This is a genomic window from Streptomyces sp. NPDC030245 (genome assembly GCF_055572995.1).
Map to the genome: position 1 here is coordinate 1 of NZ_JBVICF010000020.1, position 109,896 is coordinate 109,896.

At 71.5% G+C, this 109,896-nt stretch carries 105 protein-coding genes, 4 pseudogenes and 1 riboswitch (1 of these 110 only partly in view); of the genes and pseudogenes, 66 read left to right on the plus strand and 43 right to left on the minus strand.

What is annotated here, in order from left to right; all coding sequences use genetic code 11:
- Positions 1-194 precede the first annotated feature (194 nt).
- The 10 genes from ACZ4Z4_RS37380 (at position 195) to ACZ4Z4_RS37425 (ending at position 10,247) form a co-directional block, all read left to right on the plus strand.
- Complete coding sequence (locus tag ACZ4Z4_RS37380) at positions 195-803, plus strand: CDP-alcohol phosphatidyltransferase family protein (protein WP_362995195.1); 609 nt, start codon at positions 195-197, stop codon at positions 801-803.
- A 112-nt stretch (positions 804-915) separates the two neighbouring features.
- Positions 916-3,411 (plus strand): sugar phosphate nucleotidyltransferase, encoded by a 2,496-nt coding sequence (locus ACZ4Z4_RS37385; RefSeq protein ID WP_468338050.1) that lies wholly within the window; start codon positions 916-918, stop codon positions 3,409-3,411.
- A gap of 88 nt (positions 3,412-3,499) precedes the next feature.
- Complete coding sequence (locus ACZ4Z4_RS37390; RefSeq protein ID WP_362995199.1) at positions 3,500-4,399, plus strand: DUF881 domain-containing protein; 900 nt, start codon at positions 3,500-3,502, stop codon at positions 4,397-4,399.
- The gene (locus ACZ4Z4_RS37395) at positions 4,396-4,728 is read left to right on the plus strand and encodes a small basic family protein (RefSeq protein ID WP_003988855.1); all 333 of its coding nucleotides are present in this window, start codon (positions 4,396-4,398) and stop codon (positions 4,726-4,728) included. Before ACZ4Z4_RS37390 ends, ACZ4Z4_RS37395 begins: the two co-directional genes overlap by 4 nt.
- 5 nt (positions 4,729-4,733) lie before the next feature.
- Complete coding sequence (locus ACZ4Z4_RS37400) at positions 4,734-5,564, plus strand: DUF881 domain-containing protein (RefSeq protein ID WP_468338054.1); 831 nt, start codon at positions 4,734-4,736, stop codon at positions 5,562-5,564.
- 82 nt (positions 5,565-5,646) lie between these two features.
- A complete protein-coding gene (locus ACZ4Z4_RS37405; RefSeq protein ID WP_468338326.1) occupies positions 5,647-6,615 on the plus strand; it encodes an FHA domain-containing protein in 969 nt (322 codons plus the stop codon).
- Between the two features lie 43 nt (positions 6,616-6,658).
- Entirely contained in the window at positions 6,659-7,402 is a 744-nt protein-coding gene (gene ftsR / locus ACZ4Z4_RS37410; RefSeq protein WP_468338057.1) for a transcriptional regulator FtsR, read from the plus strand.
- Positions 7,403-7,476: 74 nt separating this feature from the next.
- Positions 7,477-7,950 (plus strand): bifunctional nuclease family protein, encoded by a 474-nt coding sequence (locus tag ACZ4Z4_RS37415; RefSeq protein ID WP_063795355.1) that lies wholly within the window; start codon positions 7,477-7,479, stop codon positions 7,948-7,950.
- 169 nt (positions 7,951-8,119) lie between these two features.
- On the plus strand, positions 8,120-8,737 hold the full coding sequence (locus ACZ4Z4_RS37420) for a MerR family transcriptional regulator (RefSeq protein WP_468338060.1): 618 nt from the start codon (positions 8,120-8,122) through the stop codon (positions 8,735-8,737).
- Between the two features lie 37 nt (positions 8,738-8,774).
- Complete coding sequence (locus ACZ4Z4_RS37425) at positions 8,775-10,247, plus strand: DNA polymerase IV (protein ID WP_468338064.1); 1,473 nt, start codon at positions 8,775-8,777, stop codon at positions 10,245-10,247.
- A gap of 43 nt (positions 10,248-10,290) precedes the next feature.
- Here the strand turns inward: ACZ4Z4_RS37425 and ACZ4Z4_RS37430 are convergent, their stop codons facing one another.
- Positions 10,291-10,674, minus strand: coding sequence for a PRC-barrel domain-containing protein (locus ACZ4Z4_RS37430; RefSeq protein WP_468338067.1), 384 nt, complete (start codon positions 10,672-10,674; stop codon positions 10,291-10,293).
- Positions 10,675-10,818: 144 nt separating this feature from the next.
- Positions 10,819-10,917: riboswitch (glycine riboswitch) on the plus strand.
- Between the two features lie 189 nt (positions 10,918-11,106).
- Here ACZ4Z4_RS37430 and gcvP point away from each other — a divergent pair.
- On the plus strand, positions 11,107-13,995 hold the full coding sequence (gcvP, locus tag ACZ4Z4_RS37435; RefSeq protein ID WP_468338070.1) for an aminomethyl-transferring glycine dehydrogenase: 2,889 nt from the start codon (positions 11,107-11,109) through the stop codon (positions 13,993-13,995).
- Between the two features lie 144 nt (positions 13,996-14,139).
- Here the strand turns inward: gcvP and ACZ4Z4_RS37440 are convergent, their stop codons facing one another.
- Together ACZ4Z4_RS37440 and ACZ4Z4_RS37445 are read right to left on the minus strand one after the other, a co-directional pair.
- Positions 14,140-14,346 carry a DUF5999 family protein gene (locus tag ACZ4Z4_RS37440; RefSeq protein ID WP_362995214.1) on the minus strand — a complete coding sequence of 69 codons (207 nt, stop codon included), beginning with the start codon at positions 14,344-14,346 and terminating at the stop codon, positions 14,140-14,142.
- 306 nt (positions 14,347-14,652) lie between these two features.
- Positions 14,653-15,237, minus strand: a complete 585-nt coding sequence (locus ACZ4Z4_RS37445; protein ID WP_362995216.1) for a hypothetical protein — start codon at positions 15,235-15,237, stop codon at positions 14,653-14,655.
- A 483-nt stretch (positions 15,238-15,720) separates the two neighbouring features.
- Here ACZ4Z4_RS37445 and ACZ4Z4_RS37450 point away from each other — a divergent pair, with 483 nt between their 5' ends.
- A complete protein-coding gene (locus ACZ4Z4_RS37450) occupies positions 15,721-17,241 on the plus strand; it encodes a glutamate-cysteine ligase family protein (RefSeq protein WP_468338073.1) in 1,521 nt (506 codons plus the stop codon).
- A 28-nt stretch (positions 17,242-17,269) separates the two neighbouring features.
- Here the strand turns inward: ACZ4Z4_RS37450 and ACZ4Z4_RS37455 are convergent, their stop codons facing one another.
- Positions 17,270-19,045, minus strand: a complete 1,776-nt coding sequence (locus ACZ4Z4_RS37455; protein ID WP_468338076.1) for a substrate-binding and VWA domain-containing protein — start codon at positions 19,043-19,045, stop codon at positions 17,270-17,272.
- 168 nt (positions 19,046-19,213) lie between these two features.
- Here ACZ4Z4_RS37455 and ACZ4Z4_RS37460 point away from each other — a divergent pair, with 168 nt between their 5' ends.
- Positions 19,214-20,017, plus strand: coding sequence for a CPBP family intramembrane glutamic endopeptidase (locus ACZ4Z4_RS37460; protein WP_468338079.1), 804 nt, complete (start codon positions 19,214-19,216; stop codon positions 20,015-20,017).
- A 74-nt stretch (positions 20,018-20,091) separates the two neighbouring features.
- On the opposite strand, the gene ACZ4Z4_RS37465 is transcribed toward ACZ4Z4_RS37460, so the two are convergent.
- The gene (locus tag ACZ4Z4_RS37465; protein WP_468338082.1) at positions 20,092-20,976 is read right to left on the minus strand and encodes a PhzF family phenazine biosynthesis protein; all 885 of its coding nucleotides are present in this window, start codon (positions 20,974-20,976) and stop codon (positions 20,092-20,094) included.
- A 221-nt stretch (positions 20,977-21,197) separates the two neighbouring features.
- Here ACZ4Z4_RS37465 and ACZ4Z4_RS37470 point away from each other — a divergent pair, with 221 nt between their 5' ends.
- The 4 genes from ACZ4Z4_RS37470 (at position 21,198) to ACZ4Z4_RS37485 (ending at position 24,805) form a co-directional block, all read left to right on the plus strand.
- Positions 21,198-21,887 (plus strand): HEAT repeat domain-containing protein, encoded by a 690-nt coding sequence (locus ACZ4Z4_RS37470; protein WP_468338085.1) that lies wholly within the window; start codon positions 21,198-21,200, stop codon positions 21,885-21,887.
- A 3-nt stretch (positions 21,888-21,890) separates the two neighbouring features.
- Positions 21,891-23,084: a MerR family transcriptional regulator gene (locus ACZ4Z4_RS37475; protein WP_468338088.1), complete on the plus strand. Its 1,194-nt coding sequence runs from the start codon at positions 21,891-21,893 to the stop codon at positions 23,082-23,084.
- 62 nt (positions 23,085-23,146) lie between these two features.
- On the plus strand, positions 23,147-23,371 hold the full coding sequence (locus ACZ4Z4_RS37480) for a hypothetical protein (protein WP_468338091.1): 225 nt from the start codon (positions 23,147-23,149) through the stop codon (positions 23,369-23,371).
- 759 nt (positions 23,372-24,130) lie between these two features.
- A complete protein-coding gene (locus ACZ4Z4_RS37485) occupies positions 24,131-24,805 on the plus strand; it encodes a PadR family transcriptional regulator (RefSeq protein WP_468338094.1) in 675 nt (224 codons plus the stop codon).
- Between the two features lie 96 nt (positions 24,806-24,901).
- Here the strand turns inward: ACZ4Z4_RS37485 and ACZ4Z4_RS37490 are convergent, their stop codons facing one another.
- A complete protein-coding gene (locus ACZ4Z4_RS37490) occupies positions 24,902-25,330 on the minus strand; it encodes a type II toxin-antitoxin system Rv0910 family toxin (RefSeq protein WP_468338097.1) in 429 nt (142 codons plus the stop codon).
- 338 nt (positions 25,331-25,668) lie between these two features.
- On the opposite strand from ACZ4Z4_RS37490, the gene ACZ4Z4_RS37495 reads away from it, so the two are divergent.
- Complete coding sequence (locus tag ACZ4Z4_RS37495) at positions 25,669-26,487, plus strand: putative protein N(5)-glutamine methyltransferase (RefSeq protein WP_468338100.1); 819 nt, start codon at positions 25,669-25,671, stop codon at positions 26,485-26,487.
- A 99-nt stretch (positions 26,488-26,586) separates the two neighbouring features.
- On the opposite strand, the gene ACZ4Z4_RS37500 is transcribed toward ACZ4Z4_RS37495, so the two are convergent.
- Positions 26,587-26,775 (minus strand): hypothetical protein, encoded by a 189-nt coding sequence (locus ACZ4Z4_RS37500; protein ID WP_404756143.1) that lies wholly within the window; start codon positions 26,773-26,775, stop codon positions 26,587-26,589.
- 196 nt (positions 26,776-26,971) lie between these two features.
- On the opposite strand from ACZ4Z4_RS37500, the gene ACZ4Z4_RS37505 reads away from it, so the two are divergent.
- The 3 genes from ACZ4Z4_RS37505 to ACZ4Z4_RS37515 all read left to right on the plus strand — a co-directional run bounded on the left by ACZ4Z4_RS37505 (position 26,972) and on the right by ACZ4Z4_RS37515 (position 29,912).
- Positions 26,972-27,607: a peptidase gene (locus ACZ4Z4_RS37505; protein ID WP_468338103.1), complete on the plus strand. Its 636-nt coding sequence runs from the start codon at positions 26,972-26,974 to the stop codon at positions 27,605-27,607.
- Positions 27,608-27,710: 103 nt separating this feature from the next.
- On the plus strand, positions 27,711-28,724 hold the full coding sequence (locus ACZ4Z4_RS37510) for an EamA family transporter (protein WP_468338329.1): 1,014 nt from the start codon (positions 27,711-27,713) through the stop codon (positions 28,722-28,724).
- Positions 28,725-28,883: 159 nt separating this feature from the next.
- On the plus strand, positions 28,884-29,912 hold the full coding sequence (locus ACZ4Z4_RS37515) for a DMT family transporter (RefSeq protein WP_468338106.1): 1,029 nt from the start codon (positions 28,884-28,886) through the stop codon (positions 29,910-29,912).
- A 139-nt stretch (positions 29,913-30,051) separates the two neighbouring features.
- Here ACZ4Z4_RS37515 and ACZ4Z4_RS37520 read toward each other — a convergent pair whose 3' ends face one another.
- Positions 30,052-30,759: a pyridoxamine 5'-phosphate oxidase family protein gene (locus tag ACZ4Z4_RS37520; protein WP_468338109.1), complete on the minus strand. Its 708-nt coding sequence runs from the start codon at positions 30,757-30,759 to the stop codon at positions 30,052-30,054.
- A 70-nt stretch (positions 30,760-30,829) separates the two neighbouring features.
- Here ACZ4Z4_RS37520 and ACZ4Z4_RS37525 point away from each other — a divergent pair, with 70 nt between their 5' ends.
- On the plus strand, positions 30,830-32,161 hold the full coding sequence (locus tag ACZ4Z4_RS37525) for an aminotransferase class I/II-fold pyridoxal phosphate-dependent enzyme (RefSeq protein ID WP_468338112.1): 1,332 nt from the start codon (positions 30,830-30,832) through the stop codon (positions 32,159-32,161).
- Here ACZ4Z4_RS37525 and ACZ4Z4_RS37530 read toward each other — a convergent pair.
- Positions 32,152-32,322, minus strand: a pseudogene (locus tag ACZ4Z4_RS37530) (EamA/RhaT family transporter); the annotation flags it as partial. The gene ACZ4Z4_RS37525 and the pseudogene ACZ4Z4_RS37530 overlap by 10 nt on opposite strands.
- Before the next feature lie 117 nt (positions 32,323-32,439).
- Complete coding sequence (locus ACZ4Z4_RS37535; protein ID WP_468338115.1) at positions 32,440-32,928, minus strand: pyridoxamine 5'-phosphate oxidase family protein; 489 nt, start codon at positions 32,926-32,928, stop codon at positions 32,440-32,442.
- 133 nt (positions 32,929-33,061) lie between these two features.
- Between ACZ4Z4_RS37535 and ACZ4Z4_RS37540 the strand changes: the two genes are divergently transcribed.
- The gene (locus ACZ4Z4_RS37540) at positions 33,062-33,706 is read left to right on the plus strand and encodes a cysteine hydrolase family protein (RefSeq protein WP_468338117.1); all 645 of its coding nucleotides are present in this window, start codon (positions 33,062-33,064) and stop codon (positions 33,704-33,706) included.
- 17 nt (positions 33,707-33,723) lie between these two features.
- Here the strand turns inward: ACZ4Z4_RS37540 and ACZ4Z4_RS37545 are convergent, their stop codons facing one another.
- Both ACZ4Z4_RS37545 and ACZ4Z4_RS37550 read right to left on the minus strand, forming a co-directional pair.
- Entirely contained in the window at positions 33,724-34,206 is a 483-nt protein-coding gene (locus ACZ4Z4_RS37545) for a Rieske (2Fe-2S) protein (protein ID WP_468338120.1), read from the minus strand.
- A gap of 32 nt (positions 34,207-34,238) precedes the next feature.
- A complete protein-coding gene (locus tag ACZ4Z4_RS37550; RefSeq protein ID WP_468338123.1) occupies positions 34,239-36,374 on the minus strand; it encodes a S9 family peptidase in 2,136 nt (711 codons plus the stop codon).
- A 64-nt stretch (positions 36,375-36,438) separates the two neighbouring features.
- Between ACZ4Z4_RS37550 and ACZ4Z4_RS37555 the strand changes: the two genes are divergently transcribed.
- From ACZ4Z4_RS37555 to ung, 6 genes are all read left to right on the plus strand, one after another.
- The gene (locus tag ACZ4Z4_RS37555; protein WP_468338126.1) at positions 36,439-37,227 is read left to right on the plus strand and encodes a HipA family kinase; all 789 of its coding nucleotides are present in this window, start codon (positions 36,439-36,441) and stop codon (positions 37,225-37,227) included.
- Complete coding sequence (locus ACZ4Z4_RS37560) at positions 37,224-37,646, plus strand: DUF3037 domain-containing protein (RefSeq protein ID WP_468338129.1); 423 nt, start codon at positions 37,224-37,226, stop codon at positions 37,644-37,646. Before ACZ4Z4_RS37555 ends, ACZ4Z4_RS37560 begins: the two co-directional genes overlap by 4 nt.
- Positions 37,647-37,782: 136 nt before the next feature.
- Positions 37,783-38,544, plus strand: a complete 762-nt coding sequence (fabG, locus tag ACZ4Z4_RS37565; RefSeq protein ID WP_468338132.1) for a 3-oxoacyl-ACP reductase FabG — start codon at positions 37,783-37,785, stop codon at positions 38,542-38,544.
- A gap of 22 nt (positions 38,545-38,566) precedes the next feature.
- A complete protein-coding gene (locus ACZ4Z4_RS37570) occupies positions 38,567-39,322 on the plus strand; it encodes an SDR family oxidoreductase (RefSeq protein WP_468338135.1) in 756 nt (251 codons plus the stop codon).
- A gap of 137 nt (positions 39,323-39,459) precedes the next feature.
- Positions 39,460-41,079, plus strand: a complete 1,620-nt coding sequence (locus tag ACZ4Z4_RS37575; RefSeq protein WP_468338137.1) for an ABC transporter substrate-binding protein — start codon at positions 39,460-39,462, stop codon at positions 41,077-41,079.
- A 127-nt stretch (positions 41,080-41,206) separates the two neighbouring features.
- On the plus strand, positions 41,207-41,890 hold the full coding sequence (gene ung / locus ACZ4Z4_RS37580) for a uracil-DNA glycosylase (RefSeq protein ID WP_468338140.1): 684 nt from the start codon (positions 41,207-41,209) through the stop codon (positions 41,888-41,890).
- A 2-nt stretch (positions 41,891-41,892) separates the two neighbouring features.
- Here the strand turns inward: ung and ACZ4Z4_RS37585 are convergent, their stop codons facing one another.
- Complete coding sequence (locus ACZ4Z4_RS37585) at positions 41,893-42,330, minus strand: DUF3224 domain-containing protein (protein ID WP_468338143.1); 438 nt, start codon at positions 42,328-42,330, stop codon at positions 41,893-41,895.
- Positions 42,331-42,438: 108 nt separating this feature from the next.
- On the opposite strand from ACZ4Z4_RS37585, the gene ACZ4Z4_RS37590 reads away from it, so the two are divergent.
- Both ACZ4Z4_RS37590 and ACZ4Z4_RS37595 read left to right on the plus strand, forming a co-directional pair.
- Positions 42,439-43,401 (plus strand): helix-turn-helix transcriptional regulator, encoded by a 963-nt coding sequence (locus ACZ4Z4_RS37590; RefSeq protein WP_468338146.1) that lies wholly within the window; start codon positions 42,439-42,441, stop codon positions 43,399-43,401.
- A 71-nt stretch (positions 43,402-43,472) separates the two neighbouring features.
- Positions 43,473-43,988, plus strand: coding sequence for a hypothetical protein (locus ACZ4Z4_RS37595; protein WP_468338149.1), 516 nt, complete (start codon positions 43,473-43,475; stop codon positions 43,986-43,988).
- 56 nt (positions 43,989-44,044) lie between these two features.
- Here the strand turns inward: ACZ4Z4_RS37595 and ACZ4Z4_RS37600 are convergent, their stop codons facing one another.
- The gene (locus tag ACZ4Z4_RS37600; RefSeq protein ID WP_468338151.1) at positions 44,045-44,554 is read right to left on the minus strand and encodes a hypothetical protein; all 510 of its coding nucleotides are present in this window, start codon (positions 44,552-44,554) and stop codon (positions 44,045-44,047) included.
- A 291-nt stretch (positions 44,555-44,845) separates the two neighbouring features.
- On the opposite strand from ACZ4Z4_RS37600, the gene ACZ4Z4_RS37605 reads away from it, so the two are divergent.
- Entirely contained in the window at positions 44,846-45,751 is a 906-nt protein-coding gene (locus tag ACZ4Z4_RS37605) for a Gfo/Idh/MocA family protein (RefSeq protein WP_468338332.1), read from the plus strand.
- On the opposite strand, the gene lnt is transcribed toward ACZ4Z4_RS37605, so the two are convergent.
- The 5 genes from lnt to ACZ4Z4_RS37630 form a co-directional block, all read right to left on the minus strand.
- Complete coding sequence (lnt, locus tag ACZ4Z4_RS37610) at positions 45,675-47,528, minus strand: apolipoprotein N-acyltransferase (RefSeq protein WP_468338153.1); 1,854 nt, start codon at positions 47,526-47,528, stop codon at positions 45,675-45,677. The genes ACZ4Z4_RS37605 and lnt overlap by 77 nt on opposite strands.
- 137 nt (positions 47,529-47,665) lie before the next feature.
- Positions 47,666-48,187, minus strand: coding sequence for a nuclear transport factor 2 family protein (locus ACZ4Z4_RS37615; RefSeq protein ID WP_468338156.1), 522 nt, complete (start codon positions 48,185-48,187; stop codon positions 47,666-47,668).
- A gap of 53 nt (positions 48,188-48,240) precedes the next feature.
- The gene (locus ACZ4Z4_RS37620; protein ID WP_468338159.1) at positions 48,241-48,420 is read right to left on the minus strand and encodes a hypothetical protein; all 180 of its coding nucleotides are present in this window, start codon (positions 48,418-48,420) and stop codon (positions 48,241-48,243) included.
- Between the two features lie 186 nt (positions 48,421-48,606).
- Entirely contained in the window at positions 48,607-49,785 is a 1,179-nt protein-coding gene (gene tuf, locus ACZ4Z4_RS37625; RefSeq protein WP_468338335.1) for an elongation factor Tu, read from the minus strand.
- 321 nt (positions 49,786-50,106) lie between these two features.
- On the minus strand, positions 50,107-50,817 hold the full coding sequence (locus tag ACZ4Z4_RS37630; RefSeq protein ID WP_468338162.1) for a DNA alkylation repair protein: 711 nt from the start codon (positions 50,815-50,817) through the stop codon (positions 50,107-50,109).
- Between the two features lie 49 nt (positions 50,818-50,866).
- Between ACZ4Z4_RS37630 and ACZ4Z4_RS37635 the strand changes: the two genes are divergently transcribed.
- Positions 50,867-51,574 carry a TVP38/TMEM64 family protein gene (locus ACZ4Z4_RS37635; protein ID WP_468338165.1) on the plus strand — a complete coding sequence of 236 codons (708 nt, stop codon included), beginning with the start codon at positions 50,867-50,869 and terminating at the stop codon, positions 51,572-51,574.
- Between the two features lie 61 nt (positions 51,575-51,635).
- Here ACZ4Z4_RS37635 and ACZ4Z4_RS37640 read toward each other — a convergent pair whose 3' ends face one another.
- Complete coding sequence (locus ACZ4Z4_RS37640) at positions 51,636-52,805, minus strand: thiolase family protein (protein WP_468338168.1); 1,170 nt, start codon at positions 52,803-52,805, stop codon at positions 51,636-51,638.
- 120 nt (positions 52,806-52,925) lie between these two features.
- Between ACZ4Z4_RS37640 and ACZ4Z4_RS37645 the strand changes: the two genes are divergently transcribed.
- The 5 genes from ACZ4Z4_RS37645 (at position 52,926) to ACZ4Z4_RS37665 (ending at position 56,724) form a co-directional block, all read left to right on the plus strand.
- A complete protein-coding gene (locus ACZ4Z4_RS37645; protein ID WP_468338171.1) occupies positions 52,926-53,438 on the plus strand; it encodes a winged helix-turn-helix transcriptional regulator in 513 nt (170 codons plus the stop codon).
- 145 nt (positions 53,439-53,583) lie between these two features.
- Complete coding sequence (locus ACZ4Z4_RS37650) at positions 53,584-54,456, plus strand: undecaprenyl-diphosphate phosphatase (protein ID WP_468338174.1); 873 nt, start codon at positions 53,584-53,586, stop codon at positions 54,454-54,456.
- Between the two features lie 189 nt (positions 54,457-54,645).
- Positions 54,646-54,804, plus strand: coding sequence for a hypothetical protein (locus ACZ4Z4_RS37655; RefSeq protein ID WP_468338177.1), 159 nt, complete (start codon positions 54,646-54,648; stop codon positions 54,802-54,804).
- A 42-nt stretch (positions 54,805-54,846) separates the two neighbouring features.
- Entirely contained in the window at positions 54,847-55,323 is a 477-nt protein-coding gene (locus tag ACZ4Z4_RS37660; RefSeq protein WP_468338180.1) for a hypothetical protein, read from the plus strand.
- A 540-nt stretch (positions 55,324-55,863) separates the two neighbouring features.
- A complete protein-coding gene (locus tag ACZ4Z4_RS37665) occupies positions 55,864-56,724 on the plus strand; it encodes a spermidine synthase (protein WP_468338338.1) in 861 nt (286 codons plus the stop codon).
- Here ACZ4Z4_RS37665 and ACZ4Z4_RS37670 read toward each other — a convergent pair.
- From ACZ4Z4_RS37670 to ACZ4Z4_RS37685, 4 genes are all read right to left on the minus strand, one after another.
- Positions 56,686-58,020 (minus strand): MFS transporter, encoded by a 1,335-nt coding sequence (locus tag ACZ4Z4_RS37670; RefSeq protein WP_468338183.1) that lies wholly within the window; start codon positions 58,018-58,020, stop codon positions 56,686-56,688. The genes ACZ4Z4_RS37665 and ACZ4Z4_RS37670 overlap by 39 nt on opposite strands.
- 121 nt (positions 58,021-58,141) lie before the next feature.
- Positions 58,142-59,275 carry a DUF8017 domain-containing protein gene (locus ACZ4Z4_RS37675; protein WP_468338186.1) on the minus strand — a complete coding sequence of 378 codons (1,134 nt, stop codon included), beginning with the start codon at positions 59,273-59,275 and terminating at the stop codon, positions 58,142-58,144.
- 112 nt (positions 59,276-59,387) lie between these two features.
- Complete coding sequence (locus ACZ4Z4_RS37680) at positions 59,388-60,395, minus strand: DUF8017 domain-containing protein (protein WP_468338189.1); 1,008 nt, start codon at positions 60,393-60,395, stop codon at positions 59,388-59,390.
- 116 nt (positions 60,396-60,511) lie between these two features.
- The gene (locus tag ACZ4Z4_RS37685; protein WP_468338192.1) at positions 60,512-61,528 is read right to left on the minus strand and encodes a DUF8017 domain-containing protein; all 1,017 of its coding nucleotides are present in this window, start codon (positions 61,526-61,528) and stop codon (positions 60,512-60,514) included.
- Between the two features lie 82 nt (positions 61,529-61,610).
- Here ACZ4Z4_RS37685 and ACZ4Z4_RS37690 point away from each other — a divergent pair, with 82 nt between their 5' ends.
- The 4 genes from ACZ4Z4_RS37690 to ACZ4Z4_RS37705 all read left to right on the plus strand — a co-directional run bounded on the left by ACZ4Z4_RS37690 (position 61,611) and on the right by ACZ4Z4_RS37705 (position 67,652).
- Complete coding sequence (locus ACZ4Z4_RS37690; RefSeq protein ID WP_468338195.1) at positions 61,611-62,063, plus strand: DUF4442 domain-containing protein; 453 nt, start codon at positions 61,611-61,613, stop codon at positions 62,061-62,063.
- Positions 62,064-62,421: 358 nt separating this feature from the next.
- Positions 62,422-65,010 (plus strand): beta-glucosidase, encoded by a 2,589-nt coding sequence (locus ACZ4Z4_RS37695; RefSeq protein ID WP_468338198.1) that lies wholly within the window; start codon positions 62,422-62,424, stop codon positions 65,008-65,010.
- Between the two features lie 14 nt (positions 65,011-65,024).
- Positions 65,025-66,845: a carboxylesterase/lipase family protein gene (locus tag ACZ4Z4_RS37700; RefSeq protein ID WP_468338201.1), complete on the plus strand. Its 1,821-nt coding sequence runs from the start codon at positions 65,025-65,027 to the stop codon at positions 66,843-66,845.
- A gap of 99 nt (positions 66,846-66,944) precedes the next feature.
- Complete coding sequence (locus tag ACZ4Z4_RS37705; RefSeq protein ID WP_468338204.1) at positions 66,945-67,652, plus strand: DedA family protein; 708 nt, start codon at positions 66,945-66,947, stop codon at positions 67,650-67,652.
- Between the two features lies 1 nt (position 67,653).
- On the opposite strand, the gene ACZ4Z4_RS37710 is transcribed toward ACZ4Z4_RS37705, so the two are convergent.
- The gene (locus ACZ4Z4_RS37710) at positions 67,654-68,187 is read right to left on the minus strand and encodes a gamma carbonic anhydrase family protein (RefSeq protein WP_468338207.1); all 534 of its coding nucleotides are present in this window, start codon (positions 68,185-68,187) and stop codon (positions 67,654-67,656) included.
- 134 nt (positions 68,188-68,321) lie between these two features.
- On the opposite strand from ACZ4Z4_RS37710, the gene ACZ4Z4_RS37715 reads away from it, so the two are divergent.
- The 3 genes from ACZ4Z4_RS37715 to ACZ4Z4_RS37725 all read left to right on the plus strand — a co-directional run bounded on the left by ACZ4Z4_RS37715 (position 68,322) and on the right by ACZ4Z4_RS37725 (position 70,374).
- Positions 68,322-69,059 carry an acyltransferase gene (locus ACZ4Z4_RS37715; protein WP_468338210.1) on the plus strand — a complete coding sequence of 246 codons (738 nt, stop codon included), beginning with the start codon at positions 68,322-68,324 and terminating at the stop codon, positions 69,057-69,059.
- Positions 69,060-69,178: 119 nt separating this feature from the next.
- A complete protein-coding gene (locus ACZ4Z4_RS37720; RefSeq protein WP_468338213.1) occupies positions 69,179-69,763 on the plus strand; it encodes a helix-turn-helix domain-containing protein in 585 nt (194 codons plus the stop codon).
- Positions 69,764-69,807: 44 nt separating this feature from the next.
- Positions 69,808-70,374, plus strand: coding sequence for a YbaK/EbsC family protein (locus tag ACZ4Z4_RS37725; protein WP_468338216.1), 567 nt, complete (start codon positions 69,808-69,810; stop codon positions 70,372-70,374).
- A gap of 18 nt (positions 70,375-70,392) precedes the next feature.
- Here ACZ4Z4_RS37725 and ACZ4Z4_RS37730 read toward each other — a convergent pair whose 3' ends face one another.
- Together ACZ4Z4_RS37730 and ACZ4Z4_RS37735 are read right to left on the minus strand one after the other, a co-directional pair.
- Positions 70,393-71,562 (minus strand): acyl-CoA dehydrogenase family protein, encoded by a 1,170-nt coding sequence (locus ACZ4Z4_RS37730; protein ID WP_468338219.1) that lies wholly within the window; start codon positions 71,560-71,562, stop codon positions 70,393-70,395.
- On the minus strand, positions 71,559-72,755 hold the full coding sequence (locus ACZ4Z4_RS37735; RefSeq protein WP_468338222.1) for a CaiB/BaiF CoA transferase family protein: 1,197 nt from the start codon (positions 72,753-72,755) through the stop codon (positions 71,559-71,561). The genes ACZ4Z4_RS37730 and ACZ4Z4_RS37735 overlap by 4 nt, the downstream gene beginning before the upstream one ends.
- Before the next feature lie 455 nt (positions 72,756-73,210).
- On the opposite strand from ACZ4Z4_RS37735, the pseudogene ACZ4Z4_RS37740 reads away from it, so the two are divergent.
- Together ACZ4Z4_RS37740 and ACZ4Z4_RS37745 are read left to right on the plus strand one after the other, a co-directional pair.
- Positions 73,211-74,032 (plus strand): annotated as a pseudogene (locus tag ACZ4Z4_RS37740) (GNAT family N-acetyltransferase).
- Entirely contained in the window at positions 74,029-74,922 is an 894-nt protein-coding gene (locus ACZ4Z4_RS37745) for a lysophospholipid acyltransferase family protein (protein ID WP_468338225.1), read from the plus strand. The pseudogene ACZ4Z4_RS37740 and the gene ACZ4Z4_RS37745 overlap by 4 nt, the downstream one beginning before the upstream one ends.
- A 19-nt stretch (positions 74,923-74,941) precedes the next feature.
- Here the strand turns inward: ACZ4Z4_RS37745 and ACZ4Z4_RS37750 are convergent, their stop codons facing one another.
- Positions 74,942-75,967: a LacI family DNA-binding transcriptional regulator gene (locus ACZ4Z4_RS37750; protein WP_468338228.1), complete on the minus strand. Its 1,026-nt coding sequence runs from the start codon at positions 75,965-75,967 to the stop codon at positions 74,942-74,944.
- A 306-nt stretch (positions 75,968-76,273) separates the two neighbouring features.
- Here ACZ4Z4_RS37750 and ACZ4Z4_RS37755 point away from each other — a divergent pair, with 306 nt between their 5' ends.
- The 7 genes and pseudogenes from ACZ4Z4_RS37755 (at position 76,274) to pulA (ending at position 86,569) form a co-directional block, all read left to right on the plus strand.
- On the plus strand, positions 76,274-77,548 hold the full coding sequence (locus ACZ4Z4_RS37755; RefSeq protein WP_468338231.1) for an extracellular solute-binding protein: 1,275 nt from the start codon (positions 76,274-76,276) through the stop codon (positions 77,546-77,548).
- A 20-nt stretch (positions 77,549-77,568) separates the two neighbouring features.
- The gene (locus tag ACZ4Z4_RS37760; protein ID WP_468338234.1) at positions 77,569-78,579 is read left to right on the plus strand and encodes a carbohydrate ABC transporter permease; all 1,011 of its coding nucleotides are present in this window, start codon (positions 77,569-77,571) and stop codon (positions 78,577-78,579) included.
- Positions 78,576-79,451 (plus strand): sugar ABC transporter permease, encoded by an 876-nt coding sequence (locus ACZ4Z4_RS37765; protein WP_398311814.1) that lies wholly within the window; start codon positions 78,576-78,578, stop codon positions 79,449-79,451. Before ACZ4Z4_RS37760 ends, ACZ4Z4_RS37765 begins: the two co-directional genes overlap by 4 nt.
- 60 nt (positions 79,452-79,511) lie before the next feature.
- Positions 79,512-81,209: a glycoside hydrolase family 13 protein gene (locus ACZ4Z4_RS37770; RefSeq protein WP_468338237.1), complete on the plus strand. Its 1,698-nt coding sequence runs from the start codon at positions 79,512-79,514 to the stop codon at positions 81,207-81,209.
- Complete coding sequence (locus ACZ4Z4_RS37775) at positions 81,197-82,261, plus strand: LacI family DNA-binding transcriptional regulator (RefSeq protein WP_468338240.1); 1,065 nt, start codon at positions 81,197-81,199, stop codon at positions 82,259-82,261. Before ACZ4Z4_RS37770 ends, ACZ4Z4_RS37775 begins: the two co-directional genes overlap by 13 nt.
- Before the next feature lie 100 nt (positions 82,262-82,361).
- A pseudogene (locus tag ACZ4Z4_RS37780) lies at positions 82,362-83,759 on the plus strand (alpha-amylase); the annotation flags it as partial.
- A gap of 92 nt (positions 83,760-83,851) precedes the next feature.
- Positions 83,852-86,569, plus strand: a complete 2,718-nt coding sequence (pulA, locus tag ACZ4Z4_RS37785; RefSeq protein ID WP_468338243.1) for a pullulanase-type alpha-1,6-glucosidase — start codon at positions 83,852-83,854, stop codon at positions 86,567-86,569.
- Positions 86,570-86,593: 24 nt separating this feature from the next.
- Here pulA and ACZ4Z4_RS37790 read toward each other — a convergent pair whose 3' ends face one another.
- From ACZ4Z4_RS37790 to ACZ4Z4_RS37805, 4 genes are all read right to left on the minus strand, one after another.
- Entirely contained in the window at positions 86,594-86,761 is a 168-nt protein-coding gene (locus tag ACZ4Z4_RS37790; RefSeq protein WP_468338246.1) for a hypothetical protein, read from the minus strand.
- 284 nt (positions 86,762-87,045) lie between these two features.
- Positions 87,046-87,648: an RNA polymerase sigma factor gene (locus ACZ4Z4_RS37795; RefSeq protein ID WP_468338249.1), complete on the minus strand. Its 603-nt coding sequence runs from the start codon at positions 87,646-87,648 to the stop codon at positions 87,046-87,048.
- Positions 87,649-87,741: 93 nt separating this feature from the next.
- A complete protein-coding gene (locus ACZ4Z4_RS37800; RefSeq protein ID WP_468338252.1) occupies positions 87,742-88,821 on the minus strand; it encodes a chitinase in 1,080 nt (359 codons plus the stop codon).
- Between the two features lie 128 nt (positions 88,822-88,949).
- Entirely contained in the window at positions 88,950-89,405 is a 456-nt protein-coding gene (locus ACZ4Z4_RS37805) for an Lrp/AsnC family transcriptional regulator (protein WP_468338255.1), read from the minus strand.
- A gap of 141 nt (positions 89,406-89,546) precedes the next feature.
- Here ACZ4Z4_RS37805 and ACZ4Z4_RS37810 point away from each other — a divergent pair, with 141 nt between their 5' ends.
- Together ACZ4Z4_RS37810 and aspA are read left to right on the plus strand one after the other, a co-directional pair.
- The gene (locus ACZ4Z4_RS37810; RefSeq protein WP_468338258.1) at positions 89,547-90,572 is read left to right on the plus strand and encodes an asparaginase; all 1,026 of its coding nucleotides are present in this window, start codon (positions 89,547-89,549) and stop codon (positions 90,570-90,572) included.
- Positions 90,573-90,661: 89 nt separating this feature from the next.
- Complete coding sequence (gene aspA / locus ACZ4Z4_RS37815; RefSeq protein WP_468338260.1) at positions 90,662-92,065, plus strand: aspartate ammonia-lyase; 1,404 nt, start codon at positions 90,662-90,664, stop codon at positions 92,063-92,065.
- A gap of 88 nt (positions 92,066-92,153) precedes the next feature.
- On the opposite strand, the gene ACZ4Z4_RS37820 is transcribed toward aspA, so the two are convergent.
- The 6 genes from ACZ4Z4_RS37820 to ACZ4Z4_RS37845 form a co-directional block, all read right to left on the minus strand.
- Positions 92,154-92,840, minus strand: a complete 687-nt coding sequence (locus tag ACZ4Z4_RS37820; protein ID WP_468338263.1) for an HAD family hydrolase — start codon at positions 92,838-92,840, stop codon at positions 92,154-92,156.
- A gap of 26 nt (positions 92,841-92,866) precedes the next feature.
- The gene (locus ACZ4Z4_RS37825) at positions 92,867-93,349 is read right to left on the minus strand and encodes an Lrp/AsnC family transcriptional regulator (RefSeq protein ID WP_468338266.1); all 483 of its coding nucleotides are present in this window, start codon (positions 93,347-93,349) and stop codon (positions 92,867-92,869) included.
- Between the two features lie 100 nt (positions 93,350-93,449).
- A complete protein-coding gene (locus ACZ4Z4_RS37830; protein ID WP_468338269.1) occupies positions 93,450-94,295 on the minus strand; it encodes an SCO4651 family lipoprotein in 846 nt (281 codons plus the stop codon).
- Between the two features lie 55 nt (positions 94,296-94,350).
- Positions 94,351-95,634 carry a ricin-type beta-trefoil lectin domain protein gene (locus tag ACZ4Z4_RS37835; RefSeq protein ID WP_468338272.1) on the minus strand — a complete coding sequence of 428 codons (1,284 nt, stop codon included), beginning with the start codon at positions 95,632-95,634 and terminating at the stop codon, positions 94,351-94,353.
- 132 nt (positions 95,635-95,766) lie between these two features.
- Complete coding sequence (locus tag ACZ4Z4_RS37840; protein WP_468338275.1) at positions 95,767-97,287, minus strand: MFS transporter; 1,521 nt, start codon at positions 97,285-97,287, stop codon at positions 95,767-95,769.
- A 138-nt stretch (positions 97,288-97,425) separates the two neighbouring features.
- Entirely contained in the window at positions 97,426-98,601 is a 1,176-nt protein-coding gene (locus ACZ4Z4_RS37845; RefSeq protein ID WP_468338278.1) for an alpha-hydroxy-acid oxidizing protein, read from the minus strand.
- A 209-nt stretch (positions 98,602-98,810) separates the two neighbouring features.
- Between ACZ4Z4_RS37845 and ACZ4Z4_RS37850 the strand changes: the two genes are divergently transcribed.
- The gene (locus tag ACZ4Z4_RS37850) at positions 98,811-99,227 is read left to right on the plus strand and encodes an ATP-binding protein (protein ID WP_468338281.1); all 417 of its coding nucleotides are present in this window, start codon (positions 98,811-98,813) and stop codon (positions 99,225-99,227) included.
- Positions 99,228-99,270: 43 nt separating this feature from the next.
- Here the strand turns inward: ACZ4Z4_RS37850 and ACZ4Z4_RS37855 are convergent, their stop codons facing one another.
- Positions 99,271-100,659, minus strand: a complete 1,389-nt coding sequence (locus tag ACZ4Z4_RS37855; protein WP_468338284.1) for a serine hydrolase domain-containing protein — start codon at positions 100,657-100,659, stop codon at positions 99,271-99,273.
- Here ACZ4Z4_RS37855 and ACZ4Z4_RS37860 point away from each other — a divergent pair.
- From ACZ4Z4_RS37860 to ACZ4Z4_RS37870, 3 genes are all read left to right on the plus strand, one after another.
- A complete protein-coding gene (locus tag ACZ4Z4_RS37860; RefSeq protein ID WP_468338287.1) occupies positions 100,621-100,821 on the plus strand; it encodes a hypothetical protein in 201 nt (66 codons plus the stop codon). The genes ACZ4Z4_RS37855 and ACZ4Z4_RS37860 overlap by 39 nt on opposite strands.
- A gap of 203 nt (positions 100,822-101,024) precedes the next feature.
- On the plus strand, positions 101,025-101,681 hold the full coding sequence (locus ACZ4Z4_RS37865; RefSeq protein ID WP_468338290.1) for a TetR/AcrR family transcriptional regulator: 657 nt from the start codon (positions 101,025-101,027) through the stop codon (positions 101,679-101,681).
- Positions 101,682-101,805: 124 nt separating this feature from the next.
- Positions 101,806-102,759: a GNAT family N-acetyltransferase gene (locus tag ACZ4Z4_RS37870; protein WP_468338292.1), complete on the plus strand. Its 954-nt coding sequence runs from the start codon at positions 101,806-101,808 to the stop codon at positions 102,757-102,759.
- Here the strand turns inward: ACZ4Z4_RS37870 and ACZ4Z4_RS37875 are convergent.
- Positions 102,674-103,520, minus strand: a pseudogene (locus ACZ4Z4_RS37875) (dioxygenase family protein); the annotation flags it as partial. The gene ACZ4Z4_RS37870 and the pseudogene ACZ4Z4_RS37875 overlap by 86 nt on opposite strands.
- 54 nt (positions 103,521-103,574) lie before the next feature.
- Positions 103,575-104,549 (minus strand): helix-turn-helix transcriptional regulator, encoded by a 975-nt coding sequence (locus tag ACZ4Z4_RS37880; protein WP_468338295.1) that lies wholly within the window; start codon positions 104,547-104,549, stop codon positions 103,575-103,577.
- A gap of 197 nt (positions 104,550-104,746) precedes the next feature.
- Here ACZ4Z4_RS37880 and ACZ4Z4_RS37885 point away from each other — a divergent pair, with 197 nt between their 5' ends.
- The 3 genes from ACZ4Z4_RS37885 to ACZ4Z4_RS37895 are packed head-to-tail and all read left to right on the plus strand — an operon-like array spanning position 104,747 to position 107,297.
- On the plus strand, positions 104,747-105,367 hold the full coding sequence (locus ACZ4Z4_RS37885) for a TetR family transcriptional regulator (RefSeq protein ID WP_468338297.1): 621 nt from the start codon (positions 104,747-104,749) through the stop codon (positions 105,365-105,367).
- A 14-nt stretch (positions 105,368-105,381) separates the two neighbouring features.
- Positions 105,382-106,200, plus strand: a complete 819-nt coding sequence (locus ACZ4Z4_RS37890; RefSeq protein ID WP_468338300.1) for an SDR family NAD(P)-dependent oxidoreductase — start codon at positions 105,382-105,384, stop codon at positions 106,198-106,200.
- 56 nt (positions 106,201-106,256) lie between these two features.
- A complete protein-coding gene (locus ACZ4Z4_RS37895) occupies positions 106,257-107,297 on the plus strand; it encodes an NAD(P)-dependent alcohol dehydrogenase (protein WP_468338341.1) in 1,041 nt (346 codons plus the stop codon).
- Here the strand turns inward: ACZ4Z4_RS37895 and ACZ4Z4_RS37900 are convergent.
- The gene (locus tag ACZ4Z4_RS37900) at positions 107,278-107,703 is read right to left on the minus strand and encodes an arsenate reductase ArsC (RefSeq protein WP_468338303.1); all 426 of its coding nucleotides are present in this window, start codon (positions 107,701-107,703) and stop codon (positions 107,278-107,280) included. The genes ACZ4Z4_RS37895 and ACZ4Z4_RS37900 overlap by 20 nt on opposite strands.
- A gap of 82 nt (positions 107,704-107,785) precedes the next feature.
- On the opposite strand from ACZ4Z4_RS37900, the gene ACZ4Z4_RS37905 reads away from it, so the two are divergent.
- Genes ACZ4Z4_RS37905 through ACZ4Z4_RS37915 form a run of 3 tightly spaced genes read left to right on the plus strand, consistent with a single transcriptional unit; the run spans position 107,786 to position 109,839 of the window.
- The gene (locus ACZ4Z4_RS37905; RefSeq protein WP_468338306.1) at positions 107,786-108,097 is read left to right on the plus strand and encodes an ArsR/SmtB family transcription factor; all 312 of its coding nucleotides are present in this window, start codon (positions 107,786-107,788) and stop codon (positions 108,095-108,097) included.
- The gene (gene arsB, locus ACZ4Z4_RS37910; RefSeq protein WP_468338308.1) at positions 108,097-109,206 is read left to right on the plus strand and encodes an ACR3 family arsenite efflux transporter; all 1,110 of its coding nucleotides are present in this window, start codon (positions 108,097-108,099) and stop codon (positions 109,204-109,206) included. Before ACZ4Z4_RS37905 ends, arsB begins: the two co-directional genes overlap by 1 nt.
- A 3-nt stretch (positions 109,207-109,209) precedes the next feature.
- Complete coding sequence (locus ACZ4Z4_RS37915; protein WP_468338311.1) at positions 109,210-109,839, plus strand: nucleoside deaminase; 630 nt, start codon at positions 109,210-109,212, stop codon at positions 109,837-109,839.
- Positions 109,840-109,862: 23 nt separating this feature from the next.
- Here the strand turns inward: ACZ4Z4_RS37915 and ACZ4Z4_RS37920 are convergent, their stop codons facing one another.
- On the minus strand, positions 109,863-109,896 hold the 3' end of the coding sequence (locus ACZ4Z4_RS37920; RefSeq protein ID WP_468338314.1) for an ArsR/SmtB family transcription factor. It continues 326 nt past the right edge of the window; 34 of the gene's 360 nt are visible here — the last part of the coding sequence; its start codon lies off the right edge, out of view — the gene reads right to left on this strand; it ends in the stop codon at positions 109,863-109,865.

The window sequence follows — 109,896 nt, forward strand, 5'->3', positions numbered from 1 at the left end:
TACTGCAGGGGGGACCCTGTGGGAGAGTAGGACGCCGCCGAACTCCTTTTGAATGGGAAACCCCCGCACCTTATGGTGCGGGGGTTTTCTGCGTTCTGGTGGCCCGGGGCCCGGGTACCCCTCCGCACCGACGTGCCGCGACTGAGGGTAGGGTCAGGGGGCATCATTGGCTCTTTCCCACAGGAGGCCCCCGGGTGGAGGTCCAGGAGACTCGTGTCCAGACGGACCGGGTCCTCACCATCCCGAACATCCTCAGCATGGCGCGCCTCGCCGGCGTACCTCTCTTCCTGTGGTTGATCCTCAGGCCCGAGTTCGGAGGGCCCAACAGTGACGGCTGGGCGCTGCTGGTCCTGGCGCTCAGCGGCGTCAGTGACTACCTCGACGGCAAGCTCGCGCGCCGTTGGAACCAGATCAGCAAGCTCGGCCGGCTCCTCGACCCTGCCGCCGATCGGCTCTATATCCTCTCGACGCTGGTCGGCCTGACCTGGCGGGAGATTCTGCCGCTCTGGCTGACCGCGGCGCTGCTGCTGCGCGAGCTGGTTCTGCTGGTCATGGTCGGGATCCTCAGGCGCCACGGCTATCCGCCGCCCCAGGTGAACTTCCTGGGCAAGGCCGCCACCTTCAACCTGATGTACGCCTTTCCACTACTGCTCCTGAGCGACGCAAGTGGCTGGATCGCCACACCCGCTGCTATTTTCGGATGGGCGTTCGCCGGATGGGGTACAACGCTGTATTGGTGGGCAGGGATCCTATATGTGGTTCAGGTCCGCCGACTTGTCAAGGCGGACAACCCAGCCGATTGAGCTCGCCGATTCGGTGGCTGTAGAGGCTCCATGGGCCCGCATCCGACATGTGCGGGTCCATTCAGGTGGGCTGGTCGGCTAAATCGTCGTCTATGAGGAGGACGCTTCCGACATGAAGGCCGTCGTGATGGCCGGCGGTGAGGGCACACGCCTTCGCCCCATGACCTCGAGCATGCCCAAGCCGCTCCTTCCTGTGGCCAACCGGCCGATCATGGAGCACGTGCTTAGGCTGCTGAAGAGGCATGGGCTCACCGAGACCGTAGTGACAGTGCAGTTCCTGGCGTCTCTCGTCAAGAACTACTTCGGCGACGGCGAAGAGCTTGGGATGGAGCTCACCTATGCCAACGAAGAGAAACCGCTCGGTACCGCAGGCAGTGTGAAGAACGCCGAGGAAGCGCTGAAGGACGACGCCTTCCTCGTGATCTCCGGTGACGCTCTGACCGATTTCGACCTCACCGATCTGATCGCCTTCCACAAGGAAAAGGGCGCGCTTGTCACCGTCTGCCTGACGCGCGTACCCAATCCACTGGAATTCGGCATCACCATCGTCGACGAAGAAGGAAAGGTCGAGCGCTTCCTCGAGAAGCCGACCTGGGGGCAGGTCTTCTCCGACACGGTGAACACGGGCATCTACGTCATGGAGCCCGAAGTCTTCGACTACGTCGAGGCCGATGTGCCGGTCGACTGGTCCGGAGATGTCTTCCCGCAGCTGATGAAGGAAGGCAAGCCCGTCTACGGCTACATCGCCGAGGGCTACTGGGAGGACGTCGGCACGCACGAGAGCTACGTCAAGGCGCAGGCCGACGTCCTCGAGGGCAAGGTCGACGTCGAGCTGGACGGCTTCGAGATCTCTCCCGGGGTCTGGGTGGCGGAAGGTGCGGAGGTGCATCCCGACGCCGTCCTGCGCGGACCGCTGTACGTCGGGGACTACGCCAAGATCGAAGCGGACGCCGAGATCCGCGAGCACACCGTCGTGGGCTCCAATGTCGTGGTCAAGAGCGGCGCGTTCCTGCACAAGGCCGTCGTGCACGACAACGTCTACATCGGGCAGCAGAGCAACCTGCGGGGCTGCGTCGTCGGAAAGAACACCGACATCATGCGCGCGGCCCGCATCGAGGACGGCGCGGTCATCGGCGACGAGTGCCTCGTCGGTGAAGAATCGATCATCCAGGGCAACGTCAGGGTCTATCCCTTCAAGACCATCGAGGCCGGCGCCTTCGTCAACACCTCGGTCATCTGGGAGTCCCGCGGACAGGCGCACCTCTTCGGGGCGCGCGGTGTCTCCGGAATCCTGAACGTGGAGATCACGCCCGAGCTCGCCGTGCGCCTGGCCGGCGCCTATGCGACGACCCTGAAGAAGGGGTCCACCGTCACCACGGCGCGTGACCACTCACGAGGTGCGCGGGCGCTGAAGCGGGCGGTGATCTCGGCGTTGCAGGCCAGCGCCATCGACGTACGAGATCTGGAGAACGTGCCGCTGCCCGTCGCGCGCCAGCAGACGGCCAGAGGAAGCGCCGGCGGCATCATGATCCGCACCACGCCCGGGGTGCCGGACTCCGTCGACATCATGTTCTTCGACGAGCAGGGCGGGGACCTCTCGCAGGGCAGCCAGCGGAAGCTGGACCGGGTCTACGCGCGCCAGGAGTACCGGCGGGCCTTCCCCGGGGAGATCGGTGACCTGCACTTCCCGTCCAGCGTCTTCGACTCCTACACGGGGTCGCTGCTGCGGAACGTGGACACGACCGGCGTCGCCGAGTCCGGGCTCAAGGTCGTCGTCGACGCGTCCAACGGCAGCGCCGGTCTCGTACTGCCGAGCCTCCTCGGCAAGCTCGGGGTGGACGCGCTGACCATCAACCCGGGGCTCGACGAGTCGCGGCCCACGGAGACCGCCGAGTCCCGCCGGGCGGGCCTCGTCCGGCTCGGGGAGATCGTGGCATCCGCCCGGGCCGCCTTCGGAGTGCGCTTCGACCCGGTCGGCGAGCGGTTCTCGCTCGTCGACGAGAAGGGCCGGATCGTCGAGGACGACCGGGCCCTGCTGGTGATGCTCGACCTGGTGGCCGCCGAGCGGCGCAGCGGGCGGGTGGCGCTGCCGGTGACGACGACGCGCATCGCCGAGCAGGTCGCCGCGTACCACGGGACGCAGGTGGACTGGACGACCACGTCGCCCGACGACCTGACGAGGGTGGGCCGGGCCGACTCGACCATCTTCGGCGGTGACGGGCGCGGCGGCTTCATCGTCCCCGAGTTCAGCGGCGTCTTCGACGGCACCGCGGCGTTCGTGCGGCTCATCGGTCTTGTGGCGCGTACGCAGCTCACCCTGAGCCAGATCGACGCGCGCATCCCGCGCGCCCATGTGCTGCGGCGGGACCTCGCCACCCCGTGGGCGGTCAAGGGGCTCGTGATGCGGCGCGTGGTGGAGGAGGCCGGCGAGCGGTCCGTGGACACCACCGACGGTGTGCGGGTCGTGGAGGCCGACGGACGGTGGGTGCTCGTGCTGCCCGACCCGGCCGAGGCCGTCACCCATCTGTGGGCCGAGGGACCCGACGACGCGTCCGCCCAGGCGCTGCTCGACGAGTGGTCCGCGGTGGTGGACAGCGCAGGTCGCTGACGTTTCCGAGCGCCGGGCAGCACCCACAACGGGTGCTGCCCGGCGCGTCGGTGGGGCCATTCGGAGGTAGCGCCCCCGACGTGCGACGATGTGCGGCATGCCGCAGCAGCCCCCCGTTCGGAGCACCCCCTCGCGCCCCCGGCGCCCGGACGCGTCCATGTCGCTGCTCACCACCGTCATGGACCACAGCCTCGACGAGGGGTACGCGGAGGCCGCCGCCCGCAAGCAGGCCAGGGGGAACAGCGGTGTCCCCCGTCCGCTGCGGGCCAAACTCGGGCTCGCGGCCGGGCTCGTGCTCGCCGCGCTGGTCGTCACCGTGGGGGCCGCGCAGGCGCGGATAGAGGCGCCGGTGCTGGCGAAGGAGCGCGAGGAGCTCATCGACCGCGTCGAAGAGGCGACGGCGGGAGCCGACCGGCTCGAGGACGACGTGGACGAGCTCCGCGACGACGTCGGCGAGCGGCAGCGGGCCGCGCTGAAGCAGCACGGCGGCAGCCAGGGCGAGTTGCTGGGCCTCCTCTCCGGAGCCACGGAAGCCCAGGGGCCCGGCGTGAAGCTCGTCGTGGACGACAAGAAGCAGGCCGACCAGGGCGGCGGCGGACCGCGCGAGAGCTCCGGGTTCTCCGACACCGGGCGGGTGCGCGACCGCGACATGCAGCGTGTCGTCAACGGCCTGTGGCAGTCGGGCGCCGAGGCGATCTCGATCAACGACCAGCGGCTCACCGCCCTGTCGGCGATCAGGGCCGCGGGTGACGCGATACTGGTCGACAACAGACCGCTGGTGCCGCCGTATACGGTGCTCGCGGTGGGCGACGGGAAACGCATGAGCACCCGTTTCCAGAACAGCCGTGACGGTCAGTACCTGCATGCCTTGCAGGAGAACTTCGGCATCCGGACCAGCATCTCCGTGTCGGACGAGCTTCGGCTGCCGGCTGCGCCGAGCGTGACCGTACGAACAGCAGAGCCGAAGGCAGGAAAGGGCACATCGTGATCGCCGTACTGGGCCTCGTCGTGGGAGTCGTGGCCGGATTGTTGGTTCGGCCCGAGGTTCCGGCGGTGGTCGAGCCGTACCTTCCGATCGCCGTGGTCGCGGCTCTCGACGCCGTGTTCGGAGGGCTGCGGGCGATGCTCGACGGCATCTTCGACGACAAGGTCTTCGTGGTGTCGTTCCTGTCGAACGTGGTCGTGGCCGCGCTCATCGTCTTCCTCGGCGACAAGCTCGGCGTCGGCGCCCAGTTGTCCACCGGCGTCGTCGTGGTCCTCGGCATCCGGATCTTCTCCAACGCCGCGGCGATCCGCCGCCACGTCTTCAGGGCGTGACGCCGATGAGTGCCGACGAGAGGCCCGAGTACAACCGGCGCAAGGAACTGCCCGCCGAGGTCCCCAGCGCGCCCGAGAAGCCCGCGTCCGCCGAGCCAGGGGGAAAGCCTCCGCTCACCGGCCGTCAGCGGCTGGTGAAGGGCCTGTGGCCGCCGCGCGTGACCCGGCCCCAACTCATCGTCGCCCTGCTGCTGTTCGTGCTGGGCCTCGGCCTGGCCATCCAGGTGCGGTCCAACAACGACAGCAGCGCGCTGCGCGGCGCGAGACAAGAAGATCTCGTACGCATCCTCGATGAACTGGATGACCGTACCGAGCGTCTGGAAGAAGAGAAGCGACGCCTCGAGGAACAGCGGACCGGACTGGAGAACAGTTCGGACCAGGCCGAGGAGGCGCGCAAGCAGACGGTCGAGCGGGAGCGGCAACTCGGCATCCTGGCAGGCACGGTGGCGGCCCAGGGGCCCGGCATCACGCTCACCATCGAGGACAGGAAAGGGGCGATCGAGGCGGACATGCTGCTCGACGCCATTCAGGAGCTGCGCGCCGCGGGCGCCGAGGCGATCCAGATCAACGACGTACGCGTCGTCGCGAACACTTATCTGTCGGACGCCGGCGGCGGGGGAGTACGGGTGGACGGCCGCAAGGTCGGCGAACCGTACCTCTTCAAGGTGATCGGCAAGCCGCAGGATCTCGAACCTGCGCTGAACATCCCGGGAGGCGTGGTGCAGACTCTGGAGAAGGAGCAGGCCACGGTCACCGTGGAACGCTCGGAGAAGATCGTCGTGGACGCCTTGCGACCTGCGAAGCGGCCTGACTACGCTCGGTCGTCCTCCCAGTGAGGGGCGGACGCATGAGGGTCGTCGGGCAGGGGCATGAGGTTGCGGGGGGTCGGCGCACCGGAAGCGTGGTGCGTGGTGGAAACTGTTTGGTGGCCACGGACGTTGTGAGGATGTCTGGCTCACCGACGAATGCCGGTGTGTGCAATCAGGGTTCGTCCTGCCCCACGGGCGGGTCTGTTTCGGTCAAGGGGAATCGCCCGTGAAGTTGTTTGCGAAGTTGTTCGGCAAGAGCGCTCGAGAGGACAGCGGCAATCCGGCCACTGCCCGGCACCGCGCTCCGCGCCAAGGAGATGCCGAGGAGCAGGGCGCGGGGCGCCCGATGTTCCGCGATCAGGTCGCTGGTCCAGGCGGTGACATTTCGGGCGGACAGGGCGCGTCGTCTGTTGACCCTGCCGGTCCCGGACGCATAGGTTTCGGAGAACCTTCAACCTCAAGTGCGGGTGGAGGGTATGCCTCCGACCCGTACGCATCGAACGCCCCTGCGGGGCGGCCACGGCAGGAGGACCCGTCCATGGCGCTGGTGTGTACGAGGTGCGGTAACCGAAACGCCGAGGCGAGCCGGTTCTGCTCCAACTGCGGTGCGCCGCTGCGGGCCGGCGCCGCGCCGGAGCGCGCGTCGGAGACGACCTCGACGATCTCCATCTCGGGCCTGGAGGCCTACGACGCCGAGGCGACGGGTACGAACCCGTCTCCCGCGCTCTCCCCGGAGGCGCAGGCGGCCGTCGACGCGCTACCGCTCGGTTCGGCGCTCCTCGTGGTGCGCCGCGGCCCGAACTCGGGCAGTCGTTTCCTGCTCGACGGTGAGCTGACCACGGCGGGGCGTCACCCGCAGAGCGACATCTTCCTGGACGACGTGACGGTGTCGCGTCGCCACGTGGAGTTCCGTCGCCTCGGGGACGGCTCCTTCACCGTCGCCGACGTGGGCAGCCTCAACGGCACGTACGTCAATCGGGAGCGGATCGACTCGGTCTCGCTGTCGAACGGCGACGAGGTGCAGATCGGCAAGTACCGACTGGTCTTCTACGCGAGCCAGCGGGCCGTCGGCATCTGACCCTCCCCCAGACGCCGTCCGGGGGGATCCCCAGGGAAGGTCCATGCTTCAAACACCGAGGGGCGGTGCCGGTCACGGCACCGCCTCCGCGGACCGCCGACTGATGAGCATCGGCACCGTGCTGAACGAACTGCGTGCCGAATTTCCCGAGGTCACGATCTCCAAGATCCGGTTCCTGGAGTCCGAGGGGCTCATCGAGCCCCAGCGCACCCCTTCCGGATACCGGAAGTTCAGCCCGGAGGACGTCGAGCGGCTCGGTCTCGTCCTGCGGATGCAGCGGGACCACTATCTGCCGCTCAAGGTCATCCGTGAGCACCTCGACGCGCTGGAGCGCGGTGAGAAGCCCCCGATGCCCTCCCTGGGGCGTCACGGGGACGCCGGTGACGCTCAGGGCCCCGGCGAGGCCGAGGGGCCGACGGTGGCCCGTCTGGGCCGTGCCGAGCTGCTGGCGGCCGCCGAGATCGACGAGGTACAGCTCGCCGAGTGGGAGGCGTACGGCCTCGTCGCACCGTTGCCGGACGGCGGGTACGACGCGGAGGCCGTCACGGTCGCCTCACTCGTGGTGGAACTCGGCCGGTTCGGTATCGAGCCGCGGCACCTGCGGGCCATGAAGGCCGCCGCGGAGCGTGAGGCCGGGCTCGTCGAGCAGGTGGTCGCTCCGCTGCGGCGGCACCGCAATCCGCAGACCAGGGCCCATGCCGAGGCCCGCGCCAAAGAGCTGGCGGGCCTGACGGGGCGGCTGCACTCGGCGCTCGTGCAGATGGCGCTCGGCATCAGATTGCCCTGACTCGCCCGGTCCCGTCCGGTACTCGGCGGGTGCCCGACTACCCAAACCTGCCAGCCACGTCCTAGGGTTGCTGTGTGAACGAGCTCGACGTCGTAGGTGTCCGGGTCGAAATGCCCTCCAACCAGCCGATCGTGCTCCTGCGTGAAGTGGGAGGCGACCGGTACCTCCCCATCTGGATCGGACCAGGTGAGGCGACCGCCATTGCCTTCGCGCAGCAGGGCATGGCACCCGCACGGCCGCTGACCCACGACCTGTTCAAGGACGTGCTGGAAGCGGTGGGCCAGGAGCTCTCCGAAGTGCGCATCACGGACCTGCGCGAAGGCGTCTTCTACGCGGAGCTGGTCTTCGCCAGCGGTGTCGAGGTGAGCGCGCGTCCGTCCGACGCCATAGCGCTGGCCCTGCGCACCGGGACGCCCATCTTCGGAAGCGACGGCGTCCTGGACGACGCCGGCATCGCCATCCCCGACGAGCAGGAGGACGAGGTGGAGAAGTTCCGCGAGTTCCTCGACCAGATCTCGCCCGAGGACTTCGGCACCAACAGCCAGTGAGCCGCTTCCGGCGGCCCGCGTGGGACCATTCGGCTAGCCTTTCCCCGCGGTGAGGTACGGGAAACCACTCTCAGGGTGATTATCACTCGGCGTGCCGAGTGTGGCGATCGTTGACGAGCCCCTGGCGACTGCCTACCGTCGAGAAGGCAGGTCAAGGAGGGAGGTCGGCGTGAGAAGCAGCGGCGACGGTACGGCGATGGGCGGTCCGTACCCGCTCCACGGCGGCGCGGCCGGTCACTCTCCGAATCGACCGATGGCGGTCCAGGGGAGCGGGGACACCACGTCCGAGCAATCCGAGCAGGTCGGCTACCGCGGTCCCACCGCGTGCGCGGCCGCGGGCATCACCTACCGGCAGCTCGACTACTGGGCCCGTACCGGCCTGGTCGAGCCCAGCGTGCGGGCCGCGGGCGGCTCCGGGACGCAGCGGCTCTACAGCTTCCGCGACGTCGTCGTCCTCAAGATCGTGAAGCGGTTCCTCGACACCGGGGTCTCGTTGCAGAACATCCGTACGACGGTGCAGCATCTGCGGGAGCGCGGGTTCCGCGACCTGGAGCGGATGACGCTGATGAGCGACGGCGCCACGGTCTACGAGTGCACGTCCCCCAGTGAGGTCCACGAGCTGCTCCAGGGCGGGCAGGGGGTCTTCGGGATCGCCGTGGGGGTCGTCTGGCAGGACGTCGAGGCCGCGCTGTCCCAGCTGCACGGCGAGCGCATCGACACCGGAGAGACGCTCATCGGGCACAATCCGGCCGACGAGCTGGCCCGAAGGCGCAACAAGGCGGTCTGAGGCCGCGTTGTCAGTGGCGTAGGGCAGCATCGGAGATGTGAGAAGCGCCCCGACGATCCTGCATCTGGACATGGATGCCTTCTACGCGTCCGCGGAGCAGGCCGCGAAGCCCAGCCTGCGTGGCAAAGCCGTGATCGTGGGCGGGCTGGGGCCGCGGGGTGTGGTGGCGACCGCCTCCTATGAGGCGCGGCGCTTCGGGGTGCACTCGGCGATGCCCATGGGGCAGGCCCGCAGGCTGGCGCCGAACGCCGCGTATCTCGTGCCGCGCTTCGGGCTGTACCGGGAGATCAGCGAGCAGGTGATGGGGCTCCTGCGGGAGCTGTCGCCGCTGGTGGAGCCGCTCAGCCTGGACGAGGCCTTCGTGGACCTGGAGGCCGGTGGCGTCGCCGATGACGAGGAGTCGGCCAGGGCCGTGGGGGAGCGGCTGCGGGCGGACATCAGGGCGGTGACGGGGCTCGCCGGGTCGGTGGGGCTCGCCGTCTCCAAGATGCTGGCGAAGATCGCCTCGGAGGAGGCCAAGCCGAACGGCCTCGTGCTGATCACCCCGGGGACGGAGCGCGCCCTGCTGGGGCCGATGTCCGTGCGGACGTTGCCCGGGGTGGGGCCTGCTACGGGCGACCATTTGCGGCGGGCCGGGATCACGACGGTCGAGGAGCTCGCGGAGGCCGGTGAGGACGAGCTCGTACGACTGCTGGGGAAGGCCCATGGGGGCTCGCTGTACGCGATGGCGCTCGCGCACGACGAGCGGCCCGTGGTGGCCGAGCGGGAGTCGAAGTCGGTCAGCGTCGAGGACACGTACGACGTGGACATCCACGACCGGGTGCGGGTCAGGACGGAGGTCGGGCGGCTCGCGGAGCGGTGTGTGCAGCGGTTGCGGGCGGCCGGGCACTCGGGGCGGACCATCGTGCTCAAGGTGCGGAGGTTCGACTTCTCGACGCTGACGCGGTCCGAGACGCTGCGCGGGCCCACCGACGACCCGGGAGTGGTGCGGGAGGCCGCGGCGCGGCTGCTGGAGTCCGTGGACACCACGGGAGGGGTGCGGCTGCTCGGAGTGGGCGTCACGGGGCTCGCGGACTACACGCAGGAGGACCTCTTCGCGCAGGCGCAGGCTGCCGAGGCGGCCCTGGCCGCTGAGGCGGGGGTGTCAGGGGCCGCGGGGGAGGGAGCCGAAGGTGCGGCGGCGGGGGAAGTGGCCGCGGAGGATCCGGAGCCGGCCGCGGAGGCGGTGGTGCCGGCCGAGCGGCGGTGGCCGGCCGGGCACGACGTGCGCCATGCCGAGTACGGGCACGGCTGGGTGCAAGGGAGCGGCCTCGGGCGGGTGACGGTGCGCTTCGAGACGCCGGACTCGCCGCCGGGGCGGGTGCGGACGTTCCGGACGGACGACCCGGAGCTGGAGCCCGCTGAACCGCTGCCGTTGGTCGCGGCCGGGGCGCGGCGCATGACAGCGGCCGGAGCAGGGCTCGAAACGGCCTCCGAAGCGGCTCGGGCGGCGGTGGAGCGCCCCGGCTGATCCGAAGACACTCTGCTGGGGCCCGGGGGGCGCTGTCCGGCGGTCAGGGGGCTTCTGTGCCGGCGATGCGGCCGAAGTCCTGGTCCGGCGGGGGCTGCGGGGTGTCCGGCGGTGTCGTGTCCAGGCCGTAGTGGTGGTAGAGCTGGAGTTCCTGCTCGGGGGAGAGGTGGCGGCCCACGCCGAAGTCCGGGGCGTCCTTGATCAGGGCGCGGTCGAAGGGGATGTGCAGGGTGCCGTCCGCGGCCAGCTCGCTCGGCTCCAGCGGGACGAAGGCGTCGCGGCTGAACAGGCCGGTGCGTATGGCGGCCCACTCCGGGGCGCCGGTGGCATCGTCGAGGTAGACCTCGTCGATCGTGCCGATCTTGGTCCCGTTCCGGTCGAACGCCTTGCGGCCGATCAGGTTGCGCGGATCGATATCGGTCTGCACGGGCCCTCCAGCTGGTCGCGGCTCGTCGAAAACGGGCGTAACTCATCTTTAATCATTCGTAGTCACTACGAAAGAGCACTTCGGGGCAGGTGGCCACTCGAGGGAACGGCCGGGGTCCTCGCTGGTAGGCTGGCGCTTGGCTGCTGACCCCGTGCGGGAGAGCTCTCCGGGAGGTGATCCCGGAGGCGCCGAAGGAGCAAATCCTCCCCGGAATCTCTCAGGCACCCGTACCGCACGGACGAGGTCACTCTGGAAAGCAGGGCGGGCGTCGGGCGGGCACGTTCGGAACCCTTCCTCACCGACGGTGAAAGCAGATCTGTCGAAACAGGCGGGTCTGTGAAGCTCTCAGGTTGAGATGACAGAGGGGGAGGCCGTCCGGGTACCCGCGCCGTGGTACCCCTCGCAGGTCGTGCAGACCAGGAGGCCTCCGCAATGACTGCCACCCATCGCATCCCGCTCTCGGAGCTTGAGCAGGGCATCCCCTTCGAGCAGCGGCACATAGGGCCCGATGCGGAAGCGCGGGCGAAGATGCTCGCCCAGGTCGGGTACGGATCGCTCGACGAGCTGACGGCCGCCGCGGTGCCGGATGTGATCAAGAACGCCGAAGCGCTGAAGCTGCCCGGCGCGCGCTCCGAGGCCGAGGTGCTGGCCGAGCTGCGCTCCCTCGCCGACCGGAACCAGGTCCTCGACTCCATGATCGGACTCGGGTACTACGGCACCTTCACGCCGCCCGTCATCCTGCGGAACGTGATGGAGAACCCGGCCTGGTACACGGCCTACACGCCGTACCAGCCCGAGATCTCGCAGGGCCGCCTGGAGGCGCTGCTCAACTTCCAGACCATGGTCGCCGAGCTGACCGGCCTGCCCACCTCCGGAGCCTCGCTCCTCGACGAGGGCACCGCCGCCGCCGAGGCCATGGCCCTGTCGCGGCGCATGGGCAAGGTCAAGAACGGCGTCTTCGTCGTCGACGCCGACGCGCTGCCGCAGACCATCGCCGTGATTGAGACCCGGGCCGAGCCGACCGGTGTCGAGGTCGTCGTCGCCGACCTGAGCCGGGGCATTCCGGCCGAGGTCGCCGAGCGCGGTGTCGTCGGCGTGCTCGTCCAGTACCCGGGCGCCTCCGGTGCCGTGCGGGACATCAAGCCGCTCATCGACGAGGCCCACGAGCTCGGTGCCGTCGTCACCGTCGCCGCCGACCTGCTCGCCCTGACGCTGCTCACCTCGCCCGGCGAGCTGGGCGCCGACATCGCCGTCGGCACGACGCAGCGCTTCGGCGTGCCGATGGGCTTCGGCGGGCCGCACGCCGGTTACATGGCGGTCCGCGAGAAGTTCGCCCGCAGCCTGCCCGGACGGCTCGTCGGCGTCTCCGTCGACGCCGACGGCAACAAGGCCTACCGGCTCGCGTTGCAGACCCGCGAGCAGCACATCCGCCGTGAGAAGGCCACCAGCAACATCTGTACCGCTCAGGTGCTGCTCGCGGTCATGGCCGGAATGTACGCCGTCTACCACGGGCCCGACGGCCTGAAGGCGATCGCGCGGCGCACCCACCGCTACGCGACCCTGCTCGCCGCCGGTCTCACCGGGGGCGGCTACGAGGTCGTCCACGGCGCCTACTTCGACACGCTCACGGTGCGGGCGCCCGGCAAGGCCGCGCAGCTGGTGGCCACCGCCCGCGAGGGTGGCGTCAACATCCACCTCGTCGACGCCGACCACGTCTCCCTGTCCTGCGACGAGACGACCACGCGCCGGCAGCTCAGCGCGGTCTGGGGCGCCTTCGGCGTCGACGCGGACGTCGAGGCGCTCGACGCCTCCGTCGCGGACACGCTGCCCGAGGCCCTGCTGCGCGGCGACGACTACCTCACGCACCCGGTCTTCCACCAGTACCGCTCCGAGACGTCGATGCTGCGCTACCTGCGCAAGCTCGCCGACCGGGACTACGCGCTCGACCGCGGCATGATCCCGCTGGGCTCCTGCACCATGAAGCTCAACGCGACCACCGAGATGGAGCCCGTCACCTGGCCCGAGTTCGGCCAGCTGCACCCCTTCGCGCCCGCCCAGCAGGCCCAGGGCTACCTCACGCTCATCCGTGAGCTGGAGGAGCGGCTCGCCGAGGTGACCGGCTACGACAAGGTCTCCCTCCAGCCCAACGCCGGTTCGCAGGGCGAGCTCGCCGGTCTGCTCGCCGTCCGCGGCTACCACCGGGCCAACGGCGACGAGCAGCGCACCGTCTGCCTCATCCCGTCCTCCGCCCACGGCACGAACGCCGCGAGCGCCGTCATGGCCGGCATGAAGGTCGTCGTCGTGAAGACCGCCGACGACGGTGAGATCGACGTCGAGGACCTGCGCGCCAAGATCGAGAAGCACCGCGACGAGCTGGCCGTCCTGATGATCACGTACCCCTCGACGCACGGCGTCTTCGAGGAGCACGTGGCCGACATCTGCGCGGAGGTGCATGAGGCCGGTGGCCAGGTGTACGTCGACGGCGCCAACCTCAACGCCCTGGTGGGCCTCGCCAAGCCGGGCCACTTCGGCGGCGACGTCTCGCACCTGAACCTGCACAAGACGTTCTGCATCCCGCACGGCGGCGGCGGTCCGGGTGTGGGTCCGGTCGGTGTGCGCGAGCACCTCGCGCCGTACCTGCCCAACCACCCGTTGCAGCCCGCGGCCGGCCCCGCGACCGGCGTCGGCCCGATCTCCGCGGCGCCGTGGGGCTCCGCCGGCATCCTGCCGATCTCCTGGTCGTACGTGCGCCTCATGGGTGGCGAGGGCCTCAAGCGCGCCACCCAGGTCGCGGTGCTCTCCGCCAACTACATCGCCAAGCGCCTGGAGCCGCACTACCCGGTGCTCTACACCGGTCCGGCCGGCCTGGTCGCGCACGAGTGCATCGTCGATCTGCGGCCGCTCAGCAAGGCGACCGGTGTCAGCGTCGATGACATCGCGAAGCGGCTCATCGACTACGGCTTCCACGCGCCGACCATGTCGTTCCCGGTCGCGGGCACCCTGATGATCGAGCCGACGGAGAGCGAGGACCTGGCCGAGATCGACCGGTTCTGCGAGGCGATGATCGCCATCCGCCGGGAGATCGAGAAGGTCGGCTCGGGCGAGTGGGCCGCCGACGACAACCCCCTGCGGAACGCCCCGCACACCGCCGCCGCGCTGAGCGGCGAGTGGGAGCACGGGTACAGCCGTGAGGAGGCCGTCTTCCCGGCCGGTGTCGTGGCGTCGGACAAGTACTGGCCGCCGGTGCGCCGTATCGACCAGGCGTACGGCGACCGGAACCTGGTCTGCTCCTGCCCGCCGCTGGATGCGTACGAGGACTGATGCCCGCGCCCGTGTGGAGCGGGCATGCGGCGGGGCCGGTTCGGAGAGTTCTCTCCGGGCCGGCCCCTCGTCTGTTCGGTGGTGCGGTGGTGCGCTATTGCGGACTTGCGGTGTGGTGCGGTCGCGCGGATGTGCCGTCGGTGCTCAGGCGGCTGTCATGACCTGGTCGGTGCCCAGCGGTCGGTGCGGGGCGATGATCTGGCCGTCCGGCAGCAGCTCACCGGTGTCCTCGAAGAGCAGGACGCCGTTGCACAGCAGGCTCCAGCCCTGCTCCGGGTGGCTCGCCATGAGGAGCGCGGCTTCCCGGTCGGCGGAGTCGGCTGTCGGGCACGCGGGTTGGTGCTGGCACATGGAAGGGTTCTTTCGCTGCGATGAGATGGCTGTGACGTCGGTCCTGTGGCTCGATGCGGTGTTCATAACCGCCCCCCGTTTGTAGTCGGTCCGATCCCAGTGTTGCCCTCCGGGCGTCAATCCGCAGGGATTTTGCCGCAGCGGATCCTACTGCTTAATGACGTATCACCCGGCCGGACGGTTCAGTCCAACTTCCCTGTCCCTTCGGGTGGTTCGGGGTGGCCCGACCGGGCTAGTCCACCTGGGTGGGGCAGCGCTGTGCCCCGCGGCCGGGGCGGCGGGGCACGGGGTGCGGCGGAGGCGCTGTCAGGCGGGTGAGCTCAGCAGCGGTGCCGGTGTCAGACGGTGGTTGAGCATCGGCAGCAGCTCGGCGACGCGGTGCGGGCGGTGGGCCGCGATGCCGGGCGGGGCAGGCGCCAGCGGCACCAGCAGGTCGGTGGCGGCGAGGGGGCCCTCGGCGCCGTCGTCCGTGCAGTCCCGGTGCAGCCAGAGCGTGAGCATGTAGAGCTCGGGCACGGAGAGCAGCCGCGGCTGGCAGGGCATCGGCATGGCCTCGGCGTGCCGCAGGGCCCGTTCGGTGGAGGCGATGTACGGCCCTTCGAAGAAGTGGGAGAACGCCCAGCCGTCCGGTGTGAGCATCGTGTCGGCCGCGGCGACGGCGCGCTCGCCGCAGCGGATGAGGAAGCGCCAGCCGGCGAGTCGGGTGGGCGAGGTGCCCTCGGGGGTGATGCGGTCCAACACGTGGACCGGCAGGGGGAGTTCGGGGCTCGCCGGTCCCTGTGCGGTACGCAGGGACGGCGTGCGGGCCTCGCGTACGGCTGTGGGGGAACCGAGTGCCGCGAGGACGCTGCGCAGGGCGGGCGCTGGAGCCGGGGGGACATGCAGCGGCATGGTGGGTCGCCTCTCTCATTCGACAGGCACAGTGGAGCGGGGGCAGGTGCGTGACGGCGCTGTCAGCTCTGGGTCAGAGGGGCGGGGGCCGGTGCCGCGAGCGCCAACTCTCTGCCTAGATTGCGCAGTTTATACGAGACGTGTTCGAGCAGTGTTTCATCTAGGCGCTTCGCATATTACGGGCAAGGACTTAATGAGTCGTCCTTGTGAGGCCTTTATCCCGATTTCGCGGGGGGCTCGTCCCGCATGACCTCGGCGTACTCCGAAAACGCGGTCGGCCGATTTCTGCCGGTGCTTTTGACCAGGCGCATCGGAAGGGAATCTTCATCCTGCCGCATGCCTGGCGAATGTGCCGGACCCCACTTGCGCCGAGCCTACCCGCCGGTGGCACGCGCCGGGGCGTTATCGATCACATTGCCTGGGCATCATCCCTCGTACACAGCGGCCGGACCCTTGGCTGCCCGATCGAGGAGGGATGCTTCGATGGGGGAGAAGGTCGTGGCGGGCACGTTCGACCTGGCCGACCGGCACCACTTCCGGGGCAAGCTCCGAGAGTGCCTGACGGGGCTGGAGCGTTTGTTGGCGGAGCAGCGATTCGATCGGCCCAAGAATCTGATGGGCATGGAGATCGAGCTGAATCTCGCCGGGCCCGACGGGCTGCCGAGGATGTTGAATGCGCAGGTTCTCGAGCGCATCGCGAGCCGGGATTTCCAGACGGAACTCGGAATGTTCAATCTGGAAGTGAACATTGCCCCGCACCGGCTCGGTGGACGTGTTCTCGACCGGCTCGCCGAAGAGCTGCGCACCGGCCTCAACTACGCCCACAGGAAAGCCAACGAGCTCGACGCCGGAATTGTCATGATCGGTATTCTGCCGACGCTGAACCGCGCCGATCTGGTCTCCGGGAACCTCTCGGACGTCGACCGCTACGCACTCCTGAACGACCAGATCGTGGCGGCGCGCGGCGAGCACTTCGCCCTCGACATCCAGGGCGTGGAGCGGCTGACCTGCACCTCCGCGTCGATCGCCCCCGAAGCGGCGTGCACCTCGGTGCAGTTGCACCTCCAGGTCACCCCGGGCCGGTTCGCCGATGTGTGGAACGCGGCGCAGGCGATCGCCGCGGCCCAGGTCGCCGTGGGTGCCAACGCGCCGTTCCTGTTCGGCCGCGAACTGTGGCGCGAGTCCCGGCCGCCGCTGTTCCTTCAGTCCACCGACACACGCTCGCCCGAGCTACAGGTGCAGGGCGTGCGGCCGCGCACCTGGTTCGGAGAGCGGTGGATCACCGAACCGCTGGAGCTCTTCGAGGAGAACCTGCGGTATTTCCCCGCGCTGCTGCCCCTGCTGGAGGAGGAGGACCCGCTCGGCGTCCTGGACGCGGGCGGTGTGCCGCGCCTCGGCGAACTCGTCCTGCACAACGGCACCGTGTACCGCTGGAACCGCCCGGTGTACGGCATCGCCGACGGCGTTCCGCACCTGCGCGTGGAGAACCGGGTGCTGCCCGCGGGTCCCACCATCACCGACGTCATCGCCAACGCCGCCTTCTACTACGGGCTCGTGCGGGCCCTCGCCGAGGAGGCGCGGCCCGTCTGGTCCCGGCTGCCCTTCGAGGCCGCGGCCCACAACTTCGACGTCGCGTGCCGCCACGGTATCGACGCCACGCTGCGGTGGCCGCGTCGCGGCAGGCTCGGCGGGCTCGTCGAGGTGGCGGCCGTCCGGCTCGTACGCGAGGAGTTGCTGCCGCTCGCGGCCGCGGGGCTCGACGCGTGGGGTGTGGAGGCCGCCGACCGGGATCTGTACCTCGGGGTGATCGAGGAGCGGTGCCGGCGGCGGGTCAACGGCGCGTCGTGGCAGGCGAGGGCGTATCACGAGGCCCTGGAGACCGGTCTGTCCAGGGAGGAGGCGCTGGCCGAGACCACCAAGCGGTACTGCCGGCTGATGCATGCGGGTGAGCCGGTGCACACGTGGCCCGTGGGGCTTCGGGAGGCGGCGGTACCACTGAGCTGACAGGGTTCCGGGCGGTGGTGGTGGCGCTTCAGCCCCGGGCGCTGCCCGCCTCCATGATCGCCTTCAGGATGACCGCGTGGATCTGCGTCGGGTCGTCCACCTGGTGGCCTGAGCCGCCGGTCGCCGCGGCGATCTGCTGGACCTCGTCCTTGTCCGCGTCGGGTCCGACGGCGATGGCGATGACCGGCACCGGCCGCTCGGGATCGGCGAGGTCCTCCAGGCGGGCGATGAGGGAGCCGCGCGAGATGCTGCCCGGGTCCTGGTTGGCGCCGTCCGTCAGGATCACGAGGGCGTTGAACTTGCCGCGCGCGTACGTGGAGCGGGCTTCCTTGTAGGCGGCGAGCGTCGTGTCGTACAGACCGGTGGCGCCGCCCGGCACGGGTTGCAGGGCGGTGAAGGCCGCGGACAGCCTGTCGCGGTGGGTGACGCTGCCCTTGCGGTCGCCCAGGCGCCGGGTCGGCTGGAGTTCGCGGTAGTCGCGGCTGCCGTCGAGGCGGGTGGCGAACTCCCACAGGCCGATCTCGTCCTCGTCGGTGAAGCCCGCGAGGGCCCGCAAGAGGGAGGCCTTGGTGACCTCCATGCGGGACTGGCCGCGGCCGGGGACGGGCTGCCGCATGGACTCCGAGGCGTCGACGACGGTGCTGAGGCGGGCGCTCTGCACCGTGATCGTCCACATGCCCAGGGTCTCCTGGAGCTGCTTGTCCGAGGGCGGATCCGTGGCCTCTTCGGCGTAGGGCTGCGGGGTGCGGCCGCCGGCGGCGGCGACCAGCTTCTCCGACGGCCGGTCGGGGTCGGTCCTGAAGCCGTGCCCGGTCAGGATCCGGCGGCCGTCGTCATCGCTGAACATCGTCATGAAGCGCAGGGCGGCACGGCTCGTGTCGGTGGACATCCGGTCGTCCTCGACGAGCGTGTACGGGTAGTCGAGCCGGGGCGAACCGTCCTCGGGGTAGAACAGGTCGAGGCTGTTCTCGTCGCCCGCCGAGGCGTTGTGCGCGTACGCGGCCTGCTCGGAGAGGATCAGGGCCTGGTTGCGGCGCGGGTTGCCCTGCTCGGCTCCTGAGCCGTCGCGGGCCAGGGTCTCCAGCAGCCGGCCGTCGCTGTCGGTCGTGCGGGTCGACAGGGCCTTCGCCATGGCGGCGGCCTTCGTGGCGCCGTCCTCGCCGCCCTGCTTCTGCGCGGAGGCGCCCAGCTTGGCGAGGGCGAGCAGGCCGGTCGCGCTGCGTGCCGGGTCGGCGGCGCCCAGGCGCAGCTTGTCGCCCTTCAGGGCGGCCGCCATCAACCGTGGCCAGTCATACGTCTTCTTGGGCCAGCCCAGCGCCGCGGCGGCGGACGGGATCATGCCGATGCCGACGGGCGACGAGGCTATGTTGCCCGCGGGCGCGATCTTGGTCTGTCTGGCGCCGAGCCCGACGCGCTGCACCCACAGGTCGGAGTCCGGCACCCACACGTCGTACGCCGGATCGCCCTTGCCCGCGCGGAGTTCGGTCGCTACTTCGTACGAGTCGCGTGCCGTGACCCGTACGTCGATGCAGTGCCCGTCCGAGGTGATCTCCTTCTCGCGGGCGACGTCGGCGGCCTCGCGCAGGGCAGGGGCCACGTCGGGTGCGGCGACGACGTCGAGGCGTACCGTGTCGTCGCCGCAGGTGCCGCCGAAGGAGAGCAGTCCGCCGCCGACCGCCGCCGCCGCGCCGCCCGCGACCACGAGGGCGAGCGCCGTGGCGATGGCGACCGCGCGGCCGCGCGCACGCGGTCGGGGGTCGGCCGCCGCCGTCCCGCGCTCATCGGGCAAGCTGTGACGTCCCATGGCGGTGGTGCCCCCTCCTTGAACGATGTGGCAAGGAAAGAGGGGGCTGTACGCCCACAACCGGCGGTCGTCCCCCTCGGCCTGTCGCGCACGGTCTTCGTAACTTCTTTCGAGACCCTAGCGGGACGCAGATGGGGATGAGGCGGGATTACTCAACTGGAGGCGGAAGTGCAAGCGGAGCCGGGGCCGATGGCCGGTTCTATTCCGGCGGACGGACCTTCGCGGCGGACGCTGCGGGACGAGACGCTGCTCGTCCTGGCCGTCTCGCTCGGGGCCAGCGGTGTGTCCGCGCTGATCAGCTTTGTGGGCTCGGTCACCAGACCGGGTGGCCTGAAGGACCAGGCGGCCACGATGAACGCGTCGGCGGCGCCGGGCCGGCCGTGGCTTGATCTCGCGTGGCAACTGTTCGGCATCACGACCGCGTTGGTGCCGGTCGCGCTGGTCGCGCACTTCCTGCTGCGGGAGAGGGCGGCGCTGCGGACGATCGGTTTCGACCGGACGAGGCCGTGGCCGGACCTGGGGCGCGGCACCGCGATCGCCGCGGTGATCGGCAGCACGGGGATCGCCTTCTACCTCGCGGCCCGCGGGCTCGGCTTCAATCTCACCGTGGTGCCCGAGGCGCTGCCGGACGTGTGGTGGAAGTACCCCGTCCTCATTCTGTCCGCGGTGCAGAACGCGGTACTCGAGGAAGTCATCGTCGTCGGATATCTGCTGCGCAGGCTCGGCCAATTGGGGTGGACGCCGATGGCCGCGCTGGTGGGCAGCTCGGTACTGCGGGGCTCGTACCACCTGTACCAGGGCATCGGCGGCTTCGTCGGGAACCTCGCGATGGGTGTGGTCTTCGTGCTGCTCTACCGCAGGTGGGGCCGGGTCGGGCCGCTGGTCGTGGCCCACTCGCTGCTCGACATCGGCGCGTTCGTCGGCTACGCGCTGCTCGCGGGGAAGGTGGGGTGGCTGCCTACGCCTTCGTAGGCAGCGTTCATGGCTTGGCGTTGTGGCGGTGTTCCTCCGGGCGTAGTGGCGGTGTCCGGGTTGGCGTTGTGGCGTCAGGCGAGGAGGTCGCCCTCGATGACCGTGACCGCGTGGCCCGTCAGGAGGGTGCGCTCGCCGCGGAGCCGGGTGCGGACCAGGCCGGTGCGGGCCGAGGCCTGCAACCCGGTCAGTTCGGTGCGGCCGAGCCGCTCGGACCAGAAGGGGGCGAGGGCGGTGTGGGCGCTGCCCGTCACCGGGTCCTCGTCGATGCCGACGCGCGGGAAGAAGCCGCGGGAGACGAAGTCGTAGCCCGCTGAGGGGTCCTCGGCCACGGCGGTGGCGATGATGCCGCGCTCGGAGTGGCGGACGAGGGCCTTGTGGTCCGGGGTGAGCGACCTGACCGTCTTCTCGTCGGCGAGCTCGACCAGCAGATCGCCGAGGTTCCGGCCCGTGTCGTACACGGCGAGCGGCTCGGCGCCCAGTGCCTCCGTGATGCCCTCGGGGAGCTCCGTCGCGGTGAGCGGGGCGGTCGGGAAGTCGAGGGTGAGCGAGCCGTCCTCGTGCGCGGTCGAGGTGAGGACGCCGCTGCGGGTGGCGAAGCGGACGGTGCCGGAGGCCGCACCTGTGGTGTGCAGGACGTGGGCCGTGGCCAAAGTGGCATGGCCGCAGAGGTCGACTTCGGTGGCGGGGGTGAACCAGCGGAGCGCCCAGTCGGCTTCGCCGCCGGCGGGCAGCGGGTGGGCGAAGGCGGTCTCGGCGTGGTTGACCTCCGCGGCCACGTGCTGGAGCCAGGTGTCGTCGGGGAAGGCGTCGAGGAGCAGGACACCGGCCGGGTTGCCGGCGAAGGGGCGGTCGGTGAAGGCGTCGACCACGCGGATGCGGTGGGGGGTGCGGGAGGGGGTGTCGGCGTTGGCGTCGGTGTGGGCGTGGGAGCGGGGTGCGGCTTCGGAAGTAGGCATGGGCGTCACGGTAGAGGGCTGGGGAGTGTCGTCGGTAAGGCCAATTCGGGGTGGCTGGCCTGGTTTTCGGAGGTGATTGGCTTGGAGGGAGGGGGTGGGTGTCGCTTGTGGCGCCGTCTTTGGTGACTGGTGCTGGGGTGGCGGGTGGTCGCTGGGCTCGGATGTTTGTTTGACCTTGACACCGTGACAAGGTCTTCACTTCTGCCGAGGAGGTGGTCCCCATGACCATGTCGGAAGAGGGTACGAAGCCGCAGGGCGGCACGGAGACGGCGCGAGCTCTCCGAGGGCTGGAGAACGGCAGTCCGTCGGTGCGGCTGCAAGCGGCGCTGGCGGTCGGCACGGCCCCTGACCCCCGGTTCGTCGACCGGCTCGTCGAGCGGTGCGCGGTCGAGGCCGAGTTCTACGTACGGGAAATGCTCACATGGGCGCTCACCCGCCATCCGGTGGAGCTGACGGTCCCCCGGCTCGTCGCCGAACTCCGTACGGAGGGCGCGCAGGCGCGAAGCCAGGCGTTGCACACGCTGTCCAAGATCGCGGACCGGCGGGCGTGGCCGGCGGTCACCCGGGCGCTGCTGGCCGACCCCGACGACGAGGTGGCGCGGAGCGCCTGGCGGGCGGCGGTCGTGCTCGTACCCGAGGGTGAGGAGGCGGAGCTGGCCGACGTACTGGCGGCGCAGCTCGGGCGCGGCGGGCGTGACACGCAGTTGAGCCTCAGCCGGGCGCTGATCGCGCTCGGCGAGGTGATCGTGCCGGTCCTGCGCGCCGCGGCGACGGGTCCAGACCCGCGCGTACGCCAGCACGCGATCGCCACGGAGCGGTTGCTGCGCGACCCGGAGGCCGGGTTCGAATTCGCGATCGAGGAGGCCAAGCGCGTCGTGGCCCTCGGTACGGGTGGTCAGGAGGAGTCTTAGGCCGTGTTGATCGGTGATGTGGCACGACGGTCCGGGGTGAGCGCCCGCATGCTCAGGCACTACGACTCGCTCGGTCTGGTGCGGCCGACGGGGCGCACCGGCGGCGGCTATCGGGAGTACTCCGAGGACGACATCCGGCGGATCTTCCATATCGAGAGCCTGCGGTCGCTTGGGCTGTCGCTGCGCGAGGTCGGGCGCGCGCTCGACGATCCCGGTTTCACACCCGCGGATCTCGTCGACGACCTCGTCCGCCAGACGCGGGAACGCATCGCGAGCGAGATGGAACTGCTCACGCGGCTCCGGCGGATCGGTGCCGCGGAGCCCGCGGGCTGGGAGGACGTCCTCCAGATCGTCGCCCTGCTCCAGGGGTTGGGGTCGAAGAGCGCGGGGGCGCGGCAGCGCGCGGCCCTGTCCTCGGTGGAGGAGGCCCCGGTGCCGGTAGAGGCGTTGGTCGAGGCGGTGCTGAACGAGGGGGACCCGAATGTCGCCGGGGCTCTGCGGTGGGCTCTGGCGCAATCAGGCGGGAACGGGGGCGGGAGCGGGGGCCGGGGTGGAGACGCGGGAGAGGGGGGAGGTGCGGGTGGGGGTGCGTTGGCGCTGCTGGCGGAGGGGCTCGAATCCCCGGTCGCCGCGGTGCGCAAGCGCGCCGCCCAGGCCCTCGCCGCGCTGGGGGACGGTGAGGCGGCGGTCGCCCTGCTGCGCGACATGCTCGCCCACCCCGACCTGGTGGTACGCGGGTACGCGGCTCTGGCGCTGGGGGCGCGCGGGGAGGCCGACGCGATTCCGACGCTCATCGATCTGATCGTCGGTGAGGTGAGCGGTGGGGGTGAGGTGAGTGATGGCGGTGAGGGGAGCGGCGTCGACGGGGAGGGGTGCGTCGGTTGGGTGAGTGATGTCGGCGGGGTGAGCGACACCGGCAGGGTGAGTGGCGTCGGCCGGGTGAGCGATGTCGACGCGGCCGACGCGTTGAGCTCGCTGGCGAGCGACCCCGCACTGGCGGACCGGATCGCCACCGGGCTCGTCGACCGCCTGACCCACGGCGCCACGGAACCGGCGGCACGTCGGCGGCTGACGCAGGCGCTCGCGGACATCCCGGGCGCCACGACGTCGCGCGCTCTCGAAGACCTCTCGCACGACGAGGACCGTGCCGTCGCGCTCACGGCGACGTATCTCCTGAGGCTGCGCGCGGCACGGTGAGGAGGCGCAAGGGGGGCGCCTTGCCGCCTCACCCGAGTGGTGCAGCCGCGCAAGGCGGCCTCATGGCTACCGGCAAGTTGACCGTCAACGGCCACACGTACGCCGATCCCAACGGCTGCTACAACGTCGACGGTGGCAGCGCGAAAATCACCTACGACGTCAGCAGCGACGCCACGATCATCGTGTTCTCCGGACGCGATGGCCAGGGCGAGTCCAAGAGCCGTATCAGCGGCGGCGGGAAGGGCAACATCGACACGTCTCCCGCGGGGAGCGTCACCGTCACCTGAGCCACGCGTCGCGGACGCCGGGCGGAGCGTGGGGCGGCGGCCTACGCGGCGGGTCCGTGCCCAGCGGCCCCTGCCGACCGCCTGGCGGGGCGCTCCCGGGGGGTGAGGGGCGCGGGGCGCCGGGCCGTGCCGGATCGGAGGCGAGGCGGCGTCGGGCTGCGGTGTACAACTCGAAGTAGTCGCGGGCGTCCGCCCGCCGACTCTCACGTGCTGGTCGCTGTCCTGCCGTACGGCGTCAGCGTGACGATGGGGGAGTTACCGCGCCAGCGCTCACGCTCAGCGTCTGAGCTGAGTCGTCCCGGAACCGGGCGGCGACCGGCCGGGTGCGGCCCATGGGCCCCCGTCCCGTCATCTCGGGCCACGGGCCACGGGCCCCGGGCCTCGGGCCGCGCCTCCGGCCCACCCTTGCGCCTTGGGCGCCCCGCCATCAGCCCCCGCTTCCGCGCTGTGCAGCGGGGGCGCCTGCGTGTCAGGTGCAAGTGGCTGAAGCCGTGCGAGGTGCCGCGGGTGAACTTCTCCGTGCACGGTCTCGGCGCCGGTGACGCCCACTTCGGATGAAGGACGAGAACGGCAACCCGCCGGTCTGCCCTGAGCCCCACTGACCGAACCGAGTACGCCCGGCCGATCTCCTCGTCGGCCGGGCGTCGCACAGAGGGTTGCCGACCGATCGCTTCCGATATATCGTTGAGGCATCGCGACAGGTTCGCGATTGATCAACGAGCAATCAGCGTGTCAACGATGAATCAAGGAGTGATCACCATGCGTTCCCATGGTTTTGAACACGAGCACGGCCGCGGTCACGGACGCGGCCACCACGGCGGCCCCGAGGGCCGTCAGGGCTTCGGCCGCGGAGGATTCGGCGGCTTCGGTGGCTTCGGGGACTTTGAGGGGCGGCGCGGCGCGTTCGGTCCCTTCGGTCCCGGTTTCGGGGGGCCCGGTGGGCCCGGCGGCCCCTGGGGCGGGGGCCGGGGCGGGCGTGGCGGTCCGCGCGGCAGGGCACGGCGCGGCGACGTACGCGCGTCGATCCTGGCGCTCCTGAAGGACCGCCCCATGCACGGCTACGAGATGATCCAGGAGATCGCCGAGCGCAGCGGCGGGGCGTGGAAGCCCAGCCCCGGTTCGGTCTACCCGACCCTGCAACTGCTGGAGGACGAGGGTCTGATCAGCAGTGCGAGCGAGGGCGGGAAGAAGCTCTTCTCGCTCACCGACGACGGCCGCGAGGCCGCCGCGGCGGGCCCCGAGGCGCCTTGGGAAGAGGCCGGGCGCGGGGTCGACTGGGAGACGCTGAACGAGGTCCGGCAGGCCGGTTTCGGTCTGATGGAGGCGTTCGGCCAGGTCTGGAAGACCGGCAGCAAGGAGCAGCGCGAAAAGGCGCTCACGGTCATCAACGACGCCCGGAAGAAGATGTATCTGATCCTCGCCGATGAGGACTGAGGTGGTCGGGGCCGATGGCCCCCACCGCAGATGAGGCGCCCCACGCGCATGGTGTGGGGCGCCTCGTTCGTCGCGTGCGTGGCGCGTGGCCGGCCTTCAGGTGACGAGGCCGTCCAGCTTGCGCAGGGACTCGTTGAGCGCGGCGGTCGCCGAGTCCTTCAGCTTTCCCGCCATCAAGGACACGGCGGCCCCGGTGAACTCCCCTTCGATGCGGACCACCGTCGCGGGCCCATCGGGGGAGAGGGTGTAGCGGGTGCGTACGTTGACGCCCATCGGGCCCTTGCCCGCGATGGCCAGGGTGCGTGCGGTCTCCAGCTCTTCGACGGTCCAGTTCACCTCGGCGGGGAAACCCATCAGCTTCATGTTCTCCACGAAGGTGCCGCCCACCTCCAGGGCGGTGGGGCCGCCCTGCGGGAAGTTCGTGTGCGTGGCGTTCCATTCGCCGTACGAGGAGAAGTCGGTGAGCCGCGCCCAGATCTTCTCGGCGGGCGCCTCCATCCGTGCCTCCGCGCTGACTTCGGCCATGCGGCCACCTCTTCCCGTCGGGGCGCTGCGACGGCCGCAGCTGCGGTGCCGCGGAACGTAGCCGCGGGGCCCGGAACATTCAATACTGATGAAGCGTCAGATATGGCCTTCGCCTGTGACTCTCAGCTGTGACTCGCAGCTGTGGCCGTCGGCTGTGACCCCCTGTGGGGGAGTGGGGTAGTGTTCCCCTGCCCTGCGACAGACGCAGGCAGCGCGCTTTGGAGGTGAGACCCATTACCGCAGTGGCAGGTCGGGTGCTCCCCCTTCGCGACCGCGCGGTTCACCCGGCATAGGTGAGCCGAGGGAGCCCCATCGGGATCCCGAAAGGTTTCATCAACATGTCGATTCCAGCTTTCTCCGCAGTACACCGTTCCTCCGTTGTCGACGCCCTGCGCGCCGCGGGCTGCGTCTTCGCCGAGGACGAGGCGGAGTTGATTCTCTCGACCGCGCGCACCCCCGGCGAAGTGGCCGACATGGTCGAGCGTCGTGCGGGCGGTCTGCCCCTGGAACATGTGGTGGGCTGGGCCGAGTTCCGCGGTCTGCGCGTCGCCGTGGACCCGGGGGTCTTCGTGCCGCGCCGCCGCACCGAGTTCCTCGTCGGACAGGCCGCCGCGCTGGCCGGGCACGGCGCTGTCGTCGTCGATCTGTGCTGTGGCTCGGGTGCGCTCGGTGCCGCGCTGGCCGCGGGCCTCGACCGGGTGGAGCTGCACGCCGCCGACATCGACCCGGCGGCGGTCCGCTGCGCCCGCCGCAATGTCGCGGCAGCCGGGGGCGAGGTCTACGAAGGCGACCTCTACGAACCCCTGCCCGACACGCTCCGCGGTCGCGTCGGCGTCCTGCTCGCCAACGTCCCTTACGTCCCCACCGAAGAGGTCGGCCTGCTGCCCGCCGAGGCCCGCGTCCACGAGGCGCGGGTGGCGCTCGACGGCGGTGCGGACGGGCTCGACGTGCTGCGCCGCGTGACCGAGGAGGCGCCCGCGTGGCTGGCGCCCGGCGGCCACCTGCTCTTCGAGACGAGCGAGGGGCAGGTGGCGGCCGCTGTCGACGCCGTCGAGCGGGCCGGTCTCGTGGCCCGTGTGGTCACCGACGAGGCCATGTTCGCCACGGTGGTCATCGGGACGCGCGCGGACAGATGTGGGGTGCGGCGGGCGTCGTAACGGCCGCCGGACGGCATGCCTGCCGCCGTGCGCCGTCCGGGAGCGTATGCGCCGCTCAGCCCACCTGCCGTAGGCGCTCAGACCACTTGTCGTAGCTCCTCAGCCCACCTGTCGTATCTCCGCCGCGTCGAAGAGATCCGACGCCCTCGGGAAGGGGCCCTCGTCGTGGCAGTGCCAGGCCTCCCAGAACAGGTCGGCGGGCAGCGCGTCGTCGGGTGCGTACACCCGATAGACGTACTGCCTGCCGTCGACAGCAGGCAGGGCGACCATCCAGCTCCTGCTCTCCATGACGGTTGGACGTGTGAAGCCGCGTCATGGTTGTGCGCTCGGCACAGGGCAAGGCGGCGCGCGCGCCGCCGCGCGGGTCGGGTCGATCTCATCCGTAAGGAGGACAACCGCCGCATGCGTGCCCACCCTGTGTCGGACGCCAAGATGCTTCCCGCCGCCGATGCATATGCCCCTGGGGGTTGATGTGGTGGGAGATGTGCAAAGCCGTACCCCGCCGGGCGCCGAGCCCGGCCCGACCCGAGCAGAACTCGACTCCGGACTCAGCGCGGAACTGGCGTCGGTGGTGGCCGGCGCGCGCCGTCGCGCCGTCCGTGACGGGGATCGGCAGATAGACACCGCGCACCTGCTGCACTCTCTCCTGGAGACCGACCCCGAGGTGCGCTCCGTCTTCGAGAGCGGCGCGCAGGCCGTGCGGGTGCTCGGCTATCTCGTGCAGCGCAGCATCGGTTACGGCTTGCAGTGGCGGGGCACCGTCGAGGACTCCGGTGCCGTGCCCGTGGTGACGCCGGTGAAGGAGACCGGCTGGTCGCCGGCCGCCATCGGCGCGATGGACACGGCCCTGGAACGCGCCGCGCTGCGCGGGGAGGCGCGGGCCCTCGGCATCGACCTGCTCGCGGGGCTCGTCGCCGACCCGGAGTGCCGGGCCGTCGAAGTCCTCGGGCGAGCGCGAGTCGACGTACCGGCGCTGCTGCGGCGTATCGAGGCGGGGTGCAGGCAGTACGCGTCCGGCGACCAGGGGCATGTCGGGGGCGGGGGGCATGGATACGTCGTACATCGGGGGTACGCCGGAGGCGGAGGGCTCCCGGAGAGTGGCGTGACGTCCGCCGATTGAGACAGGGGCTTATAGGGATGACGCTCCTGACGTCGGCTGCCATGATGTGCCGGTGCGAGCGTCTGACGGTATTCAAGAGGGCCGGGTGGGCCACGGCGACCAGGTGAGCCACGGCTACCGGGGGAGCCAGGGAAGCCAGGGAAAGAGTGGTGGCAGGGGCGTCGGGCTGGGCCTCGCCCTGATCTCCGCCGTCGCCTTCGGTGGCTCCGGAGTCGCGGCGAAACCGCTGATCGAAGCAGGCCTCGACCCGCTGCACGTGGTGTGGCTGCGGGTGGCCGGGGCCGCCCTCGTGATGCTGCCCGTCGCCTGGCGCCACCGCGGACTGCTGCGCAGCAGGCCCGCGCTGCTCGCCGGGTTCGGTCTCCTCGCCGTCGCGGGCGTCCAGGCCTGCTACTTCGCCGCGCTCTCCCGCATTCCTGTGGGCGTCGCGCTGCTGATCGAGTACCTCGCGCCCGCGCTCGTGCTCGGCTGGGTGCGCTTCGTGCAGCGGCGGCCGGTGACACGGGCCGCCGCGCTCGGTGTGGTGCTCGCCGTCGGCGGGCTCGCCTGTGTCGTCGAGGTGTGGGCGGGGCTGAGTTTCGACGCCGTCGGCCTGCTGCTCGCGCTCGGCGCCGCCTGCTGCCAGGTCGGCTACTTCGTCCTGTCCGACCAGGGCAGCGACGCGGGCGAGGACGCTCCGGACCCGCTCGGCGTCATCGCGTACGGCCTGCTCGTCGGCACCGCTGTGCTGACCGTCGTCGCGCGGCCGTGGGGCATGGACTGGTCGGTGCTCGCGGGCGACGCGGACCTGGACGGCTCGGCCGTGCCGGCCTGGGCGCTGCTCGCCTGGATCGTGCTCATCGCGACGGTCGTCGCCTACGTCACCGGAGTCCTCTCGGTGCGCAGGCTCTCGCCCCAGGTCGCGGGCGTCGTGGCCTGCCTCGAAGCGGTCATAGCGACCGCCCTGGCCTGGATCGTCCTGGGCGAGCACCTCTCGGCGCCGCAGGTCGTCGGTGGAGCGATCGTGCTCGTGGGCGCGTTCATCGCCCAGTCCTCCGCACCGGCCGGGGCCGCGGCCGTACCGGAGGAGATCCCGGCATCCGAAACGGAGTTGTCGCACAGCGGGAGCCGCCCCTAAGGTGCGGATCATGTACGCACACGCACTCGTTCTTCCGCCCCCCGCCGCTTAGCGCGGGGCACTGACGGAACACGCCCGAGCCAGCGGCCGGGCAGAACGGTGCTGCCCGCAGACGGAGTCAGTCATCCCTCTCTGCTGCGGAGAACTCACGTGTCGAACATGTCGAGCACGTCCAGCGCGCCCGTGATCCCGGGCGTGGCCAACCCCCATACCGTCCGGCGTCTGCCCGTCGGACGAGGCCTCTTCTATCTGATCGTCGCCGGCACCGCGTGGGGCACCGCGGGTGCCGCCGCCGCACTGGTCTTCGATGCCGGCGACATGGGCCCGGTCAGCCTTTCCTTCTGGCGGTGCGTGGGCGGCTTCGTGCTGCTGGCCGCCGCGCGTCTCGTACGGCTGCGCCAGGCGCGCCGGGTGAGTCAGGTGCGCCGGGTGAGCCGGGCACACCGAATGAACCGAGTGCGCCGGATCGTCGTGACCGGCGTCGCCCTCGCGGTGTTCCAGACCGCCTACTTCGCCTCCGTCGAGGCGACCGGCCTCGCGGTCGGCACCGTCGTCACCATGGGGTCGGGGCCCGTCCTCATCGCGCTCGGCGCGCGGCTGACCCTGAACGAACGGCTCGGACGCGGCGGCGTCGTCGCCGTCGTGGGCGCCCTCGGGGGGCTCGCCGTGCTCGTCCTCGGCGGTGACGGCGGCGGTGGCGGTGGCGCGAGTGTGCGGCCTTCGGGTGTCGTGTGGGGGCTCGTCTCCGCGGCCGCGTACGCCGTCATGACGCTCTTCACGCGCCGGTGGGGCCGGGACGGCGGCAACGACTCGGCCGACACCACGGTCTGGGCGTTCGCCGTCGTCTCGGTCTGCCTGCTGCCGCTCGCCGCGGTCGAAGGCCTGGTGCCGTACACGGCGGACCCCGTGCGCGTGGGTCTGTGTCTCCTGTACATCGCCGCCGTGCCGACAGCCCTCGCCTACGCGCTGTACTTCGCGGGGGCGGCCGTCGTACGGTCCGCCACCGTCTCCGTGATCACGCTGCTCGAACCGGTGGGCGCCGCGATCATCGCGGTCGCACTGCTCGGCGAGGCGCTGACGGCGGCGACCGTGCTGGGCACGGCACTGATGCTGGCCGCGGTGACGGGCCTCGCGGTCACGGAGGCGCGGGGCGTGGCGGCGGAGCGGCGCGACGTGGCGCCGGTGTAGGGGGAGTGGGGGGCGGGCGCGTCGCGGGGGGACCTGATACCCCGTGCGGTGCCCGTCCCCCGGCTGGAAGTGGCCGACCTGGTGGTTCAGCGGAGCTCGGCTTCATAGCTGAAGGGCGGCGTCCCAGGGTGGAGCAGCATCACAGCCCCGCCAGGTAGGCGGGGACCTCGATGCCCGGTGCGAGGTCGGCGGCGGGGATCAGGGCGTCGTGGCCCTTGCGGAGCGGGACGACGCCGGCCCAGTGGGGGAGGTCCATGTCCTTCGGGTCGTCGTTCGGGCCGCCGGTGCGCGCCTTCGCCGACACCTCGTTCAGGTCGAGGCGGAGCACGGCGGTGGCCGCGAGCTCCTTGGCGTCGGCGGGGCGGGAGTCGGCCGCCCGGCCCGGCACGACGTGGTCGACGAGCGCGTCCAGGGCGAGCCGCTTCTCCTCCGGGTCCGTGACCTGGTGGGCCGTGCCGTGGACCACGACGGAGCGGTAGTTGATCGAGTGGTGGAAGGCCGAGCGGGCCAGCACCAGGCCGTCGACGTGGGTGACGGTCAGACACACCTGAAGGCCCGGGTCCCGCTCCTCGGTGGACGCGCTCGCCATGCGCAGCGGCCGTGACCCGGTCGAACCGTGCACGTACAGGCGGTCGCCCACCCTTCCGTAGAGCGTCGGGAGCACGACGGGGGCGCCGTCGCGGACGAATCCGAGATGGCAGACGTAGGCCTCGTCGAGTATCGCGTGCACCGACTCGTGGTCGTACGAAGCGCGTTCCCGTGAGCGGGTGGGGACCGTGCGGTCGGTCGGCGTGTAGGCGGCACTGCTCGGCGAAGGGGTGTCGTTGGTGCTCGGCTGCGTCTGCATGGTTCTCCTTGCTCAGTACTGCTGTGTTCTCGACTTGCGGCTTCGATTGCACTAGTGCATAATCTGCTTTGTGCTAGGAGAGTATCGGATCGAAGGCCGCCGCGCAGCTGAGATCGCGGCCAGCGTGGAGCGCGCCGTGGGTGACGGCGGTCTCGAACCGGGGCAACCGCTGCCACCCATGCGGGAGTTGGCGACCCGACTCGGGGTCAACCCCAATACCGTCGCGGCCGCCTATCGCACGCTGCGGGAGCGCGGCGTCATCGAGACGGCGGGGCGGCGCGGCAGCCGTGTCCGTCCGAAGCCCGCCACCACCGCACGCGAGCTGATCCGGGTGGACGCGCCGCCAGGGGTGCGCAACGTCTCCAAGGGCAACCCCGACCCGAGGCTGCTGCCCGCTCTGTCCGAGGCGCTCATGGCGGCCGCCGCGCAGAGCGACGCGCGACCCGTCCTCTACGGAGAGGGTGCGGTGGACCCGGAGCTCGAACGGCACGCGCGCGTGGCCTTCGACGCCGACGGCGTGCCCCGTGGCCCGCTCGCCGTCACCTCCGGCTCGCTCGACGCCATCGAGCGCGTGCTCGTCGCCCACCTCAAGCCCGGCGACGGGGTCGCTCTGGAGGACCCGGGCTGGGGCAGCCTGCTGGATCTCGTCTCCGCCCTCGGGCTGCGCGCGGTCCCGGTGGGCGTGGACGACGAGGGTCCAATCCCGGCCGACGTGGAGCGGGCCCTGGCGTCGGGCGCGCGGGCGGCCATCGTGACGGACCGGGCACAGAATCCCACAGGGGCCGCCGTCACCGCCCCACGCGCGCGTGCCCTGCGCGACGTGTTCGCCGCGCACGAGGACGTGCTGCTCATCGAGGACGACCACGGCCACGGCATCGTCGACCTGCCGCTGCACCCGCTGGCCGGGTCGACCCGCAGCTGGGCCCTGACCCGCTCCACCGCCAAGGCGTACGGCCCCGATCTGCGGCTCGCCGTGCTCACAGGCGACTCCGTGACGGTGGACCGGGTGCAGGGGCGCCAGCGGCTCGGCCCCGGCTGGGTGAGCCGGCTGCTGCAACGCGCCGTCGCCCGGCTCTGGGCCGAGGGCGCGGTCGACCCCCGCACGGTGGCGGCGTCCTACGACCGGCGTCGGGAGGCGCTCATTGCGGCGCTCGCCGAGCGGGGCGTGGCCGCATACGGGCGCAGCGGCATGAACGCGTGGGTACCGGTGCCCGACGAGACCGGGGCCGTCGCGCGACTGCTGCACGCGGGGTGGGCGGTGGCCCCGGGTGCGAGGTTCCGGCTGAACACGCCGCCGGCGGTGCGGATCACCGTGGCGGCGCTCGACGACGAGGACATCGTGGCGGTGGCGGACGCGGTCGCCGCGGCCACCGGGCCCGCTCCTGCCCGGCGTTACGACTGACGGGGCGTATGCCCGCGCGGCTTGGACCGGGTGAGCGCGGCGCCCGCCAGGACGATCACCGCGCCGACCGGCGCCGACCGGCTCAGGGACTCGCCGAACACCGCGACACCGGCGGCGGTCACGATGACCGTGATGAAGTACGTGACCATGCGGCGGCATGTGTACGTGGTTACGTGGTGTGGCGGGCGGAACGCGGCCGCCGCCCGTCGATCAGGGCGGCGGCGGAGGCGCTGAGGGCGGCGGGGGCGGGGCTCCGGTAGGAGGGGTGAGTCGCCGGGTCAGTGAGTTCCGGCCCTGCCGCCAAGCGCGGCCAGTTTGCGGAAGTCCCAGGAGGCGATGGCGTCCGGTGTCAGGCGGGCCCAGGCGTGGCGGCCGTCGTGCGGCATCTCGGACATGCCGAAGATCTTCTGGGCGAACAGCCGCTCGGGCGCGTCCAGTTCGGGGCACGGATCGCCCTTGCGCGGGGACTCGCCGACGAAGTCCACGGTGCCCGACAGCTCCACACCGCGCAGCTCGCCGTACTCCTCTCCGGCGTCGACCACCACGGCGATCCGCGGGTCCCTGCGCAGATCGGCCCAGCGCTTGCTGCGGGTGACCGAGTACAGCCACAGCGACGTGCCGTCCCAGGCGAACCAGAGCGTGCTGACGTGCGGGGCGCCGTCCCGCGACACGGTCGCCACGCGGCACGTGCGCTCCGTGGCGAGGAACGCGTCGACTTCGTCCGGCGTCATCATGATCCTGCGGCCCCGGCGCTGCGTGGCGGCCATGTGTCCTCCAGCTCAAGGTGGTCGACGGGCGTCTGACACTGCGTCAGGGAAGCATGGAGGCTCTTCCTTCGTGGCGCAATGGTCGTTAGCCTCGGCCGGCCGGTGTCCCGGACGTCCGCGACAAGGGGAAGCCATGCCGTCGTACGAACAGCTGAGGGAGCTCCTCGACCCCGCCACCACGGCCCTGCTGACCGTCGAGTGCCAGCAAGGCGTCGTCGGCACCGAGACCGCCCTGCCCGAACTGGCCGCGGAGGCGCGCAAGTCCGGCGCCCTCGCCAACGTCGCCCGACTGGTGTCCGCGGCGCACCAGAGCGGCGTGCAGGTCCTGCACGCCGTCGCCGAACGGCGGCCCGACGGGCGCGGGGCCAGCCACAACGCCCGGCTCTTCCGGGCCGCCGAGCGACTGCCCGTACAGCAGCTCTCGGGCACCGCGGCCGTACGGATCGCGCCGCCGATCGAAGTGGCCGACGAGGACTTCGTCGTACGACGCCTGCACGGCCTGTCACCCCTCGCGGGCACCGACGTGGACCCGCTGCTGCGCAACCTCGGCTGCCGCACCCTGCTGGTCACCGGCGTCTCGGCCAACGTCGCGATACCGAACGCCGTGTTCGACGCCGTGAACCTCGGCTACACCGCCGTCGTGCCCGCCGACGCCATCGCCGGAGTCCCCGCCGACTACACACCCGCCATGATCCGCCACACCCTCGCGCTCGTCGCCACCGTCACCACCACGCGGGACGTGCTCGGCGCCTGGAAGCGGCCGGGCCGCACCGGATAGACCAGCTTGCTCTCGCGTCAGACCAGCTTGATCGCGTCACCCGCCACGGTGATCTCGGCCGCCGGCAGGGGCCCCGGCGCGGGGCCACCCCGCACGCTGCCGTCCGCGATGTCGAACTTGCTGCCGTGGCACGGGCAGTTGACGGTGCCGCCCTCGACGCTCGTCACCGGGCACTGCTTGTGGGTGCAGCGGTTGGAGAAGGCCTTGAACTCGCCCTTCGTGGGCTGGGTGACCACGATCTGTTCATCCTTGAAGATCTTGCCGCCGCCCACGGGGATGTCCGACGTCTTCGCCAGTACGGCCCCGCCCGCGCCACCGTCGCCCCCGCCCTCCGTCTCCTCCCGGCCCGCCGGTTCGGACGAGCTCTTGTCGTCACCGGCGCCGCAGGCGGTGAGGGCGGCGGCGATGCCCGCGGCTCCGATGGTTGCCACGACCGTGCGGCGGCAGGGCGCAGACACGGTCTCTTCGGAAGTCGTCGTGCGTGGCAGTGAAGTCGTCATACACGGTGGTACGCAACCACGGGCCGCCGTGTTCAAGCGCTCAAGGATTTCCCGAGGAAATCGAGTTCGAGCCGCAGCAGGTTCGCCGCCACCTCGCCCTCGGAGACCAGATGGCCCGCGCCGGGCAGCGGCAGCACGGTGTGCGGGCGGCCGGCGGCCAGCAGCGCCGCGGAGAAGCGCAGCATGTGCACGGGAAGGACGTTGTTGTCCGCGAGCCCGTGCACCAGCATCAACGGCCGCTCAAGGCGGTGCGCGTGCGCGACCAGCGAACAGCGCTCGTACTGGTCGGGCAGGACGTCGGGATGGCCGAGATAGCGCTCCTTCCAGTGCGTGTCGTACAGCCGCAGGTCCGTCGGCGCGGCACCCGCCACCGCGGCGTGGAAGACATCGGGCCGGTGCAGCACGGCGCCCGCCGCGAGATAGCCGCCGAAGGACCAGCCGCGGATGCCCACCCGCTCCAGGTCGAGGTCGGGGAAGCGCTCGGCGGCGGCGTGCAGCGCGTCCACCTGGTCGTCGAGCACCGGCGTCAGCTGGTCGCCGTGCACGGCCTTCTCCCACGCGTCGCCACGGCCCGGCGTGCCGCGCCCGTCCGTGATCAGCACCGCGTACCCCTGCTCGGCGAACCACTGCGCCACGATCGTCCACCACGCGCGCGCGTGGACCACGAGTTGGATTCCTGGACCCGCGTAAGGGCAGAGCAGTACCGGCAGCTTCGCGGCGCCGGGCTCGTGCCAGGACGGCAGGTACAGCGCGCTCCGCAGCTCCCGCTCGCCGAGGGTGAGGTGGCGTGGCCGGGGGACCACCACCGGCTCCTGGGCGAGGACCGCGATCCGCCCGACCGGTACGCCGCCGCGCAGCACGGTCACCGTCTGTCCCTCGGGCGTCCGGCTGTCGAGGACCACGGTGTCGCCGCCGACGGCCGCGGTGTGCACCCCGGGCCCCTCGCTGATCTGCCGCAGAGTGCCGGTACGACGCTCGGGGTCGGGCTCGTCGTCCTGGTGGTCGAACGACCAGACGTGCACCTCCGTGGGCTCGTACGAGGCGGTGAACCACACCCGGTCGCCCACGCCGCCCAGCACCTCGCGCACCTGGAGACCGCGCGGCGTCCTGGTGTTGCCGACCCGCAGGCCACGTGTGCCGCCGCGTACGTTCCAGTGCGCCACGACCCGCCCGCTCGCAAGACGCAGCGGTACGCCCGGCATCAACTCCAGCCAGGCCGGGTCGCGTCGGTGCGCGACCGGCTCCGCCTCACCGGTGGCGGGGTCCACCTCCAACGCGTACAGGGAACGCTGGTCCCGGGTCTGCATCGTGACCAGGGGGCCATGGGCGTCCCAGCCCACCGTGGGCACGTACTCGAAGGCGCCGTCCGTCCACTCTCCGTAGAGGTGGTGGTCCGCCACGCGCTCCGGAGTGCGCACCGCGACCCGCGTCCCGTCCACGCGCACGATGTGCAGTGACGTCTCGGCGTTGGCGGTGCCTGCCGCCGGATAGCGGACCGCGCGAGGCGGCAGCTCGGGCCGTGCCGGATCGGACAGCCACCAGCGCCGCACCCGCGACGCGTCCACGCGCGCGACGATCAGCGCGTCGCTCTCCGGAGACCACCAGAAACCGCGCTGCCTGCCCATCGACTCGGCGGCGACATGATCGGCGAGACCGTACGTCACGTCGTCGCCCTCGGGCTCAGCGAGCGCCCGGTCACCCGTGCCGTCGACGCCGACGACGCGCAGGGCGCCCCCGGTGACGTACGCGACGCGGCTCCCGTCGGGCGACGGGCGCGGGTCGACCACCGGCCCCGCCGTACGGATCCGGCGCGGTGCCCCACCGTCCGTCGACACCACCCACAGCACGCCGCCCAGCGCGACAGCGGCCACGCGCGCGTGGTGGTCGGTCGCGAAAGCCACCACTCCATGTGCCGCTTCCCGCGCCCGCTCCCTGCGGATCCGTTCCGCCTCCGGCACCGGTCCCGCCCCGCCCAACGCCAACGGGTCGACCAGCATGCGCTCGGCCCCGTCCTCGTACACCCACAGCCTGCCCACCGGATCGTCGCCGGCGGTGGACCGCACGAACAGCACCCGCGCACCGTCCGGCGAGACCGTGAAGCCGTGTGGCACACCCAGCGAGAAGCGGCGCGTACGCGCGAACTGCCGAGGGAGGTCAAGGGAGGCCATGCCGGGCACTGTAGGCACAGGGTCACGTGATCGAACAGGGCCCGACCGGCAGTAACCTGGGGCAATGCTCAGCGAAGTCACCGCGGTCCGCTATGTCACGCCCCTACGGGAGGGTGGCTCGCTGCCCGGGGTCGTCGAGACCGACGACCGCGGCACCTACGGAACGTACGTCATCAAGTTCACCGGCGCGGGACAGGGGCGCAAGACGCTCGTCGCCGAGGTGGTCTGCGGTGAGCTCGCCCGCAGGCTCGGTCTGCGGATGCCGCGGCTCGTCGGGATCCGGCTCGACCCGGTGCTCGGCCTCGGCGAACCCGACGAGCGGGTGCAGGAACTGCTCAAGGCGAGCGGCGGGCTCAACCTCGGCATGGAATTCCTGTCGGGCGCCCTCGGCTTCGACCCGCTCGCCCACGACGTGGACGCGGCGGAGGCGGGCCGCGTCGTCTGGTTCGACGCCCTGATCAACAACGTGGACCGCTCCTGGCGCAACCCGAACCTGCTCCTGTGGCAGGGCGACCTGTGGCTCATCGACCACGGGGCCAGCATGATCTGGCACCACAACTGGCGCACCGCGGAGACCGCCGCCGCCAAGCCGTACGACGCCTCGGACCACGTCCTCGCCCCCTACGGGCCCGACGTCGCGGCGGCCGCCGCCGAGCTCGCCCCCCTCGTCACCGAGGAACTGCTCACCGACGTCGTGGCCCAGGTGCCCGAGGAGTGGCTGACGGACGAGCCGGGCTTCGACAGCGCGGACGCCGTCCGCCGCGCGTACGTGGCCGCTCTGCTGCCGCGTGCCGGGACCATCCACGAGCGGATCACCCTGCCGGTGACCGAGCCGAAGGGCGCCCTCAAGTGACCCAGCAGAACGCGCCCGCACGGGACGGGCGGAACCAGCCCGCACGGGACGTATTCGAGTACGCGCTGGTGCGCGTCGTGCCGCGCGTGGAGCGCGGCGAGCAGTTCAACGCGGGGGTGCTGGTCTACTGCCGCGCCAAGTCCTTCGTGGCCGCCCGCACGCACCTGGACGAGGCCAAGCTCCTCGCCCTGGACCCGGCGGCCGACGTGGCCGGCATCAGGGCCTCGCTCGGCGCGGTCGAGCGGATCTGCCGGGGCGGCGCGGCCGCCGGGCAGGCCGAGCGCGACGACGCGGGACGGCGCTTCCGCTGGCTGATCGCGCCCCGCTCCACGGTGGTACAGCCGGGACCGGTGCACACCGGCCTGACGGCGGATCCCGAGGCCGAGGTGAACCGTCTCCTCGACCTGTTGGTGAGGTAAAGCGGCACGGCTCTCCTGGTTGCCGTTGACACCCGGTGCCAGGGCTTCTAGCGTCTCGTCCAGCTGAAGGTACTAAGCGGTCGCTCACCACCGGGGCGTACCGTAGAGCCGCATCCCAAGGGCGAGGAGAACCAGCATGTCCACCACTGAGCAGCGCGTCGCTGTCGTGACCGGCGCAGCGCGAGGCATCGGCGCGGCGACCGCCGTACGGCTCGCCGCCGAGGGCCGCGCCGTGGCCGTCATCGACCTCGACGAGGCCGCCTGCAAGGACACCGTCGCGCAGATCACCGCGGCCGGTGGCAGGGCGCTCGCCGTCGGCTGCGACGTCTCCGACGAGGCACAGGTCGAGGCCGCCGTCGCCCGTATCGCCGAGGAGCTCGGCGCGCCGACGATCCTCGTCAACAACGCCGGCGTGCTCCGCGACAACCTCCTCTTCAAGATGAGCGCGAGCGACTGGGACACGGTCATGAACGTGCACCTGCGCGGCGCCTTCCTGATGTCGAAGGCCTGCCAGAAGCACATGGTGGACGCGGGCTTCGGCCGCATCGTCAACCTCTCCTCGTCCTCCGCGCTCGGCAACCGCGGCCAGGTCAACTACGCCGCCGCCAAGGCCGGCCTCCAGGGCTTCACGAAGACCCTCGCCAAGGAGCTCGGCAAGTTCGGCGTCACCGCCAACTCCGTCGCCCCGGGCTTCATCGTCACCGAGATGACGAAGGCCACCGCGGACCGCGTCGGCATGGGCTTCGAGGAGTTCCAGGCCGCGGCCGCCACCCAGATCCCGGTCCAGCGCGTCGGCCGCCCCGAGGACATCGCCAACGCCATCGCCTTCTTCACGGGCGACGCCGCGGGCTTCGTCTCCGGGCAGGTCATGTACGTCGCCGGCGGCCCGCTCAACTGACCCGGAAGCTGGAAGGCAGATCATGGCTGTGCAGGACAGCGGGAAGGCCGCGCTCGTCACGGGCGCGAGCCGCGGCATCGGATACGGCATCGCCGAGGCGCTGGTCGCCCGCGGCGACCGGGTCTGCATCACCGGACGCAACGAGGACGCCCTCAAGGAGGCCGTCGAGAAGCTCGGCTCCGACCGGGTCATCGGCGTCGCGGGCAAGGCCCACGATGAGGCGCACCAGGCGGTCGCCGTCGAGCGCGCGATGGAGGCGTTCGGCCGCGTCGACTTCCTGATCAACAACGCGGGCACGAACCCGGTCTTCGGACCGATGGCCGAGCTCGACCTGAACGTGGCGCGCAAGGTGTTCGAGACCAACGTCGTCTCGGCGCTCGGCTTCGCCCAGCAGACCTGGAAGGCCTGGCAGAGCGAGAACGGCGGCGCGATCGTGAACATCGCCTCCGTGGCCGGCGTCTCCGCCTCGCCGTTCATCGGCGCGTACGGGATGAGCAAGGCCGCCATGGTCAACCTCACCCTGCAACTGGCGCACGAGTTCGCGCCGAAGGTGCGCGTGAACTCCATCGCACCCGCGGTCGTCAAGACCAAGTTCGCCCAGGCGCTGTACGAGGGCCGCGAGGCGGAGGCGGCCGCCTCCTACCCGCTCGGCAGGCTCGGGGTGCCGGAGGACATCGGGGGCGCGGCCGCGTTCCTCACGTCCGCCCAGTCCGACTGGATCACGGGCCAGACACTCGTGGTCGATGGCGGCATCTTCCTCAATGCGGGCGTCGGCTGACGAAGGCCGCACACCGGCCGAGTGCATCGCTTTCAGTGACGTACACGCGCATCAAGTGCCCTGTCGGCGCCGAGACTTGGCCCGGCGGGGCACTGCGATATTGTCTGCCGATCCCATGGCATGGCCGATCGAGGAGCGTGCGCGTGTTCAGTGAAGTCCCCCCTGCCAAGCGGACCCGGGGTCTGCGCCCGGTGGCGGCGATCGCGTCGATATCCCTGCTCGCCGGTTGTGGGGTGTTCTCGTCCGAGGGGTCGGACGACGAGGAGCGGATCACCGTCGGCACGATGAGCGCGCCGACCACCCTGGACCCCGCGAAGGCCTGGGACAGCTCCTGGGAGCTCTACAGGAACGTTTTCCAGACGCTGCTCAGCTTCCCCTCGGGGGCCACCGAGCCCGAGCCGGACGCCGCCGAGTCCTGCGAGTTCAGCGACGCCTCCAACACGGTCTTCGTCTGTGAGCTCCGCGAGGGCCTGCGGTTCTCCGACGGCGACGAGCTGGACGCGGCGGCCGTGAAGCACTCCTTCGACCGCATGCTGACCCTCGACGCCAAGAAGGTGGTGAAGGGCGGTCCCGCGGGGCTCCTGGGCTCGCTCGACAAGGTCGAGACGAAGAGCGACCGGACGGTCGTCTTCCGCCTCAAGAAGGCCGACGCCACGTTCCCGTTCGTCCTCGCGACACCGGCCATGTCGATCGTCGACCCCGCCGAGTACCCGGCGGACAGACTCCGCGAGGGCAACGAGGTCACCGGCTCCGGGCCCTACACCCTGGAGGCGTACACCCCGAACCAGAAGGCCGAGCTGGTCAAGAACGACAGCTACAAGGGCGCGGCCGACGTCAAGAACGACGCCGTGACCATCCGTTACTTCAAGAAGTCGGCGGCCATGGTCGACGCCCTCAAGGACAAGCAGATCGACGTGACGTTCCGAGGCCTGGCCTCCGAGGACATCGTCGCCATGCAGGGCAGGGGCAGACGCGAGCAGGACATCGAGCTCGTCGAGGGCTCGGGCACCGAGATCCGCTACCTCGTGTTCAACACCAAGGACCCGTGGGCGCGGAAGCTCCCGGTCCGGCAGGCCTTCGCGCAGCTCGTCGACCGCGGGGCCATCGCCCACAAGATCTACAAGGACACCGTCGAACCGCTGTACTCCATGGTCCCCAGGGGCCTCACGGGCCACGCCACCGGGTTCTTCGACGACTACGGGAACCCCAGCGTGGCCAAGGCCAGGAAGATCCTCACCGACGCCGGCATCCACCAGCCGGTGCCGCTCACCCTCTGGTACACCACCGACCGCTACGGCTCGGCGACCGAGCCGGAGTTCGCCGAGCTCAAGCGGCAGCTGGAGGCCTCGGGCCTGTTCAGGATCACCCTGAAGAGCCGCCCCTGGACCGAGTTCCAGGAGGGGTACAGCAAGGGCGAGTACCCGGTCTTCGGGCGCGGCTGGTTCCCCGACTTCCCCGACGCGGACAACTTCATCGCGCCGTTCGTCGGCCCCAAGAACGTGCTCAACACGCCCTACCCCTCGAAGGAGATCACCGACGAGGTGCTGCCCCGCCAGCGCAGGGAGGCCGACCGCGGCGCGGTGATCGACGAGTTCGAGCGGGCCCAGGAGATCCTCGTCGACGACGTCAGGCTGCTGCCGCTGTGGCAGGGCAAGCAGTACATCATGTCCAGCGAGGAGATCGCGGGCGGCGAGCGCGCCCTGGACCCCTCGGCGATCATGATGATGTGGGAGTTGCAGCGCAAGACCAGCTGGTAGCGCGGGCGGGGCGGAGAGGCGTCGCCCGGCCGGTGCGGAGCAGCGTCGGACGGGCGGGGCGGTCGATTGTCAGTGGTCGCCGGTAGGTTCTGTGGTGAGAAGTGACCGCACACCGGAGGTTGTTGACGTGACCGACATCGCCATGCTGCCCGCGTCCTGGCGCGGAGTCCTCGGCGGGGAGCTCCAGAAGCCCTACTTCAAAGAGCTCACCGAGTTCGTCGAGCAGGAGCGGGCGAAGGGCCCCGTCTACCCTCCGCGCGAGGAGGTCTTCGCCGCCCTGGACGCGACGCCGTACGACCGGGTCAAGGTCCTGGTCCTCGGCCAGGACCCGTATCACGGCGAGGGGCAGGGGCACGGCCTCTGCTTCTCCGTGCGCCCCGGTGTGAAGACCCCACCCTCCCTGCGGAACATCTACAAGGAGATGAAGGAGGAGCTCGGCCACCCCGTCCCGGACAACGGCTATCTGATGCCGTGGGCCCAGCAGGGCGTCCTCCTGCTGAACGCGGTCCTGACGGTCCGCGCCGGCGAGGCCAATTCCCACAAGGGCAAGGGCTGGGAGAAGTTCACGGACGCGGTGATCCGCGCGGTGGCCGACCGCCCCGACCCCGCCGTCTTCGTCCTCTGGGGGAATTACGCCCAGAAGAAGCTGCCGCTCATCGACGAGGAGCGGCACGTCGTCGTGAAGGGCGCGCACCCCTCGCCGCTCTCCGCGAAGAGGTTCTTCGGCTCCCGCCCCTTCACACAGATCAACGAAGCGGTCGCCGCGCAGGGCCACGAGCCGATCGACTGGCGGATCCCGGACATAGGCTGACGTCAGCCCGCGAAGACATGGGCGAGGGAGTACGGGGTGGTGGACTGCCCGCTCCGCGCGGTGAACGAACCGGCTCCGGTGAGCCCGGCGAGGCCACCGGTGCCCGAGCCGGGCAGCACGGTGAGAGAGCACTCGATGGTTCCGTCGGCGCCGAAGGAACCGCGCTGCTCGATCACGAAGGAGCCCGTGCGGCCGTCGAGCGTCCCGTCGATGAACTCGTAGCCGACAAAGGTGCCGACCGTCTCGCTCGTGTACGCGATGGTGTACTCGCAGGAGGTGCCCTTCGCCTCGACGCCGCCCGTGTAGTCGTTGGTGACGGTGGCGTGCGTGATGCGTGCGCCACCGTCCGCGCCGGCGACAGGGCGCTCGTCCCAGCCGGCGAAGGTGAAGGTGCCGGTAGCGGTGCTGGTCGCAGTGGTGTCGGTGCTGTGCTCGGTCATGGTTCTCCTCGACGGTAGGGCCCACTGCCTGTGCGGGGGGCGCCGTGCGCAGGACACTGCCAGCCGTACCTGACATCTTCTGTCAGGTACTGAGGCAGAATTGATCGCGTGCGCGCCGACCGGCTCCTGGCCCTTCTCCTGCTGCTCCAGAACCGTGGGCGCATGACCGCGCCGGAGCTCGCGGAAGAGCTGGAGGTCTCGGTCCGGACCGTCTACCGGGACGCCGAGGCGCTCGCCGCCTCCGGCGTGCCCGTCTACGCGGAGCGCGGTCCCGCCGGCGGCTTCCGGCTCCTCGACGGCTACCGCACCCGGCTGACGGGACTCACCGACGACGAAGCCGACTCGCTGGCCCTCGCCGGAATGCCGGGGGCCGCCGCCGAGCTCGGCCTGGGCGCGGAACTGGCCACCGCGCAACTGAAGTTGGCGGCAGCCCTGCCCACCGGGCTCGGGGAGCGGTCGCGGCGCATCCAGGAGCGCTTCCACCTCGACGCGGCCGCCTGGTTCCGCACGACGGAACCGGCGCCGCTGCTCGCCGTGGTCGCCGACGCGGTGTGGCGGCAGCGAGTGCTGCGGGCCCACTACCGGCGCTGGGGCGGCGAAGTCCGGCGTGAGCTGCACCCTTTGGGGCTGGTCCTCAAGGCGGGCAACTGGTACCTGGTCGCGGCGGCCGACGGTGCTGTGCGTACGTACAGGGTGTCGCGGTTCATGGCGGTGACGGTGACTCTGGAGCCCTGCGAGCGCCCGGACGGCTTCGACCTCGCGGCGTACTGGGAGGCGTCGTCGCGCGGCCTCGAAGCGCGGGTGCTGCGGGGCACGGCACGGCTGAGGGTCTCCCCGGCGGGGCGACGGCTGCTGCCCGCCATGTTCGGGACGGCGGGGGCGCGGGCCGTGGAGGGCGCCGGCGCCGCCGACGCGGACGGCTGGACCGAGGTCGATCTCGACGTGGAGGAACTGCCGGTGGCGGTCGGCGACATCCTCCGGCTCGGCCTGGAGGCGGAGGTGCTCGGCCCACCCGAGCTCCGCGCCGAGGTCGCGAGGAGCGTCACCGGGCTGGCCCAGCGGTACGCGTGAGCACCCCCCGCCCGAACGTGCCTGACCGCGATTGTCAGTGGTGGCCGCTAGCGTCGTGAGGGATGGGGGCGATGGCCGGCACGACCACGGAGGATCCGTTGACGGAGCAGCAGGAGCACACGGCGGAAGACGCGATGATGACGCGGATCGGGCAGGCGGTCATGCTGCACCACGGCGGCGACCGCGAGGAGGCACAGGACCGCTTCCTCGGCCTCTGGGGGGAGATCGGCGAGTCCGGCGACCCGCTGCACCGCTGCACGCTCGCGCACTACATGGCGGACACACAGGCCGACCCTTCGGACGAACTGGCCTGGGATCTCCGGGCCTTGTCGGCGGCGCACGAGCTCACCGACGAGCGGCTGAGCGAACACCACCAGTCGCTGGCGGTGCGCGGTTTCTACCCCTCCCTGCACCTGAACCTCGCCGCGGACTACGTGAAGCTCGGCCGCCCGGAAGCGGCCCGCGCCCATCTGCGCCGGGCACGTGGCGCGGTGGGCGCGCTGGAGGACGACGGATACGGCAGAGGCATCAAGGAGGCCATCGCCCGACTGGAGGGGGAGGTGGGGGAGGGGAGCGAGGAGGAGTAGAGAGGGAGGGGGCAGAAGGTTGTTGGGTAGGGGACGCGCCTTGCGGGGGCGCTGGGTCAATGGCCGTACGTGTTGCGGCAGATGACGGCTTGGGGACTGCCGGGGTCCCACTTGCCGTATACCTCGCCGAGTGCGCAGACGTCCGTGCCCGGTGCCGCGGCGGGGGCCGTGATGGGGGCCGGTCGGGGGGCTCCCGCATCGGGGCGCGCGGGGACAGGTCTGCGCACGGGCGCCGAGGGTGGGGGAGGGGGTGCGGGTGCCGGGCGGTCGTGGGTGTGCGGCGGGCCGGAAGGCATGGTGGCTCCTGCTCCTGCCCCTGACCCGGCTTCGGACTTACGGGGGGAGGGGCGCCGGGGCGGGCCCATGCGCTCCAGTGCCTCCCGGGCCGGGGCCTGCACGAGGTGCGGCCGGTTCGTGCCGTCGGTGCGGGCCGCGGGCGGCGGTCCGGTGACCGCGGAGGGGGCGGGCGCCGCGGGCCGCTCGAGGCTCACGCAGCCGGAGGCGGCGGCCGAGACGGCGGCGGAGACGAGGAGCGCGGCGGCGGCAGTGGTCGTCGGTCGAGGCACCCGCACAACCATGGTGCGCCCGGCGCACGTTGGGAGTGAAATCCGCGAGGTTGCCCCGCACGGGTGACGGATCGGCTGGGGGAGGGGCGCCCACCGTCACCCACCGCTCATTCAGCGGGGGGCCCGGGGGCTCCGCGCCACGGGGAGCAGGCCCCGTATGCTGCGGGAACGGCGACCGCGGCCCCCGGACGGAGCACGGAGGCGACGGTTCGCGACCCAGCACAGCGGTAGACCGGGCCAGTGGCAACAGCAACAGCAGTGGCCATGGCAGTGGTCGGTAGGGAGACAGTGGTGAAGATCGGCTGCATCGGACTCGGCGACATCGCGCAGAAGGCGTATCTGCCGGTCCTCACCACCCAGCCGGGGGTCGAGCTGCACTTGCAGACGCGTACGCCCGCGACCCTCGCCCGGGTCGCCGACGTCCACCACATCCCCGCATCGCGCCGCCACACCGATCTGGACGCCCTGCTCGCCCAGGGGCTCGACGCCGCCTTCGTGCACGCGCCGACCGCCGTGCACCCGGAGATCGTCACCCGCCTCGTCGAAGCCGGCGTGCCGACCTACGTGGACAAGCCCATCGCGTACGAACTCGCCGACTCCGAACGCCTCGTGCGCCTCGCCGAGGAGCGCGGGGTGAGCCTCGCCGTCGGCTTCAACCGCCGTCACGCGCCCGGTTACGCGCAGTGCCTGGAGCACCCGCGCGAGGTGATCCTGATGCAGAAGAACCGCGTGGGCCTGCCCGAGGACCCGCGCACGCTCGTGCTCGACGACTTCATCCACGTCGTGGACACCCTGCGGTTCCTGGCGCCGGGACCGATCGACGACGTCACGGTGCGCTCCCGGGTCCGGGACGGGCTCATGCACCATGTGGTGGTGCAGCTGGCGGGCGACGGGTTCGTCGCGATCGGCATGATGAACCGGCTCAGCGGCTCCTCGGAGGAGATCCTCGAGGTCTCCGGGCAGGACACCAAGCGCCAGGTGGTCAACCTCGCCGAGATCGTCGACCACAAGGGCCAGCCCAGTGTGCGGCGGCGCGGCGACTGGGTGCCGGTGGCCCGGCAGCGCGGCATCGAGCAGGTGGTGCTCGCCTTCCTCGACGCAGTGCGCGCGGGCAAGGTGCTCAGCGCCCGGGACGCACTGGCGACCCATGAGCTGTGCGAGCGCGTGGTCCGTGCCGCTCTGGAGCAGGCCGCCTGAGAGCGCGCAGTACCTCGGCCGCGGCCAGCGCCGCGAGCACGACGAGCGCGGCGTGCACGGACCAGTCGCCCCACTTGACGTAGGCCGTCTCGCCCTTGCCCAGCGGTACGTCGTACACCGCCGCGGCGCTCGCCGACGTGCCGAGCGGGCTGCCGACGCGCGAACCGTCCGGGGCGTGGACCGCGGAGACGCCGGTGAGCGTGGCGTGCACCATGGGGCGGCCGGTCTCGGCGGCCCGCACCGCCGCGAGCGACGCGTGCTGGTCGGGCGCCCAACTGGACTGGAACGACGACGTGGCGGACTGGGCGAGCAGCAGCTGCGCGCCGTCACGGGTGAGCCGGCGGCTCATGTCGGGGAACGCCGACTCGAAGCAGACGAGGGGGCCGACGCGCAGGGCGCGGCCGGTGCCGGTGCCGCGTTCGCTGTCATGTCCGGCTCCGGTGGCGTGTCCGGTGTCCATCACCACCTGCCGGTCGCCGCGCCTGCGGTCCTCGCCCGCGGCCTTGCCGACGGACGTCGCCCAGCCGAGCAGGGAGCGGGCCGGGATGTACTCGCCGAACGGCACGAGCCGCATCTTGTCGTAGCGGTCGCCGGTCGGCCCGTCCGGGCCCACCAGGACGGAACTCTTGAATATGCCGGGGCGGTCGGAGCGGCGCGCGTCGACGTTCACCATGATGTCCGCGCCGACCTCGCGGGAGAGCGCGGTGATCCGGCGCGCGACGTCCGGCCGGTCGGCCAGGTCGTAGCCGACGCTGCTCTCGCCCCAGACGACGAGGTCCGGGTCCCGGCCCACCAGTGTCCGGGTCAGCGCCTCCTCGCGGGCCAGCCGCTTGTCGGCGCTGGCGATGCCGTCTTCTATGATGCCCGGCTGCACGACGGCGACGCGGACGTGCCCGGCGGGCTCGGGCCGGGGCGCCCAGGCCCAGGCGGCGGAGGTGGCGGCGACGACGGCGAGGAGACCGGCGAGGGCGGGGACGACGGGGGCAGTGGGGGCGGCCGGGGTGGTGGACGCGGGCGCGACGGAGGCGGGTGAGGGCGACGTCCGGGTGGTTGACGTCCCCGTGGGTGACGTACGGGCGACTGGTACGTAGGGACCCGGTACGTACGGATCCGATGCAGCGGCAGCCGACACAGACGATGCCGACCCACGCGCCGCCGCGGACGATGCCCGCCCACGCGCCACCGCAGCGACCGCCAAAAGTGCGACCCCCGTGTTCAGCGCCACGACGAACGCGCTGATCAGCCACACCCCGCCCACCGAGGCGAGCCGCAGCGCGGGCGTCACCTGCCACTGACTGGAGCCGAGCAGCCCCCACGGGCCGCCCAAGCCCTCCCAGGACCGGACCAGTTCGACCATCAGCCAGCCCGAGGGCAGCACGACGAGCGCGGCCGCGGCGCGTCGGGACGTCGGCGCTCCGCCGAGGAACCGGCGCACCAGCCAGCCCCAGGGGGCCCACAGCAGACCGAGCAGCGCGGCGATGACCACCGTGAAGACGTGCAGGCTCGGCAGCAGCCAGTGGTGCACGGCGACCATGAAGCCGAGGCCGCCGAGCCAGCCGTCGAGCGCGGCCCGCCGGGCGGTCGGGGCCGACCTGGCAAGGAGCATCCAGGGCACGAGCGCGACGTACGCGAACCACCACAGCGACGGTGCGGGGAACGCCAGCGCGGGCAGCGCCCCGGCCGTGACGGCGAGGCCGCCGCGCCACCGGCGCGACGCGAGCATCCGCGTCACACGCGGCCCGTGCCGCTCCCACCGGCCGTCGCCGAACTGGTCCATGCAGTGCCTCCCTAGCCCCCCGACGCCGGTCGTACCCACGTACCCATCAGTGTGCGGGTCATGAACGATCTAGGACAGTGGACCGGGGACGGATGGGGAGAAGCCCGGACGGATCTTGAGCGGAGGTCGAGCGAGGGTCACCTGTCGGAGGCCGCCGCCCGCCGGTCGGGCTGCTCCCGCGCGCCGCTCACCTGCCGCCACTTCTCCGTGACGACCACTTGGCCCAACCGCCACCCACTGGACGTACGCAGGAGTGCGAAGCCGTAGCGGCCGCCGCAGACGAAGTCCGGGGCGGTCGACGGCGCCGGGCGCGGTGCCGAGCCGGCGCGCTCCGCGAACCGCATGGGGTTCACATAGTCGGCCTGGACGCGGGCGGTGTCGCCGACGTCCTGGTCGAGCGTGCCGAACTCCAGCTTGCGGTTGGTGATCAGATGCTGGCGCATGGGGAACATCCGCATCGTCTCCGCCAGCCAAGCGGCGATCTCGTCGGCTCCCCCTTCGATGCCGCCCGCGGAGCGGTAGTCGGCGCGCCCGCCCGGGGCGAACAGCTGTCGGTAGGCGTCCCAGTCACCGTCGTCGACGGTCACCGCGTACTCGGTGATGAGGGCATCGACGGCCAACCGGTCGATCACGGCGGCGAGTTCCATGCGCTGCGTCATCGGCTCAGTGTTGGGCACAGGAGGTGCCGAGCCAAGGGGGCGTGCTGCTCCGCCTACGCGGCCTTCACCATCTCCTCGCGGACCGCGGCGGCCCACTCCGTCACCAACCGCTCGTACTCCCGGCGCTGTTCGGCGGAGAGCCGGCCGCCGGTGCGCAGCCACAGGCCGCGGATCCGCTCGTTCAGCTCGGCGGAAGAGCGTGCGGAACCATGGGGTGGAGGGGTTAAGGGCATGGCGTCAGCCTAGGGGATGGGTACGACATTCGGAACTGTCAGCTACCGCACACCTGCGCCACGTGACCACCGCCACGTCCGCCCCGGATTCCGGGCGTCGGGGCTCGACGCTCGCCGCACCGGTGGCGCCCGTCACGCGGGCGCCACCGGTGCCACCTCACCCGGCCGCGCAGGAGGCGGTTCCGCTCACGCGACGCCGGTGACCGTGCCCGCGCCGACCGTGCGCCCGCCCTCGCGGATCGCGAAGCCGAGGCCCGTCTCCAGCGGCACGTCGCGGCCCAGTTCGACCGTCATCGTGACCGTGTCGCCGGGGCGGGCCACGGCGGCCTCGCCGAGGTCGACGTCGCCGACCACGTCCGCGGTGCGGATGTAGAACTGCGGCCGGTACCCCGTGGCGATCGGCTTCGTACGGCCCCCTTCGCGCGCCGACAGGACGTACACCTGTGCGGTGAAACGGCGCCGTGGCGTGACACTGCCGGGCGCCGCGACCACATGACCGCGTCGTACGGCGTCGCGTGGCAGACCGCGCAGCAGCAGCGCGACGTTGTCACCCGCCTGCGCCTCCTCCATCGGCTTGCCGAAGGTCTCCAGGCCGGTGACGACCGTCTCCGTGTCCGCGCCGAGCACCTCCACGCGGTCCCCGAGGCGGACCGTGCCGCGCTCCACCGCGCCGGTGACGACGGTGCCGCGCCCGGTGATGGTCAGCACGTTCTCGACGGACAGCAGGAACGGCGCGTCGAGATAGCGCTCGGGCATCGGCACGTACGTGTCCACGGCGTCCAGCAGCGCCTCGATCGAGGACGTCCACCGCGGGTCGCCCTCCAGCGCCCTGAGCCCCGATACCCGTACGACGGGGACCGCGTCCCCTCCGTACCCGTGCGCGGAGAGCAGGTCGCGGACTTCGAGCTCGACGAGGTCGGTGAGCTCCTCGTCCCCGGCGTCGGCCTTGTTGAGGGCGACGACGATGTGGTCGACGCCGACCTGCCGGGCGAGCAGCACGTGCTCGGCGGTCTGCGGCATGATCCCGTCGAGCGCCGACACGACGAGGATCGCCCCGTCCAGCTGCGCCGCGCCGGTGACCATGTTCTTGATGTAGTCCGCGTGGCCCGGCATGTCCACGTGCGCGTAGTGCCTGGTGTCGGTCTCGTACTCGACGTGCGCGATGTTGATGGTGATGCCGCGCTGCGCCTCCTCCGGCGCGCGGTCGATGCGGTCGAAGGAGACGTACTGCGTGCTGCCGCCGGTACCGCGCTCGCTCAGGACCTTGGTGATGGCGGCGGTCAGCGTGGTCTTGCCGTGGTCGACGTGGCCCATGGTGCCGATGTTCAGGTGCGGCTTCGTGCGGACGTAGGCGGTCTTGGACATGGCGGTCTTGGACATGGTGGTTCCTTCTCCGGAACTCGAAGCTGTTGTCCCGTTCCCGCGGCGTGCGCGCGGTCGGGACGGGGACCCCGGGGGCCTGACCGACCCTCCCCCTGTGGGGTCCGCCGGAATGTCCGGGGAGGGTCAGCTTCGGGTGCCGTCGAAGGCGGCCGGTGCGTCGAAGGCGGCGAGTGCGGGGACGGCAGCCTTCGCAGCGCCCGCGACTGCGGGCGTGGCTGCGAGGAAGGCGTACCGGAACATGTGCCTGATCCTCACCGAAGGAGCCGCGCACGTCGAATGGTTTTCGCACGCACGGCGCCCTCGTCAGAGGTTCTTCAGGGCCTCCCGCACCGACAGCGGCGCCAGCCTCCGCCGTTCCCGCTCCACGAAGGCGCGTACGGCCGCCGGGTCGGTCTTGGCGTACTCGCGCAGGCACCAGCCGATGGCCTTGCGGATGAAGAAGTCGGGATGCCCGGACTGACGTGCGCAGTAGGCGAAGAGGCGCTCCGCGTCGGTGGCCGACCTGTACCGGAGCTGGTGGAGAAGGGCGGTGCGGGCCACCCACAGGTCGTCGTCCTCGATCCACTTGTCCATGGCGGCCCGCAGCCCCGGGTCGGCCGCGACGAGCCCGCCGACGACGTGCGCGGCGAGCAGGTCGACCGTGTCCCACCACGGGCGCGTCGTGACGAGGTGCCGGACCACGGGCAGGAAGCCGGAGGAGCAGCGCCGCACGTGGCGGCGCAGGTAGTCGACGGCGAAGTAGGCGTACTCCCGCTCGGGCAGCTCCCAGCAGCGCAGCGCGATCGCCGCGCAGTCGGTCTCGTCGGGGCGCGGGGTGCGGGCGAGGACGGCGCGGGACAGGTCGCGGCGCACCGGTGAGGCCAGTCCGAGGAAGGGGGCGACGTCCTTCATGTACGCCCTCATCTGCGCGGCCCGCTCCGGATCGGCCGCTGCCCGGTAGGTCGTGACGAGCCGTTCGAGGACCGTGTCGGCCAGCTCACTTCGCGGCGGCGTTACCGGGACTGTGACGCTCATGAGACGCACCATACGGCGATCAGACACATCTGCCGGTTACTCTTCCGGGATGTCCCAGACCGTCACCGCCCGCCCGCAGGGCCTCGCCGTGCGCTGCGCCAGAGTGCTCCTCTCGCCGTGGTCGCGACTGTCCTTGCTGGTGGCGCTGCTGGCCGCGGCGGCCACCTGCGTGCTCCTCTTCGAGCCGCAGCGGCTCCTCTCCGACGGCTGGCCCGCGCAGTTGGGCGGCGCCACGGCGGTGGCCCTGTTCGCCGTGGCGTACGGCGCGTGCACCGCCGCGTTCGTGCCGCGTCCGCTGCTCAATCTGGCGGCGGGCGCGCTCTTCGGCTCACAGGCGGGGCTCGTCGCCGCGATCGCCGGCACGGTCTTCGGTGCCGGGATCGCCTTCGGGCTCGGCCGGATGCTGGGCCAGGACGCGCTGCGGCCGCTGCTGCGCGGCCGCTGGCTGAAGGCGGCCGACGGCCAGCTCAGCCGGCACGGGTTCCGGTCGATGCTGGCCGTGCGGCTGTTCCCCGGTGTGCCGTTCGCCGCGGCCAACTACTGCGCCGCGGTGTCCCGCATGGGCTGGCTGCCGTTCCTGCTCGCCACGGGCCTGGGGTCGATCCCCAACACGGCGGCGTACGTCATCGCGGGCGCCCGCGCGTCGACGCCGACGTCGCCCGTCTTCCTGATCGCGATGGGGTTCATCGCGGTGACGGGGCTCGGGGGAGCGGCGGTGGCGTGGTTCAAACGCCACCACTTCCGCGGCGACCGCTGAGTCCGCCGCGGTCGTCCCTCACCTTCTCTCGCGACCTACTCTCGGGACCTTCTCTCGCGCGCTACAGCGCTTCCAGGATCGTCGCGTTGGCGAGTCCGCCCGCCTCGCACATGGTCTGGAGGGCGTACCGTGCGCCGCGTGCGCGCATCGCGTGGACGAGCGTGGTCATCAGCCGGGTGCCGCTGGCCCCGAGCGGGTGGCCGAGGGCGATGGCGCCGCCGTGCACGTTGACCTTCGCGGGGTCGGCGCCGGTCTCCTGGAGCCAGGCGAGGACGACGCTCGCGAAGGCCTCGTTGACTTCGAAGAGGTCGATGTCGTCGAGGGTCAGCGAGGCCCTGCGCAGCACCTTCTCGGTGGCGGGCAGGATGCCGGTGAGCATGAGGAGCGGATCGGAGCCGGTGACGGCGAAGCTGTGCAGCCGGGCGAGCGGGCGCAGGCCGAGCCGGGCGGCGTTCTCGCCGGTCGTGATGAGGACGGCGGACGCGCCGTCGTTGACGGGGCTGGCGTTGCCCGCCGTCACGGACCATTCGATCTGCGGGAAGCGCTCGGCGAAGTGCGGGTCGTAGTAGGCGGGCTTGAGGCCGGCGAGGACCTCGGGTGTGGTGGTGGGGCGTACGGACTCGTCGCGGGTGAGGCCCGCGATCGGCGCGGTCTCGGCGTCGAACAGACCGCTGTCCCAGGCGCGCGCGGCCCGCTGGTGCGAGACCGTCGCGAACTCGTCCATCCGCTCACGCCCGATGGACCACTTCGCGGCGATGAGTTCGGCGCTGATGCCCTGCGGGACGAGGCCTTCCGGGTAGCGCTCGGCGACGCCGGGCCCGAACGGGTCGGCCCCCTCGGGCACGTTCGACCACATGGGTACGCGGCTCATCGACTCCACACCACAGGCGACGGCCATGTCGTACGCGCCCGACATGACGCCCTGCGCCGCGAAGTGCACGGCCTGCTGGGAGGAGCCGCACTGCCGGTCGACGGTGGTCGCGGGCACGGACTCGGGGAAGCCGGCCGACAGGACGGCGTAGCGGGTGGTGTTCATGGCCTGCTCGGCGACCTGGTCGACGGTGCCGCCGATCACGTCGTCGACGAGGGCCGGGTCGATTCCGGTGCGTTCGACGAGGGTGCGCAGGGTGTGGGCGAGGAGCTCGACGGGGTGGACGGCGGCGAGGGCGCCCTGGGGCTTGCCCTTGCCGACGGGGGTGCGTACGGCTTCGACGATGACGGCGTCACGCATGATCCGGGCCTCTCTCGACTACCAGCGAACTGCTCTTTAGTGAGTAGGAAATCCAAACTCACCATAACCAAGCGAGTTGGAAAAACAAACCCTCTCGGGTCGGCGCCCTACACTGCCCGCATGAAGGATCCGCGCCCCTGCTCCATCGCCGACGCCCTCGCCCTCGTCGGCGAGAAGTACTCCCTGCTGGTGCTCCGCGAGGTGTGCCTCGGCAACGAACGCTTCGACCAGCTGGTACGCAACACCGGCGCGCCCCGAGACGTCCTCGCGACGCGCCTGCGCCGCCTGGTCGAAGCGGGCGTCCTGGAGAAGGTGACGTACAGCGAACGCCCGCAGCGCTTCCTCTACCGGCCGACGGCCGCGGGCCTCGAACTGGAGCCCGTCCTGATGACCCTGATGGCCTGGGGCGACCGCCACCTGCGGGGCGACCGTGAGCGTCCGATGGTGCTCGAACACTCCTGCGGCCATGAACTGGTTCCGGTGGTGACGTGCTCGGCCTGCGGCGACGCGGTCCACCACGACGACCTCACCGCCCATCCGCAGGCCCCGGGCTGGACGACGGCGGGCCCGACGGCGGACGCGGCGGCGGGCCCGCACACGCGGTCCCCGGTCTCCCCTCCCACCGCCTCGTAACCCAGGACCGCTACGCTGCCCCCAACGAGGGACGTGATCACCCGCAAGGGGCATGATCACCCCTCACCCTTCCAGCTACGCCCCGCTATGACCGCTTCGACCGCATCCGCGGCCTGATGATCAGTACTTGGACGGCGCAGTCTTCATGTCTTGGCTTGAATCCTTCATCCTCGGGCTCGTCCAGGGGCTGACCGAGTTCCTCCCGATCTCCTCCAGCGCGCATCTGCGGCTGACCGCGGCGTTCGCCGGCTGGCACGACCCCGGCGCCGCGTTCACGGCGATCACGCAGATCGGCACCGAGACCGCCGTGCTGATCTACTTCCGCAAGGACATCGCTCGGATCCTGTCGGCGTGGTTCGGCTCGCTCTTCGGCAAGGTGCCGCGTTCGGACCACGACGCGCAGATGGGCTGGCTGGTCATCGTCGGCTCGATCCCGATCGGTGTCCTCGGCGTCACGTTCAAGGACCAGATCGAGGGCCCGTTCCGCGATCTGCGGCTGATCGCCACCACGCTGATCGTGATGGGCATCGTCCTCGGCGTCGCCGACCGCCTGGCGGCCCGCGACGAGACGGGCGGCAGGCACCGTGCCGTCCGTGAGCGCAAGAGCCTCAAGGAACTCGGTGTCAGGGACGGTCTCATCTTCGGCGTCTGCCAGGCGATGGCCCTGATCCCCGGTGTCTCGCGCTCCGGCGCCACCATCAGTGGCGGCCTCCTCATGGGCTACACCCGCGAGGCCGCGGCCCGCTACTCGTTCCTCCTCGCCATCCCCGCCGTCCTGGCCTCCGGCGCCTTCGAACTGAAGGACGCGGGCGAGGGCCACGTCTCCTGGGGCCCGACGATCTTCGCCACGATCATCGCCTTCGTGGTCGGCTACGCGGTCATCGCCTGGTTCATGAAATTCATCACCACGAAGAGCTTCATGCCGTTCGTCTACTACCGGATCGTGCTCGGCATCGTGCTGATCGTGCTGGTCGGCATGGGTGTGCTGAGTCCGCATGCGGGGGAATCGGCGGGGTGAGGGGCTGGACTCGTCTGGACATCACGCTCAGTACGGTGCAAGCCGTGTTCCGGGGCTGTCAGGGGCCCGGGACGGCACGGCCGAAGAAGAGTGAGGCGTCCTGAACCGTTAGGTCAATGACGACGGTGAACGCGTCGACCTCACGACGAGCCGTCCGGTCCCGCCGGACGCGGCTCGGAGCAGATCGGCGTGTGCCACTGGTCCGCAGTCGGCGACTCGTACGGTCTCGCCGCGCGCTGGGCCGGACGGCTGCCGGGCCACTATGCCCCGCGGGAGGCTGCGCTCGTCGCGTACGGTCACGTGCTCTTCGAGGAGTCGGCCGACTACCTGGGGGGCGGCAGTAAATGATCCAGCGCGGTGGCGCGGAGGACTCACCGAAGGGGAGCGCCCATGTGGTCCACTCTGATCGCGGTGTTCGGCACGCTCGCCGGCGCCGCCCTGGCCAGCCTCACCGCGCACTGGACGGACCGCCGCGCCCGCGCCGCCGAGCACCGCCAACGAGTCCTCGACGCCACCGCGCAGCTGCTCGCCGCCTCCCTGGAGTACCGCGAGATCTACTGGCTTCAGATCGCCGACCTGCGCGAGGGCGTGGCCCTCACCAGGGACGGTCGGGCCGCCCTGTTCAGGGCTCGCTCGGCCGTCACCGCGGCCTTCGACCGCCTCGCGCTGCTCACCACCGACCGCGAGCTCACGGATACCGCGGTCGAGGCCGCATGGTCGGCCATCGAGCTGAGCGACATCCCCCTCGGTGACGTGCACGCGGAGCGCTTCAGCGACGACGTGGAGGCCGCTCTTGCCGCCGGCCGGGAGCGGAGTCGGGACGCGCACACCGCACTGCGCGACGCAGCCAGGGCCCGTAGCTGGTAACCCGCCTTGAACCCGCCTATGCGTCGGCCACTCCCGCTCCCTCCGGCTCTGCGGGAGCAGGCACGGTGCCTTCTTCCGCGCTCGCGAGCGAACTGCCGGGCGGCAGGCCGATGGGCGACGGCCGCTCCGTTGTCCAGGATTAGCGATGGCGGTCCGGCGTCGGCGCAACAGCCACGTGGCGCGCGGCGGACCCCGACACCTGGGGGACATGGGTGAGTTGCAACCGTCTGGTGAGCCATCGGCTGGTAACTCATTCGGCTCCGCGGCGGACGGCCTTCGGCTGCCGGGACGCCGAGCGAGATCAGCACACTCGCCGCAATCCGCAGCCCAGCACCCTATGGGGGGTGGCCGGCTGGTGTCGGCGAGCGGGCAGATCCTCGGGCTCGCGCACTCGGAGGCCGACGTAACGGAGTTACTGCGCTGTGCGGGACTTCCGGCGCAGGCCCCGGCAGGGCTCCCGGCGGCGGGTTCGTCCTTGCGGTGGGCAGGCACAATGGGTGGGTGGATGTGGACGAGGTCGCGGGTGGGGGCGGGGGAGAGATGGACGGTGGGGGTGGTGAGGAAGCGGTGCCCGTGATGCGGGAGGTTGATCACGGGGTCGCCAAGCTCATGCCCGACATCGACCGCCCGCAGGCCTGGCTGCTCACGGTCGACGGGGCGCCGCAGTCGTACGTCGATCTGGACGAGCCCACGCACCTGGAGTTCGAGTACGCGCGTCGGCTCGCCCACGTCCTGGACACCGCGGCCGAACCGGGTGCCCCGCTCGACGTCGTCCACCTCGGCGGCGGCGCCCTCACCCTGCCCCGCTATCTCGCCGCCACCCGCCCCGGCTCCCGGCAGCACGTGGTCGAGGCGGACCGGGGGCTGCTCCGGCTCGTGGCGGAGCGGCTGCCGTGGGGCGCGGCGGCGGGGATCGGCGTGCACGGCGCGGACGCCAGGGAGTGGCTCGACGCGGCACCGGACTCCAGTGCCGACATCGTCGTCGCCGACGTCTTCGGCGGCTCACGCGTGCCCGCCCACCTCACCACGGTCGCGTACGCGCGGACCGCCGCCAGGGTGCTGCGCCCGGACGGGCACTACATCGCGAACCTCGCCGACGGGGCGCCCTTCGCGTTCCTCCGCTCCCAACTGGCCACCTTCGCCGAGGTGTTCGCCGAGCTCGCGCTGATCGCGGAGCCGTCCGTGCTGCGCGGGCGCCGCTTCGGCAACGCGGTGCTGATCGCCGCACACCGGCCTGTCGACGTCGCCGCGCTGGCCCGCCGTACCGCGTCCGACGTCTTTCCCGCCAGGGTCGAGCACGGCGACACGCTGCGCCGCTTCATCGGGGACGCGCGGCCGGTGCGTGACGAGGACGCGGTCCCCTCACCCGAGCCGCCCGACGGCGCCTTCTCCATCGGCTGACGGGTCGGCGGCCCCGCGCGACACGGGCTTCGCGGAGGCGACCACCTCCGTCGTACGCCGTGTCAGGTTCCGTACGTCGGGGACGAACAGGACGGCCGCCGTCACCACGACCACCAGCGCGGCGCAGCCCCACAGCGACGCGGACCGGCCGAAGGCGGACTCCGCGGGACCGGCGAGCGCCGTGGCCAGCGGCACCATCGCGATCGAGCCGAACCAGTCGTAGGCGGCGACGCGCGACAGCTTCTCCTCCGGGATCTCCTGGTGCATCGCGGTCATCCAGGAGACGCCGAACACCTCGATCGCCAGCCCGCTGACGAACATCACCGCGACGAGACCCGGCACGGGCAACGGCACCGCCAGCGCCGCCGAAGGGGCGGCAAGCGGGAAGACGCAGAGGGTGCCCGCGAGCAGCAGCCGCCGGGGCTTCCACCGCGTCATCAGGAACGCCCCGCCGACCGTGCCCGCCCCGAACGCGCCGAGCGCCAGCCCCCACGGCCCCGCGCCGCCCAGTTCGTCCCGCGCCACCAGCGGTCCGAACACCGACTCGGCGGCCCCGACCACCGCCACCACCACCGAGAACTGCGCCACGATCGACCACAGCCAGGGGCGGCCCGTGAACTCCCGCCAGCCGTCCCGCAGATCGGCGACGAGCCCCTCGCCGGGCGTGCGTTCCGGGATGTGGCTGACGTCGAGGAACGAGCGCAGCGCCCCCGCGACCGCGAACGCCGCCGCGTCCACGGCGAGCACCCAGCCCGGACCGATCGCCGCGACCATCAGGCCGCCGAGCGCTGCCCCGCCGAGCCCCGCGCCCTGCATCGCCATGCGGTACATAGCGAAGGCCTTGCCGGCCTGCTCACCGCTGACCGACGACATCAGCATGCCTTCGGCCGCGGGGCCGAAGAAGGCCTGGCCGACGCCGCCGAGCCCGGTGAGGAGCATCATCTGCCACAGCTGGGGTTCGCCCGCGAGGACGAGAACGGCGAAGGCCGCCTGCGACACGCAGTTGAGGGCGTTGGCCGCGACCATGACGCGGTGCCGCGGCAGCCGGTCGGCGACGGCGCCGCCGATGAGCAGGAACAGGACGAGCGGCAGCGTCCGCGCGGCGGCCACGAGCCCGACGTCCCCGCCGTCGCCGCCCGCGTCCAGAACCGCGAACGCCGCCGCGATCAACGCCCCGTGGCTTCCGAGGTTCGTCACGATCGCGGCGGCGGTCAGCAGTGTGTAGTTGCGGCCCGCCCAGGAGGGGCGGGAGCGTCTGGAGGGGCCGGAGCGTCTGGTGGGGGCGGGAGTCGTCATCCCGGGACTGTCACCGGCAAGACGCCCACTTGGCAAATCGTTTTGGCGGTCCTTCGGCGGTCCTTCGGCGGCCCGTCGGCGCCCCGGGTCCCCGGTCCCTCGGGTCCCAGGTGCCCGGCCCTCAAGCCCGTGGCTCAGACTCCTCGGACGTCGCCTCGCTCCACCGGACGGTGCTGAGGATCTTCTTCACCGTGGCGTCGGGGACCTCGTCCTTGACGCCCTTGGCGCCGTAGAGAGTCCAGGCCACGTACTCGCCGGCCTCGTTCTTGAAGCCGAACGTGGTGGCCTTGCCGTCGGAGTCGCACTTGGCCGACGTGGCGGCGCCGGACGTCGTCGACGTGGCGACGCTGCCCTTGATGCCGGACTTGGTGGTGAAGTCCTCGATCTTGCCTATCTTGATCTTCTTCTTGTCGGCCTTAGTCTGCTCGGTGTAGCCGCCGAAGACCCACCAGGCCGAGTCGTTGCGCGCGATGTCCTTGGTGTTCTTGGCGCCGTTCTGGCCCTTCGTGCCGACCGCGGCGAGCGAGGTGTCGTCGGGCTCGCCGTCCTTGTCGTCGTCGGACGTGCACCACTTGTCCTTGAGGATCGCGGGCGCGGACATACCGATGATCGTCTTCGCGCCGTCGTCCTTGCGGTCGTCGAAGCCGATGAAGGTGTCCGGCGTCTTGACCTCCCAGTCCGGCGGGACGTCGAACGCGGTGCCCCACTTGGGGTTCACGACGACCTGCCAGCCGTCGATCATCGGCTTGTCGTCGTCGCCCTCGCCGCGCGCGTTCCCGTCGTCGCTCGCCGTCGGGCTCGGCTTCTTCGACGCGGACTTCGAGGGCTTCGCGGGACCCGCCTCGTCGCTCTTGTCGTCGTCACCGCCGAAGACCAGGAAACCGGTGACACCGGCGGCCACCACCACGGCGAGCGCGGCGACGATGGCCGTCACCTTCGTCTTGTTGCCGCCGCCACCGCCCGGCCCGCCGGCGCCCTGGACGCCGCCTGTCTGCTGCGGCGGCACGGGCGGCGGTGTCGGAGCCGCCCAGTGCGACTGCTCGGGCTGCGAGTAGCCGCCCGAGTGCGGTTGCTGGCCGCCACCCAGCGGCTGCTGGTAGCCCCCCGCAGGCTGCTGGTAGCCCCCCGCGGGCTGCTGCTGGTATCCCGGCTGCTGATACGGGTTCGGCTGCTGGTACCCCGGCTGCTGATACGGGTTCTGACTCTGGTCCTGCGGGTTCTGCTCGCCCCCGGGCGGCTGCTTTTCTGGCCACATGGCCAGTAACCATAGAGGTGCCGGGGGGCGCGGTGCCATGCGCGCCCCCCGCGGGTATGGGTGCCGGGTCGCCGGGGGAGGGGAGAAGCCGTGGGGAAAGCGGAGGAAAGCCTCAGGATTCCGTCGGTTCTCCGTGGGTGCGCACCGTGCTGAGGATCTTCATCACGGTCTTCTCCGGTATCTCGTCCCGCACGCCCGTGGCTCCGTAGAGGCTCCAGGCGACGTAGTCACCGGCGGAGTTCTTGAAGCCGAACGTGATCGCCTTGCCGTCCGTGGCGCACTTGCCCTTCTGTGGCGTGTCGGTGGACCTGGCGCGGGCGATGCTGCCTTTGATGCCGGACTTCGTGGTGTACGGCTGGGCCTTCTCGTCGGAGGTGAAGCTCTTCTTGTCCGGCTGGGTGTAGCCGGCGTACACCCACCAGCCCACCTGGTTGACCGCGACCTCGTCGGTGTTCTTCGCGCCCTTGGCGCCCTTCGTGCCCACGGCGGCGAGCTCGTGGTCCTCGGTCCTGCCGTCCTTGTCGTCGTCGGTGACGCACCACTTGGACCGCAGGTACGCGGGCGCCGACATGGTCATCAGCGGCTTGCCCGTCTTCACGTCCTCGAAGGCGATCGCCGAGCCGGGGTTCTGCACCTCCCACTCGGGCGGCACGTCGAAGGCGGTCCCCCACCGGGGGTTCACCACGACGTGCCAGCCCTTGATGGTCGGCTTCGGGCCGTTGTCCGTACCGCGCTCGCTGTCGTCGCCGTCGTCCACGGCGGGGCTCGGCTTCCCGGAGCCGGCCCGCGCGGGGGCGTCGGCCTTGGTGTCCTTGTCGTCCCCCCCGCCGCCGAGCACCAGGAATCCGGTCACACCGGCGGCCACGACCACGGCGGCCGCCAGCACGATCGAGACGATCTTGACCTTGTCGCGACCGCCCGCCGCGGGCCGCGCGGGCTGTGGGGGCGACGGGAGCTGCGCGGGCTGCGTGGGCTGCGCGGGTTGCTGGTAGGGGTTCGGGGCCTGGTATCCCGGCTGCTGATACGGGTTGGGCTGCTGGTATCCCGGCTGGTGGTACGGGTTCTGACTCTGGTCCTGCGGGTTCTGCTCGCCCCCGGGCGGCTGCTGTCCTGGCCACATGGCCGGACACGATACGGGGCGCTGTCGAGCAAGATCACAGCCGCCCCTGACACGTATCCCGCCCCTGACACGTGTCCTGCCCCTGACACGTGGCGGGCCCGGTCTCCTGGCGGCGTTCAGTCCGCGACGGGCTCGTACAGACGTACCGTCGCGAGGATCTTCTTCACCGTCGTGTCCGGCAGCTCGTCCTCGACGCCCTTCGCGCCGTGGAAGGACCAGGAGGCGAAGCGCCCTTCAGGAGTCCTGAAGGCGAACACCGTGGCCTTGCCGTCCGAGTCGCACTTGTCCTGCTTGTCGGCTCCGGACGAACTGGCGCTCACCAGGCTGCCCTTGAGGCCGGACTTGGTGGTGTACGCCTCGGTCGGCCCCGTCGTGACCTTCTTCCTGTCGGGCTGCGTGTACACGCCGTACACCCAGTTGGTCGCGTCGTGCCGTGCGGCCTGCTCGGCGCTCTTCACGCCGTGCCCGCCACGCGTGCCCGCGGCCGCCAGGCTCGTGTAGTCCTTCGTGCCGTCCTTGTCGTCGTCGCTCGCGCACCACTTCTCCTTGAAGTAGGCGGGCGCGGCGTACGCGGCGAGGAACGGCGCCGCGTCGTCCTCGGCGTCCTTGTCCTCCACGACACCGCCGGCCCAGTCCCGCGACTCCAGGGACCATTCGGCGGGCACGTCGAAGGCGATGCCGAGCTTGGGATTGACGACGACCTTCCAGTGGGGGACGGTCGGCTCGGGCATGCCGTCCCCGGTGCGGGGGTTCGAGTCGTCGGAGGCGGCCGGTTCCGGCGAGGCGCTGGACTTCGCCGGGCCGGGCTGCGCGGTGTCGTCCTTGCCGCCGCCGAGGAGCAGGGCGCCGGCCACGCCCGCGGCGATCACGACGGCGCCGGCCGCGACGAGGGCGATCACCTTGGTGCGGTTGCCGCTGCCGGTTCCCTTGCCGTCGCCGCCGCTGTTTCCCCCACCGCTAGCGCTGTGGGCGCCGGGCGCGGTCGGAGCGTTCCAGGGGGCCTGCTGCCCGTACGGGTGCGGCTGCTGATATCCCGGCTGCCGGTACGGGTTCTGACTCTGGTCCAGCCCCTGGTTCTGCGCCTGGTCGTGCTCGTTCTGCTCGCCCCCGGGCGGCTGCTGTCCTGGCCACATGGGCGTCAACGATAGGTGACGGTGATCCACGCGGAGGCAGGTCCTGGTCAAGGGACGCTACTCGTGGGTAACATCGCATGCCATGAGCGCAGAACAGATGTCGATCGGCGAGATGCTCGCCGCCACGGTTCCGATGGCCCGCACCTTGAACCTCGAATTCCGGGAGACCGCGCCGGACAAGGCCGTGGTGGCCCTGCCCGACCAGAGCGAGTACCACAACCACGTCGGCGGCCCGCACGCCGGCGCCATGTTCACGCTGGGCGAGTCCGCGAGCGGGGCCATCGTCCTCGCCGCGTTCGGCGCGGAGCTCTCACGGGCCGTGCCGCTCGCCGTCAGCGCCGAGATCGCGTACAAGAAGCTGGCCATGGGGCCGGTGACCGCCACGGCGACCCTCGGCCGCCCGGCCGCCGACGTGATCGCCGAGCTCGACGCGGGCGAGCGCCCCGAGTTCCCGGTCGCCATCGAGATCCGGCGCGAGGACGGCGCCGTGACCGGCGAGATGACGGTGGTGTGGACCCTGCGGCCCAACAGCTGACGGGCCTCGGACGCCCTCCGGAACACCGTCACGCCCCCTGGCTCCCGGCCCCGTGCCGCCAGGGGGTGCTCTGCGTCTCGCGGGCCCCGTCTCACCCGGATGGGGCCCGCGCTTTTCTGTTCAACTTATTGACACGAGTCATCGCCGGTCATAGTTTTCCCGCCGCCACACGTGGTGCCTAACGGTGTGTCAAGTCCCCTCTGCCGCATAGTGCGTTCAAAGGGCGAACAGCGACCCGCCACTGGCACGTGTACACGCTTCGCTCCGCACAGTCGTGTTCCGCACAGCCGTGTTCGCGCACAGTCGGTGCGTGCGCAGTCGGTTCGTGCGCAAAAGGCAGAGAAGGAAGTGACGGCTCATGTCCGACTCCGTGTCCCGGCGCTCAGTCCTCGGACTGGTCGGCGGTGCGATCACCGTGGCGGCCGCGGCCACCGCCGGTGTGGCGGCCCCCTCGCACGCGGCGCAGGCGGCGGCGCACTCGGCGGCCCGCGCCCGGCAGGGTTCCCTGGCCGGGGCCCGTGTCGAATCGCTCGTCCGCAGGCTCACCCTCGACGAGAAGACCTCCCTGCTGCACGGCGCGACCGACCCCAAGGGTCTCGGCCAGGCGGGGTACGTGCCCGGGGTGCCGCGCCTCGGCATCCCGCCGCTGCGGCTCGCCGACGGCCCCGCGGGCGTCCGTGTCGCGGCCCGCGCCACCGCACTGCCCGCCCCCGTCATGCTCGCCGCCGCCTTCGACCCCGCGCTCGCCCGCCGGTACGGTCGGGTCATCGGCCGCGAGGGGCGCGCACTCGGGCAGGACGTGCTGCTCTCGCCGATGGTCAACCTCATCCGCACCCCGTACGCGGGCCGCAACTTCGAGACCTTCGGCGAGGACCCGCTGCTCGCCGCCGACATGGTCTCCGAGGAGATCAGGGGCATCCAGGGCGAAGGGCTCATCGCCACCGTCAAGCACTTCGCCCTGAACAACCAGGAGAAGGACCGCGAGTCCATCGACGTGCGTGCCGACGAGCGGACCATGCACGAGACGGAGCTGCGCGGGTTCGAGGCGGCCGCCGCCGCGGGCACCGGCGCCTTCATGGGCGCGTACAACAAGGTCAACGGCGTCTTCGCCTGCGAGAACAAGACGCTGCTCAGCGACATCCTGCGTGGGCGGTGGGGGTTCGAGGGGTGGGTGATGACCGACTGGCACGCGCAGCACAGCACCGTCACCGCCCTCGCCGCCGGGCTCGACATGGAGATGCCCGACGGCTCCTACTTCGGGACCGCGCTGAAGAGGGCCGTGCGGTCCGGCAGCGTGCCCGAGTGGCAGGTCGACCGCTCGGTCCGCCGGATCCTCGGCGTCATGGAACGGTTCGGACTGCTCGACGCGCGGGTGCCGCCGCGGCCGCGCCGCGACCCCGAGGCGGGGAAGGCGGTCGCCCTCGACGTCGCCAAGGCGGGTGCCACGCTGCTGTGGAACCAGGGCGGAGCGCTGCCCCTGCAAGGCCGCGCCGCCCGCAGTATCGCCGTCATCGGGCCCACGGGCCGGCACCCGTTCGTCAGCGGCGGCGGCAGCGCACACGTCGTCCCCGACCGGGCGGCGAGCCCCCTCGACGCCATCACCGCGAGGGCCGGGCGCGGCGCCGACGTCACGTACGCGCTGGGAGAGGACCTCTACGGCAAGGCGATCCCGCGGGGCGCGCTCAGGCCCGGCATCGACGCGGAGGGGCAGCGGGTCGCCGCGGGGGAGACGTGGACGTACGAGGGGAAGCTGACCCTCGACGAGTCCGACGTATCTGATGTTTCCGATGACTCCGATGACTCCGATGACTCCGATGAGTCCGGTGAGCCCGCCGAGTCCGATGCGTCCGACGAGTGGACGCTTGTCCTTCACTATTCGGGTGAGCGGCCGGAAGTGCGGCTGGACGGCAAGGAGCTCTACCCGAAGCTGCCCGGCGTCGCCGAGTTCTTCTCCGGCGGCCTCGTCTCCACCGCGCCCGACGGCCTCAACGTGCGCCGCGCGACGCTCAAGCTGACCCGCGGCGCGCACCGGCTGAGGATCAGCGCGAAGGGCGGCGATCAAGGGCAGACCTTCCGGCTGCGGCGTGTCACGCGCGCCACCCGCGCGGCCGACGTCGCGGAAGCGGTGCGGGCGGCGCGCGGCGCGCACAGCGTCGTCCTCTTCGCGTACGAGGACGCGACCGAGGGCCAGGACCGCACGACCATCGCGCTGCCCGGCCACCAGGAGGCGCTGATCAGGGCCGTGACCGCCGCCAACCCGCGGACCACCGTGGTCCTGAACACGTCGTCGGCCACCTCCATGCCGTGGCTGCGGCGGACCGCCGCCGTGGTGCAGATGTACTACCCCGGGCAGGAGGGCGCGGCCGCCACCGCCGCCGTCCTGTTCGGCGACTGCGACCCCGGCGGCCGGCTCACCCAGACCTTCCCGGTGGACAACGACCACCATCCGATGGCCGGGAACCCGCGCCGCTATCCGGGGACCGGCGGCGTCGAGGAGTACTCGGAGGGCGTCCACGTCGGGTACCGCTGGTACGACGCCGAAGGGGTACGGCCGCTCTTCCCCTTCGGGCACGGGCTCTCCTACACCACCTTCGCCTACGAGGACCTGGCGGTCCGCGGGGCGGGGCGGGACGTGGACGTCAGCTTCACCGTGTGCAACACCGGCGGGCGCGCCGGTGTCACCGTCGCGCAGGTGTACGTCGGCCCTTCCCCCGACCTGGACCTGAGCCAGGCCGAGCGGGTGCTCGGCGGCTACCGGCGGGTCGAGCTGCGCGCGGGGGAGCGGCGGCGCGTCACCGTGCGCGTCGACCGGCGGACCCTCTCGGCGTGGGACGTCGAGCGCCACGACTGGGTGCTCGGCACGGGCCGGCGGACCGTTCAAGTGGGAACATCAGCACGTGACTTGACCCTCTCCACGACCACCGTCATCAAGGGAGCCGGTTCATGAGGAAAAGGTCCACGATGAAGATGAAGAGGTGCACGACGCAGAGGAGACGCGGGCGGGGTGCTCGCAGTCGGATACGCCGCGCCGCGTCGCTCGTCGCAGCCCTGGCGGCCGGCGCCGCGGTCTCGCTGGTCCCGCTCCCGTCCGCGCAGGCCGCGACCGCGCAGGCCGCGACCGCGCAGGCCGCGACCGCGCAGGCGACGGCCGCGCAGGCGACGGCCGCGCAGGCGACGGCCGCGCAGGCCGCCGCGGGGCAGTCTGCGGCGGGGCAGGGCACGCCCGGCCCGGCCACCACGGGCCAGGCCACCACACCCCCGCCCGCCCCGTACAGCCCCCTCGTGCGCACCACCGCCGGCTGGGTGCGGGGTGAAACCACCGCCGAGGGGCGGCAGTTCCTGGGCATCCCCTATGCCCGGCAGCCCGTCGGTGCCCTTCGATGGAAGGAGCCGCGGCCCGTGAAGGCCTGGGACGGGGTGCGGCGGGCGACCTCGTTCGGGAATCGGTGCGTGCAGGCGTCCAGTTGGGACCCGGGATACGAGAACCCCAGCCACACCGAGGACTGCCTCGGCGTCAACGTCTACGTGCCGAAGGGGCAGGCGGCGAAGCAGCGGCCCGTGATGGTGTGGCTGCACGGCGGCGGGCTGGTCGCGGGCGCGGGCGAGGACATCGTGCCCGACACCTTCGCCCGCCGGACCGGCACGGTCGTCGTGACCGTCAACTACCGCCTCGGCGCCATGGGGTTCCTCGCCGGTGCAGACCTCGACGGCGAGGCGTCCGACGGCGTGTCCGGCAACTACGGGCTGCTCGACCAGCAGGCCGCGCTGCGCTGGGTGCGCGCCAACATCGGCCGGTTCGGTGGTGACCCGCGCCGCGTCACCATCGCGGGCGAGTCCGCTGGTGGCCGCTCCGTCTGCACGCTGCTCGCCTCGCCCACCGCGCGCGGCCTGTTCCGCGCGGGCATCGTCCAGAGCGGCGCGTACGGCGACTGCGCGGGCCGCGACCGCGCGCGGGCCGCCGCCGACGGCGCGGCGTTCGCGAAGAAGGCGGGCTGCCCCGACCCGCGGACCGCCCTCGCCTGTCTGCGCGGCAAGTCCGCGAAGGACATCCTCGCCGCACAGGCCGGCTTCGACTGGGGATCGGTCGTCGGCGGCGCGTTCCTGCCGGTCCAGCCCGAGAAGGCGTACGAGAAGGGGACCGCGGCCCGCGTGCCGGTGCTGAACGGCGCGAACAGCGACGAAGGCACCCTCTTCGCCTTCGCCCAGTTCGACGGCCAGGGCAGACCGCTCACCGCCGAGCGGTACCCCGGCGCGCTCACCGACGCGTACGGGCCCGAGCTGGGCGCCCGGGTCCTGAAGACGTATCCGCTCGACGCGTACGCCTCACCCAGGCACGCGTACGCCGCGGCCCTCGGCGACCGGCTGTTCGCCTGCACGGCACTGCGCATGAACACGGCGCTCGCGCACCGCGGACCCGTCTACGCCTACGAGTTCGCGGACCGCACCTCGCCGCCCTTCGCCTCGCTCCGGAAGCTGGACACGGACTTCGACTTCGGCGCGACGCACGTCAACGAGGTGCAGTACCTCTTCAAGCACTTCGGACTGGTCTCGCCGCTCGACGCCGGACAGCGGGCGCTCGCGGACCAGATGGTCCAGTACTGGGGCTCCTTCATCCGTGGCGGAGTGCCACGCGCCGACGGCGGGCCCGCAGCTCCCGACCAGCGCACCCGGCCCGGGCAGGTGCTCTCCTTGCGCACCGCGTCCGCCGGCGGCACCACGATCAGCACGACGGTGCGCGACGAACACCGGTGCGACCTCTGGGACACCGTCCCCGCCGGGTGATCCCGGGCCGGTGATCCCTTCCGGGTAGGCTGCCCGGCGTGCGTGGCCGAGAGGCGCGCACGCCGGGCACAGACACTTGAACCACGGAAGGAACCGGCGTTGCACGTCCAGGAGTGGCTGGAGCACGTCCCAGCCGTCAGCATCTACGCGCTGGTGGGCCTTGTCATCGGACTGGAGAGCCTGGGCATCCCACTGCCCGGTGAGATCGTCCTGGTCTCCGCGGCGCTCCTCTCCTCCCAGCACGGCGACATCAACCCGGTGATCCTCGGGGCGTGCGCCACCGCGGGCGCCATCATCGGCGACTCCATCGGCTACGCCATCGGACGCAAGGGCGGCCGCCCGCTCCTCGCCTGGCTCGAACGGAAATTCCCCAAACACTTCGGTGCCGCCAACGTGGCGACCGCCGAGCGGTCCTTCCAGAAGTGGGGCATGTGGGCGGTCTTCTTCGGCCGCTTCATCGCCCTGCTGCGCATCTTCGCCGGGCCGCTCGCGGGCGTCCTGCGCATGCCGTACTGGAAGTTCCTGATCGCCAACGTCCTCGGCGGCATCGTCTGGGCGGGCGGCACCACCGCCGTCATCTACTACATCGGCGTGGTCGCCGAGGACTGGCTCAAGCGGTTCTCGTACGTGGGACTCGGCATCGCCGTGCTGATCGGTGTCGGCTCGATGCTGTTCGTCAAGCAGCGGGCCAAGAAGGCGGCGGCCGAAGCGGAAGCGGAAGCGACGGCGAAAGCGGAGGCGGCGGCCGCGGAGCCGGCCGCGCCCGCCACTGCCGTCGAGCCGCGGCCGGTCCCGGTCGCGGACTGACTCACTCCGCGGCGTGGGCCTCCCGGTGGGCCCTGGCCAGCTCGACGTACATCGTGCCGTTGAGCGAGATGCCCTCGCGCTCCTCGTCGGTGAGCGGCCTGCGCACCTTGGCGGGCACGCCCGCGACGAGCGAGCCCGGGGGCACCCGCATGCCCTGCGGCACCAGGGCCTGCGCGGCGACCAGGGACCCCGCGCCGATCACCGCGCCGTTGAGGACGGTGGCGCCCATGCCGATGAGGCAGTCGTCCTCGACGGTGCAGCCGTGCAGCACGGCGTTGTGCCCGACCGAGACGCGCTCGCCGATCGTGATGGGGAAGCCCGGGTCGACGTGGAGGCTGCAATTGTCCTGGATGTTGCTGTCGGTCCCCACGGCGATCGGCCCGCAGTCGGCCCGCAGCACCGCGCCGTACCAGGTGCTCGCCCCGGCGTGCAGCGTCACCTCGCCGAGCACGACGGACGTCGGCGCGGTGAAGGCGTCCGGGTCTATCTTCGGGGCCTTGCCGCCGATGCCGGTGATGAGTGCCTCGTGGCCCATCGGATGTCTCCCTCTTCGGTACGTCGTCACGCCTCACGGCACCGTACGGGACACCGCGGTCCGTGCCGCCGCGTGGGGTGAAGATCACAGGCCAGGGGCGCGCGGGCCCCGATGCCACTGAGTAACGTGAGCGCGTGCCGAAGAACAGGAACACGTTCTCATCGCTTGCCGCCGTGCCGCGCAGGATCGCGCAGCGCGCCGTCCACGCGGGCTGGGACTGGGTGCAGCGCACCGGCGCCGTCACGGCCGCGCACCCCGGACGGCTGCGGTTCGGCGCGATGGGCGAGGGCACGAAGCTCGCCTTCCCGCAGGGCACGGTCTTCGGCGAGCCGTGGATCAGGATCGGCGACCACTGCATCGTGGGTCAGCACGTCACCCTCACGGCGGGGATGATGCCGGACCTCGACCTCGGGCCCGACCCGATCCTCCGCATCGGCAACGGCGTCGTGCTCGGCCGCGGCAGCCACGTCATCGCGGACACGACGGTGACGATCGGCGACGACTGCTACTTCGGCCCCTATGTGTACGTGACCTCCACCAACCACTCGTACGACGACCCGCACACCCCCATAGGCAAGCAGTGGCCCCGCATGGACCCGGTCGAGATCGGCCCCGGCTGCTGGGTCGGCACGGGCGCGGTGATCCTGCCGGGGGCCAGGATCGGCCGCAATGTGGTGGTCGCCGCGGGCGCGGTCGTCCGGGGCGAGGTGCCGGACCACGCCGTGGTGGCGGGGGCGCCCGCGCGGGTCGTGCGGACCTGGGACGCGGAGCAGGGGTGGCAGCCACCGCTGCGCACGCCCGCGCCGGTGCCGATTCCCGACGGGGTCACGCCGGAACAGCTGATCGCGCTGGGCGAGTTGGGCGAGGCCTGAGAAACGCCGGGCACGGGTGGGCCTCCCAGTACAGTGTGGTGGACCATCCGGGCTCGTCGGGTGCACCGCACGGCAGAACGCAGAGCCCGGAACGCAGCACCCAGAACATGGACGGGAATGTGTCGGACCTCGATCAGCTGACCCAGTCGCTCGCGCGCAACCTCAAGCGGTGGCGCAACGAGAGGGGCTTCACCCTCGACGCCCTGGCGGCCCGCGCCGGCGTCAGCCGCGGCATGATCATCCAGATCGAGCAGGCCAGGACCAACCCGAGCGTCGGCACCACGGTGAAGCTCGCGGACGCGCTGGGCGTCAGCATCACCACGCTCCTCGACTACGAACAGGGTTCACACGTCCGCCTCGTGCCGCCGGAGCAGGCGGTGCGCATGTGGTCCACGGACGCGGGCAGCAGCACCACCCTCCTCGTGGGCGCGGAGGCGCGCGGCCCCTTCGAACTGTGGTCCTGGCACCTGATGCCGGGCGAGGGCAACGACTCCGACGCGCACCCGCCGGGCACCATCGAGCTGCTGCACGTCTCGCAGGGTGAGCTGACCCTCCTCGTGGACGGCGCCGAGCACGCCGTGCCGGCGGGGACGGCCGCCACCTTCGAGGCCAACGTGCCGCACGGCTACCACAACCGGGGTGCCGAGCCCGTGGAGATGACCATGTCGGTGTCGGTGCCGCCGGCCCACGCGGGCTCCTACTGAAGGCTGTCGGCCCGCCGCTCCCGCGGGGCTGTTAGCGTGCCGCCATGCGTGCTCCCCTCGGTGAATTCGACGTCGTCAGCCCCGCGCCCGAAGCCCTTGACCTGCTCGTGCCGCCCGTCGCGGACGCCGTGCGCGGCTGGCAGGGCCCCGTGCCGGCCGACGAGCTGATCCACGTCGACACCGACCCGCGGTGGGCCGACACCGCCACCTTCCTGGAGCACTACGGCCCCGGGCTCCTGTCCCAGTCGGCCAACTGCGTCGTCGTGGCGGGCAGGCGCGGCGGCGAGACCACGCTCGCGGCCTGCGTCGTCCTGTCCGGTACGCGCGTCGACGTGAACGGTGTCGTGCGCCGCCGACTCGGCGCGCGCAAGGCCTCGTTCGCACCGATGGAGACGGCCACGGGCGAGACCGGCATGGAGTACGGCGGCATCACGCCGATCGGGCTGCCCGCCGCGTGGCCGCTGCTGGTCGACGCAGCCGTCGCCGATCTGCCGTACGTCCTGGTGGGCAGCGGCAGCCGGCGCGGCAAACTCATCGTGCCGGGCAAGGTGTTCGCCGGGCTGCCGAACGCGGTCGTGCTCGAAGGGCTCGGCGTCGCCGTCGAGGGCTGACGGGTGCCGCGCGGCGGCTCACGGCTCCAGGCCGCCGCGCGCCACCAGCTGACGGGCGATCACATTGCGCTGGATCTCGTTGGTGCCCTCGCCGACGACCATCAACGGCGCGTCGCGGAAGTAGCGTTCGACGTCGAACTCCGTCGAGTACCCGTGGCCGCCGTGGATGCGGACCGCGTCCAGGGTGATCCGCACGGCCGTCTCCGAGGCGAAGAGCTTGGCCATGCCCGCCTCCATGTCCACGCGCCGCCCCGCGTCCGCCTCGCGGGCCGCGTGCAGGGTGAGCTGGCGGGCCGCCGTGAGCGAAGTGGCCATGTCCGCCAGGTAGTTGCCGATGGACTGGTGCCGCCAGATCGGCACGCCGAACGACTCGCGCTCCTGTGCGTAGCGCAGCGCGTCCTCGAACGCGGCGCGGGCCACTCCCAGCGCGCGGGCCGCCACCTGTAGCCGCCCGGTCTCCAGCCCCTTCATCATCTGCCCGAACCCGTCCCCCTCGACACCGCCGAGCAGCGCGTCCGCGGGAGCGCGGTAGCCGAGGAAGGACAGCTCGCAGCTCTCCACGCCCTTGTAGCCGAGCTTCGGCAGGTCGCGCGAGACCGTCAGCCCCGGGCCGTGCTCGACGAGCAGCACGGAAATGCCCCGGTGCCGGGGTTCGGCGTCCGGGTCGGTCTTGCAGAGCAGCGCGATCAGCTGTGAGCGACGAGAGTTGGTGATCCACGTCTTCGCGCCGTCGACGACGTACCCGCCGCCGTCGTCGTGCCGCGCGACCGTGCGCAGCGCCTGGAGGTCCGAACCCCCGCCCGGTTCGGTCAGCGCCATCGTGGCGCGCACCTCGCCGGTGGCCATGCGCGGCAGCCAGCGGCGCCGCTGCTGCGGGGTGCCGAAGAGCAGCAGCAGCTTGGCGACGACCGTGTGCCCGCCCATCGCACCCGCGAGGCTCATCCAGCCGCGCGCCAGCTCCTCGGTGACCAGGACGTAGCACGGGGTGGAGACGGGGGTCCCGCCGTACTCCTCGGGGACGGCGAGCCCGAAGGCGCCGAGCTCCTTCATGCCGTCGATGAGGGCGGCCGGATAGGTGTCGGTGTGCTCCAACTCCCTTGCGGCGGGCCTGACCTCGCGGTCGACGAACTCGCGCACGGTCGTGACGACCAGCCGCTCGGCGGGGGAGAGGGTGTCCAGGGCGCTCACCGGCAGACTCCCGCCGCGCGCAGCCGGGCGATGTCGTCGGGGCCGCGGCCCAGCTCGGCGAGGATCGCGTCGGTGTGCTCGCCCGCCGCGGGCACCGGGTCCATGCGCGGAGCGACCCCGGAGAGCATGGCGGGCGGCAGCAGTGCCTGCACGGGCTCGGACGTGCCCGGCACCCTGATGTCCCGCCAGCGGCCGCGCTCGGTGAGCACCGGGTGGGTCAGGAAGTCGTGGACCGAATTGACCCCGGCGTTCGCGATGCCCGCGCGGTCGAGCAGCTTCATGGCCTCGTCGCTGCCGAGCTCCGCAAAGCGTACGGAGATGATTGCGTCCAGCGCCTCGCGGTGCGCCACACGGTCGGACCCGGTGGCGAAGCGCGGATCGCCGGCCAGCTCGGGCCGCCCGATGAACTCCGCGCACAGGGCGGCCCATTCGCGTTCGTTCTGCACCGACAGCAGCACGTCCTTGCCGTCGGCCGCGGTGAACGGGCCGTACGGCGCGACCGTCGCGTGGCGGGCGCCGACGCGGGGCGGCTGGGTGCCGCCGTACCGCGTGTAGTAGGCGGGCTGGCCCATCCATTCGGCGAGCGCGTCGAAGAGCGACACCTCGACGGCCGGCGCACGCCCCGTCGTCGCCCGCGTGAACAGCGCCGACAGGATGCCGCTGTACGCGTACATCCCGCCCGCGATGTCCGCGACCGAGATGCCGACGCGGGCGGCCTCACCCGGGGTGCCGGTCAGCTGGAGCAGCCCGGTCTGGCACTGCACGAGCAGGTCGTACGCCTTGCGGTCCGCCCAGGGACCGTCCGTGCCGTAACCACTGACGGTGCACGGGATCAGCGTCGGGTGGCGGTCCTGAAGCTCGTCCGCGCCCAGGCCCAGGCGGGCGGCGGCGCCCGGGGCGAGGTTCTGCACGAACACGTCCGCGCCCGCGAGCAGCTCCTCCAGGATCTCCCGGCCGCGCTCCGACTTGAGGTCGAGGGTGAGCGACTCCTTGGACCGGTTCAGCCAGACGAAGTAGCTGGCCTGGCCGTGCACGGTGGTGTCGTAACGGCGGGCGAAGTCGCCGCCGCCGGGGCGCTCGACCTTGATGACCCGCGCCCCGAGGTCGGCGAGCTGACGGGTGGCGAAGGGCGCGGCGACAGCCTGCTCCAGGCTGACGACGGTGATGCCCGCGAGGGGGAGGGGAGGTGGCATGCCGCGTTTGTACGGGCAAAGGTGGGGTGGGTCAATGGGGCGCCGGTGCGGGGCGTGCGGGGTGGCCCGTTCCTCGCGGGTCCGCCCGACTGCTGGTGTACGGGTGTCGTAGCCCCAGTTCAAGCGCGGGGCCGCATATCCCGGTCCCCGGGTGCGTGTACGGGCAGGGCGCGGCCCGTCCGATCCTGACGCGTGCCGGACGGCAGGCCGATGCACGGCTGAAGCGCGCAGTTCAGCCAGGGGCGTCACGGTGCTGCGTGGGGCGGGGCGCGGAACGGTGCGCCGCTCGCCGCCCGATTCTCCCCGTCACCTGCCGCACATCCGTCACCCGCCGACTCCCCGTTCCTCACTGGCTCCCGCTCGCTGCCGGCTCCCCGTTCCCTGCCGGCTTTCCCTTCCCCTGTCTCCGTCGTCCCCCTCGTCTCGACCCCATCGAACCGAGAAACGGAACTGTCATGCCCACGACACCACCCACCCCGGTCACCCCGGCCTCCCCGCTCACTCCGCCCACCCCGCTCACTCCCTCGACTTCCACGCCGCCCGCCCCCGCCGCCACCGGCTCGTACGTCGCCTCCATCGCGGACACCACCGCACAGATCAGGGCCGCCCAGCGGCTGCGCCACCGCGTCTTCGCGGGAGAGCTCGGCGCGATCCTCGACACGCCCCTGCCCGGCCACGACGTCGACGCCTTCGACGACCTCGCCGACCACCTGATCGTCACCGACACCTCGACCGACGAGGTCGTCGGGACATACCGGCTGCTGCCTCCGGGGCGAGCCGAACGGTAGTACTCCGACGGCGAGTTCGACCTGCGCGCGCTGAGCGGTCTGCGGTCGTCCACCGTCGAGGCGGGCCGCTCCTGCGTCCACCCCGACCACCGCTCCGGCGCCGTGATCAACCTGATGTGGTCGGCTCTCGCCCGCTATGTCCTGCTCTCCGGCCACCGGTACCTGGCGGGCTGCGCCTCCGTACCGCTGGCGGACGGCGGCCGGGCGGCGTCCAGCGCCTGGCTCCTGGGCACGGCCAAGCACGCGGCGCCGCCGGAGCTGCGGGTGCACCCCAGGCGCCCCTGGGTTCCCGAGGGCCCCGTGGCGGGGCGTCCGGTCCTCGCCGACCTGCCGCCTCTGCTGCGCGGCTACCTCCGGCTCGGTGCGTGGGTGTGCGGCGCCCCCGCGCACGACCCGGAGTTCGACGTCGCGGACTTCTTCGTACTCCTCGACACGGAGCGGCTCAGCGCGCGCCACCGCCGCTTCTTCCTCGGCGAGGACGCGCGGTGACACCGTGGACGGTCGACCGCGGCTGCCCGGCGAGCTGCGTCACCGACCCGGACCCGCGTGTGCCCCTGGGCGAACTCACCCGTCGCTACGCCGCGTTGACGTACGCCCTGACCCGGTCGGTGGCCCGGGGCGACCGGCTCGCCGAACCCGCGACCCTGCGGGCCGAGGCGCGCGCGGTGCTCGGGGCGCTCGGGGTGGGCCTGGAAGTGGCGGGCGGCGACCGGCTGAGCGCACGCGGGGAACTGCCGGGCCCGCAGGAGGAACGGCCGGGCCCGCGCGGGAGCGCCGTGGGCACCCTGGTCGTCGCCAACCACGTCTCCTGGCTCGACGTCGTCGCCCTGCTCGCCGTCGAGCCGGTGAACGTGCTGGCCAAGCGCGAGGTGGGCCAGTGGCCGGTGATCGGCGCGCTGGCCCGGCGGGTGGGCACGCGGTTCATCGACCGGGACGGCGGCTCGCGCGAACTCCCGCGTGTCGTGGCCGAACTGGCGGGCGCGCTGCGGGCGGGTACTTCGGTGCTCGTCTTTCCCCAGGCCACCACCTGGTGCTCGGCGGCGGGTGGCCGTTTCCGCCGGGCCGCCTTCCAGGCGGCGGTCGACGCGGGGGCTCCCGTTCGCCCCGTGACGGTCGAGTACCGCCAGAGCGGGGTGCCGACCACGGCTGCCGCCTTTCTCGGGGCGGAGGACTTCACCGCGTCGTTGCGCCGCGTGGCGAGCGCCCGTCACCTGGGTGTGCGCCTCACGGCACATGCCCCGCTCAGGGGCACCGACCGGAGGGACCTGGCAGCGGCGGCGCAACGAGCCGTCGTGAGCAAGGGGTTGATCCTTCGACGGTCAACTCCCGGGCTCCGGCCCGCTACGACTGACTGCAAGCGATGGGAAACTCTTGCATAGCCGCCGTGGCGGCAGCCGCTCAGCGCGGCGTGAGCCGCCCCGACCCCGTCGAGCCGCGCACCACCAGCTCCGGCATGAAGACGAACTCCCCGTGCGGCGCGGGCGTGCCGCCGATCTCCTCGAGGAGCGCGCGGACCGCCGCCTGGCCCATGGCCTGCACGGGCTGGCGGATGGTGGTCAGTGGCGGGTCGGTGAACGCTATGAGCGGCGAGTCGTCGAAGCCGACCACCGAGATGTCCCGGGGCACGCTCAGGCCCAGGGCGCGGGCGGCCCGGATGGCGCCGAGCGCCATCATGTCGCTGGCGCACACGACGGCCGTGCAGCCTTGGTTGATGAGGGTGGTGGCCGCGGCCTGGCCGCCCTCCAGGGTGTAGAGGGAGTGCTGGATCAGCTCGGCCGACTCGTCGGGGTCGAGGCCGAGGCGTTCGAGCAGGCCCAGCTGGAACCCCTCGATCTTGCGCACCACGGGGACGAACCGCTTGGGGCCGACCGCGAGGCCGATCCGCGTGTGGCCGAGCGACGTCAGATGCGTGACGGCCAGTCGGACGGCGGCGCGGTCGTCGGTGGAGACGAAGGGGGCCTGCACGTCCGGCGAGAAGCCGTTGACGAGTACATAGGGGACGTCCTGGGCGCGCAACGTGTCGTAGCGCCCCATGTCGGCGGTGGTGTCGGCGTGCAGCCCCGAGACGAAGATGATGCCGCTGACCCCGCGGTCCACGAGCATCTCGGTGAGCTCGTCCTCCGTGGAGCCGCCGGGCGTCTGTGTCGCGAGCACCGGCGTGTAGCCCTGGCGGGTCAGGGCCTGCGCGATGACCTGGGCGAACGCGGGGAAGATCGGGTTGTCCAGCTCGGGTGTGATGAGGCCGATGAGGCCCGCGCTGCGCCGGCGCAGCCGCACCGGACGCTCGTACCCGAGGACGTCGAGGGCGGCGAGCACCGCCTCGCGGGTGCCCACGGCCACTCCGGGCTTGCCGTTCAGGACGCGGCTCACGGTGGCTTCGCTGACCCCCGCGTGGGCTGCGATGTCGACAAGCCGTGCGGTCATGGCACTGGACTGTACCTGGCGTGAACGGGATTGCACACCGCCCCTGAAAGCTTGCGGAAAGAGCCGTCCTGCAAGAACCTTGCAGGCGTATTCAGCGCGGCCCACCGCGCTGTCAAGCGCAGCACCGGCAACGTTAAGGACACACCGACGTAACGATCACCGGTGCTTGCAGAAATTTGCCGCAAGCTCTTTCGGCCGCATTCCAACGCTGTTACGTTCCTGGCAACCCGGCGCCGCGTCGAGAGCGGCCAGCAGGAGGCACCTCTTCGTCTCCCCGTGATTCCGGGATCAGTTGAAGGAGTTCACATGCGGCGTGGCATAGCGGCCACCGGGCTGATCGCTGCCCTGGCCATGACAGCGGCAGCCTGCGGGGGCGACGACGAGGGCAGCGGCGGCAAGAAGGGTTCCGGCAAGCTCTCCGGCACCGTGACCTTCTGGGACACCTCGAACGACGCCGAGAAGGGCGCGTACGAGAAGATCGCCAAGGGGTTCGAGAAGCTGCACCCCGACGTCGAGGTCGACTATGTGAACGTGCCGTTCGGCGAGGCCAACGCCAAGTTCAAGAACGCCGCGGGCGGCAACTCCGGCGCCCCGGACGTCATGCGCACCGAGGTCGCCTGGACCCAGGACTTCGCCTCGCTCGGCTACCTCGCCCCGCTCGACGACACCGTCGCGCTCGACAAGGCCGACGACTACCTCCCGCAGGCCGCGGCGAGCACCAAGTTCAAGGGCAAGACCTACGCGGCGCCGCAGACCATCGACACCCTCGCGCTCTTCTACAACAAGAAGATGCTGAAGGCCGCGGGCGTCGACGTGCCCAAGTCCTTCGACGAGGTCAAGACCGCCGCGAAGAAGATCAAGTCCAAGTCCGGCAAGACCGGCCTCTACCTCCGCGGCGACGACCCGTACTACTACCTCCCGTACCTCTACGGAGAGGGCGGCGACCTCCTCGACACCAAGAACAAGAAGGTCACCGTCGACGACCCCGAGGGCGCCAAGGCCTTCTCGGTGATGAAGGACCTCGTCGACTCCAAGGCGGCCGTCACCGACGCGAGCGACGGCTACAACAACCAGCTCAACGCCTTCAAGGACGGCGACGTCGCGATGGCGCTCGACGGCCCCTGGTCCATCGAGGGCGCCCTCCAGGGCAAGGAGTTCAAGGGCGACAAGGGCAACCTCGGCGTCGCCCCGGCCCCCGCCGGCAGCGCGCGCCAGGGCGCCCCGCAGGGCGGCTGGAACCTCGCCGCGTACGCAGGGTCCGAGAACCTCGACGCGTCCTACGAGTTCATCAAGTACATGAGCTCCGCCAAGGTGCAGCAGCAGACCACCGAGGAGCTCAGCCTGCTGCCGACCCGCACCTCCGTCTACGACGTCAAGTCCGTCAAGGACAACCAGATGGTGCAGTTCTTCAAGCCCGCCGTGGAGAAGTCCGTGCAGCGGCCGTGGATCCCGGAGGCCAACGCGCTCTTCGAGCCGATCCGGCTGCAACTGGGCAAGGTGCTCAGCGGCAAGACCTCGCCCGAGGACGGCGCCAAGGGCATCGGTGACGCCTACCGCAAGCTCCTCAAGGACTACAAGTAAGAGGGAGGGCTGACCGACCCATGGCTGTCGAGACGGGCCGGTCGGTGGTGAAGGCCGCGGATGCCCAGAGCGTCCGCGGCCGCGGCCACCGCCCCGCCAAGAACCCAGGGCGGCTGCGCAGGGCGTTCGCCACCCATTGGTACGCGTGGGCCATGGTCGCCCCCGTGGTGATCGTGATCGGCGTGATCGTCGGCTATCCGCTGGTGCGGGGCATGTACCTGTCGACGACCAACGCCAACGAGGCGAACGTCGAGCGGCACATCGGTGTCAACGACATCCCCGCCACGTACGAGTCCGTCGGCCTCGACAACTACCAGGCGATCCTCTCCGACGGCGTCTTCTGGGACCGGCTCACCTGGACCGTCGTGTGGACCGTGTCCTGCGTCGCGCTCTCCTTCGTGCTCGGCCTCGCGCTCGCCACGATGCTCAACCGCAGGCTCGCGGGGCGCTCCCTCTACCGGATGGCGCTGATCCTGCCGTGGGCGGTGCCGGCCTTCGTCTCCGTCTTCACCTGGCGGCTCCTCTTCAACGAGAAGAAGGGCCTGCTGAACAAGGTCCTCGCGGGCGGCGGCATCGACGCGGTCCCGTGGCTCAACGACCCGACGTGGGCGAAGCTCTCGGTGATCACCGTCAACGTCTGGCTCGGCGTGCCGTTCATGCTGGTGGCCATGCTCGGCGGCCTCCAGTCCATCGCGGGCGAGCTGTACGAGGCGGCCGAGATGGACGGCGCCAATGCCTGGCAGCGCTTCCGCCACATCACCCTGCCGGGACTGCGCTCCGTCGCCAGCACGGTCATCCTCATCAGCGGCATCTGGACCTTCAACATGTTCCCGGTGATCTTCCTGCTGACCAGGGGCGGGCCAGGAGACTCCACCGAGATCCTGGTGACGTACGCCTATCGGCTCTCGTTCGTCGTCAGCCCCCGCGACTTCGCGGGCTCCGCGGCCTGGGGCGTGCTCATCCTGGCCCTACTGTCGATCATCGCGGTGGCCTACCGCCGCGCGCTCCGCAAGCAGGGAGAGGTGTGGTGACCACCGTGCCGACCGAACCGAAGGTGAAGCAGCGAAAGCCCAGGGGGCGCGACGAGCGCGGCCCGCTGGCGTCGGTCGCCCTGCACGCGACCCTGCTGCTGGCCAGCGCCATCGCGGTCCTGCCGCCGCTGTGGCTCCTGGTCACGTCGTTCAAGCCGGAGAGCGAGGCCTTCTCCACCGACCTGGTGAAGGACTTCACCCTCGGCAACTACGACCACGTCCTGAACGACACCGAGTTCCCGAACTGGATCCTCAACTCCCTCGTCGTGGTGGGTCTGACCACGGTGATCGGCGTCTTCATCGCGGCGACGACCGGCTACGCGGTGAGCCGCTTCAAGTTCCCCGGCATGCGGCCGCTGATGTGGATGCTCCTCATCACCCAGATGTTCCCCGTCGCGGTGCTCATCGTGCCGCTGTACAACCTCCTCGCCAGCCTCGGCCTGCTCAACCAGCCCGTCGGGCTTGTCGTCACCTACCTGACGATCGCCGTGCCGTTCTGCGCCTGGATGATGAAGGGGTACTTCGACACCATCCCGGTCGAGATCGACGAGGCCGGGCGGGTCGACGGGCTCAATCCGTTCGGCACGTTCTGGCGGCTCATCGTGCCCCTGGCCAAGCCGGGCCTCGCCGTCACCGGGTTCTACAGCTTCATCACCGGCTGGGCCGAGGTCGCCTACGCCTCCGCCTTCATGACCGGCGAGGAGAACCTCACGCTCGCCGGCGGCCTTCAGACCTTCGTCAACCAGTACACCAGCGACTGGGGTTCGCTGACGGCGTCCGCCGTGATCGTCGCGGTGCCCGCCGCGGTCATCTTCGGCTTCGCCCAGCGCCACCTGGTCTCCGGCCTGACGGCGGGCGCGACGAAGTCCTGAGACGCCCCGTCCCGAGGCGTTCCGCCGCCGCACCCACCACACTCGATCCCCAGGGAAGACATGACCCAGCATCTCGCTGCCCCTGCCGCCCCCGCCACCGAGACGCGCACGGACTGGTGGCGCGGCGCGGTGATCTACCAGGTGTATCCGCGCAGCTTCGCCGACAGCAACGGCGACGGCATGGGCGACCTGGAGGGCATCCGCAGCCGACTGCCGTACCTCAGGGACCTCGGCGTCGACGCGGTCTGGCTCAGCCCCTTCTACGCCTCGCCGCAGGCCGACGCGGGCTACGACGTCGCCGACTACCGCGCCATCGACCCCGTCTTCGGCAGTCTCCTGGACGCCGACGCGGTCATCCGTGACGCCCACGGGCTCGGCCTGCGCGTCATCGTGGACCTGGTGCCCAACCACTCCTCCGACCGGCACGACTGGTTCAGGCGCGCGCTGAGCGAGGGCCCGGGCTCCCCGCTCCGCGAGCGCTACCACTTCCGCCCCGGCAAAGGCGCCGACGGTGAACTCCCGCCCAACGACTGGGAGTCCATCTTCGGCGGCCCCGCCTGGACGCGGGTGCCGGACGGAGAGTGGTACCTCCACCTCTTCGCGCCCGAACAGCCCGACTTCAACTGGGAACACCCCGCCGTGCGGGACGAGTTCCGCTCGATCCTGCGCTTCTGGCTCGACATGGGCGTCGACGGCTTCCGCGTCGACGTCGCCCACGGTCTGGTCAAGGCGGCGGGCCTCCCCGACATCGGCAGCCACGACCAGCTCAAGCTGCTCGGCAACGACGCCATGCCGTTCTTCGACCAGGACGGCGTGCACGAGATCTACCGCAGCTGGCGGCAGGTTCTGGAGGAGTACGCCGGTGAGCGGATCCTCGTCGCCGAGGCGTGGACGCCGACCGTCGAGCGCTCCGCCCACTACGTGCGCCCCGACGAGATGCACCAGGCCTTCAACTTCCAGTATCTCGGCACCTCTTGGGACGCCGCCGAGCTGCGCGAGGTCATCGACGCGTCGCTGGCCGCGATGCGCCCCGTGGGCGCGCCCGCCACCTGGGTGCTCTCCAACCACGACGTGACCCGGCACGCGACGCGCCTCGCCAACCCGCCGGGCCTCGGCACCCAGCTGCGGACCGCGGGCGACCGCGAGCTCGGCCTGCGCCGCGCCCGCGCCGCGACCCTGCTGATGCTGGCGCTGCCCGGCTCCGCCTACCTGTACCAAGGTGAGGAGCTCGGCCTGCCCGACGTCACCGACCTGCCCGACGAGGTGCGCCAGGACCCGTCGTTCATCCGCGCCAGCGGACAGGACGGCTTCCGCGACGGCTGCCGGGTGCCCATCCCGTGGACCGCCGAGGGCCCCTCGTACGGCTTCGGACCCGGCGGCAGCTGGCTGCCGCAGCCCGCCGAGTGGGGCGGACTGAGCGTGCAGGCGCAGACCGGTGACCCCGGCTCGACCCTGGAGCTGTACCGCAGCGCGCTCGCCGTGCGCCGGGCGGAACCGGGGCTCGGAGCGGGCGATTCGATCGAGTGGCTGGACGTCCCGGAAGGCGTGCTCGCCTTCGCCCGCGAGGGCTTCGTGTGCACCGTGAACACCACGGGGGAGACCGTGCGGATCCCCGCACCCGGCGGCCGGATCCTGCTCGCCAGTGAGGAGATCGCCGGCGAGGAGATCGTCGGCCAGGAGCTCGTCGGTGAGGCGGCACAGAGCGCGGACGGAGTGGTGCGCCTGCCCGCCGACACCACCGTCTGGTGGGCGGTGTGACGCTTTCCCCCGTGCCGCGGGACGCCCACCGGGGCGCCCCGCGGCTCCTGGACATCGCGGCCCAGGCAGGTGTCAGCGAGGCCACCGCGAGCCGCGTCCTGAACGGCAAGGCCGGGGTCGCGACGGGCACCAGGCGCCGGGTGCTCGCCGCCCTCGACGTCCTCGGCTACGAACGGCCCACGCGGCTGAAGCGGCGCAGCGCCGGCCTCGTCGGCCTGGTCATCCCCGAGCTCACCAACCCGATCTTCCCCGCCTTCGCGCAGGTCATCGAGCAGGTGCTCGCCGGGCACGGCTACACCCCGATGCTCTGTACGCAGATGCCGGGCGGCGCCACCGAGGACGAGCTGGTCGAGCAGCTGGAGGACCGCGGGGTCAACGGCATCATCTTCCTGTCGGGTCTGCACGCCGACATGACGGCCGACACCGCCCGCTACCGCGAACTCGTCCACCGCAAGGTGCCGTTCGTCCTCGTCAACGGCTACAACGAGGACATCCCGGTCTCCTTCGTCTCGCCGGACGACCGCTCGGCGGTGCGCATGGCCGTACGCCACCTCGTCGACCTCGGGCACGAGCGGATCGGTCTGGCCATCGGCCCGACGCGGTACGTCCCCTCGCGCCGCAAGGCGGAGGGGTTCACGGCGGCGCTGCACAGCATGCTCGGCCTGGCACAGGGGGAGGCCGAACGGCTCGTGCGGCGCACCCTGTTCACCGTCGAGGGCGGCCAGGCCGCGGCCGGCGCCCTCCTCGACCTGGGGTGCACGGCGATGGTGTGCGGCAGCGACCTGATGGCGCTCGGCGCCATCCGGACGGTGCGTGAGCGCGGCCTCGCGGTGCCCGACGACATCTCCGTGGTCGGGTTCGACGACTCCCAGCTCATCGCCTTCACCGACCCGCCGCTGACCACGGTGCGACAGCCGGTGCAGGCCATGGCGAGCGCCGCGGTGGGCGCACTCCTGGAGGAGATCGACGGAAACCCCGTGCAGCGCGCGGAGTTCGTGTTCCAGCCGGAGCTGGTCGTACGGGGTTCGACCGGAGTCCGTCCAGAGGGTTGACCCGGCCCGGGGGGCGCCATACGGTCCAACCCGCAACAACTTGTGCCGACTTGCTGCAAGCACTTGCTGAAGGTCCCCCCCCAACGCGCAGGAGGTTCCCATGACCGGCCGGACCATCAAGAGGCGTAGACCCGTCGCCACCGCGCTCGCCCTGGCGGCGGGCCTCGCGGGCACCGTCGTCGCCGGCGCCCCCGCCGCCCAGGCGGCCCCGCCCGGTGGCAAGGACGTCACCGCCGTCCTCTTCGAGTGGAACTTCAGGTCGGTCGCCAAGGCCTGCACGGACCGGCTCGGCCCGGACGGCTACGGATACGTGCAGGTCTCACCACCGCAGGAGCGCCTCCAGGGCGAGGCATGGTGGACCGCCTACCAGCCGGTCAGCTACAAGATCGGCACCCGCCTCGGTGACCGCGCCGACTTCAAGAACATGGTCGACACCTGTCACTCCGCCGGGGTCAAGGTCGTCGCCGACGCGGTGATCAACCACATGACCAACGCCTCCGGCACCGGCTCTGCGGGCTCCCGCTTCACCAAATACGACTACCCCGGCACGTACTCGTCCCATGACATGGACGACTGCAAGGCCGACATCAGCAACTACCAGGACCGCTGGAACGTCCAGCACTGCGAGCTGGGCGGCCTGGCCGACCTGGACACCGGCGAGGAGTACGTGCGCGGCCGCATCGCCAGGTACCTGAACGACCTGCTCTCGCTCGGCGTGGACGGCTTCCGCGTCGACGCGGCCAAGCACATCCCCGTGGACGACCTGAAGAACATCAAGTCCCGGCTGAGCAACCCCGGCGTCTACTTCAAGCAGGAGACGCTGCACGGCGCGGGCGAGGCCGTCGACCCGGGTGAGTACACCGCCACCGGCGACGCCCAGGAGTTCCGCTACGCCAAGGACCTCAAGCGGGTCTTCACCAACGAGAAGCTCGCCTACCTCAAGAACTACGGCGAGGGCTGGGGCTACCTGCCGAGCGGCAAGGCGGCGGTGCTCGTCGCCAACCACGACACCGAGCGCCACGGCCAGACCCTCAGCTACAAGGACGGCGCCAACTACACGCTCGCGCACGTCTTCATGCTGGCCTGGCCCTACGGCTCCCCGGACGTCCACTCCGGCTACGAGTTCAGCAACAACGACGCCGGATCGCCCAACGGCGGGCAGGTGAAGGCCTGTTACAGCGACGGCTGGAAGTGCCAGCACGCCTGGCCGGAGATCCGCGGCATGGTGAAGCTCCGCAACACCGCGCGCGGCGCCGCCGTCACCGACTGGTGGGACAACGGCAACAACGCCATCGCCTTCGGCCGCGGCGACAAGGCGTACGTGGTCATCAACCACGAGGGCGCCACCGTCAACCGCACCTTCCAGACCTCCCTGGCGGCGGGCACGTACTGCGACGTGCAGAGCGGCAGGAAGGTCGGCGTCGACAAGTCCGGCCGGTTCACCGCGTCCGTGGCACCGAACACCGCCCTCGCGCTGCACACCGGCTCCAAGAGCTGCTGAGCAGCCCCCATGACCGGCCGCCCGGCCCATTCTTCGTCCCCGCTGCCGGGCGGCCGCACCTTCCTCCCACCCCGCAAGGAGAGACTTTCGTGACCGGCTCCCCGCGCCGCACCGCCGTCACCGTGGCGGTCGCCCTGCTCGCCGCCACCGTGCCCCTGACCGCGACGGCCACGGCCGTGCCGCTCACCCCCTCGGCACCTTCCGCCGCGGCCGCACGGGACGACGGACTCGACCTGACGAGGTCGCGGGCCCAGTGGATCGACCGGACCACCCTGGCCTGGGACACCGGCACGGGCACCGCTCACGAACTCCTTTACGCACCCCACGGTGGCCTCACCGTCAAGGACGGCGACATCGCCGGCCAGGCGCACCGGCTGCGCCTGAGCCCGGTCGACGGCGGCCTCACCGACGCCCAGCAGGCCAAGTACCCGCACCTCAAGGGCTACGCCGCCTTCACCGTCGACCCCCGCGACCGCGGCCGTATCCGCGCGGCCCTCACCGGCCAGCTCGTCGCCACGGGACGCTCCGCCGACGGCACCCTGCACGCCGCCACCGGCGTCCAGACCCAGGGCGTCCTCGACGACCTCTACGGCGCGGCCGCCACCAAGGCCACCCTCGGCCCCCGGTTCGCGCACGGCCGCGTCACCCTCGCCGTCTGGGCCCCGACCGCCCGGCAGGTCTCCCTCGACATCGGCGGCCGCACCGTCCGCATGCACCGCGACGCCGCCTCCGGCGTCTGGTCGGCGACCGGCCCAGGAGACTGGTCGGGCAAGGCCTACCGGTACGTCGTGGAGGTGTGGGCGCCGAGCGTCCAGAAGATCGTCACCAACAAGGTCACCGACCCCTACTCGACCGCTCTCACCAGCGACTCCGAGCGGAGCCTCGCCGTCGACCTCACCGACCCGGAGCTCGCCCCCAAGGGCTGGGCCACGCTCCGCAAACCGAAGGCGACCCCGCTGCGCGACGCGCAGATCCAGGAACTGCACGTCCGGGACTTCTCCATCGAGGACCGCACCTCGGACCACCCCGGCAAGTACCTGGCGTTCACCGACAAGAAGTCCGACGGCATGCGGCACCTGCGCCGCCTCGCCCGCTCCGGCACGTCGTACGTGCACCTGCTGCCCGCCTTCGACATCGGCACCGTCCCCGAGCGCGCCGCCGACCAGGCCACCCCCGACTGCGACCTGCCCGCCCACGCCCCCGACTCCGACGAGCAGCAGGCGTGCGTCACCAGGAGCGCCGCCGAGGACGCGTACAACTGGGGCTACGACCCGCTGCACTACACCGTCCCGGAAGGGTCCTACGCGAGCGACCCCGAAGGCACCCGCCGCACGGTCGAGTTCCGCAGGATGGTGCAGGGCCTGAACGGCTCAGGGCTGCGCACGGTCATGGACGTCGTCTACAACCACACCGTCGCGAGCGGCCAGGCCGACAAGTCCGTCCTCGACAGGATCGTGCCCGGCTACTACCAGCGCCTGGACGCCGACGGCGCGGTCACGACCTCCACCTGCTGCGCCAACACGGCCCCCGAGAACGCCATGATGGGCAAGCTCGTCGTCGACTCGGTGGTCACCTGGGCCAGGGAGTACAAGGTCGACGGCTTCCGCTTCGACCTGATGGGGCACCACCCCAAGTCCAACATCCTCGCGGTCCGCAAGGCCCTCGACGCGCTGACCGTGGCGAAGGACGGCGTCGACGGGAAGAGCATCGTCCTGTACGGCGAGGGCTGGAACTTCGGCGAGGTCGCGAACGACGCCCGTTTCGTGCAGGCCACCCAGCGGAACATGGCGGGCACCGGCGTCGCGACGTTCTCCGACCGCTCGCGCGACGCGCTGCGCGGCGGCGGCCCCTTCGACGAGGACCCGGGCGTGCAGGGCTTCGCCAGCGGCCTGTACACCGACCCCAACTCCTCGAAGGCGAACGGCACTCCGGCGGAGCAGAAGGCTCGCCTCCTGCACTACCAGGACCTCATCAAGGTCGGCCTGTCGGGCAACCTCGCCGACTTCACCTTCACGGATTCCTCGGGACGCAGGGTCAAGGGCGCCGACGTCGACTACAACGGCTCCCCGGCCGGTTACGCGGCGGCCCCCGGCGACGCCCTCTCCTACGCCGACGCGCACGACAACGAATCGCTGTACGACGCGCTCGCCTTCAAGCTCCCCGCGGACACCTCGCCGGAGGCCCGCGCCCGCATGCAGGTCCTCGCGATGGCCACCGCCGCGCTCTCCCAGGGCCCGGCGCTCTCCCAGGCCGGCACGGACCTGCTCCGCTCCAAGTCCCTGGACCGGAACTCCTACGACAGCGGCGACTGGTTCAACGCGATCCACTGGGACTGCCGCGCCGGCAACGGCTTCGGCCGCGGCCTCCCCCCGGCCGCCGACAACAAGTCCAAGTGGCCCTACGCCAAGCCCCTGCTGTCCTCCGCGACGACGCTGACGCCGGGCTGCGACGAGATCAACGGCGCGTCGGCCGCGTACCGCGACCTCTTGAAGATCCGCACCACGGAACCCGCCTTCTCCCTCGCCACACCCGGACAGGTCCAGTCGGCCCTCTCCTTCCCGCTCTCCGGCACCACCGCCGAGACACCGGGCGTCATCACCATGAAGCTCGGTGACCTCGTGGTCGTGTTCAACGCGACGCCCGAGGCGCGGCGGCAGCGCGCGGAGGCGGTGCGGGGCGCCGGATACGCCCTGCACCCCCTCCAGGCGTCCGGCGCCGACCGGAAGGTCAAGTCCGCCACGTACGAACGGTCGTCGGGCACCTTCTCCGTGCCTGCCCGTACGGTCGCCGTCTTCCGGCGCGGCTGAGCGGGGTCGGGGCCCGCACCGTCGTCACCGTGCCAGCCAGGTCGCGCCCACGAGCGGGCCGGCCACGGCGGCGGCGAGGGTGAGCAGGCGGTAGGGGACCTGCTGGATCGTCAGGTGCAGCCCGCCGACGCGGAGTTCGAAGAACGGCGGGGCGGTCCGCTGGGCGGGCGTGGGCGCGGATGTGCGGTTCATGGGGTCTCCTCCGGGAGTCTTCGCAGCGAAGCCGAAGTGTGCGCAAAACGCTGGAGCCCCGCCGGTTGGGGCGGGGCTCCGTGTCACCTCGGGGGTTGTTGACCTGCGTGCGTCCTCCGCCACGGTTCCGGTGGGGACACCAGGCTCGCGCCCGCGCGACCGCGAAGCGGCTCGGCCTGGTGTCCCCACCGGGTTCGTGGCGAGATGGGCGCGCGGGTCAACGGCCCCCGAGGGGGCCTGCCCCGCTGTTCATGGGGTCGTCGTCGCCGTACGGGGAGGGTGCTCTACCCCCGCAGCTGTTTGCGGAAGCGGTGGAGCCGCCCCTCGACGGCCCGTTCGCTGATCCGCAGGCGGGCGGCGATCTCGCTGTGCGGGTAGCCCTGGACGACCAGCGCCAGCACGGTGCGCAGGTCCGGCCCGGCCGTCCGCAGCGCCCGGCGCAGCGTGTCGCGGACGACGGCGTCGAGGGCGGGGTCGGCCGGGGCGGGACCGCCGAGGGCCCGGACGAGGGGCTGGTGGCGACGCCCCTCCTGCCACTTCTGGAAGGCGCGGGGGAAGCGCAGGACCAGAGCTCCGACGAAGTACGTCTCCCGCGACGCCCCCTTGCTCCCGTCCCAGGTGGACCAGACCTTGTCCCAGTCGGCGAGAGCGGCGAGGAGGGTCTCCCCGGCGAGGACGTGACGCTCGTCGGACGACAGGCGCAGGACCTCCAGGTCGTCGGAGGTCGGGGCGACGGGCGGCCGCACGCCGCGGCAGCGGTCGAATATCTGCCGTGAGCGGATCAGGCTCCGCAGCGTGCTGTAGCCGTAGAGCGCGAGCCGGTCCCGGTCACCGCCGTCGCGTACGACATCGCCACTGTCGCGTACGACATCGTCGGAGCCTGGCACGGGCTGGTCCCCCCCGGTGACTATGGATCGTGCGTCACAGTTATATGCACCAGGAGTCCCAGAACCCACGCCGGATCCAGGAATTCTTCGATCTCACGTCAGTCGTTTGAAGTTGTCCCCGAAGGTCCAGCCCTTGGAGCCGTCCCAGTTGATCGACCAGGTCATCAGGCCCTTCAGGGCGCCGTTGTAGTGGTTCCACGCCTGGGCCACCAGGCTCGGGGACATGTAGCCGCCGCCGGCGCCCGGCTGGGCGGGCAGGCCCGGGACCTGCTTGTCGTAGGGGACCTTGATCGTGGTGCCCTGGATGGTCAGGCCCTTGTTCAGGCAGTCGGTCTGGGCGGTGAAGCCCTGCACGGTGCCCGCGGAGTAGGAGTCGCCGGAGCAGCCGTACATGCTGCCGTTGTAGTACTGCATGTTGAGCCACCAGAGGCGGCCGTTGTCGGCGTACTTCTTGATGATCGGCAGGTACGCGCCCCAGATCGAGCCGTAGACGACGCTGCCCCCGGTGACGTACGCCGTCTCCGGTGCCATCGTGAGGCCGAAGCCCGCGGGCATCCGGGCGAGCACGCCGTCGATGATGCGGATGAGGTTGGACTGGGAGGGGGAGAGCTGGTTGATGTTGCCGCTGCCCACCAGGCCGGTCTCGATGTCGACGTCGATGCCGTCGAAGTTGTACTTCTTCAGGATCGGCACGATCGTCTCGACGAAGCGGTCCGCGACCTTGGTGGAGCTGAGGTCGATGCCGGCCGCGGCGCCGCCGATGGACATCAGGATCGTGGCGCCGTCCGCCTTGGCCTGGCACATCTCCGCCGGGGTCGCGACCTTCACGGTCGAGTCCATGCCGTCCTCCCACAGGACGGTGCCGTCGGAGCGGATCACGGGGAAGGCCGCGTTGATGACGTTGTAGCCGTGCTGGCGGATGCGGGGGTCGGTGATCGGGGTCCAGCCGAAGGGCGGGTGCACGCCGTTGGCCGCGCCGTCCCAGTTCTCCCAGTAGCCCTGGAGCACCTTGCCCGCGGGCTTCGGCTTGAGGGCGCAGGTGTCGGCCCTGATGTCGGCTCTGGTCTCGGCCTGGGGTCCGGCCGGGTCCGGGGCCGCGGCGGCGGCCGGCAGCTGTGCGACACAGGCCAGTGCCAGGGCGGACCCCAGCAGGCGTAACGTCCGACCGATCACGCTGTGCTCCCTGGGTGCGGTGGGGGACGGGGAGACGTGCCTCGTGCGGTGCGTCAACCTAGGCTGGACCAGACCAGTCGTCAATAGGTCTGTACCAAAGTGGGAGTGGAGAGGGGAGCGGTCGCGGGTCAGGTGCTGACCGGCAGGCCCCGCGGCTCCTTGATCCGCTTCATGATGATCTGCGAGTTGACCTCGGTGACCCCCGCGAGCGCCGTCAGCCGCTCGATCCAGAGGCGCTCGTACGCGGCCAGGTCCGCGACGGCGATGCGCAGCAGGCAGCCGGGGCTCCCGAACAGGCGGTACGCCTCGATGACGTCCGGGATGTCCTGGAGCGCCGCCTCGAACGCCTCGACCGTCTCCCGGTCGCGCCGCACCTCGATGGAGACCAGCACCTCGAAGCCCCGGCCCACCGCCTCCGGGTCCACCACGGCGCGGTAGCCCTGGATCACGCCGTCCAGCTCCAGCTGGCGCACCCGCCGCAGGCACGGCGACGCGCTGAGCCCGACCCGCGCGGCCAGCTCCTGGTTGGTCAGCCGCCCGTCGCTCTGAAGCTCGCGCAAAATATTGCGATCGATCTCGTCCATGGCGCAATTATTCACTACGCGTGTTGCGTGAGCGGCGGATTTCAGCAAACACATTGCGCGGTGTTCGATCTATCCTTGCGCCGAGGCTGCCCACCACCCGGGGGGCTGAAGGACCTCAGCATCCCTGGGAGGTACGCGGACGTGGAAGCACAGGCGCGGCGGATCGTCGTCATCAGCACCGGCGGGACCATCGCCAGCCGCTGGCAGGGGACCGGCTTCGCCGCCGACGCCCCCGGCCGTGAAGTGCTCGCCACGGCGGCGATACCCCACGGCATACGCTCCGAGGTCATCGACCTGTTCAACGTGAACAGCCCGCGCCTGACCTCCGCCCAGCAGCTCACCCTGCTGCGCACCGTGCGCGAGGTGTTCGCCGACCCCGGCGTCGACGGCATCGTCGTCACCCACGGCACGGACACCCTCGAGGAGTCCGCCTTCCTCCTCGACCTCCACCACGACGACCCGCGCCCCGTCGTCTTCACCGGAGCGCAGAAGCCGCTCGGCGCCGAGGACGGCGACGGACCCGGCAATCTCTACGACGCGCTGCTCACCGCCGCGACCGTCCGTGACCTCGGCGTGCTGGTCGTCTTCGACGGCAAGGTGCACGCCGCGCGCGGCACCGTGAAGACCCAGACCCTCGCCGCCGACGCCTTCGCCGACCCGTCCGCGCCGCCCGTCGGCAAGGTGGGCTTCGGCAAGGTCTCGATACTGCACCGCCCGGCACGCCCCGAACCGCTGCCGACGCCCGCGGAGCTGCCGCCCGGGTCCCTGCCGCGCATCGACATGGTCATGCACCATGTCGACGCCGACCCGCTGTTCCTGGAGACGGCGGTCGAGGCGGGCGCCGAGGGCATCGTGCTCGTCGCCACCGGCGCGGGCAACGCGACCCCCGAGTTCGTCGCCGCCGTCACGGCCGCCGTCGAGCGGGGCGTCGTGGTCGCCCTCACGACCCGCGTCCCCGCAGGGCCCGTCACCGAGATCTACACCCACGGCGGGGCGGTCGACCTCGCGGCGGCCGGGGCGGTCCTTACCGGCACGTTGCGGGCCGGGCAGGCCCGGACCGCGCTCCTCGCCGCGCTGCTGTCGGCCTCCGGCCCGGTGGAGCGGACGGCTCGGCTGCGCCGGATCGTCGGTGAGCCGGCTGTGTCGGACGAGGCTGCTGCCGCCTGAGTGTGTTCGTCTGCGGGCCGCATATGGCTGGTCGCGCAGTTCCCCGCGCCCCTGAAAGGGGCGCCTCGGCCCAGAAGAGAACAAGCACTGTGACTCCCACCCCTGCCCTCCGCCGCGAGCACGATCTGCTCGGTGACCGGGACGTGCCCGCCGACGCCTACTGGGGCATCCACTCCCTGCGCGCCACGGAGAACTTCCCCATCACGGGCATCCCGATCTCCGTGTACCCGCAGCTGATCGACGCGCTCGCCGCCGTCAAGGAGGCCGCCGCCCGCGCCAACGAGGAGCTGGGACTGCTCCCGAAGGCCAAGGCCGACGCCATCGCCACCGCCTGCCGGGAGATCCGCGCGGGGCGCCTGCACGACCAGTTCGTCGTCGACGTCATCCAGGGCGGCGCGGGCACCTCCACCAACATGAACGCCAACGAGGTCGTCGCCAACCGCGCCCTTGAGCTACTCGGACACCCCAAGGGCGCGTACGAACACCTGCACCCCAACGAGGACGTCAACCTCAGCCAGTCCACCAACGACGTCTACCCGACCGCCGTGAAGGTCGCGACGGTCAGCGCGGTCCACGGGCTGCTGCGCGCCATGGCGGTGGTGCAGGACGCGTTCGCGGCGAAGGCCCTGGAGTTCCGTGACGTCCTGAAGATGGGGCGCACCCAGCTCCAGGACGCCGTGCCGATGACGCTCGGCCAGGAGTTCTCCGCGTACGCCGTGATGATCGACGAGGACCGCATGCGGCTCGCCGAGGCCGTCGAGCTCATCCACGAGATCAACCTCGGCGCCACCGCCATCGGCACCGGCCTCAACGCCCCCGCCGGGTACGCCGAGACGGCCCGCCGCCACCTCGCCGAGATCACCGGCATGCCGCTGGTGACCGCCGCCAACCTGGTCGAGGCGACGCAGGACTGCGGTGCCTTCGTGCACCTGTCCGGCGTCCTGAAGCGGATCGCGGTCAAGCTCTCCAAGAGCTGCAACGACCTGCGGCTCCTGTCGTCCGGGCCGCGCGCGGGCCTCAACGAGATCAACCTGCCGCCGGTGCAGGCCGGTTCGAGCATCATGCCGGGCAAGGTCAACCCCGTCATCCCCGAGGTCGTCAACCAGGTCGCCTTCGAGGTGATCGGCAACGACGTCACCATCACCATGGCCGCGGAGGCGGGACAGCTCCAGCTCAACGCCTTCGAGCCGGTCATCCTCCACTCGCTCGCGAAGAGCATCACCTCGCTCCGCCAGGCCTGCCTCACCCTCGCCGAGCGGTGCGTGGAAGGCATCACCGCCAACACCGAGGTGCTGCGCGCCTCCGTGGAGACGTCCGTCGGACTGGTCACCGCGCTCAACCCGCACATCGGCTACACCGCCGCCACGGAGATCGCCCGGGAGGCCCTCGCCACGGGGCGTGGCGTCGCCGAACTGGTCCTGGAGAAGGGGCTGTTGCCCCCGGAGCGGCTGGCGGAGCTGCTCACCCCCGAGCGGGTGGCCGGGGCTGCCTGAGCGGCGGCCGGTTCTTCGCCCGCGGGGTGTGGGGGCTGGTCGCGCCCGCGCGGCGGAGCCGCACATGTCACAGCCCCGCGCTCCTTGGTCACCCTTCGGCGGTCAGCGCCTCCAGGGCCGCCCGGGCCGTGAACTCGGCGTGGCCGCCGCGGAAGAGGAGGTCCGCCTCGGCGAAGGCGCCGGCGTCGGCGTGCGCGGCGACGTACGGTATCGCCACGCACCGCATCCCGGCCGCCCGCGCCGCCAGCGCGCCCGGCGCCGCGTCCTCGAAGACCACGCAGTCCGCCGGGTCCGCGCCGAGCAGCTCCGCCGCCGCGAGGAACACGTCCGGCGCCGGCTTGCCGCGCGGGACCTCCTCGGCGGAGACGACCGTGGTCAGCCGGGCGTCCAGACCCGTGCCCGCCAGGATCGCCTCGATGGCCGCGCGGGAGGACCCGGACGCCACCGCCATCGGCACACCCGCCTCGTGCAGGCGCTCGACGAGCTTCCGCATCTCCGGGTAGACGGGCGTGCTGGCGCGCGCCAGCGCCAGATAGCGGCGGTCGAGGTCGGCGAGCAGCTCGGCCGCCGACGCCTCGATGCCGTACTCCGTCCGCCACAGCGCGAGCGTCTCCACGGAGCTGATGCCGACGTACTGCTCGTTGTCGGCCCAGGTGTACTCCCGGCCCGTGAAGTCGGCGAGCAGGGCCCGCGAGGCTTCGAAGTAGTTGGGCTCGCTGTCCACGAGAGTGCCGTCGAGGTCGAAGACGACCGAGGTCCTGCCGAAGGTGCTCATGGCCTCCAGCATGCCAAACGCCCAGGTCACCCCTGCCCGGCGGTGGACCTGCCGACCGATTCGACCAGCGGGAGCAGGCGGTGCGGCACGCGCTCCCGCAGCGCCATCTCCGTGCGGGTGCGCACCACGCCCGGCAGGTTGATCAGCTGCTGGATGACGTCCTCCAGGTGCTCGTTGTCCCGGGCCGCGACGCGCGTCAGCAGGTCGCCGCCGCCCGTGATCGAGTGCGCCTCGATGATCTCGGGCACGGCGGCGAGCGCGTCCCCCACCTCGTCCAGATGCCCCTGGGTGACCTCGATGTGGACGAAGGCGAGCACGGGATGGCCGAGCGCCGCGGGGGAGAGGAACGGGCCCGTGCCGGTGATCACGCCGTCCCGCTCCATGCGGTCCAGCCTGGCCTGTAGGGTGCCGCGGGCGATCCCGAGGACGCGCGCGTACTCGCGCAGGCTGGTGCGGGGCTGTTCGAGGAGCAGCCGCAGGATGCGGGTGTCGAGTTCGTCGACGGCCATGGTCCGAGGTTCTCCCAGGTGAGCGGGGCTGATCGCTGGTGACTGTAACCGCTGTACCCGCTGTGACCGCTGTACTCGCGGCTGCGGCCCTCTGCTGCCCCTACGGCCGCGCCTGCGCCGCGATGAACTCGTCCCAGGTGGCGACCTGCCCGGCCGGCGGCGCGGAGATCGCCGGGACGGCGCCGAAGTCCGAGTACTCCTCGTTGACCACCTCGGTGCCCTTCTTGCCCGTGCCGGTCTCACGCGACTTGAGGACGAGGTCGTCCTTGCCGACCCACATGTCGATGACGACCGAGGTCACGCCCTGCTTCTTCGCCATCGAGACATAGTTGTCGCGCAGGTCGGCGGAGAGGGCGGGGCCGGTGTACTTCGCGAGCTCGTCGAGGACGACCTTGCCGCGGTAGTGGTCCGCGGCGCGGCCGCCGGCCTTCTCCTCGGCGACCCACCGGGTCGAGTCCGTCGCGGCGAGCGCGCCCGCCCACTCGGAGACGTAGCCCGCCGCGCGCGGCGCACTCCCGCCGGCGCCGCCGAGGTCCATGCTGTACCACTTCTTGCCGGGCACCTCGGCCGTCTTCATGTACGCCGTGCCGCCCATGGAGATCATGTGGCTGACGCCGTCCGGATGGGCCGCGGACTTGCGTACCTCGGCCTTGATGACCGTGGCGGCCGGCTTCTTCTGGTACAGCATCTCGGAGCGGTCGGAGCCGCCCTGCCCGGTCTGGATCGTCCGGTACGAGGACTGCGCCCCGATCTTCTTCGACGCGGCGAGCAGCACGGCACGCGCGTCCTTCCGGTCGTCCGACGCCACCGTGTTCCTGTCACGACCCGCGTCGCTGCCCGCGCCGTCGCCGCCGCCGTCGCCGCCGTCCGAGCCGCAGCCCGCCAATACCGTCGCCAGCGCCGCTCCCACGGCCGCCATGACGATGCCCCGCCCCTTGACCTGCACTGTTCTGGTTCCCTCTCGATCGTGCCCACCCGGCTGTGCCGAGTGCGCAGTGATCTTAAGGTGTGACCCAGACCTGGCGCTTGTACGTGTTCGCCGCGTACAGCTGGACCTTGGTGCCGTTGGCGGTGGAGCCGCCCCGCACGTCGAGGACCTTGCCGGACGCGACGTGCACGATCTGGCCTCTGGCATTCACCGACCAGCGCTGGGACGCGCCGCCGTGGCAGTCGGAGAGGCTGATCTTGTTGCCGTTGGTGCTCTTGTTGAGGTAGTTGTCCAGGCACTTGCCCAGCGCCCGGAACGTGCCGTCCTTCTGGAGGATCCACGACTGCGCGACGCCGTTGTTGCAGGTGTAGAGCTGGATCTGGGTGCCGTTGGCCGCCTTGCCGCCCTTGACGTCGAGGCACTTGCGGCCGATGCCGGTGACCTTGCCCTGCGGGGGCGGCGTCGCGCCGCCGCCGCGGGCCAGGTGGCGCAGGCCCTGCATGTCGTACTGCTGGACGTAGGTGCCCGCGCGCTTGTCCTGGTACGCGTAGGTCGGCGTGCACATCACCGGGACCTGGCCGGAGTCGGTGCCCTTGACGCAGTCGCCGCGGGCCGCGCTGCGGTTGGCGTGCGCGAGGCCCATGGTGTGCCCGAGCTCGTGGCTGATGTGGTTGCGCAGGTAGGTCGCGCCCATGGACGGGGCGGGTTTGCCGTCCGCGGTGAAGAACTCGTCGTCGATGTACGCGTGCCCGCTGGTCACCGTGTCGGCGATGGAGGAGGCGTAGAAGCCGCAGCTCAGGTTCTTGCTGCCGGAGCCGTCCCGGACGACCTTCCAGCCCGCCGAGCCGCCGTCGGCCGGCGGGATGCAGGGGCGGCGCAGGAGGCCGACGACGATCTCGCCCCTCGGCCGGACGTAGTCCCAGCCGACCGGTCGCGTGTCGACGGACACGGGCAGCGTGGTGACCCGCTGGAGGTCCGCGGCGGACTTCTTCACGTAGGGGCCGAGCCAGTCCGCGGCCCGCTTGTCGTAGAACTTGATGGTGTAGCCGGTGGTGAGGTACTTGGCCGCGCCGCCCGACTTCCAGCCCGTGCCGTGCGGGGGCGCGGCGGCCGCCTGCCGCGAGGAGGGCGGCGGCTTCAGGGACATGACGCCGTTCTCGAAGGACGTCCCGTCCGTGCGGGAGACGCCGAAGTCGTCCGTCCCGGCGGCCGGCCGCGCGGCCGCCGGCCGCTCGTCGCCGCCCGTGCCGAACGCGGCGGGCGACAGCTGGACCCCCGCCACGACGGCCGCCGCGGCACCCGCGACGGCCATCGCCCCGCGGCGCTTGCGCGCGCCGCGCTTCCGTATGGAACTCACGTCCCCGTTGTCCTCTCACTGAACGCATTGAGCCGAACAGATGATAGGGGGAACTGAGGTGCGTACGTGGTCAGTTGGGCGTCAGGGGCCAGTTGCGCGCCAGCGGTCAGCGGGTGGCCGGCGGTCTGTGAGTCAGTGCGCGTCCTCCGTCGGGCGCAGGCCCTTGGGGATCTTCGCCCAGGTGAGCGCCGCCGCGGCCAGCGGCAGCGCGGCCGCCATCAGGAACGTCGGCGCCATCCCGGAGGTGAACGCGTCGGCGGCCCGGGTGAGCAGGGTGGCGCCGGCCGGGCCCGCGAGCTCGTGGGCGACCCGCGCCGCCTCGCCGATCGAGTCGCTCACGGCCTCCGTGGTCGGCGCCGGAAGGCCGAGGTCGGGCAGGTTCACGCGGTACAGCGCGGTGGCGACGCTGCCGAGGACGGCGACGCCCATCGCGGCGCCGAGTTCGTAGCAGGTCTCCTCGACCGCCGCGGCACCGCTGACGTCCTTGGCCGGGGTGGCGGCCATCAGCGTCACCGATGCGGCGGTCGTCGCGATGCCGACGCCACAGCCGAGCACCGCGAGCGCGACGGCGATCCCGCCGTAACCGAGCGGCCCCGACAGCTGGAGCAGCCACGGCAGCGCGAGCCCGGCCGCCATCACCACCAGGCCGCCGCCCATGACGTGCCGGATCGGCAGCCGGTGCATCAGGACCGGGGTGACCAGCGAGGTGAGGACCAGGCCCAGCGGGGCCGGCAGCAGCCGGATGCCCGCCTCCAGGGGCGTGTAGCCCTGCCCGTACTGGAACCACTGGGTGATCAGGAACAGCGCCGAACCCAGCGCGATCATGCCGAGGAAGATGGAGGCCGCGGCGATGGCGAAGGGGCGGGACGCGAAGAGGCGTACCCGCAGCAGCGGATGTGCCAGGCGCAGCTGGCGGCGGACGAAGACGGTGAGCGTCACCGCGGCGACGACGAGGAGCGTCCAGGCCACCGGGTCGGCGGGGCCGCCCTTGCCGAGCTGCTTGATGCCGCCCGCCAGGGCGAGCATGCCGACGACGGACTGGCCGACGCCCCACCAGTCCCAGCGGCCCTCCCGGGGCTGGTGGGACTCGGGCAGGATCCACAGGCCGAGCGCGATGACGACCAGCGCGACGGGAATGTTGATCAGGAACGCGGACTGCCAGCCGTTGTGCTCGACCAGCAGGCCGCCGACGACCGGGCCGAGCGCCATGCCGCCGCCGAAGACGGCCGACCACACCGCGTAGGCGAGGGCGCGCTCGCGGGCGTCGGTGAAGACCTTCCGCAGGATCGACAGGGTGGCCGGCATGATCGCCGCGCCACCCGCGCCGAGCAGCGCCCGCGCGGCGATGACCTGCCAGGCGGCGGTCGCGAAGACGGCGAGCAGCGAGGCGGCCGCGAAGACGCCGAAGCCGATCAGGAGCAGCCGTTTGCGGCCCCACCGGTCGCCGAGCGCGCCCGCGGTCACGAGGAGTCCGGAGAGCACGAGGGCGTAGATGTCGATGATCCACAGCTGCTGCACGGAGCTGGGCCGCAGATCGGTGACCAGGGACGGGAAGGCGACGTTCAGGATCGTGGTGTCCATGGCGATCAGCAGGAGGCTGCCGGAGAGGATCGCGAGGACGGCCCAGCGCCGTGAGTCACGTTGCGGGGTCATGGGGAGTAACACCTCAGTTCCGAATGAGACGCCAATGTCTCACAGGGAACGTATGAGTGTCCACTGAGCCGCTGGCGCCCACGAGCAGACCCTGCGCGGACCCGGTGCCCTTGTCCTGCTCACTACACGCGGCCCTGCTCACTGCACGCGCTGAAGCGCCTCCCGGGTGAGGTCGGCGAGGGTGGGGTAGCCGTCGACCGCCATGAGGAGATCGGCCTCGGCGAGCAGCGAGCGCAGCACGTGCGTGACGCCGTCCGTCCTGCCGATCCCGAGGCCGTACACGTAGGGGCGGCCCACGCCGACCGCGGTGGCGCCGAGCGCGACGGCCTTGACGATGTCCGCGCCGCTGCGCACCCCCGAGTCGAAGAGGACGGGCAGCCCGTCCGCGGCCTCGACGACCCCGGGGAGCACGTCGAGCGCGGGAAGTCCGCCGTTGGCCTGGCGGCCGCCGTGGTTGGAGCAGTAGATGCCGTCCACCCCGCCGTCCTTGGCGCGGCGCACGTCCTCCGGGTGGCACAGGCCCTTCACGATCAGCGGCAGAGGCGTCAGGGAGCGCAGCCATGGCAGGTCGTCCCAGGTCAGCGGGTTGCCGAAGAGCTGTACCCACGTGAGTACCGCCGACTGCATGTCCTGCTCGGGGTCGGCGGGCAGGTGGGCGCGGAAGACCGGGTCGCTCGTGTAGTTGGCCAGACAGTAGCCGCGCAGCTGGGGGAAGTTGGAGGTGCTCAGGTCGCGTGGGCGCCACCCGGAGATCCAGGTGTCCATGGTCACGACGATGCCCTTGAAGCCGGCCTTCTCCGCCCGCGTCACCAGGCTCTCGGCGAGTGCGCGGTCGGTCGGCGTGTACAGCTGGAAGAAGCCGGGCGTCTCGCCGAGCTCGCCCGCGACCGCTTCCATCGGGTCTTCGGAGAGCGTGGAGGCGATCATCGGGACGCCGGTCCGCGCGGCCGCCCGCGCCGTCGCGAGGTCCCCGTGCCCGTCCCGCTCGCAGATCCCCAGCACCCCGACGGGCGCCATGAACAGGGGTGACGGCAGCGTCAGGCCGAACAGGTCGACGGACAGGTCGCGTTGTGCGGCACCGACGAACATCCGCGGTATGAGCCCCCAGCGCTCGAAGGCGGTGACGTTGGCGTTCTGGGTACGTTCGTCACCCGCGCCCCCGGCGACGTACGAGACGAGCGAGGGCGGCATCGCGGCATGCGCGCGCGCCTCCAACTCCGCATACGTCATGGGGTACGTCGGAACGACGCCGCGCAGCCCGTCGAAGTAGATCTCGTCCTGATAACTCTTGTAGGGGCGAGGGATCGGGTTCATGGGCGGCAGTCTGGTTTGAAGCTGATGTCAGGGTCAATGTGCGGCAAGGGGCGGGATCCAGGGCGGATTGCGGATCAGGCGGATTGAGGATCAGCGGGCGAGGGCATCACCGTGGGGCAGGACCGGTCGCGCGCCACGGGCCGCGGCCCCGGTGGCGACGTTGATCGCGGGTGGACGCCGGTTTGTCTCGGGGAGGGGAGTGAGCTGCCATGCGTGCGCACCAGCGCGCCCATCGGTCCAAGGAACGGGTCGAGTTCGCATTGCCGCAGGAACCCGCGTCGGCGGGCCGGGCGCGGCACCTGACCTCCGGGTTCCTCTCGGGATCCCGCCGCCGCAAGACCGAGGTGGCCGCCGAGCGCGTGGACGACGCCACGCTGATCGTCTCGGAACTCGTGTCCAACGCGCTGCGGCACGCGGACGGGGGCTGCCGCCTGCGCGTCGAGGTGTCGGGCAACCGAGTGACCGTGGAGGTCACCGACACCAGTCCCGAACGCCCCCGGGTCCAGCGCCCGAGCACCGACAGGGAGAGCGGCCGCGGCCTGGCGATGGTCCGCCAACTGGCCCACCGCCTGGAGGTGGTGGGCACACACCGGGGCGGCAAGACGATACGAGCGGTACTGGCCTGAACCCCGCAGCGCCGCCACCCACAGGCCGCGCGGCCGTCCCGGTTCACCGCTGCCGCGCACGGCGACCGTCGGCAGTGCGGGGCGTCGGTTCGGGTCGCAGGCGTGCGGTGCGGAGGGTGCGGACAGTGTGGGCGGCGCGCACCGCCGCGAGTGCGGTGGCGAGTACGGCCACCGCGACGAGCAACCGCCCCACGTCCGGGACGAACAGCAGGATCTGGGCCAGGTCCACGCCCGTGACCCGGCGGGGCAGTACGTACACGGCGGCGACCGCGAGGAGCAGCAGGCCCGCAGACGAGCCGACCCCGGAGGCGACGATCCGCCGCCTGCTTCGCCGAGGCCTGCGTGGCCGTATCAGCTGGAACACCGACCAGACCAGGGCCACCGCGAGCAGCAGCGCGATGCCCGTGACGGTGGCCGGCACGACGACCAGCATCGGATCGGCGGGCGCCGGTTCGGGCCGCCCGCCCAGAAGGATGCGCAGGGCGCCGAAGGCGGTGGAGTTGAGCTGTTCGTCGCGCAGCGGATGGTACGCGTTGTGCTGGACGACGACCGCGAGGTCCCGGTCCGGCGCGAGGACGACGGTGCCGTGGTACCCGGGAGTGGCGCCACCGTGCCACACGATGCGTTCCCCCAGGTCGTCGAAGGCGTCGTCACGCCAGCCCAGCCCGTACCGATGGGACGTCCCGGCCGCGACGGTGCCCCTGTGCAGTTGCCGCAGGCCGTCCGCCGAGACCACGGCGCGCGCGGCCGCGTCCCCACGGCCGAGGTGGAAGGCGGCGAACCGGCTCAGGTCGTCGATGTCCGCGCCGAGGTACCCGTACGGCACGCCGGAGGTGTCGAAGGAGGACTTGAACCGCTGCGGGTGGCCGAAGAAGTAGCGGTGCCCCGGGGCAAGCCCGCGCCGCTCGGCGTCGCGCGCGTCCACGACGGCACCGTCCATGCCGAGCGGCCGCAGCACCGAACTCCGCAGCCACTTCCCGAACGGCAGCCCGGTCACCCGCTCCACCACCGCGCCCAGCAGCATGTAGTTGGCATTGCTGTACTCATGGCGTTCACCGGGCGGGGCGTTCGTGCGGACGTCGGCGAGGCTGCGGGCCACGCGCTCCACGCCGCCCGGCGCGTTGTCGAACCGGTCGGCGCGTGTCAGACCGTCCCGCTCGGACAGTCCGCTGGTCTGGTTGAGGAGATGACGGACCGTCATGCGGCGGGCGGAAGGGCCGGACGGGTCGAACCACGGCAGGTAGCGGCGCACCGGGGCGTCGAGTCGCACGGAGCCCGCCTCGACCAGGTGCAGCACGGCGGTCGCCGTGACCGGCTTGGACAGGGAGCCGACGAGGAACGGGGTGCGGCGCGTGACCGGAGCGCCGTTGCCGTCCGTGCCCCAGGTGCGTCGGTGGGTCACTCTGCCGCCCGCGACGACGGCGAGCGCCATGCCGGGTATCCGGGCCCGCTCGCGCTGCCGCTCGGCGTAGGAGTCGATGCGGTCGGCGACGTCGTGGGGGAGGAGGCCGGGGTGCCCGGCATGGGCAGGGACGGCGGGGCCGGCCCCCGCATGAACGGCCCCCGCGTGAACGGCCCCCGTCGGGACGGCTGATGTACCGATGGCCGCGACAGCCGCTAATAACGCGGCACCCAACCGGCGGCCCCATGCGCTGCATCCGCCCCCTCCGCCCCCTCCGCCGCCTCCACCCGTTACGCCCGTTCTGCTCACGCTGCTTCTCATGGCGCCCTCCGTAACGCTCCATAACCATATGGCCGTACGGTTATGACGTTACCGTATGGCGGTATGGTTAACCCATGCCACGCGTCGCCGATCACGAAGAGCGCCGCCACCAGGTAGCCGCCGCGGTGGGACGGATCATCACCGCCGACGGCCTGGGCGCGGTCACGGTCGCCAAGACCGCCGCCGAGGCCGGCATCTCCGTAGGGCTCGTGCAGCACTACTTCCGCAGCAAGGACGAGATGCTGCTGTTCGCGTACGGCCATGTCCTGGAGCGCTTCGAACAGCGGGTGACCGCACTCATCGGGAACGCCGAGGGCGCGGGCACACGGATCGAGCACATGGTTCTGGACGCGCTCGCCGAGAGCATGCCGCTGGACGCGGAGCGGCGGCAGGACTGGCGCGTCGCGCTCGCCTTCACGGGGCGGGCGGCCGACGATCCGAAGCTCGGCGAGCTGAAGACCGCCGCGCTGAACCGCACCCGGGCCCACATCGCCCAGGCGATCGTGAACGCCAAGGAGTGCGGGGAGGTCGCCCCGGAGGTGGACGAGCGGGTGGCGGCGGCGCGTATCGCCGCGTACACGGAGGGGCTGACGGCGCACCTCTACGCGGACCCGGAAGGCCTGCCGCCCGCCGCCGCCCTGGCGGCGCTCGCCGACCACCTCGCGGGCGTGTTCACCGGGGTCTGCGAACTGCGCGACCGGAAGCCGGGGGAGCGACCGACGCACAAGTAACCGAGCCGATTACGAATGCGGGCGGTTCACGTATCCGAGCCGATCACGCATCCGCACCGGTCACGTATCCGTGCCGGTAAAAAATCCGTTGTGGTCCGGGCCCCCGCCCCCGGACAGTGGACCCATGACGACGACCCTCACGCCGCCCCCGGGCCTGACCGTGCGCCCGGCGACTCTCGGCGACGCGGCGGCCGTGTGTGCGCTGCTCAATGAAGTCGACCTGCTGGAGATCGGCCGGGCCGACACGGAACTGGCCGAGATAGAGGCCGACTTGCGGCACCCCGAGGTGGACCTGGAGCGGGACTCCTGGCTGCTGTACGAGGGGGACCGGCTCGTCGGGTACGCGCTGCTGTGGGACGAGTCCGGCGGCGAGCGGATCGACGTCGACCATTACGTACTGCCCGGCCGGCCCGAAGGCTCCCTGCACCTCTTCGACCTGCTGGAGGAGCGCGCCGCGGAGCAGGCGGCGGCCAACGGCGCGGCGCGAGCCGTCGTGCACCTCCATCTCAACACCACGCCCACCACGGACCCGGCGGCGCTCCGCGCACGAGGCTGGCGGACCGTCCGCCGCTACAACGTGATGGCGCGTCAACTCGATGCGCAGGTCGACCGGATACCGGCGCCGCCGGCCGGAGTGACCCTGCGTCCGTGCCTCGCCGAAGAGGACCGCAGGCGCGCCCACGACCTGCTCCAGAAGTGCTTCACGGAGCACTTCGATTATCAACCGCGCACGTACGAGCAGTGGTTGGACGACATCAACTCCGAGCGGGTCGACTGGTCGCTGATCTGGGTCGCCCACGTCGAGGGCGTGGGTGACGCCGCCGTGCTGCGCACCCACAACGACCGCGCGTCGATGGGATGGGTGGGCAATCTCGGCGTCCTGGCCGAGGCCCGCGGGCGCGGCATCGGCAGCCACCTCCTGCGCCACGCCTTCGGGCACTACGCGTCGCTGGGCCGCGACCGGATCGGTCTCGGCGTGGACACCGACAACAGCAGCGGCGCGCTCGCCCTGTACGAACGGCACGGCATGTCCCTCGACTACGCCGTCGACACGTGGGAGTTGATCCGCCCGGTCTGAGGCCTCCGACGGGGGGAGGCCTCAGACCGGGGCATGTGCCTGGCGCTGAGGGCCGGCCGTCGCCGTTACTGCGGCACGTTGAGGACGAAGTCGAAGTCCGCCTCCTTCGCGTTGCCGACGGTGCGGACGTTCATGAGCAGCCGGGGGTCGAAGATCGTGTCCGTGTTGTTGCGCGGCTCGCCCGGGAAGTACAGCTGCGTCGTGAGGATCGGACGCCCGGGAGCCTGCACCTTGACGTGCAGGTGGCGGGTGCGCCCCGGATAGAGGCCCGGCACGATCGTGGAGAGCTTGAACGCGCCGTTGGCATCGGTGAACTGGTGCCCGCGGAAGCGGTACCCCACGTTGTCGTACGCCCCGTAGGTGTCGGCCTGCCAGAAGTCGAGGAGCGCCCGGGGGATCGGCTTGCAGGCCAGTCCGAAGACGTAACCGGTGACGGTGAGGCGCACGCCCGGTGTGCCCGCCTGGACGAGCGAGGTGCGCTGCGGCGAATTGCGCTTGAAGTACGGGCCCTCCATCTGCGGGATGGTCGGGTCGTCGCCGTCGTCACAGGTCGGCGTCGGCTGGACGGCCTCGCCGCGCTCGCCGGCGGTCCGCGCCAGCGCGGGCGCGCCCCACATGGTCAGGGGCACGGACATGCCCATCGCGGCGGCCGCCCGCAGGACGGTCTTGCGGCTCGGGCCCTTGCTGCCGTTCACACCGGGGCCGGTCTCGCCGGATTCGGGGGTGCCGTCACCGGTGGGGGTGCCGATCTCGTTGTCCATCGCTCGCTCCTCCTGAGCCGTAAGGGATGGGTGCGTTCCGGATCGGCTATGAAGTTATGCGGGGGAGGAGGACCCGACGATGGACTGGAGCCGGTGGTCGTGGTGAATATCGCCACCACCGCGCCGGAAGTCGCCGGGGCTCGCGCCGGTCTCGCGGCGGAAGAAGCGGCAGAAGTACGCCGGGTCGCCGAACCCGACCCGCCCCGCCACCTGACGCACCGACAACTCGGTGCGGAGCAACAGGCGTTTGGCCTCGTGCACCTTGGCCTGCCGGATCAGTTCGCCGGGCGTGCGGCCGGTGGAGGCCTTCACCGCCTCGCTGAGGTAGCTCACCGAGACGCCCAGCCGCGCCGCGCACGACCCCACCGACTGAAGGGCGCCCTCGGGCGCGGCGAGGAGCGTCACGAAATCCGTGGCCACGGAGACCGGCCGGGAGTGCGGTGTTCCCTCGCACGGCGGTTCGGTGGCCGTCGGCGACGCCCGCCGCGCGGGCAGCCGCGCCGCCCGCACGATCAGGATGTGCAGCAGGGCCCGCAGGACGCCCTGGAACCCCGCGGCCCCCGAGCGGTACTCGCCGTCCAGCTCGGCGACCAGGCGGGCGGTCCACTCCGCCGCCTCCTCACCCAGGTCGAGGCAGGAGTGCCGGGCAAGTCCCCGCAGGAGGTGCCGGTCGGCGGGGTGGTCGAGGAGGAAGTCGTCGGTGAACAGGATGACTTGGCCCTCCAGGCCGGCCACGTCGTCCCAGTGATGGACCTGCCCCGGGGCGATGAAGCACAGGTTCGGCGGCCGCAGCGCGAAGCGGTTCAGGTCGACCACATGCCCGCCGGTGCCGCCCGTCACGTGGACGATCTCGTGGAAGGTGTGCCGGTGCGGGAAGGGTGCGCGGGACATGGGCCCGATGGTGTCGAACGTCCCGATGGCGAAGGGCAGGGTGTTGGGCATCGGCACTTGCAGCCGATGCGTCGGCATGCCCTCCTCGCCCGGTTCTCCGTTGTTCCCCTGACCCGGTAAGACGGTGGTGCCGCGCATGCGCACGCTCCTCCTCGGCAGCTGACCTCCGGACCACTGGTCCGGACCAGTGGCCCCACCACGATGGCACGCGCGCCCGCGGTCGGGCAGAGGGCGTGAGGCCACCCACCGTGACGCAAGCGAAGTGTCCCGTGAGGCCATCTGTCCCGATGGGTCAAGTGTCCTGTTGGGACACTTTGAGGAGTACAGTCGAAAGCATGAGCAGCACACAGGGCCGCAGGACCCGCAAGGTCCAGGAGAGCCGGGCCACCATGGCGAACGCCGCCGTGGACCTGGTCCTCGCCCACGGCCTCGACCAGGTCACCGTCGAGACGATCAGCGAACGCGCCGACGTCTCCCGCCGCACCTTCTCCCGCTACTTCGCCGGGAAGGAGGACGCCGTGGTCGACGCCCTGCGCGCCGACTACGCGCGGATCAACGCGGCCCTCGCCGCCCGCCCCGCCGAAGAGAGCCCCCTCACGGCCTACTACCGGGCCCTCCGCCGCTGGCTCGACGACGAACCGACCGCCTGGCACCGCCTGCCCCGCTCGGGCGACCTGCTCCGATTGCTCCACGAGGAGCCGTCGCTGCTCTCCGCCTACCTGCGGGTGCGGGACGAGGCCGAGACCGAGTCGGTGGCGATCGTCGCGGACCGGCTCGGCCTGGATGCGGAGCGTGATCTGCGCCCGGCGCTCGCGGTCTCGCTGGCGGTCGGGGCGTTCGGCACAGCCGTACGGTTCTGGATCGCCCCCGGCGCGAGCGCACCCCTGCCGCAGCTCATCGACGCGGCGTTCGCGGCCCTGGCCGACGAACCCGCACCCCGAACCACCACCACGTGAAACCAGGCACCACCATGACCACCAGCACAACGAGCACTACTAGTGCTATCGGCACCACCATCAGCGCAGCCGGCGCCACCACCGCGGCGGCGGAGTTCGCCGGAAAAGCCGCCCTCGTCACCGGCGCCGCCTCCGGCATCGGCCTGGAGGTCGCCCGCCGCCTCGCCGCGGCAGGAGCGGCCGTCGTCGTCGCGGACCACAACGAACAGGGCGTGCGTGACGTCGCCCGGGCGCTCACCGGGGCCGGCGGCCGGGCCGCCGCCGTGCGCGTCGACGTCACCGACCCCGAATCGGTGCGCCACGCCGTCGAGTTCACCGTCGAGACCTTCGGCGGCCTGCACCTGGCGGTCAACAACGCCGGGATCGCCGGAGCCTCCGCCCCCACCGGCGAGTACACGGTCGAGGACTGGCGGCGCGTGATCGACACCAACCTCAACGGCGTCTTCTACTCCCTGCGGTACGAGCTTCCGCTGCTCGTCGCCGCGGGCGGCGGCGCCGTCGTCAACATGTCCTCGATCCTCGGCACGAACGGCTTCGCGGGTTCCCCCGCGTACTCCGCCGCGAAGCACGCCGTCGTCGGGCTGACCAAGAGCGCCGCCGTGGAGTACGCGGCACGGGGCGTGCGCGTCAACGCCGTCGCGCCCGGCTTCATCGACACCCCGCTGCTCAAGGGTGACGAGCGGCAGCGCGAGCAGCTGATCGCGCTGCACCCGCAGGGTCGGCTCGGCACCGCCGACGAGGTCGCGGACCTCACGCTGTTCCTGCTCTCCGACCGCGCCTCGTTCATCAACGGCAGCTACCACCTCGTCGACGGCGGCTACGCGGCTCGCTGACCCGGCCGCACGAGTAAGTGAGAGAGAAGAAAGAGGTACCCGGAATGTCAGCCGAAATGAAGGCCGTCCAGTACCGCAGCGTCGGCGCCGCCCCCGAGGTCGTCACCGTCCCGCGGCCCGAACCGGGCCCCGGCCAGGTGCTGTTGAAGGTCACCGCCGCGGGCGTCTGCCACTCCGACATAGCCGTGATGAGCCGGCCCGCGGAGTCCCTCGGCTTCCCGCTGCCGCTCACCCTCGGCCACGAGGGCGCCGGAACCGTCGCCGCGCTGGGCGAGGGCGTCACCGGACTCGCGCTCGGCGACTCCGTCGCCGTGTACGGACCGTGGGGCTGCGGCACCTGCCTGATGTGCGCGCAGGGCAAGGAGAACTACTGCACGCGCGCCGCCGAGCTGGGCATCCGTCCGCCCGGCCTCGGGGCGCCCGGCGCCATCGCCGAGTACATGATCGTGGACGATCCGCGTCACCTGGTCCCGCTGGACGGTCTCGACCCGGTGACCGCCGTGCCGCTCACCGACGCGGGCCTGACGCCGTACCACGCCATCAAGACCTCCCTGCCCAAGCTGACGCCCGGCAGCACGGCCGTGGTCATCGGCACCGGCGGCCTCGGACACGTGGCGATCCAGCTGCTGCGTGCGCTGACCCCGGCGCGCGTGATCGCCCTCGACGTCACCGAGGAGAAGTTGCGCCTGGCCCGCGAGGTCGGCGCCCACGAGGCCGTCCTCTCGGACGGGGCGGCGGCGGGCAGGGTGCGGGAGCTCACCGGCGGCCTGGGCGCCCAGGCGGTGTTCGACTTCGTCGGCGCGCCGCCCACCGCCGGGACGGCGACCGCGTGCGCCGCGGTGGAGGGGGACGTCTCGATCGTCGGCATCGGTGGCGGAACCGCGTCGGTCGGCTTCGGCACGACCCCCTTCGACGTGGCCGTCCGCTCCCCGTACTGGGGCAGCAGGGCCGAGCTGATCGAGGTCCTGGACCTGGCGCGGTCCGGCGTGATCGACGTGCATGTGGAGACGTACGCGCTGGACGACGCCCCCAAGGCGTACGAGGACCTGCACGAGGGCCGCGTCAACGGCCGGGCGGTCATCCTGCCGAACGGCTAGGCCCCTCCGGTTCGATCTCGGCGAGCAGGCCCTCGACCAGGGTCCTGATCTCGTCGCGGATCGGGCGGACCGCCGCGACGCCCTGGCCCGCGGGATCCTGGAGCGGCCAGTCGAGGTAGCGCTTGCCGGGGAAGACCGGGCAGGTGTCGCCGCAGCCCATCGTCACGCAGACGTCAGACTCCTGGACCGCGTCCGCGGTCAGCAGCTTCGGGGTCGCGGCGGAGATGTCGATGCCGACCTCGCGCATCGCCTCGACGGCGGCCGGGTTCACTTCCCGGCCGGGAGCGGAGCCCGCCGAGCGGACCTCGACGCGGTCGCCCGCCAGGTGGCTCAGCCAGGCGGCGGCCATCTGGGAGCGGCCCGCGTTGTGGACGCACACGAACAGGACGGAGGGCTTGTCGGACATCAAAGGATCTCTCTGCATCTCTCTGCTCGTCATCATCAGCGCCGACTGGTATCAGCGGAAGCTGATGTGAAAGTATCAGCCCATGATGACGTCAGCCAACACTGAACTGATCCGGGTGGTCGCCGACCCGCTCAGGCTTCAGATCGTGACCCTGCTCGCCCACGAGACGCTCTGCACCACCCACCTCGTGGCGGAGACGGGCGCCCGGCAGACGAACCTCTCCAACCATCTCCGCGTCCTGCGTGAGGCGGGCGTCGTGGAGACCGAGCCGTGCGGCCGCTTCACGTACTACAAGCTGCGCCCGGAGATCCTGGACGCGCTGGCCCGGATGTTCGGCGAACTCGCCGAGACCGCGCGGACGACGATCGCGACCGACCGCAAGAGGTCCTGCTGATGCCCGCGACGGCCCCCGACACCGCACCCCCGCCGCCGTCCGGCGCGGACACCTCGATCGTCACCAAGCTCTCCACGCTCGACCGGTACCTGGCCGTGTGGATCCTCGCCGCGATGGCCGTGGGGATCGGCCTCGGCCGCCTCGTCCCCGGCCTGAACGACACGCTCGCCGAGGTCGAGATCGGCGGCATCTCACTGCCGATCGCCCTCGGGCTGCTGGTCATGATGTACCCGGTCCTGGCCAAGGTCCGCTACGACAGGCTCGACGCCGTCACCGGCGACCGCAAGCTGATGGTCTCGTCACTCCTCATCAACTGGCTCGTCGGCCCGGCCGTCATGTTCGCGCTCGCCTGGATCTTCCTGCCGGACCTGCCCGAGTACCGCACCGGCCTGATCATCGTCGGCCTGGCCCGCTGCATCGCCATGGTCATCATCTGGAACGACCTGGCCTGCGGCGACCGGGAGGCGGCCGCCGTGCTCGTCGCGCTCAACTCACTCTTCCAGGTCGTCGCGTTCGGCCTGCTCGGCTGGCTCTACCTCGACCTGCTCCCCGGCTGGCTCGGCCTCGGCGACGGCGAGAAGCTCGACATCTCCATGGGCGAGATCGCCCTGAACGTCGTCATCTTCCTCGGCGTCCCGCTGCTCGCCGGTTTCCTCACGCGACGGGTGGGCGAGCGGAAGCTGGGGCGTGAGCGGTACGAGTCCCGCTTCCTGCCCAGAATCGGCCCGTGGGCGCTGTACGGGCTGCTCTTCACGATCGTCATCCTCTTCGCCCTCCAAGGCAGAACGATCACCTCACAACCCCTCGACGTGGCCCGGATCGCACTCCCGCTCCTCATCTACTTCGCCGTCATGTTCTTCGGCACGTTCCTGCTGGGCAAGGCCCTGGGCCTCCCGTACGACCGCACGGCGACGCTCGCCTTCACGGCGGCCGGCAACAACTTCGAACTCGCCATCGCCGTGGCAATCGCCACCTTCGGAGTAACCAGCGGCCAGGCCCTCTCCGGCGTGGTCGGCCCCCTGATCGAGGTCCCGGTCCTGATCGGCCTGGTGTACGTCGCACTCTCCTGGCGCGGGAAGTTCAGCTCCCGCTCCGAGGGGCGCGAGTAGCGCATGCCCGGTGATGAGGCGCCGGTGCTGCCGACGGTCTGGCGGCTGCCCTTCGCCTTGGCGTGGGAGGCGTTCAGAGCGGGCAGCCGCCCCGTCGGCGCCGTGCTGACCGACGCCGACGGCGAGATGGTGGCCGCCGGCCGAAACCGCAGCCAGGAGCCGACGGCTCCACCCGGCCAACTCGCCGGCGCGTCCATCGCCCACGCGGAGATCAACGTGCTGGCCCAACTGTCGTCCCGGCGCCGCTATGAGGACCACGTTCTCTTCACCACCCTCGAGCCGTGCCTGCTCTGTAGCGGTGCTCTCCTTCACGCCCATGTGGGCACCGTGGTCTATGCCGCCTCGGACCCCTTGTGGCGCGGGATCGAGCGGGTCCCGTCGGTGGGTGGTGTCATCGCGGCGCGCTGGCCCCGCAGGGAAGGCCCTGTTGCGGGGCCTCTCGCCGTGTTCGGCGCCATGCTCATGGACCTCTGGGCTCTCCGGCACGCCCCGCAGGCACGTCAACCGCTCATGGGCGGCGATCCGCCCGTGCCGGCACGGCGGTGCTTCGACACACCCGGCTTGGTCGAGGCCGAAACGGTCGAGGAGGCCTATCGGCTCGCGCTGCCGCAGATCATGGACGCCGAGGCCTGACGGAACCGCTGCCGCATTCCGCGTCAGGCCGCGCGCCGGCCCAGCATCTGACCCATC

What these genes read in the sequence shown, in the direction of transcription:
- ACZ4Z4_RS37385 (WP_468338050.1), top strand. Translation starts at nt 916, where the DNA reads ATGAAGGCCGTCGTGATGGCCGGCGGTGAGGGCACACGCCTTCGCCCC.
- ACZ4Z4_RS37390 (WP_362995199.1), top strand. Translation starts at nt 3,500, where the DNA reads ATGTGCGGCATGCCGCAGCAGCCCCCCGTTCGGAGCACCCCCTCGCGC.
- ACZ4Z4_RS37400 (WP_468338054.1), top strand. Translation starts at nt 4,734, where the DNA reads ATGAGTGCCGACGAGAGGCCCGAGTACAACCGGCGCAAGGAACTGCCC.
- ftsR (WP_468338057.1), top strand. Translation starts at nt 6,659, where the DNA reads ATGCTTCAAACACCGAGGGGCGGTGCCGGTCACGGCACCGCCTCCGCG.
- gcvP (WP_468338070.1), top strand. Translation starts at nt 11,107, where the DNA reads ATGACTGCCACCCATCGCATCCCGCTCTCGGAGCTTGAGCAGGGCATC.
- ACZ4Z4_RS37440 (WP_362995214.1), bottom strand. Translation starts at nt 14,346, where the DNA reads ATGTGCCAGCACCAACCCGCGTGCCCGACAGCCGACTCCGCCGACCGG.
- ACZ4Z4_RS37445 (WP_362995216.1), bottom strand. Translation starts at nt 15,237, where the DNA reads ATGCCGCTGCATGTCCCCCCGGCTCCAGCGCCCGCCCTGCGCAGCGTC.
- ACZ4Z4_RS37450 (WP_468338073.1), top strand. Translation starts at nt 15,721, where the DNA reads ATGGGGGAGAAGGTCGTGGCGGGCACGTTCGACCTGGCCGACCGGCAC.
- ACZ4Z4_RS37455 (WP_468338076.1), bottom strand. Translation starts at nt 19,045, where the DNA reads ATGGGACGTCACAGCTTGCCCGATGAGCGCGGGACGGCGGCGGCCGAC.
- ACZ4Z4_RS37465 (WP_468338082.1), bottom strand. Translation starts at nt 20,976, where the DNA reads ATGCCTACTTCCGAAGCCGCACCCCGCTCCCACGCCCACACCGACGCC.
- ACZ4Z4_RS37470 (WP_468338085.1), top strand. Translation starts at nt 21,198, where the DNA reads ATGACCATGTCGGAAGAGGGTACGAAGCCGCAGGGCGGCACGGAGACG.
- ACZ4Z4_RS37480 (WP_468338091.1), top strand. Translation starts at nt 23,147, where the DNA reads ATGGCTACCGGCAAGTTGACCGTCAACGGCCACACGTACGCCGATCCC.
- ACZ4Z4_RS37485 (WP_468338094.1), top strand. Translation starts at nt 24,131, where the DNA reads ATGCGTTCCCATGGTTTTGAACACGAGCACGGCCGCGGTCACGGACGC.
- ACZ4Z4_RS37490 (WP_468338097.1), bottom strand. Translation starts at nt 25,330, where the DNA reads ATGGCCGAAGTCAGCGCGGAGGCACGGATGGAGGCGCCCGCCGAGAAG.
- ACZ4Z4_RS37495 (WP_468338100.1), top strand. Translation starts at nt 25,669, where the DNA reads ATGTCGATTCCAGCTTTCTCCGCAGTACACCGTTCCTCCGTTGTCGAC.
- ACZ4Z4_RS37500 (WP_404756143.1), bottom strand. Translation starts at nt 26,775, where the DNA reads ATGGAGAGCAGGAGCTGGATGGTCGCCCTGCCTGCTGTCGACGGCAGG.
- ACZ4Z4_RS37515 (WP_468338106.1), top strand. Translation starts at nt 28,884, where the DNA reads ATGTCGAGCACGTCCAGCGCGCCCGTGATCCCGGGCGTGGCCAACCCC.
- ACZ4Z4_RS37520 (WP_468338109.1), bottom strand. Translation starts at nt 30,759, where the DNA reads ATGCAGACGCAGCCGAGCACCAACGACACCCCTTCGCCGAGCAGTGCC.
- ACZ4Z4_RS37535 (WP_468338115.1), bottom strand. Translation starts at nt 32,928, where the DNA reads ATGGCCGCCACGCAGCGCCGGGGCCGCAGGATCATGATGACGCCGGAC.
- ACZ4Z4_RS37540 (WP_468338117.1), top strand. Translation starts at nt 33,062, where the DNA reads ATGCCGTCGTACGAACAGCTGAGGGAGCTCCTCGACCCCGCCACCACG.
- ACZ4Z4_RS37545 (WP_468338120.1), bottom strand. Translation starts at nt 34,206, where the DNA reads ATGACGACTTCACTGCCACGCACGACGACTTCCGAAGAGACCGTGTCT.
- ACZ4Z4_RS37550 (WP_468338123.1), bottom strand. Translation starts at nt 36,374, where the DNA reads ATGGCCTCCCTTGACCTCCCTCGGCAGTTCGCGCGTACGCGCCGCTTC.
- ACZ4Z4_RS37555 (WP_468338126.1), top strand. Translation starts at nt 36,439, where the DNA reads ATGCTCAGCGAAGTCACCGCGGTCCGCTATGTCACGCCCCTACGGGAG.
- fabG (WP_468338132.1), top strand. Translation starts at nt 37,783, where the DNA reads ATGTCCACCACTGAGCAGCGCGTCGCTGTCGTGACCGGCGCAGCGCGA.
- ACZ4Z4_RS37570 (WP_468338135.1), top strand. Translation starts at nt 38,567, where the DNA reads ATGGCTGTGCAGGACAGCGGGAAGGCCGCGCTCGTCACGGGCGCGAGC.
- ACZ4Z4_RS37585 (WP_468338143.1), bottom strand. Translation starts at nt 42,330, where the DNA reads ATGACCGAGCACAGCACCGACACCACTGCGACCAGCACCGCTACCGGC.
- ACZ4Z4_RS37595 (WP_468338149.1), top strand. Translation starts at nt 43,473, where the DNA reads ATGGCCGGCACGACCACGGAGGATCCGTTGACGGAGCAGCAGGAGCAC.
- lnt (WP_468338153.1), bottom strand. Translation starts at nt 47,528, where the DNA reads ATGGACCAGTTCGGCGACGGCCGGTGGGAGCGGCACGGGCCGCGTGTG.
- ACZ4Z4_RS37615 (WP_468338156.1), bottom strand. Translation starts at nt 48,187, where the DNA reads ATGACGCAGCGCATGGAACTCGCCGCCGTGATCGACCGGTTGGCCGTC.
- ACZ4Z4_RS37620 (WP_468338159.1), bottom strand. Translation starts at nt 48,420, where the DNA reads ATGCCCTTAACCCCTCCACCCCATGGTTCCGCACGCTCTTCCGCCGAG.
- tuf (WP_468338335.1), bottom strand. Translation starts at nt 49,785, where the DNA reads ATGTCCAAGACCGCCTACGTCCGCACGAAGCCGCACCTGAACATCGGC.
- ACZ4Z4_RS37630 (WP_468338162.1), bottom strand. Translation starts at nt 50,817, where the DNA reads ATGAGCGTCACAGTCCCGGTAACGCCGCCGCGAAGTGAGCTGGCCGAC.
- ACZ4Z4_RS37635 (WP_468338165.1), top strand. Translation starts at nt 50,867, where the DNA reads ATGTCCCAGACCGTCACCGCCCGCCCGCAGGGCCTCGCCGTGCGCTGC.
- ACZ4Z4_RS37640 (WP_468338168.1), bottom strand. Translation starts at nt 52,805, where the DNA reads ATGCGTGACGCCGTCATCGTCGAAGCCGTACGCACCCCCGTCGGCAAG.
- ACZ4Z4_RS37645 (WP_468338171.1), top strand. Translation starts at nt 52,926, where the DNA reads ATGAAGGATCCGCGCCCCTGCTCCATCGCCGACGCCCTCGCCCTCGTC.
- ACZ4Z4_RS37650 (WP_468338174.1), top strand. Translation starts at nt 53,584, where the DNA reads ATGTCTTGGCTTGAATCCTTCATCCTCGGGCTCGTCCAGGGGCTGACC.
- ACZ4Z4_RS37660 (WP_468338180.1), top strand. Translation starts at nt 54,847, where the DNA reads ATGTGGTCCACTCTGATCGCGGTGTTCGGCACGCTCGCCGGCGCCGCC.
- ACZ4Z4_RS37665 (WP_468338338.1), top strand. Translation starts at nt 55,864, where the DNA reads ATGGACGGTGGGGGTGGTGAGGAAGCGGTGCCCGTGATGCGGGAGGTT.
- ACZ4Z4_RS37670 (WP_468338183.1), bottom strand. Translation starts at nt 58,020, where the DNA reads ATGACGACTCCCGCCCCCACCAGACGCTCCGGCCCCTCCAGACGCTCC.
- ACZ4Z4_RS37675 (WP_468338186.1), bottom strand. Translation starts at nt 59,275, where the DNA reads ATGTGGCCAGAAAAGCAGCCGCCCGGGGGCGAGCAGAACCCGCAGGAC.
- ACZ4Z4_RS37680 (WP_468338189.1), bottom strand. Translation starts at nt 60,395, where the DNA reads ATGTGGCCAGGACAGCAGCCGCCCGGGGGCGAGCAGAACCCGCAGGAC.
- ACZ4Z4_RS37685 (WP_468338192.1), bottom strand. Translation starts at nt 61,528, where the DNA reads ATGTGGCCAGGACAGCAGCCGCCCGGGGGCGAGCAGAACGAGCACGAC.
- ACZ4Z4_RS37690 (WP_468338195.1), top strand. Translation starts at nt 61,611, where the DNA reads ATGAGCGCAGAACAGATGTCGATCGGCGAGATGCTCGCCGCCACGGTT.
- ACZ4Z4_RS37695 (WP_468338198.1), top strand. Translation starts at nt 62,422, where the DNA reads ATGTCCGACTCCGTGTCCCGGCGCTCAGTCCTCGGACTGGTCGGCGGT.
- ACZ4Z4_RS37700 (WP_468338201.1), top strand. Translation starts at nt 65,025, where the DNA reads ATGAAGATGAAGAGGTGCACGACGCAGAGGAGACGCGGGCGGGGTGCT.
- ACZ4Z4_RS37710 (WP_468338207.1), bottom strand. Translation starts at nt 68,187, where the DNA reads ATGGGCCACGAGGCACTCATCACCGGCATCGGCGGCAAGGCCCCGAAG.
- ACZ4Z4_RS37725 (WP_468338216.1), top strand. Translation starts at nt 69,808, where the DNA reads ATGCGTGCTCCCCTCGGTGAATTCGACGTCGTCAGCCCCGCGCCCGAA.
- ACZ4Z4_RS37735 (WP_468338222.1), bottom strand. Translation starts at nt 72,755, where the DNA reads ATGCCACCTCCCCTCCCCCTCGCGGGCATCACCGTCGTCAGCCTGGAG.
- ACZ4Z4_RS37750 (WP_468338228.1), bottom strand. Translation starts at nt 75,967, where the DNA reads ATGACCGCACGGCTTGTCGACATCGCAGCCCACGCGGGGGTCAGCGAA.
- ACZ4Z4_RS37755 (WP_468338231.1), top strand. Translation starts at nt 76,274, where the DNA reads ATGCGGCGTGGCATAGCGGCCACCGGGCTGATCGCTGCCCTGGCCATG.
- ACZ4Z4_RS37760 (WP_468338234.1), top strand. Translation starts at nt 77,569, where the DNA reads ATGGCTGTCGAGACGGGCCGGTCGGTGGTGAAGGCCGCGGATGCCCAG.
- ACZ4Z4_RS37770 (WP_468338237.1), top strand. Translation starts at nt 79,512, where the DNA reads ATGACCCAGCATCTCGCTGCCCCTGCCGCCCCCGCCACCGAGACGCGC.
- ACZ4Z4_RS37790 (WP_468338246.1), bottom strand. Translation starts at nt 86,761, where the DNA reads ATGAACCGCACATCCGCGCCCACGCCCGCCCAGCGGACCGCCCCGCCG.
- ACZ4Z4_RS37805 (WP_468338255.1), bottom strand. Translation starts at nt 89,405, where the DNA reads ATGGACGAGATCGATCGCAATATTTTGCGCGAGCTTCAGAGCGACGGG.
- ACZ4Z4_RS37820 (WP_468338263.1), bottom strand. Translation starts at nt 92,840, where the DNA reads ATGAGCACCTTCGGCAGGACCTCGGTCGTCTTCGACCTCGACGGCACT.
- ACZ4Z4_RS37825 (WP_468338266.1), bottom strand. Translation starts at nt 93,349, where the DNA reads ATGGCCGTCGACGAACTCGACACCCGCATCCTGCGGCTGCTCCTCGAA.
- ACZ4Z4_RS37840 (WP_468338275.1), bottom strand. Translation starts at nt 97,287, where the DNA reads ATGACCCCGCAACGTGACTCACGGCGCTGGGCCGTCCTCGCGATCCTC.
- ACZ4Z4_RS37845 (WP_468338278.1), bottom strand. Translation starts at nt 98,601, where the DNA reads ATGAACCCGATCCCTCGCCCCTACAAGAGTTATCAGGACGAGATCTAC.
- ACZ4Z4_RS37850 (WP_468338281.1), top strand. Translation starts at nt 98,811, where the DNA reads ATGCGTGCGCACCAGCGCGCCCATCGGTCCAAGGAACGGGTCGAGTTC.
- ACZ4Z4_RS37855 (WP_468338284.1), bottom strand. Translation starts at nt 100,659, where the DNA reads ATGGCGCTCGCCGTCGTCGCGGGCGGCAGAGTGACCCACCGACGCACC.
- ACZ4Z4_RS37865 (WP_468338290.1), top strand. Translation starts at nt 101,025, where the DNA reads ATGCCACGCGTCGCCGATCACGAAGAGCGCCGCCACCAGGTAGCCGCC.
- ACZ4Z4_RS37870 (WP_468338292.1), top strand. Translation starts at nt 101,806, where the DNA reads ATGACGACGACCCTCACGCCGCCCCCGGGCCTGACCGTGCGCCCGGCG.
- ACZ4Z4_RS37880 (WP_468338295.1), bottom strand. Translation starts at nt 104,549, where the DNA reads ATGCGCGGCACCACCGTCTTACCGGGTCAGGGGAACAACGGAGAACCG.
- ACZ4Z4_RS37885 (WP_468338297.1), top strand. Translation starts at nt 104,747, where the DNA reads ATGAGCAGCACACAGGGCCGCAGGACCCGCAAGGTCCAGGAGAGCCGG.
- ACZ4Z4_RS37890 (WP_468338300.1), top strand. Translation starts at nt 105,382, where the DNA reads ATGACCACCAGCACAACGAGCACTACTAGTGCTATCGGCACCACCATC.
- ACZ4Z4_RS37895 (WP_468338341.1), top strand. Translation starts at nt 106,257, where the DNA reads ATGAAGGCCGTCCAGTACCGCAGCGTCGGCGCCGCCCCCGAGGTCGTC.
- ACZ4Z4_RS37900 (WP_468338303.1), bottom strand. Translation starts at nt 107,703, where the DNA reads ATGTCCGACAAGCCCTCCGTCCTGTTCGTGTGCGTCCACAACGCGGGC.
- ACZ4Z4_RS37905 (WP_468338306.1), top strand. Translation starts at nt 107,786, where the DNA reads ATGATGACGTCAGCCAACACTGAACTGATCCGGGTGGTCGCCGACCCG.
- arsB (WP_468338308.1), top strand. Translation starts at nt 108,097, where the DNA reads ATGCCCGCGACGGCCCCCGACACCGCACCCCCGCCGCCGTCCGGCGCG.
- ACZ4Z4_RS37915 (WP_468338311.1), top strand. Translation starts at nt 109,210, where the DNA reads ATGCCCGGTGATGAGGCGCCGGTGCTGCCGACGGTCTGGCGGCTGCCC.